Raw genomic sequence first — 115,343 nt, forward strand, 5'->3', positions numbered from 1 at the left:
GGGAGTTCCCGGGGTGGTGCGTCGATGCCTGGCTACTTCGATCGGACCCCCGTCGTCGAGTGCGCAGATGATGACCTCATCGGCACCGTCGTGCAACCGCACCCACACGCTCTGACCCAATAGTGTTGAGGGAATCGAGTATTGGCAGTGATCGAAGGTGACCATCGGGGTGTTGTCCGGCACTCTGCGGGTGACACCGAGGACCGCGGTATGCGGGAGGTCAGGGACGGCGTGCAGGCGCGGGCGTTCCTCGGTGAGCATCTCGTTCGGGACGCGGCGGGTGGTGCGGTGCACGCGGGCGTTGACCTCGGTCATGAACGCAATACAGGCGGCGTCGACGTCGGCGAAGGTGGCGTACTGCGGGAGCAGGTTCGTCTCGGTGGGGACGATGTCTGCTTTGGCGAGTTTGACGGCGTTTTCCACCCCGCCTTTCGATGCCGGGTCCGCGGGTTGGCAGGTCAGCACCGTGATGCCGTAATACCGCCCGAACGTCACTACCTGTCGGTTGCGGACCGGGACGCCCGCGACGTGGCCGGTGGTGACGGTCTTCTCGTTGTCGGTGAGCAGGTAGGTCGGGGCGCCGCCGAGGATCCGGAACACCCGGTCCAAGCCGGCGAAGACACTGCCTGCGGTCCGGTCTCGTAGTGGGACCACGATGCGGTAGCGGCACCATGCGAGCCAGGCGACGAGGAGCACGATCTTGCGCCCCTCGACGCTCGGCCCGTCGCCGAAGTCGTATTGCAGCCACAACCCTGGTTCGGTAATCCACGGCCGGTGCACTCTCGTATTACCCAGCCGCCATTGATCTTTGACTTCGGCGAGTGCGCGGCGGGTGGTGCGGTCGGTGCCGGCGTAGCCCATAGCAGTCAGGCGTTCGTGTGCTTTGTCGCCGCGGATCTTGCCCTTCGATTTCGAGACCCACTCCTCGAGAAGTTCCAGCCAGTCGTCGATGATCTTCGCGCGTCGTGTTGCCGGCGGCAGGCCCGCGTCGCGGTCTTCGACGGCCTTCTTGACAGTGTGGTGGGAGCAACCGCAGAGTTCGGCGGCGGCACGAAACGATCCGGTCAGGTCGTAGGCATTGAGCATGTCCATGAGTTCTCCGTCAGACTTCACAGTGGTCTCTCCTGCGGTGGATTCGATACGGACTAGACATCGGTATCGAAACCGCAGGAGAGGCCGCTTCGGCGCTGACGCGCCGAGCATGGGTGGTGGTCTGGGCAGATTCATGACCGCCGGCGGGCACTTTCGTGTCCGCCCGTGGGCAGTTCTTATTGACCGTCAGTGGGCATTTTCATGTCCGCCCGTGGGCAGTTTTTCATGTCCGCCGACAGTCGACTTTCGCTTTCGTCGACGAGAGCACCAGCTCGACTGGTGTGAGCTTCACCCAGACTCCACTGCTGTTCGTGGTCGGCGTTCCGCTCGTCTGTGCTGTGTTGGGGTGGATCACAGCCCTGATATTGACCAAGCGAGGGTGGGCAGTGTCGTAGCCAGCACCACGCCGGGCCTGATGTGTAAAGAATTGGGAGATTTCTTCACACATTCAGTTGTCGTGTGAAGTTCTTTGCTATTCACCCGTGAACTGGGGTGCCTTCCGGCCGGACCAGTATTCGAAGGAACTCTCGGTTGATGAACAGTCGGTCCCGCCCGACCTTGTTTTCTTGCAGCAGACCTTCCTTTGCCAGCGCGTTCAGCCAGCTCGTCGCTGTCGGACGTGAGACGCCGCATCTCGAGACGACCGTGTTGATGCGGCAGTAGGGTTGCTCGAACAGCACCGATTGGAACTCCGAATCCGCGCCACCCTTCGAGACTGCACGGGCCCGGTGGCTGAAATCCTCCTGCAATGTCCGGATCGCCTCGATTTTGCGGAGCGTGTCGTTCGACGTCCGTTCGATACCTGCGAGGACGTAGAGCACCCACGCCTCCCAGCCCGCTTCGGACGTCACGGCCAGCAGCAGGCGGTAGTAGTCATTTTTCGTGTCGATGATGTAGCGCGAGAGGTAGAGCACAGGCATTCTGAGCAGCCCCGCCTCGATGAGCAGCATGACGTTGAGGATTCGTCCGGTCCGGCCGTTGCCGTCGGCGAAGGGGTGGATAGCCTCGAACTGATAGTGGGCGACGGCCATCCGTACCAGCGGGTCCATGCCGTCGTCCGCGTGCACGAAGCGTTCCCATTCGCTCAGTTTCTCCTCGATCAGGGCGCGACCTTCAGGAGGGCTGTACGTCACCTCGCCGGTAGCTGGGTTGCCGATACGAGTACCTGGAATCGCTCGAATCTGCATCTCACGGCCCTTGATCGTGCTGCAGACGTCGATCGCGGTGGCTGTGGTCAACCCGCGCTCGATCGTTCGATCGAAGGCCACTTTGAGGGCTGTCCGGTATCGAAGCGTCTCCCGGGTGGCTGGATCCGCTCCGGCGTCGTCATCCAGGTGGCGGAAGAGTTCGTCGGTCGTGGTGACGATATTCTCGATCTCCGAGCTTGCCTGCGCTTCCAGAAGCGGAATCGAGTTGATGAGCACTGTCGGATTCGGTATCGATACAACCGCCTGGTCGAGCTTTGCGAGAGCGGTGTTTGCCGCGATGGCAGCCTTCAAGACCGCCCGGGTCTCCAGCACTTCGGTGCCCGGGGGTGGAGGAAGCTGATTGTATGGAGTGTCGGGTTGCCACGCGGTCATGGGTGGACGATCCCACGTATCGCATCACATGTAAAGAAATGGCCTGATTTTTTACACGTTAGGGCAACGTGCAAAGTTTCTTGCTTGACCCCGTCGTCTACCTCGGTACTGGTAGGCACAGGGGCGCGGCATCACCCCCGACCTGATCCTGGCTGCCCACGACGGCCGCCAGGATCTCGCTCGACGGGGTAGCGAGCTATTCTGCTCAGAGCAGAGGTGACGGTGCTGCGAACCTCGTCGCGAATCGCTTCTGCCACGGTGTCTCGACAGCTCGATGTGAGTAGTTCCTACGGACGTAGTCGACGACGTATTGGCCCGGCAGTCCATCGAGGGCGACGAGGCATGCCAGCGCGGTACCTGTTCGCCCCAGACCGCCGCTACAGGAAATCTCGACCCGCTCGACTGTGCAGCGCTGCAACACTTCTCGAAGTACGCCCGCGAATGCCTGTTGATCGGAAGGCAACCAGAAGTCCCACCACCGCACCCATCGGCTGTCCCACTCGAACCCGGCAGGCTCCCTGCCCTGCAGATATACCCCGAGTTCCGGCGGCGGACCATTGGTAGCCGGATGGCGCAACCCTCGCCCCCGGATAAGGCGGCCGGAGGGCAATTGCATGACTCCAGGAGTGTTCACATCCCAAGTTGAACCCGGCATCGAGGGTATTCCTGTCTACTGATCGGCGCGTTCCATCGGTGGCTTCGAAGGTAACGAAATCCCACTACGGGAAGAAAGCCTGCCCGTGCCAGCGCAAGCATGGATCACCCTCGTCGTCGGACTACTCGCCATCGTCGGCGTCGCCGGAACCGTCAGCCAACGCACTCGCGCCGACAACCGCGCCCAATCCTGGCAACGCATCACCTGGTGCCTCGAGCGCACCGTCAGCGACAATCCCGATGAAGCCGCACTCGGCTGGACCGTGTTCGGCACCGTCGCGGCAACACCGTTTATCGCCAGGACCGATCGGCGGACGCTCCGTGCAATCGCAGACCGGGACATCGCCGCCGACAGCGACGACCTGGCGGAAACCGACGACAACAGCGACAATGGTTCTACTGCACACCGCGAGGAGCGCTCATGACCACCACCGAACCGCGCCGGGCCTGGACCCCCGAGCAACGCCGGAAGGTCCGCGCGGCTGCCGCCGGAGCCTCCATCAAACTTCGCGAATACGACAAGGAGCCCGTCCCGCAGTGGCTCCGCGACATTGCAGCAGGCAAGGACATCAAGCCGCCCGCGAACTGACACACCGCACGACCCGACAGGCAGGCTTGGGTTTGCGTGACGCGCATGCCTTGGTCATGTCGAGGGGCTGACCGGGAAGGCACGTCATGAACAATGATCTCGGTACGTGCAACGTACTGGACCCCGACGGATTGGCTGATGCAGCTCAGCTACTCGTCGACTTCAATCGAGAATACGACGAGCCTGCGCCTGAACCTGATTGGCTCGCAGCTCATCTTGCGAAACTCATCCATGCTGGCGATACGAGCGTGTTGACGTTCGGCACCCCCGGGATCGGTGTGGCGGTCCTCCGTTTTCGGACCGGTACGTGGACCGAGGCCCAGGAAGCGTACCTGGCCGAGTTCTACATCCAACCCGCTCACCGCGGCAAAGGTCACGGCACCGCGTTCCTCGACGGCGTCATCGCCCATGCGAAGGAACGGGGTGCCACGCAAATAGATCTGGCGACCAGCGCCGACGACGAGGCGGCCCGGCACGTCTACGAAAAACGGGGATTCGACTGTCACGAGGGTGGCCCTGGGGGTCCGACGTCCTTCTACTACGAGCTCGAGATCAATTGATCCAGGACTCGAATCGGGTCGACTACCCGTCGCATCCGCAGGTGGACATCGACGTTGCCGGCTGGGCGTTCTTGCCCTCCGTCGCATACCCGTCACGCCGCCACCAGTCGAGACCGCCCAATAGCTCGGTGACGTCGAAACCCAACTCCACCATGTTCATTGCGGCCTTTGTGGAGGCATTGCATCCGATTCCGTCGCAGTAGGTGACGTACCGCCTATCCTTGGCGAACCCCTCCAACGTCGCCGATGACATCGTGCGATGAGGCACGTTGATCGCGCCCGGAATGTGTTCCGCAAGAAAAGCGTCACGGCTGCGACCGTCGATCACGACGACCTGAGATTCATCCTGCTGCAATGCCTCGTATAGATCCGAGGAATCCGTCTCGTATGCCAACTTGTTCCGATAGAAAGCCATCTGCTCCGAAGGCATTCTGCCCCTTCCGTATTCACTGCTCGGCAGCCTCGCATCCTCGGCCGCACCCGACACCGTCAACGCTAGATCTCGCGTATCGAGCAGGGAAGGTGGACTTCACGGCATTGCGCGCTCTTGGCCGTCGATTCGGTGGCATTATCACTGGATGGCCGAGGATCAGACGCCCCCAATGGATACCGTCGACGCAGAGCTGCTTTCCGCGCTCCAAGAGGACGGCCGGCTCAGCATCGCCGAACTGAGTCGGAGGGTCCACATGTCCACCAGCGCCGTCGGCGAACGTGTGCGTCGACTCGAGGACAGGGGAGTGATCCGTGGGTACACCGCTGACGTGGACCCGGAGAAGCTCGGTTATCCGATTCTCGCCTATCTTCGACTCCGCTATCCCAGTAGCAATTACAAGCCGTTGCACGACGTACTGGATACGACGCCAGAGGTCGTCGAAGCGCACCACGTCACCGGCGACGACTGTTTCATCATCAAGGTACTGGCTGTGTCGATGCGCGACCTCGAGCGGATCAGTGGCCGGATCGGCGCACTGGGTTCGGTGACCACGAGCGTCGCGTATTCGAGTCCGATTCCGCGTCGCGCGATCGTCCCACCGTCGATTCGACCGACGACTTGACCAGACGCGAGCCCTTTGGGTTCCACCGGTGCCAGAGGGCAGTTGCGAAGGTCACGGCCTGCCAATAGCAGATCCCGACCGCTATCGACAGAAATAGCGCCAGCCAGGGATGGTCGTCACGCAGCGGGAGGTACACCTGGAAGTGCGTGAGGTAGATGTAGAGGGAAGCGCTCGCCAGCACCCCAGCGATCCGTCCGACCAGCGCGGGGCAGGGGACCGACGTGACCCACACCAGGAGGCAGAGACCGCCGACGACGAGAATCTCGCGCTGTGTCTCACCGAAGAAGAACCCAGGGACTGTGGCCACTATGGCTGCGGTAACGCACATTCGGTGCCACACAGTGCTCGCCCGGGCGGCGGCCCAACCTAGCGCGAACAACCAGAACACCACCGACGCGGTCAGGATGCGGTTGCGGCCGTCGTCGACGTCGACCAGGCCGTAGCGCGTCACCAGCCCCAGGGCCACGAGCCCCATGGCGAACCAGAACGGGTGGATCCGTTCGAGACGATCGACCATTGGAATGTAGAGCACCGCAACAACGACGAGGACGATGTACACGATTGCCTCGACGAACCAGTATCTCCATTCCGCGGACCAGCCGTCCGGGCCGAAGATCCCGTTGAGCAGGAATGCACTGGTGATGCGGTAGTCGCCCGTGAGCGCGATGACGGCCCCGATCCAGACCATGCTGGGCACGGCGATCCTGGCGACGCTGATGAGCGCACGACGCATGCGCTGCTTGCGTTCGGCCGAACCGAGGTGGAAACGAGCGAAGTTGTAGCCGGCAATACCGAGGAGCACGTGCGCCCCACCGAGCAACGTGAACAGGTGAATGTGCGATCCGGCGATCAGCACGATGGCGATTGCACGCAGCAGCACATTCGTCTCCACTCGGCGCCAGCCGCGTCGCAGCCTCGGAGCGTGCACGAAGTCCCTCACCGGGGTGGTGTGCCAGTTCTCGGGGAGGGAGCCGAGCAGTTCCTCGAGCCGGAGGGACATCCGAACGTACGAGAGCGAGTCGCCGCCCAAGCTCACGAACGTGTCGTCGTCGGAGACATTCGGGCAGTGCAGGATATCGGCGTAGAGCGCTTTCACATCGGTGCTCGTCGCAGCAGAGTCGGGGCGGACTTCGTGCCGCCCGGCAATTTCGGCGACGGCTCGGATGTCCGGCTTCCCGCTCGATGTCCGGGGAAGCTCGTCGACGACGCACACTCGAACCGCCGAGACGGGAAGGCCACTGGCCTTGGCGGTCCATCGCCGTACATCTTCGACACCACCGCCGTTCTCGACGACCGTGACGAGTTCGTTTGTACCGCCCGTGCAGCAGGCTGTCAGCCCGCGCTGAGCCAGTGCAGAATCGACATGTTGAAGATCGATACGCAGGCCGAACACTTTCGCGAATCGGCTTCGGCGGCCGACCACCTCGTACAACCCTTCATCGGTGCACTTGGCGAGGTCGCCGGTCCGCAGTTCGCCCGCCAGAGTGTCCCCGAGCGCGAGGTCCTCGGGAGCCTCTGCATACCCCAACATGACGTTCGGCCCCGAATATACGAGCTCACCCGTCCCGTCCGGGGCGTCGCCCAGGGGCTCGATCCGGAAGGATCCGCCGGGAATCGGCCGCCCGATGGTGTGCGGATGGGTGGCGGCGAAATCTGGTGGCAAGTAGGCCATCCGGGCTGTGGCCTCGGTTTGCCCGTACATGACGAACAGGTCCCAACCGCGGCGTCGGCCGAGTTCGGCGTAGCTTCGAACGCGCTCTGGTGGCAGCCGACCGCCGGCCTGCGTGATGTAGCGCAGGTCGGGCAGATCCAGCTGATCGAACCCGATGCGGTCGAGCAGATCGAAGGTGTACGGCACTCCCGCGAAGGTGGTGACGCGTTGGGCCCGGACGAGATCCCAGAATTCAGGATCGGTAACCGAGGTGTCGGTGAGCGCCAGTGTGGCGCCGCGCAGCAGGTGGCTGTGTATTACGGACAGCCCATAGCAGTAATGCATGGGCAGCGTCGTGACAGCGCGATCGGTGTCGCGGATCGCGAGATAGTCCGCGATCGATTCGGCGTTGGACTGCACGTTGCTGTGCGAGAGGCGCACGAGCTTCGGCGACCCGGTTGATCCGGAGGTGCTCAGCAGCAAGGCGAGGTCTGGGTGCAGGCGGTGCGCGGTGTGCTGATGGAGTTCTTCGACAACCGTGCGACCGTCCGCATTACGCACTACAACATCGGGTGAATAGGCCGCGATCAGTCCGTCGAGGTTCTCTCCCGGTGCCAACAACACCGGGTGCCCGCCTCGGAGCGCCGCGAGGTAGGTGACGATCGAGTCGATTGTGTTTGCACCGGCGACCAGCACCAGACGTCGGCTACTGCCGAGCTCCCTGGCCTGCCGTTCGACGCGCTTGTCCAGATCACGGTAGGTGACCGTCTCGGCTCCCGCCAGCAAGGCGGGTGCATCGCCGAACTGACCCAGTTGGCACGCGAAGTGCACAAATGGACGCTTTGTCTGATTGGTCTTGCTGGCCACGCCGGAAACTATAAGGTATGCCGATCCTAAGTTGTCCACTGGAGCCAGGTTTCTTGTTGCCCACCGGAACAGGAATGCGGAGGAGAATCTAGTATCTATGTTGTGTCTAAGGAAACCTCCGCCTCCGAGCAGGCGTACGCGACGGTCAAGGAGCTGATCGTCGCCGGTGAGCTGCCCGGCGGTGAACTGGTCAGCGAGGGCGATATCGCGGGACGCATGAACATCAGTCGCACCCCTGTCCGGGAGGCGTTCCTCCGCCTGCAGGTCGAAGGGTGGATGCGGCTGTATCCCAAACGCGGCGCCCTCGTCGTTCCGATTGCCCCAGGTGAGGCCGAACACGTGGTGTCCGCGAGGTGGCTCGTCGAAACCGGCAGTGTGCGGTCCCTCGCGAAAAACGATCCGGTCCGGACGGAACTCGTCGGCCACCTGAGGGAAAGCCTGAGCCGCCAACGTGAGATCGCCGCCACCGGCACCCGCGCCGAATTCAGCGCCGCGGACGCCGACTTTCACCGACTCATCGTGCGCGCAGGCGGCAACCCGCTGCTCGACGCCTTCTACTCGGGCCTGCGGGAGCGTCAGCGGCGGATGACGACCAACTCGCTCGCCCGCGAACCAGAACAGATTCTGCGCATCGTCGACGACCACACCCGGCTCACGGACCTGATCGAGGCCGCCGACGCGGACGGGTTCTCCGCAGCGGTCGACGCGCACATGCGTCGCACACACGGACTGAACGCAGGGGGCATGCAATGACCGAGTCGAGTACCGTCGCGCAGGCCGTCGACCTCGGCGCCAGGAAGTGGATTCTCGTCGCCGCCGGCATGTTCGCCGTGGCCTGGGGCGGCAACGAGTTCACGCCGCTGCTGGTGATGTATCGGCTCGAACACGGATTCTCCGCCGTCACCGTCGACACCTTCCTGTTCGCCTACGTCCTCGGAATCGTTCCCGCACTGCTCATCTGCGGTCCGTTGTCGGATCGGCTCGGTCGTCGCCCGGTCATGTTGCCCGCGACGGCGGTGGCCGCAGCCGGGTCGATTCTCATCGCCCTGGGCCCGGATACGGCGGCACTGCTGTTCGCCGGACGTGTCCTCAGCGGTATCGCACTCGGCATCGGCATGGCCGTCGGCGGTAGCTGGATCAAAGAGCTTTCCGCCCTGGACCCGGCAACTGCCGACGGCACCGGTGCTCGTCGCGCTGCGATGAGCCTGACCGCGGGGTTCGCGCTCGGCGCCGGTGTCGCGGGAGTGCTCGCTCAATGGGCTCCGTGGCCGACCCATCTCGCCTACGCAGTCCACGTGATCATCTGCATCGCCGCCGGAATCGGCATGCTCTCGGTAGCCGAAACTAGGGAGCGCGCGCAGCAAGGGCGCTTGATCGACGACCTGAAAATCCCTTCAGCACAGCACAAACGGTTCCTGTTGATCGTGCTGCCGCTGGCGCCCTGGGTGTTCGGTGCGGCGAGCGTCGCGTACGCGGTGCTACCGTCGCTGATGGCGGAGCGCAGCGGCGGATATCCGATCGCGTTGTCCGCGTTGATGTCCGTGATCGCGCTCGGCGCCGGCTTCGCGATTCAAGCCGTCGGACGCCGGATCGACACTCCGCTTGCCGCGCGCGGCGCACTCGTATCATTGTCGATCCTCGTTCTCGGAATGCTGCTCGCCGCGTGGGCGGCATCCGAATTGACCATCGCGGCAGCGCTCATCGCCGCGGCCGTCCTCGGGTGCGGCTACGGAATGGCGCTGGTGTCGGGTCTGCAGGAGGTGCAGCGCATCGCTGGGCCCGACGACTTGGCCGGACTCACCGCAGTGTTCTACTCCCTCACCTACCTCGGGTTCGCGGTGCCGGCGATCTTGTCCGCGATCACGCAGCAGTGGCCGGGTGTGGTGACCTATCCGATGATCTTCACCTTCGGGGCCGTCATGGCCGCGCTCTGCTGGGTGTTCGTGCGCAGTCGATCCAGCGCGCACCTGGAGCGCCCGCGAATTTAACCTCCTGTTGTGCGCGAAATAGACGATTTGGCGCACAACAGGAGGTTAAATCGCGAAATCAGGGCAGCGGGGGCAGGGTGGTGCTCCCGAGCCAGGGCTCCCAGAAGTCGCGGGGGCACCCGAAACGGGAAGCGAGGTCGGTGAAGTCGACTGTGCTCACCGTCGAGTAGCGGTACTTCGACGTCCATTCTCGGATGAGTTCGAAGAACTTGTCGTCGCCGATCGTGGTGCGCAGAGCATGCAACGTCAACGCCCCGCGCTTGTACACGCGGTCGTCGAACATCTTGTCCGGTCCGGGGTCGGCGAGCACGAGATCTCGGGGGAGTCCGCGCTGCATCTGGTGGACGCGACGAGCTTTGGCGGCTGCGGGCGCACCGTCGGCGTGCTCGCACCACACCCATTCGGAATAGCACGCGAACCCCTCGTGCAACCAGATGTCCTTCCATTTGCCCAGGGTCAGTGAGTTGCCGAACCACTGATGCGCCAACTCGTGCGCGACGAGTCGCTCGAAGTTGCGAGTCCCCGAACAGTGGTTGGCGCCGAAGATCGACAACCCTTGCGCCTCGATGGGGATCTCGAGGTCATCGTCGGTGACCACGACGGTGTACGCGGCGAACGGGTACGGTCCGTACAGCCGGGAGAAGGTGCTCATCATCTCGGTCTGACGGCCGAAATCGTAGTCGAAATTACGTCGAAGCCGTTGCGGGAGAACAGCTTTGATCTCGACGGGCCCTCTGCTGGTGATGTGTTGGCTGTAGTGGCCGATCTGAATGGTGGCCAAGTACGTCGCCATCGGTTCGGGCTGCTCGTACACCCACGTCGTGCGGCTGGCGCGCGTCTGCTTTCGCATCAACGTGCCGTTGGCCACCGCGTAGTACGGCGAGTCCGTGGTGATGGTGATGCCGTAGCTGGCTTTCGAGACCGGGTGGTCGTCACACGGGAACCACGACGCCGCCCCGTTCGGCTGACTCGCCACGATCGCCCCCTCGGTCAACTCCTCCCAGCCGACCTCACCCCAGAAACCCTTGATGGGTTCGGGAGTACCGCTGTACTGGATGGATACCACCAGAGCAGCCCCGGAGGCGATGGGCTTGGCGGGAGTGATCGTCAGCTTGCCGCGCTGGTGGGCGAACTTCACCGAGCGTGAACCGTTGACCGATACCTTCGAGACCCGCAGCGCAGGACCGAGATCGAACGCGAACTTCGCGACCGTCGCCGTCGTGACGGCGGTGATCTTCGCTCGGCCGGCGAGTCTGTTGCTCTCGACCTTGTATTCGAGGTCCAGCTCGTACCGCGAGACGCGGTAGCCGCGATTGCCGTTCTCGGGGAGATAGTCGTCGATCGGGTCGCTGTTCGCGCCGTGGTCGAACACGGGTGCCACCAGCTTGGACCGGTCGGACTTCACTCAGTTCTCCTCGGCGGGCATGATGCGTGCGTAGGGGTCGCCCTTTGCCCACGGCGCGATCGGATTGCCCTGCCACCGTGTGTGGTCCGGCACGGTGTCCCCGCGCATCACCAGCGATGCAGGACCGACTGTGGCCCCCTCGCCGATACCTGCGGCGGGAAGTGCCACGCAGTGTGGTCCCAGAGTTGCGCCCTTTCCGAGTGTCACGCTGTCCATGGACATGATCCGATCATGGAACAGATGTGTCTGAACAACGCACCCTCGATTGACCGTCGCCCCGTCTTCGAGCGTCACGAGGTCTGCCTCGGGCAGCCAATACGTTTCACACCACACCCCTCGACCGATATCGGCGCCCAACCAGCGTAACCACATGTTCAGTACCGCAGTACCCTCTGCGGCGCGCGCGAACCATGGCGCGGCCACCATCTCGACGAACGTGTCCGCGACCTCGTTGCGCCATACGAAAGAACTCCACAGCGGATGCTCGACCTTGTCGATGCGGCCCACCCACATCCACTTCGCCGCCGCTGACACTCCGGCGGCGACGGCGCCGGCGATGAGTAACACCACCCCACTCAGCAGTGCGGCGAGCCACCAGCCGCAATTCTCGGCCAGAGCCGTGAGACCGAACAGCACCCCGAGTCCGATGCCGAACGTGACCATGACGGGCAACAAACGGCAGGTCTCGACGAGCGAGCGGGCGATTTTGAGCTTGGTCGGCGGATCGAAGGTGCGGGAGGAGTCTGCTCGTCCCGCGGCCCGGCGCAACCGCACCGGCGGGCTGCCCAGCCACGACGAACCGGACTTGGCCTTGTCCGGTGTCGCGGACAGTACCGCGACCAGTCCGTTCTTGGGGACAGTGCGACCCGGCCCGGTCATGCCGGAGTTGCCGAGGAACGCGCGCTTGCCGACCTTCGCGTCACCGAGGTGCATCCACCCGCCGCCGAGCTCGTAGCTGGCGACCATCGTGTCGTCGGCGAGGAAGGCACCATCGGCGACAGTGGTGAACTTGGGAATCATCAGCACGGTGGACGCTTCGACGTCCTTGCCGATCTTGGCGCCGAGGAGTCGAAGCCAGTGTGGGGTGAGCAGGCCCGCGTAGATCGGGAACAAGAACGTACGGGCGGAGTCCATGAGACGTTCCGTCGCCCACACCTGCCAGCCGATGCGGCTACGCACAGGGTGATAGCCCTCGGTGAGTCCGATGCTGAGAACGCGCACCGCGACAAGAGTGATCAGTGCGAAGGTGCCCAGCGAGACGAGCGTCGCGACCGGCAGCATGATCGCGGCGCGACCGAGCGCGCCGGTCAGCGTCGACGCTGTGTGCAACCACCAGCCCATCAGCACCAGCGAGACACCGATGGAGAAGATCGCCATCCCGGACAGGAACAGTGATGCCACCCCGTAGGCGAGCACCCAATGAGTGGCGCGGGGCGGGGCCTCCTGCGGCCAAGGATGTTCGGCTTTGCCGACTTTCGTCGCCGGCGACCCGGACCAGAGCTGGCCCGCTTTGACCCGACCGACGACGGCGGAACCGGCACTGACGACCGCGTTCTTGCCGATGGACGTACCCGGGAGCACCGTCGAGCGGGCCCCGACAGCGGCGCCCGCGCCGATCTTGATCTCACCGATGTAGACGATGTCGCCGTCGATCCAATGGCCGCTGAGATCGACCTCGGGTTCGACCGAGCACCCGTCGCCCAGCTCGAGCATTCCCGTCACCGGCGGCAAGGTGTGCAAGTCGACGCCCTTGCCGATCTTCGCGCCCAGCGCGCGGGCGTAGTAGACCATCCACGGCGCACCGGACAGGTTCGACGCCCCGCTCGCGTCGGTCAACCGCGTCGCCGCCCACAGGCGAACGTGCATGCTGCCGCCGCGCCGGTACGCACCCGGTTTCAGCCCGGCCAGCAAGATTCGGGAACCGACCACCGAGATGGCCATACGCCCGACCGGGGTGATGAAGAGAACGAACGCGAGGAGAATCCACCACCACGACACCGTCGGCGCCCAGGTCACGTCGGCAAACCAGGACATGACGTTGAACAGAATGCCGAGCCAGGTGACCCACTGCAGGCCCGTCAGCGTCGTCAGCGGGACCGTAGCCGCGATCTGCGCCCACTGAGCGGTGCGTGAGGTGGGTTCGACGTCACGCGGAACCACCTCGAGAGGCGGTTTCAGCTCGTCGAGGTACCGGGCCAGCGACCCGAGCCGAGGATGGTCGTAGAGCTGCGCGACGGTGATTTCCGGGAATCTCTCCCGCAGCGCCGTCACCAACTGTGCGGCCGACAACGAGCCGCCGCCGTTCTGGAAGAAATCGGCGTTCTCGTCGGTGACCTGGGCACCGAGGATGTTGGTCCACAGCTGCGCCACCCAGCCGGCGGTTCCGTCCAGATCCGCGGCCTCGGCTTTTCCTGGGAGCGGCCAGGGTAGTGCGTTCCGATCGACCTTGCCCGAGGTGCGTGTGGGCATCTCCTCGACGAGCGCGAGGCGCGGCACCAGTGCCGCGGGAAGCTGCTCGGCGAGCAGGGTGCGCGCAGCGTCGAGGTCGAAGTTGGGATCGGTGCTGGCCAGGTATCCGACCAACACGGAATTGCCGGTACCGGTCTTGCGGACGGCGGCGGCCGCACCGCCGACACCGGGAAGCGACTGCAACGCATTGTCGATCTCGCCGAGCTCGATGCGTCGGCCGCCGAGCTTGATCTGATCGTCGGCGCGGCCCTGGAACAGCAAACCTTCGAGCTCGAGTTTGACCAGGTCACCACTGCGGTAGGCGCGGTCCCACCCGAGCGTCGGCATTGGCGCGTACTTCTCGGCGTCCTTCGCCGGGTCCAGGTAGCGTGCGAGTCCGACTCCGCCGATGACGAGCTCACCGACCTCGCCGACGGAAACTGGCTTGCCGGCTCCGTCGACGACGGCGAGATCCCAGCCGTCGAGCGGTAGACCGATGCGGACCGGGCCTTTGCCGTCCATGATCGACGCGCATGCCACGACGGTGGCCTCGGTGGGTCCGTACGTGTTCCATACCTCACGGCCGTCGACAGCGAGGCGTTCGGCGAGCTCCGGCGGGCAGGCCTCGCCGCCGAAGATCAGCAAGCGAACCGCTTCCAGTGCGACGGCAGGCCACAGCGCGGCGAGGGTGGGAACCGTCGACACGACGGTGATGTCGCGCGAGACGAGCCAGGGGCCGAGATCGAAACCGCTTCGTACCAGCGAACGCGGGGCAGGCACCAGGCAGGCGCCGTGGCGCCACGCGAGCCACATCTCCTCACATGAGGCGTCGAACGCAACGGACAGTCCTGCCAGCACCCGGTCACCCGGGCCCAGCGGATCGTCTTGCATGAACATGCGGGCTTCTGCATCGACGAAGGCCGCGGCGTTGCGGTGACTGACGGCGACACCCTTGGGAGTCCCGGTCGAGCCCGAGGTGAAGATGACCCAGGCGTCGTCCTCTGGTGCCGGGATGGTGAGAGTCTCCGGCGCTGGAGTGTCCTGCTTGTCTGCCGTACCGGCGGCGATGCCGCCTGCCGTCACGACCGCGGTGACCTTGGCCTCGCCGAACACCAGCTCGGCGCGTTCGTCCGGATCATCGGCATCGACGGGCACATACGCCGCCCCGACGTTGAGGATCGACAGGATGGCGACGTACAGAGAGAAGGAGCCGGACGGCATCCGGATGCCGACGCGATCACCGCGTCGAACTCCGGCCCGGGCCAGCCACTGCGCGCCCTCGTCGATGTCCTCGAGAAGTTCGCGGTAGGTGACCGACACCGACCCGTCGTCGATGGCGGTGGCGTCGGGGAAGCGCGAGGTGGTCGCACGCAAGATGTCGATGAGGGTGCGCGGGCTCGGAGCACGCTCCGAGCGCAGATATACATCAGGTACGGCGGCAGTGGGCTGAGCGTCTGCCGATTCCGATTGTGATTGCACGGACAACCGGGTTTCCTTCATCTCGTCGGGCACTCGTAGGTCGTTGATCGTTATCTCATGTTCGGTTGGCCTGCAGGTGAACAGTCTTTACGAGCTCGGCACCGGGGCAGTCTACTCGGGAAGGGGCCTTCGGCCCATGTGAGTGGTTGTACATAACCTGGCACGTACAACCACTCACATGGGGTGGTCTTGTTGCCGTGGCGCGATCGAAGAGTGGTCATCACGGGGCATCCACCGAAGACGTACCAGGAGGAACAAGCGAGGCAATCCCGGTGCCGAATCCACGCGCGCGGCGCATGCGGTTAGCATCGCTGGATGAGTGCGAGTGCGTTGCGGCCGGCCGCTGGTGGCGGCGCAGGCATCTTGATCTCTGCCGCACCTCGTCGGGATCGTGTTGGGCTGCGGGTTCGATCCAAACCCCGTAGTTCGGCGCCCTTACCCGAGGAGTACACCGCATGTCATCCACCTCAGCCGTTCGTGTCGCAGTCGGTCGTCGCGGTGCGTGGACCGAAATCACCGACGGGTCACCAGCCGACAACGCATCGCCGCATGAAACGCTCCGGCGCATCCACGCCGCCGACCTGCGCGAAAGCCAGCAGATTCGTCTTCGAGCACGTTCCGAGGCCATTGCGGCAGGTGACGACGCTGACAGCGTCGCAGTCTTCCTCGACGTCGAGATCTGGATCGCCGACGATGCGCGCACCGCTCGCCGGGAGTTCGCGGCCTCGAACGGCCCGGCGGTACCGAGCTCGATCCGGTACGTCGGGACGCCGTCCGGGCTCGCCGGTCTGATCGCCGACATCGGAGCAGCCGCGGTCGCAGACGGTGTCACCTTGATCCCCGTCGGTGCCGATACGCGCGCACTCGCAGCCGTCGCCCTCGGTGTGGTGCCGTGGCTCGAGAAGCGAGGAGTGGTGTTCTCTGCCGCCGCCGTGCGTGCAGCGACGGGAATGCTCCCCGGTGACGGTGTGATCGCGTCGTGACGGCATTCTCGATGCGCGCTCAGGTGACGCGGACCGCGAGCCCGGCAGTGATCCGCAACAGCTCGGAATAACTGGTTCGGAAGACCGTGTTGGGATGCCCGGCCGCCGCCCACACTTCTGGGTGATCGCCGAGCGTTTCGTCGATGTACGTCGGCAGATTGGTCGGGTGACCTACCGGCGCGATGCCGCCGAGCGGTTGCCCCGTCGAGTGCTTCACCAGCTCCAGCGGCGCACGGGTCAGCGTGCCGCCGAGCCGTGCGCCCGTCGCTGTCATATCGACCTCGTGATCACCCGAGACCAGCACCAGCACCGGATCGTCGTCGAGTAGGAACACCAACGATTTCACGATCGCGCCGACGGGCACCCCCAGCGACCGAGCAGCGGCGGCCGCGGTTGCGGTCGGCTCGGGTGCGGTGATGACGACCCCGTGATGCCCGCGCGAGATCAAGATGTCGGCCACGTGGGCGGCGTTCGGATGTAGAAGCCGGGGCATGTACTCGAGGATATTGCCACAGCCCGAAATTCGCAGTCATCACGCGGTTTCCAGACATCACCCGTTTGCGGTTGTCTAGGCAGTGACGTTGCCGAAGAGCCGCAATCGCGCCATGCCACCGTCGGGGAAGATGTCCATCCTCACCTCGGACACCGGTTCGTCTTCGTCGATGAGGAATCGGTGGCGAGTGTCCGGTTGCAGCCGGGTGCGGGGGAGAAGTTCGACCCACTCGCCATCGTCGAGGCGACCCTTCAGCGACGCCGCGCCCGGTGCGTTGCCGATGAAGCAGGTGGTGTCGAGTTCGGCCAGTCGGACAGTGCCGGTGCCTGCCAAGGTCACCTGCACCCAGTCGTTGGATCCGCTTCGGCGACGGGAGGTCTCCCAGCCTTCGCCCATCGAACGCGGTGGGCCGGGCAGCAGCAGGTTGTTCGGTGAGCTGTAGAACATGTTCGAGCACGCGGAGATGTATCCGCCGTTCTCGAGAGCGGCCAGATCGAATGGGCCGGCGGCGGCGAAACCCGGGTCCGGGCGCCCGCGTCCGAGGACACGCAGTCGTGCGACCCCGCCGTCCGGGTAGATGGACAGCTTGACGTGCGTCCATCGCTCGTCCGAGGTGACGTCGAAGCGGTTCTCGCTGTCGCCCTGAACAGGGCTGACCGCCACGATGGTCTTCCATTCGGCGTTCTCGTACAGCTCCTGCGCCGACGGGAAGCCGTCTACCGACGCCGCTTCCACGGAAATGCGGGGCGGGTAGTTGCCGGTGAACCAGGCTGTGTCGACGATGATGGTGCGGATCACACCGGGAGCCCCCAGCCGGACGATCGCCTCGTCGTACCCGTCCTCGCGACGACGGCGCGTCTCCCAACCGTCGTAGATCTGGCCTTTGTGCCCGAAGGTTGCACTCTGGTAGTCGGGCTTGCCCGGTTTGACCAGATTCTCTTTCTCCGCAAAGGTTTCGTCGTTCGCCCAGACGACCGCGCCGCCCAGGGTTCGGACGGCCAGATCGGGTAGGGGGAGCGGGAACGTTGCGGTCATGCCGGTCAGGATACTGGCTGCTGCTCTTCGTGCCTGTCCGACGATCGGGTCCTGCGAGCGGTGAATACGAGCAGCAACGCGACGCCGACGACGGCATACAGAGCCAGCGCGAGCGCCGGTTGCCCCAGTCCGGTGCCGGAGAAGTACACGATGCTGCGGACGCCCTCGGTGCCGACGCCCGGTGTGATCCAGCGACCGACCGCGGCATAGAACTCGGGTAGTACGTTGGGTCCGAAAGCGCCTCCTGCGCTGGGGTTTCCGAGAATGACGAAGACGATGATGGCAATCGGAACGGCGGCGACTCCGATCGCTGCTCGTAGGCCGAGCGTGAACACCGATGTGGCGAAGACGACTCCGGCGCCGAGAAGCCACAGCGGAAACCAATGGCCGGCGAAGGTTCCGAGGATATGGGTGACGAGCCACGCCCCCAGTGCGCCGGACAACACCGAATGCGCGGCGAAGACCCCGAGTTGAGATGCGGCCTCTCGCAGCGAGTTCGGGGCGCCGACGAGTAGTCCGATGGCAGCGGCCAGGAGGTAGCCGCCGACCACCCAGCCCACTGCGAGGTAGAAGCCGGACAAGCCGCGATTGTCGTGGATGCCCACTGGAATCTCGTCGCGCACGACGAACTGACGGTTCTGTGACTGTTCCACCTCGGTGAAGATCGACTCCAGCGCAGCGGAGATGGAACTACCTGCCGCGCTCGCGGTGACGAGGGTGTCCGTGCCCGAGGGGCTCAGGACGTAGGCGCCGAGGATCTCACGGTCACGAAGCAGAGTGCGGGCCTCGCCGGTGTTGTCGGCGGTTCGCGCGGCCAAGGGGGCGCCGTCGATGGCGTTCAATCTCGCTGCGGTGTCGACGGCGATATCGGCGGGCAGGCCCTGTTCGGCGACGACAGCGATGGGAATGTCCCGAGGCGTCGGTTGGTGGAACGCCGCCACGTAGCTCGCGATGAAACCGAGCTGCAGTATCAGCACCCCGAACGCGAGCCAACAAATCCTGCGCATACGAACTCCTTCGACATTGTGGATATCGACATTGTGGATACCTGAGGTATTGAATACTCTAGGTATCGTGAGTGCTGAAGGGCAAGAAGCGTGGCCACCGACACAGCCGTCGCGTTCCGGTGGGCCGCTGCCTCGGCCCGGGCGGGAAAACGTCCGTGAACGGCTGCTCGATGCGGCTGCCGAGGAGTTCACCGACAACGGGTACGCGGCGGCGAGGTTGCAGGACATCGCCCGTCGCGCGGGTTTCACCAAGGGTGCCGTCTACTCCAACTTCGACTCCAAGCAGGCGCTCTTTGCTCAGTTGCTGGCCAAGAAGTCGATGGATCTCGCCGCCCGGGTCATCGAGACCGTCTCGGGGCTGGGACCGGGTGACGCCGCAGGACGAAGTGGCGACGCCATCGCGTCGTGGCTCGTCGACGAGCCGCGTTGGCCACTGTTGGTGACCGAATTCGCCATTCAAGCGGGCCGCGACCCGGCGCTCAACGGTGCGTATCGGAGTGAACGTCGTCACTTACGAAGCGAACTCGAGGCGTTGATCCGCGAGCGGGCGGCAGCATGGGGGGTGCAGGATTCGCTCGATGCGCGCGGAGTTGCGACGTCACTGCTGGCCGTGATCTCGGGTCTGGCCGTCGAACACTCGGTGGATCCCGAGCAGATCGATCAGCGGGCCATCGGTGATGCGATCACCGAATTGTTTCTAGGCGCGATTTCCCGCGCCGCGGAACGTGGTTGATTCGGTCACTACCGGGTAACCCTCGATCATGTCTGCTGAGAACCCTGATCCGAGTGAAACTGCCGGCCTCGAACGCGGTGGCAGCGTCACGCCCGGTGACACTCCACCCGCGGAGACAGGCGTCGGCGGGCCCCAGCATGAACCACCGCAGCGAACACTGAAGTTGCCGGTGATCTTCCTCGGTGTGCTCGGGGTAGTGGTGCTCATCGTGGTCATCGGTCTCATCGGCCGAGTTATCGGCCTGATCTAACCCAGCTTTTCAGAACGGCCAGCCCTCTTCCGGTCCCAAGACTCGCTCGATTCTGGTGTGGTTGATCTTGGCGAGCTCATCGCGCATGACTTTGCGCTCGGTCTCCAGGCTGTTGTCGAGCCGGTGTCCGAGATCGATGAGTATCAACCGCGAGTCCGGCTCGTCCTCGGCCGTGCCATCTTCGGGCACCGGCGGGGACACGATGTATCCGTAGCCATAGCGCTCGACATACATACGGCACGCGTCGATGAACACGCTCTGCGTGGCAGCGTCCATCCCCGAGCACACCTTCCCTGCCGATCGATGCGTGGAAACGATGCGGTCGACGTCGGCGTCGGACAATTGTCCGAGCTCGTCGTCGGCGCGCGCCATGAGTTCGGCGTATGACCTGAATGGCCGGGCGTCGGCAACCCGGGATGCCCACGTGAACGAGCAGCAGCATTCGTACAGCGCGTGGATGGCTTTGCGACGCGGTAGGTCGTTGAACGTCTCCAACCCAAGACCCCAGTGCATCATCATGGAAGTCATGATGGGCCGCGCATGGGGCAAAGCGCCAGAGAACAACTACGGTGTTTCCCCAGGTGTTACGCGGCGTAACAAGCCGCGCCTCCCGGAGGCCGCGCTCTCGCGCAAGTGTAGAAGAGCGACCCATTAGGCTCGGCAAGATGACGGAACGTAACTGGAACGCATTCTCGGTCGAGATTTCCGACCATGTCGCTGCGGTGACGCTGCTCGGGCCTGGCAAGGGCAACGCGATGGGTCACGATTTCTGGACCGAGTGCCCGCAGCTGTTCGCCGAGCTCGATGCCGATCCCGAGGTTCGGGCGATTCTCCTGACAGGTTCCGGCAAGCACTTCACCTACGGTTTGGATCTCGCCGCCATGGGCGGCGAGTTCGCGCCGCTGATGGCGGACAAGGCGCTGGCGGGTCCGCGCACGGTTTTCCACGACATGATCAAGAGGATGCAGCTTGCAACCAACGCGGTTGCAGATTGTCGCAAGCCCGTCGTGGCAGCCGTGCACGGCTGGTGCATCGGCGGTGGCCTCGATCTGATCAGCGCAGCGGACATTCGCTACGCCAGCGCGGACGCCAAGTTCAGTGTCCGAGAGGTAAAGGTCGCGATCGTCGCGGACATGGGCTCACTGGCACGGCTTCCGGCCATCATCGGTGACGGGCACCTGCGTGAGCTCGCCTTGACGGGCAAGGACATCGATGCTGCGCGCGCCGAGAAGATCGGCCTGGTCAATGACGTGTTCGCCGATTACGACGCACTGCTAGAGGGGGCGCGCGCGACGGCGGCGGAGATCGCGGCGAACGCGCCACTGGTGGTGCAGGGCGTGAAGACGGTGCTCGATCATTCGCGTTCGGCTGCTGTCCACGACAGCCTCCGCTACGTGGCAGCGTGGAATGCGGCGTTCCTGGCCTCGAACGATCTGACGGAAGCAATCACGGCAGTCTTCGAGAAACGCCCGGCGAACTTCAGCGGCAGCTGACATGGATACAGAAGCGGCAGCTGAGATGGATACAGAAGCGGCAGCTGAGATGGATACAGAAGCGGCAGCTGAGATGGAGGAATGCGCCGAGGAACTCGGTACGCAGTTAGTTCGGCTGCAGCGGTTGCGTGAGCGGAAGTTGGCCCAGTTGTCGGCCGAGTCCGGTGGCGTGGAGGGCGCGGCGTTCGTGTGCCTGTTTCGACTTTTCCGGGACGGTCCGATGCGGTCGAGCGAGTTGGCGGCTTTGGTGAATTCTGATCCGTCGACCGTGAGCAGGCAGGTCAGCCAGTTGGTCGACCACGGTCATGTGGAGCGAGTGCGTGACGAGAAGGACGGTCGCGCGTATGTGTTGGCGGTGACGGAGAAGGGCCGCGAGGTTGCCGATCGGATGCTTCGCAAGCGGACGATTCATCTCGGTGCGGTGATCCAGAACTGGGCGCGGGAGGATCGTGTTGCGTTGGTGAATCTGTTGGATCGGTTCCTCACCGACTACGAGAAAGTTCAACCGAGCCGGCCGTGAGCCAGAGCGCTCGGCAGGTGCACGCTGGGCTCACGCGCACCTGCCGATCTGTCAGCGAAGCGCGCTCTTGGGGTCGTTCCAGAGCTGGTCGGTGAAGTCTTCCAACGCAACGAGGACGAGGTCGTCCTCGGCGCGCCGGAGGATGGACTTGCTCGCGCGGACCTGAACGACATCCCCGGTCTTGTCGGTCATGCGCCACAGGGAGTCGGCGCGGGTAGCGACGGTGGTGAGGAACATGTCTGCGACGTTGACACCCTCGGGTGCCTGGTCGGGGAAGATGTCATGCAGGTGGAAATCGGCCCGCTCGGACCTGTCGGTGCCGAACAGTTCGTCGAACGCTTCGTTCGCGAAGACGATCCCGCCGCTGGGGTCGACGGCGAGAATGGGTACCGGGATTCGGTCGAGCACCACGGTGACTGGCAGGTCGGGGAACTGAGCTGGATCGGATATTGCTCGCGACTCCGAGTTCCGGCGCTCGCCCGTCGTATTGCTGTCGGTCATGGTTCTCCCCACCTGTGACTTGCCTCGGTTACCGTGCTTGCTGGTCTCGTCTGTACAAGGTCGCGATACGTGCTCAGTGCCCCGGATTGTCCGTCAAACGCTTGAACGACGCAGCGATTTCGGTTTCTGCTTCCGCGCGCCCGACCCAGTCGGCTGCCGTGACGTGCTTGTTCGGCTCCAGGTCCTTGTAGTGGACGAAGAAGTGCTTGATGGCGTCCAGTTCGAAGGTGGAGACATCGCTCAGGTCCTGAATGTGATCCCAGCGCTTGTCGCCTGCGGGAACGCAGAGCACTTTGTCGTCTCCGCCGGCTTCGTCGACCATCTTGAACATCGCGACGGGGCGCGCTTCGACGACTACTCCGGGGTAGACCGATTCGGGGAGCAGTACGAATGCGTCCAGCGGATCGCCGTCCTCGCCGAGGGTGCCTTCGATGTAGCCGTAGTCGGCCGGATAAGCCATCGCCGTGTACAGGTAGCGATCGAGGCGGACGCGACCGGTCTCGTGGTCGACCTCGTACTTGTTGCGCTGACCCTTGGGGATCTCGATGGTGACGTCGAACGGCACGTGCAGTCCTCGCTGTTCTTCTATTCGCGTACGTATGGAGTGACGCAATATGGTGGCGGCGCTAGCGTACCGGACCCGTGGATACTGTTGAAGAAGCTGCCACTGGGCAGTTCCGGCGCCGACGGTGTGGATCGACGGCCGAACTCATGTGGAGGAGCGTTGGCGGGGTTGACCAAGCGATTCTTCGGTCCGACCGCCGGTCGGAAGCGGCGTCGCGCCCGAATTCTGCTGGCACTCGGTGTGATTGTGCTGCTCGCCACGGGGGCCACCGCGGTCGCGGCGATCGTCCCGAACGTCTCCGGTGACTCGTTTCCGGAGGCGAGCGCACCGGAACCGGATCCGGTGATGCCGAGTCCAGTCATCGTTCCGCTACCGGATTCGGACTCGATTCCCACTGCGGAGGGTCTCGCTGCCGCGCTGGCTGCTGTCGTCGGTTCGGACGGGTTGGGCACGTTCTCGGGTGCTGTCGCGGACGCGGTCAGCGGTGAGGTGCTGTGGTCGCAGAATCCGGACGCGCCCATGACACCTGCGTCGACGGCGAAGCTGTTGACCGCATCCGCAGCCATGTTGGCGCTTCCGCCGGAGCACCGCGTCTTGACGCGGGTGGTCAGGGGCCAGGTCGACGGCGAGATCGTGGTGGTCGCGGCGGGCGACCCGACTTTGACGGCGCAGCCGGCCGGCAGCTCCGGGTACTACCCTGGTGCGGCGCGGATCGACGATCTGGTCGAGCAGATCGAGCGGGCGGGTGTCGAGGTGAAACGGATACTGGTGGACACCTCCGCATACAGCGGTCCGACGATGGCTCAGGGATGGTTCGAACCCGACGTCGCCGCCGGCTACATCACCCCGATCGAGCCCATCATGATCGACGGCGGCAGGTCGATTCCGCTCGAGGACGAATCTCCGCGTAGTGCGCAACCAGCATTGGACGCGGGTCGATCGTTGGCGACCGGGCTGGGAATCGATCCAGCGCTGGTCGCGATCGGCTCCGCGGCCGAGGGGGCGGACCAGGTGGCGAGCGTGCAGTCGGCCCCGCTGCGGGTCCGGCTCGGCCAGATGATGCAGCTTTCGGACAACGTCCTCGCCGAGGCGGTCGGTCGAGAGATCGCGATCGAGATGGGCCTACCCGCATCATTCGACGGTGCCGTGGACGCGGTGAGCCGGACGCTGAACTCGGTCGGCTACGACCTGTCCGGGTTGACGCTGCACGACATGAGTGGCCTGTCCGTGGACGATCGCATTCCGGCGCGGCTGCTCGATCGAATCGTGACCTCGGCGGCTGGATCTGAACGTCCCGATCTGCGCCCGATGCTCGACTACCTGCCGGTGGCAGGGTCCACCGGCACCCTGTCGGATCGGTACGCCACCAACAGCCGCATCGGCGCCGGATGGGTGCGGGCAAAAACTGGCACACTGTCGACAGCAAGCGCTCTCGCTGGATACGTCGTCGATGTTGACGGGAGAGTACTCACGTTCGCACTCATGTCCAACGACCGGCCGCCCGAAGTGAGCAGGCCCGCGTTGGATGCGGTGGCGTCGACGCTCAGATTGTGTGGTTGCCGGTGACCGACAGCACGGAAACGACAAGCAGCGACGAGACAGGCCGTGGTTTCGGGGCGTCCGTCGATTGGCGGCTGGCGTCCAAGGCCGGGTCCAAACTGGCTCCGAAAGGGCCGTCGACCTCGCGATACACCTTCGATGCCGCGTTCGCCGAGCTCGCGGATGCGTCGGTCCGCGCCGAGGGGCCGGTGCGCGAGACGACAGGGCTGGCCGACGGCCTCCCGGTTCCTGACGCCCAGATCGTCGACCGGTCCGGGTGGATCGACGCCGCAGCAGCGTCGATGAAGCACCTGACGGGCGAGGGGGAGACCTCGGGGGGAGCCGCGGGCGGCCTGGGCGGCGTGCTCGGTGGCAAGCCTGCGGGTCTGCAAGCAGGTGCGATGTTGGCCTTCCTGTCGACCGCGATCCTCGGACAGTACGACCCGTTCACCGGGGAAAACGGCACGCTGTTGCTCGTCGCACCCAACATCATCGCCGTCGAGCGGGCGCTACGTGTATCGCCGAGCGACTTCCGCCTCTGGGTGTGTTTGCACGAGGTGACACACCGGGTGCAGTTCTCCTCGGCGCCGTGGCTCGGTGAATACATGCGCGATTCGGTCTCGGTGCTGTCCGAGAGTGTGGACGAGCCGTTGACCGAGCTCGCTGCCAGGGTTTCCGGTGCCCTCAAGAACCGCAAGGAATCGCACCGGGCCGAGGACGCGGGCATCCTCGGACTGCTGCGCGCGACGCAGGCTCCGGTGCAACGCGACGCGATCGACCGTCTTCTCGTGCTCGGCACGCTGCTCGAAGGGCACGCCGATCACGTAATGGATGCCGTCGGGCCCGCGGTGGTGCCGTCGGTGCTGCAGATCCGAAGCGCGTTCGACAGTCGCCGTCGACGCAAGCAGAACCCGCTTCAGCGGGTGATTCGTGCGCTGCTCGGTATGGACGCCAAGATGGCGCAGTACGTGCGGGGGAAAGCCTTCGTGGACCACGTTGTCGGGGTTGTGGGGATGGAGCGCTTCAACACCGTGTGGACCGACGCCGGGACTTTGCCGCTGCTGGACGAGATCGAGCACCCGGACCGGTGGATCGCCCGAGTGTTGGGCTGATGTTGCCCGAGGGCCCGGCTGTTCTCGAGCTCCGACATGCGGTGCGTTCCTGGTCGGTGCAACGGACCCGCGCCGTCCCCGCCGCCACCTCCATGGCCGCCACCCCGATCGCCGTCGCCCTGTCCGGTGGCGCTGATTCGCTGGCGCTGACTGCCGCTGCCGTCGCGGAGTTCCCGGAAGTGGTGGCGCTCGTCGTCGACCACGGCCTACAACCGGGTTCCGAGGATGTCGCCGCGACCGCGGCCCGCCGCGCTGTGATGCTGGGATGCATCGATGCGACGGTGACGACGGTGCACGTCGGTGGTGATGGCGGAATGGAGGCGGCTGCGCGCCGTGCCCGCTATGCCGCGCTCGAGACGGCACGCGGTGATGCTGCGGTGTTGATCGCACACACCCTCGACGATCAGGCCGAGACTGTGCTGTTGGGTTTGGCGCGTGGGTCCGGGCCGCGATCGATCGCCGGAATGATGCCGTGGGATTCACCGTGGGGAAGGCCGTTGCTGGGCGTTCGCCGGGCGGTGACCAGGCAAGCCTGCGCCGAACTCGGGTTCGACCCGTACGAGGACCCGCAGAATGTCAGTGCGGATTTCACCCGTGTGCGTCTGCGTCACGAGGTTCTGCCGCTGCTCGAGGACGTGTTGGGTGGGGGCGTCGCTCAGGCGCTCGGGCGTACCGCCACGCAGCTCCGCGAGGATGGCGACGTGCTCGACGCCCTCGCTGACGATCTTCTGGGTGGTGCGCTCGCGGGTGATGATCTCGATGTGACGGCGCTCATAGCGGTGCCGGTGGCGCTTCGCCGGCGCGTGCTGCGGTCTTGGCTGCTCGGGGCCGGCGCGACGGGGCTTTCGGACAAGCAACTGCGATTGATCGACGACCTGGTGGGGGACTGGCGGGGGCAGGGCGGGGTCGCGGTCGGTGGGGGACCGCCCGGTGCCAGGTTGGTGGTGGGTCGGCGACGTGGCACTCTTGCACTCGAGCTGGAGTGGAGCCTGCGGAATGACTCTTGAGCTCTGGAGTGGAGCCTGCGGAATGACTCTTGATGAAACAGAACCGATGAAACAGAATCTATGAAGGGAAGCGCCGTGTACGAGGGCGATATCGAATCGATTCTCATCTCGGAGGAGCAGATCAAGGCTCGAACCGCCGAGCTCGCGGAGGAGATCGCCAAGCGTTATCCCGAGGATGCTCCCGAGGGTGACCTGTTGCTCGTCGGTGTTCTCAAGGGCGCGATCATGTTCATGACGGATTTCGCGCGGGCGTTGCCGATTCCGACCCAGCTCGAGTTCATGGCGGTGAGCTCCTACGGGTCGTCGACTTCGTCCTCGGGTGTGGTGCGCATTCTCAAGGATCTCGATCGCGACATCAACGGGCGCAACGTTCTGATCGTCGAGGACATCATCGACTCCGGTCTGACGCTGTCCTGGCTCAGGCGCAATCTCGCCACCCGCAATCCGGCGTCGCTGTCGGTGGTGACTTTGCTGCGCAAGCCGGACGCGATCAAGGTCGACGTCGAGGTCGCCAACGTGGGCTTCGACATCCCGAACGAGTTCGTCGTCGGTTACGGTCTCGATTACAACGAGCGCTACCGTGACCTGCCGTATATCGGTACGCTCGAGCCTCGCGTGTACGGCGGGTAGATTCAGGGCTTCGTTTGTTCCGTGAGCTCCTTCGTTCTCGGGTGTGACGCGTCGAACCTGTTGTTTCGTTGAGTCGGGCCACGGTGTGGGGAACCGTTGGCCCTGGGGGGACGTTGAACGATGCAGAAAGCGTGAGTTGGCGCAGCAACGCTGTGGGGCCGATGCACTTCAGGTACGGGGTGGCCGTTCGCGGTAGCCTGGAGCATCCGGTGTGCGGCCGGAATCCGCGCATCGGAGTTGACTGGAAAGGACGAGGCCGTCTCGGCTGAAGCTGTATGAATCGGAAGACAGTTATACGGAACCTGGCCATCGTTTTCGGCATTCTGATGGTGATCTTCGCCTTCAGCTACTTCGGAAACGACACGCGCGACTGGAAGGCCGTCGACACGTCTGTGGCGATCGCGCAGCTCGATTCGCAGAACGTCGAGAAGGCGCAGATCGACGACCGTGAGCAGCAGGTTCGCCTGACTCTGAAGGAAGGCAACGACGCCACGGAGGGCGAGACTCAGATTCTCGCGAAATACCCGGATTCGGCGTCGGAAACCATTTTCGACAAGGTCAGCACGGACGGGCTGGACAGCTACAACACCGTCGTCTCCCAGGACAGCTGGTTGTCCTCGCTGTTGCTGTTCGTGCTGCCGATGGTTCTTCTGCTCGGCGTGTTCATCTTCATCATGATGAAGATGCAGGGTGGTGGACGTGGCGGTGTGATGGGCTTCGGGAAGTCGAAGGCCAAGCAGCTCACCAAGGACATGCCGAAGACTACTTTCCAGGATGTCGCGGGCGCCGACGAAGCTGTCGAAGAACTGTACGAGATCAAGGATTTCCTGCAGAATCCAGCGCGATACCAGGCGCTCGGCGCCAAGATTCCGCGCGGCGTTCTGCTCTACGGTCCTCCGGGAACCGGCAAGACTCTCCTCGCGCGTGCGGTCGCGGGCGAGTCGGGGGTGCCCTTCTTCACCATCTCGGGTTCCGATTTCGTCGAGATGTTCGTCGGTGTCGGCGCCTCTCGCGTGCGTGACCTCTTCGAGCAGGCCAAGCAGAACAGCCCGTGCATCATCTTCGTCGACGAGATCGACGCAGTCGGTCGTCAGCGCGGCGCAGGTATGGGCGGCGGTCACGACGAGCGTGAGCAGACGCTGAACCAGCTTCTCGTCGAGATGGACGGTTTCGGTGAGCGCACCGGTGTCATTCTCATTGCTGCGACCAACCGTCCCGACATCCTCGACCCCGCTCTTCTGCGTCCCGGTCGTTTCGATCGTCAGATCCCGGTCGGCGCCCCCGACCTCGCTGGCCGGCGCGCGATTCTGGCCGTTCACTCGGCGGGCAAGCCTGTTGCGCACGACGCCGATCTCGAAGGTCTCGCCAAGCGCACCGTCGGGATGTCCGGCGCCGATCTCGCCAATGTCATCAACGAGGCTGCGTTGCTGACCGCCAGGGAGAACGGCACCGTGATCACCGAGGCCGCGCTCGAGGAGTCGGTCGACCGTGTCGTCGGCGGGCCGCGACGCAAGAGCCGCATCATCAGCGAACACGAAAAGAAGATCACTGCCTACCACGAGGGCGGCCACACGCTGGCTGCGTGGGCGATGCCCGATATCGAGCCCGTCTACAAGGTGACCATCCTTGCGCGTGGACGCACCGGCGGACACGCCATGACCGTCCCCGAGGACGACAAGGGATTGATGACGCGCTCGGAGATGATCGCGCGTCTCGTCATGGCGATGGGCGGACGAGCCGCCGAGGAGTTGGTGTTCCACGAGCCGACCACCGGAGCGTCCTCGGATATCGATCAGGCGACGAAGATTGCTCGCGCGATGGTCACCGAGTACGGCATGAGCAGCAAGCTCGGAGCTGTCCGTTACGGCCAGGAGCAGGGTGACCCGTTCCTCGGGCGTTCGATGGGCGTGCAGTCGGACTTCTCGCACGAGGTCGCGCGTGAGATCGACGAAGAGGTCCGCAAGCTCATCGAGGCCGCTCATACCGAGGCCTGGGCCATTCTCAACGAGTATCGAGACGTGCTGGACCGGTTGGCATCCGAACTGCTCGAGCGGGAGACACTCACCCGCAAGGATCTCGAGAAGATCTTCACCGATGTCGCCAAGCGTCCTCGCATTACCGCGTTCAACGACTTCGGTGAGCGAGTGCCGTCGGACAAGCCGCCGGTCAAGACGCCGGGCGAGCTGGCGATCGAGCGTGGCGAGCCATGGCCGCCGAAGCCGATTGCTCCGAAGGTGGCTCCGCCGCAACAGTTTCCGCAGCCCAGCTACGCCGGTCCGCCGCAGCTGTCCAAGGGTGCCCCGGACAGCTATGCAGGATCTTCTCGACCGACCGGGTACACCAACGGTGCCCCCGATGGCGGCGCCAATGCCAACGGTGGCTCGAACAACGGTGGCCCCCGAAGCAACGGTGGCCCCTACGAGAACGGTCCCTACGGTGCAGCCCCGGGCAACGGAGCACACAGCGGTGGTGCACACAGCGGTGGAGCACAGCACGGCAGCGGCCCGAACGGTAGCGGCCTGAACGACGGCGCAAATTACCGCAACCCGGATCCTCGTCCACAGGGATCACGTCCGGACTACGGCGCCCCCGCAGGCTGGTCGGCGCCGGGATGGCCGCCACGAGAAACACAGGGACCGACGGGCCGTTCCGGTGGATCCGACGCCGGAAACAGGTACAGTAACCCGCCCACGTACCAGGTTCCACCCGGGTACGGGACTCCGGCGCCCCAGAACCCGGCGCCCCAGAACCCAGCGCCCCAGAACCCGGCGCCCCAGTACCAACCGCCCCAGTATCGGCCACCGCAGTACCAGCCACCCCAGAACCAGTATCAGCCGCCCGAGTCCACGGATCCGAGCGGCGGCGGGGAGCAGCAGGGAACTACTCCCCGTTACTCGGACCCGGCAGGTCCACAATGGGATCCGCTCGGCGGGCTACCGAACGACCACCCCGATGCGTCGGAACAAGGTCGTTCCTCGGACGAGGGTCCGCGCACCCAGCGGTGGGAAGGCCCGAGCGACCGAAACTAGGTCGAGATGCCCATTTGTCGGGGCAGATGGGCATCTACAGGTGGTGTCGCGGTCGACGATAGGTCGAGAAGTCATTCCTGGGGCCAGCGGTGCCCCCAGACCGGAGGTTGAACGAACGTGTCAGTCAGGGAGATCGACGAAGAAGGCGTCCCCGCGCAGGTCGACCCGAACGAGTTGGTCGCCGTTGCGACTGGCCGTTCCTTCGATCAGGCGCGAGCCGAAGCGGCCGTACGTGAACTGCTCATCGCGGTGGGCGAGGATCCCGACCGGGAGGGCCTCGCGGACACCCCGGCCCGAGTGGCGCGCGCGTACCGCGAAATGTTCGGTGGGTTGTATGTCAACCCCGATTCGGTCTTGAACACCACGTTCGACGAGGGACATCAAGAACTCGTCCTGGTCCGCGATATCCCGATGTTCTCGACGTGCGAACACCACCTGGTCTCGTTTCACGGTGTCGCGCACGTCGGATACATCCCGGGCAAGAGCGGGAAGGTGACGGGGCTGTCCAAGCTGGCGCGGGTGGTGGACCTCTATTCCAAGCGCCCGCAGGTGCAGGAACGTCTGACGAGCCAGGTCGCCGACGCTGTGATGCGCAAACTCGACCCACGCGGTGCGATCGTCGTCATCGAAGCGGAGCATCTATGCATGGCGATGCGCGGGATCCGCAAGCCCGGAGCGAGCACCACGACGTCGGCGGTTCGTGGCCTGCTCCAATCGAGTGCGGCGTCTCGATCCGAGGCGTTGGATCTGATTCTTCGCAAATGACGAGCCCCGACGCATGACTCTGCCCGGAGCCCCGGTGGTCATGGGCGTGCTCAACGTCACGGCCGATTCGTTTTCCGACGGCGGGCGGTACCTGAACGTCGAGGCAGCGGTCGGGCACGGCGTCGAGCTGCACGGCGTGGGAGTCGACATCGTCGATGTCGGAGGTGAATCCACGCGTCCAGGAGCCGACCGCATCGACCCCGCTGTCGAGTCCGGGCGGGTAGTTCCTGTCATCTCCGCGTTGAGCGCTGCAGGTGTGACAACCAGCGTCGACACGATGCGAGCGTCGGTTGCAGCAGCAGCCATCGAGGCGGGCGTGTCCATAGTCAACGACGTATCCGGTGGACGAGCCGATCCGGACATGGCGCGGGTGGTCGCCGAAGCCGGCGTGCCATGGATTCTGATGCACTGGCGTTCCGCTGCGGAGTACACCCACACCGGTGCGGTAGCGCACTACGACGACGTCGTCGAGGACGTTCGACGCGAACTCCTGGAGCAGGTGGATCGGGCCGTCGCGGCCGGAGTCGACCCATCCGACATCGTGCTCGATCCCGGCCTCGGCTTCGCCAAGAGCGCCCAGCACAACTGGACACTGCTGCGTGCTCTCCCGGTATTCGTCGAACTGGGGATGCCGATATTGATCGGAGCCTCGCGCAAGCGCTTCCTCGGATCGCTACTTGCGGACGGTGAAACAGCGCGGCCCCCCGACGGACGTGAGACAGCGACCGCCGTCGTCTCTGCCCTGGCCATCGCAGGCGGCGCGTGGGGCGTGCGCGTGCACGATGCACGATCGACACTCGACGCCGTTGCAGTGGCGTCGGCTTGGGGGAGAGGCGGACTGTGAGCGATCGGATCGAGCTCCGCGGACTGAAGGTTCGCGGACACCACGGGGTGTTCGACTTCGAAAAACGCGACGGCCAGGACTTCGTCGTCGACATCACGGTTTGGATGGACCTGCGGCACGCCGCGGCCACCGATGACCTGAGCGAGACCATGCATTACGGGGAGCTGGCCGAGGCCGCTGCTGCGGTCGTGTCCGGTCCGGCGCGCGATCTCATCGAGACCGTCGCAGCAGAGATCGCCGACGGTGTCATGCAGGACGATCGTGTCGATGCTGTCGAAGTAGTGCTGCACAAGCCGGCCGCACCCATCCCACTGACGTTCACCGATGTCGCCGTCGTCGCGCACCGCACCCGGGCAGTGTCATGAGAGAAGGCAGTGTAATGACAAGGCGCAGCGCGTGACGGGGGTGGTGCTGTCGATCGGCAGCAACGTCGGGGACTCGCTCGGCCATCTTCGTTCGGTGGCAGCGGCCCTCGGACCGAGAATGGTGGCTGCTTCGGCGGTGTACTCGTCGGCGCCCTGGGGCGGCGTAGAGCAGCAGGACTTCCTCAATGCGGTGATCATCGCGGAGGACCCGCACACAGACCCGAGGCAATGGCTCGCCTTCGCGAGAGAATGCGAGAGCGCCGCCGACCGGGTTCGTGTCCAGCGTTGGGGGCCGCGGAGTCTCGACGTTGACCTCGTGGTCTGCCGAGATTCCGACGGCGGCGATATCGTCGGTGACGATCCCGAGCTGCTACTTCCGCATCCGCGTGCCCATCGAAGGGCCTTCGTGCTGATGCCCTGGTTGGCGGTCGAACCCGACGCGGAGCTCACCGTGGCCGGCGCTCGGCGACCGGTTGGGGAATGGCTCGCCGGCCTGGGTGAGGAAGAAAGATCCAGTGTGAGCGCCACCGAGATGCGACTGGAGACGGACCGATGACGGAAATGCGTTCCACCAGGGCGTGGGACCTGATCGGCCTGGGGACCTTCGCTGCGGTGGCGACGTGGTTGCTGGTGCGATCGTTCTACGGGTCGTTGCCCCCGATCGGACCGCTCGCAGGAGCCTCGCTCTACCTGGTTGCAATCTTGGAAATCGGTCTCGCTTTCTACATACGCTCCCGCATCGGTGACCGAAGAATCGGCGACGGTCCCACCCAGCTTCACCCCATCACAGTGGCGCGTGCACTCGCCCTGGCGAAAGCATCTGCCCTGGTGGGGGCTGCCGTGGCAGGTGTCTGGATCGGATTTCTGCTGCATGTGCTCCCCATGGCCGCTACTGTGCGCGCTGCGTCCGCGGACCGGGTGGGTGCCATCGTCGGGCTAGTGGCGGGACTTGCCCTCGTCGGTGCTGCGCTGTGGCTCGAACACTGCTGCCGAACACCGAAGGACAACCCGGAGGGAAGTTGACCCACCGGCGCCGATGTGGTGTCGGGCGTAAAGTCGTGTCGGGAGTACTGCGCGAGCCCGTGGTGACCGAATTGTTGCGATCACACGGGCATCGTTGCTGTCGAGCTTGACCGGCCGAAGGCCCTCGGACGGTTACCCTGGGTTTCATGACCGAACCGACTCGCACGAAGGCAGGCCGCCGCGCGCGGCGCAGTGCGAGCCAGCTGTTCATCGCCGCGCTGGTGGTGTTCGGCGTTGTGGCGAGTGTGCTCCTGCTCTTCAGTGAAAATGTTCAGTGGCTTCGCGTCGGCCTCGTATCGGCGCTGTGGGCGGCGATCGTCGGCGCATTCGCCATGACCAAGTACCGCCGCGAGGCAGCCGCAGACCAGGCGAAAGCCAAGGACCTGCAGACCGTCTACGAGCTGCAACTCGCCCGCGAGATATCGGCGCGGCGGGAGTACGAGCTGGGCGTCGAATCTCGGATCCGAAGCGAGGTTCAACTCGAGACCAGCGAAATCGCGGCGCTGCGTACCGAACTTGCGCACCTTCGGAACAACCTGCAGATGCTCTTCGACGGCAACCTACCCGCCGAGCGGGTGGCTCTGCGCGCGGAAGCGATGCGGTTGCAGGAACTCGGTGGCGGCCGAAACTACGACAGTTATCAACCTGCTCCGTCGGGGCTCTACGTACCCGGACGGGGTGGACGCGGGTCGGGTGCCGAAGAACCTGTGCCGGGTCTGGCAACCCCCTACGACGAGCCGGTGACGGCGGAGACCTCGGTGCTGTACCCGGACACACCGATCGGCGACGAACCGCCCGCGGAGTACTCCTCGGCTCGCCAGCCCTACAACACGTCGTACAGCTCGCAACCGTACAACTCTCAGCACTCCGAGCCGGTGGCTCACGAGACTGCCCCGGAAGATGCCGCACCGGAAGAGGATGAGGTCGGTGTCCGGGTCGGCAGCCGCCGAATCCCGACGCCACCGCGGGTGTCCGGTCCGGTCGGGGGAACCTGGGTCGGCGAGGTCGACGACGCGTACACAACCCCCGCCGACGATGCAGCCCCGTACGATGCAGCCCCGTACGATGCAGCCCCGTCCGAGCCGTCCCCATTCGAGGCGGCGCAGGTCTTCGTTCCTGAGCCGCCGTACGAGCCCGAGCCGGCACATGAGCCTGAGGCGGCCGCGTTCGAGGAGCAGATTGCACCGGACGATGCTCACGGGATCGAAGAGACATCGCCGAACCAGTGGGATCTGCCCGAGCCGAGAGTGCGACGTCGGCGACGCGCCGAATCGGAGGCGACGGACTCCTCTGGAGCGCACTCCAACGGACGATCCGTGGCCGAGATCCTTGCGGACATGCAGTCGACGAGCAGCGAACCAAGCGAGCGCCGGCACCGTCGCCGTGCCGATTGACCAGTAGCGCAACCCCGGTTCGACGCTGAGTGAAATAGATCACTGCACTACAGCGTGGTCCGTGGCGCATCCGTGCGGTTATCCTCTTCTTCAGGACGTCTGGTACCCGCCGAGCGGGACTGGAACGAACGAGAGGAACTTTTTCAGTGGCCTCACATGGGTTCACTGCTGATCCCGCCCCGGCACGCTTGACGGTAGGAATCGTCTCTGCTGGTCGTGTGGGAACAGCCCTCGGCGAGGCTTTCGAGCGCGTCGGTCACCTGGTCGTCGGTTGCGCGGCGGTATCCGAGGCATCCTTGCGACGGGTACGAACGCGGTTGCCGGAATCGGAGATCCTTCCGGTGGACGAGGTGGCCAAACGAGCCGAGCTGCTGATACTGAGCGTTCCCGACACCGAGCTCGCGTCGATCGCAGCCGGTTTGGCCGCCACCGGCGCTATTGCACCCGGAAAAATCATCGTGCACACCTCGGGTGCCAATGGGATCGGTGTGCTGGCACCGCTGACGGCATGCGGTGCGATTCCGCTGGCCATCCACCCGGCGATGACGTTCACCGGCGTTCCCGAGGACACCGACCGACTGGCCTCGGCGTGCTTCGGCGTCACTGCGGCCGACGAGATCGGCTACGCCGTCGCGCAAGCTCTCGTGCTCGAGCTCGGTGGCGAGCCGGTGCACGTGGCCGAGGAGAATCGAACGCTCTATCACGCAGCGTTGGCGCACGGATCCAATCACCTGGTGACGTTGATCGCCGACGCCTTGGACGCCTTGAAGATCGCTCTGGACGGTCCCGGATTTCCCGGTATCGACACCGAACCGGAGGCCGCTCGACGTGTTCTCGCACCCTTGGTTACCGCGGCACTCGACAATGCGCTGCGGCGCGGGCAATCTGCATTGACCGGCCCTGTTGCACGAGGCGACGTCGCTGCCGTCGAAAACCATCTCGAGGTGCTCGGGAAGGTCGATGTGCGGATCGCCGCCGGGTACCGCGCGCTGGCGCTTCGGTCGGCGCAACGGGTGGGGTCCTCGGCAGAGTTGGTCGCATATCTGGAAGGCAAGAAATGACGCTTGCGGGCAGCTTCACGGCAGGGCATCTGACGGTGCATCACGACCCTTCGGTGGTTACATCGGTGTCCAAAGCTCTTCGGGCCGTTGGCAAAACGGTCGCGCTGGTGCCGACCATGGGGGCCCTGCATGCCGGTCACATCCATCTGGTGCAGCAGGCCAAGCGATCCGGGGCAGTGGTGATCGTCTCGATCTTCGTCAATCCGTTGCAGTTCGGTGTCGGCGAGGATCTCGATGCGTACCCTCGCACGCTCGAAGCAGACGTGGAGTTGCTGCGGGGCGAGGGTGTCGAACTCGTGTTCGCGCCGTCCGCCACCGACATGTACCCCTCCGGACCCCGGACCACCGTCCATCCCGGGCCGCTCGGCGGCGAACTCGAAGGTGCCTCGCGTCCCACGCATTTCGCCGGCATGCTCACCGTTGTCGCGAAGCTGCTGCAGATCGCTGCGCCACACGCTGCCTACTTCGGCGAGAAGGACTACCAGCAGTTGACGCTGATCCGGCAGATGGTGCGCGATCTGAATTTCGACGTCAAGATCTTCGGTGTGCCCACTGTTCGCGAACAGGACGGTTTGGCTCTGTCCTCGCGCAACCGCTACCTGGACGCGCATCAGCGCGATGCGGCCACGGGGTTGTCGGCGGCTCTGGTGGCGGGCGCACATGCCGCGGCCGGGGGAGCCGAGCAGATCCTGTCGACCGCGCGCGGTGTGCTCGAGGCAGTTCCGGAAGTGGAGGTCGATTACCTCGAGCTTCGCGGCGTCGATTTGGGGCCGCCTCCCGAACGCGGCGACGGAAGACTGCTCGTCGCGGCCAGGGTCGGCACGACGCGCTTGATCGACAACGTCGGAGTCGCCGTCGGAACAGGATTCCTCGAATATCCCGACGACCACCAGAACTGAAGGGAAACACTATGTTTCGCACCATGATGAAGTCGAAGATCCATCGCGCGACGGTCACGCACGCCGACCTGCACTACGTGGGATCGGTGACCGTCGACGAGGACCTGATGGACGCGGCAGATCTGCTCGAGGGTGAGCAGGTCACCATCGTCGACATCGACAACGGGGCGCGGCTGGAAACCTACGTGATCACGGGCGAGCGGGGCAGCGGAGTCATCGGAATCAACGGCGCCGCAGCGCACCTGGTCAATCCTGGCGATCTCGTCATTCTGATCGCCTATGGCGTGATGAACGAGCAGGAATGCAAGGATTATGCACCGAGCGTTGTGTTCGTCGACGAGAAGAACTCGCCCGTCGAGCTCGGCACCGATCCCGCGCACGCCCCGGAGGGTTCCGGTCTGATCACTCCGCGCTCGCTCCGGGCTGATTCGGTGCTGGTGTAGCAATGCTGCTTGCAGTCGACGTACGCAACACGTCCATGACGCTCGGCCTGTTCAGTGGCAGCGGCGATCACGCGAAGTTGCTGCGCGACTGGAGGATGAGAACGGATCCACGCGTCACGGCGGACGAGCTGGCGCTGATGCTCCGGGGACTCCTGGGCGGTGACGTCGACCAGATCACGGGGGTGTCCGCGCTGTCGACAGTGCCCTCGGTGCTGCGTGAGATGCGAACGATGCTCGGACGGTACTGGGAGCATGTACCACACGTGGTCGTCGAACCCGGTGTGCGGACAGGTGTTCCGCTGCTGGTGGACAATCCCAAAGAGGTCGGTGCCGACCGTATCGTCAATACTCTCGCCGCCCATGACCTCTACGGAAGTGCCTGCATCGTCGTCGATTTCGGCACCACCACCTGCGTGGACGTGGTTTCCGCCAGGGGCGAGTTCCTCGGGGGTGCGATCGCGCCGGGACTCGAGGTCTCGGCTGCTGCGATGTCCTCTCGCTCTGCTGCGCTGCGCGAGGTCGAGTTGGTACGCCCACGCTCGGTGCTGGGCAAGAACACCGTGGAAGCCATGCAGGCCGGTGCGGTGTTCGGGTTCGCGGGTCTGGTAGACGGCCTGGTCGGGCGCCTGCGACGTGAGTTGCCCGAGGCAGACAGCAAGGACGTGGCGGTCATCGGTACCGGTGAGAGTGCGCAGCTGATCATGGCCGAGAGCACCTCCATCGATCACCACGAGCCGGAGCTGACCCTCGAGGGTCTGCGGTTGGTGTACGAGCGCAATCTGGCGAAACGGCGTGCTCGCTAGCGCAGATTCCGGCGGTCGGCGAACCCGGCACTGGTCAAGAACGGAATGCTGTGCCAAAATCTTTACTCGTGACCACCTGCACGGGAACCCAGGAGTGTTGTCGAGGCTGACCTCTGCCTCGTTCAATTGCCTACCCTGGAGCGATTTCCGTGCTTTCCACACCTGTCTCAGGTGGACTGCTGTTCACCGATTCTGATCTTTTCGATTCATCCTCCGCTCTCGAGCAGACGCGCACCCGAACCCCACATACGACGGTGTTCGAACTCCTCGACGCCGTGGCACGAGGGGCCATCGTCGTCGACATCCGGCCGCAGGCGCAGCGCGCCGTCCAAGGGACGTTGCCGGGCGCGCTCGCCATCGAGCGCAACGTCCTCGAGGCCCGGTTGAATCCGACGAGCGACGCCCGACTCACCGTCGCGACCGACCGCGATGTCGAGTGGATCGTCATCTGCTCCGAGGGCTACACCTCCAGTCTCGCTGTGGCGTCGCTGCAGGAGCTGGGTTTGCACAGGGCGACCGATCTGGTCGGCGGCTACCGGGCGTTGCAGTCCGCGGGCTTGCTGGGGGTGTTGACCGGGGCCAGGCACTCTGTTCGGGAGGCAGAAGCGATCAGCGCGCACTGATTCTTGCCAAGCACTGATTCTTGTTTGTCGGGCACGGCAGATAAAGTGTGCGCCTGTGACTGATCCAGCTGCCCCCACTGCCGACGACACTCCGGAACAGCTACGGATTCGTCGTGCCAAGCGGGACCGGCTGCTCGAGCAGGGCCGTGAGGCCTATCCGGTTTCGGTCGCGCGCACGCATTCGCTCCGTGAGATCCGCGAACTCTTTCCCGAACTCGACGCCGACACCACCACCGGCCAGGTGGTCGGCGTCGTGGGGCGCGTCATCTTCGTCCGAAACACCGGCAAGCTCTGCTTCGCGACGCTGCAGGAGGGCGACGGTACCCAGTTGCAGGCCATGATCAGCCTGGCAGGTGTGGGTGAGGACGCGCTGGCGGCGTGGAAGTCCGATGTCGACCTCGGCGACTTCGCGTTCGTGCACGGCGAGGTCATCAGCAGCCGCCGCGGCGAGCTGAGCGTCATGGCCGACTCGTGGGAGATGGCGTCGAAAGCGCTCCGACCGCTGCCCGTCGCACACAAGGAATTGAACGAGGAGACGCGGATCCGCCAGCGCTACCTCGACCTGATCACCCGCCCGGAGGCTCGCGAGGTGGCGCGCAAACGCATCGCTGTGGTGCGCGAGCTGCGCAACTCCCTCGAGCGGCGCGGGTTTCTGGAGGTGGAGACTCCGATGCTGCAGACGTTGCACGGCGGTGCGGCGGCCCGCCCGTTCGTCACCCACTCCAATTCCATGGATACCGACCTGTATTTGCGGATCGCGCCCGAGCTGTTTCTCAAGCGCTGTGTCGTCGGCGGCATCGAGAAGGTCTTCGAGATCAACCGCAACTTCCGCAACGAGGGAGCTGACTCGTCGCACTCGCCCGAGTTCGCGATGCTCGAGACGTACGAGGCCTACGGGACGTACGACGATTCGGCGAAAATGACACGTGAACTCGTCCAGGAGGTCGCTCAGGCCGCGCTGGGCACTCAGGTGGTGGTTTTGCCCGACGGCACCACCTATGACCTGGGTGGCGAATGGACCACCCTCGAGATGTACCCGTCGTTGTCCGAGGCCATAGGCGTCACCGTCAGCCCGGACACGAGCGTCGACGAGTTGCTCGCCCTGGCGGACAAGGCGGGATTGGACGTTCCTCGCAAGGACGGGAAGCCGGTGTACGGGCACGGCAAGCTCGTGGAGGAGCTGTGGGAGCACCACGTCGGAGACGGCCTGTCCGCGCCGACGTTCGTCCGCGACTTTCCTGTCGAGACCTCCCCGCTCACCCGTCAGCACCGAAGCAAGCCTGGTATCACCGAGAAGTGGGACTTGTACGTTCGCGGATTCGAGCTGGCCACGGGCTACTCCGAACTGGTCGACCCAGTCATCCAGCGGGAGCGTTTCGAGGACCAGGCGCGGCAGGCCGCCGCCGGTGACGACGAGGCGATGGTGCTCGACGAGGACTTCCTCGCCGCCATGGAGCAGGGCATGCCGCCGACCACCGGCACCGGCATGGGAATCGATCGACTGCTCATGGCGCTGACCGGGTTGGGCATTCGCGAGACGATCCTGTTCCCGATCGTCAAGCCTCAGGTCTGATTGCGACGTTCCCGACCAGGGAGCGTGTTCGCCAGCAGCGGACAGAAAACGGGAAACGATTCGGCGCATTCCCGCGTTATGAACGGTAAGCACCGGTTGTAGGGGCCCGTGTCGGAGCCAACCGGTGACGCTACGGGGACCGAGGGTCGGCACGTGAACGAACGGCCAACTACAGTAAGGCTGTAGGCGCAGACGCAGCAGCGTAGGCGTGAGACTTACCTTCAGGTGCCGAGCGACCCCGCGTCACCGGATACTGTGGCGCTAGAAGACCTGGTGGGGTAGTGCTATCACCCACCAAGAAGTGAGGGAGAGCGATGTTCGAGAGGTTCACCGATCGCGCGCGGCGTGTTGTCGTCCTGGCTCAAGAAGAAGCCCGGATGCTCAACCACAACTACATCGGCACGGAGCACATTCTGCTCGGCCTCATCCATGAGGGTGAGGGCGTTGCGGCCAAGTCGCTCGAGTCGTTGGGCATCTCCCTTGAAGGAGTCCGCAGCCAGGTCGAAGAGATCATCGGTCAGGGTCAGCAGGCCCCGTCCGGTCACATCCCGTTCACCCCGCGCGCCAAGAAAGTACTCGAGCTCAGCCTCCGCGAGGCGCTGCAGCTCGGCCACAACTACATCGGCACCGAGCACATCCTGCTGGGTCTGATCCGCGAGGGCGAAGGCGTCGCGGCTCAGGTACTGGTCAAGCTCGGCGCCGACCTCAACCGCGTGCGGCAGCAGGTCATCCAGCTGCTCTCCGGTTACCAGGGCAAGGAGCCGTCCGAGTCCGGCGGCGGCGGGCGCGGCGAAGCAGGCACCCCGTCCACCTCGCTCGTGCTGGACCAGTTCGGACGCAACCTGACCCAGGCAGCTCTCGAAGGCAAGCTCGATCCGGTCATCGGCCGCTCGAAAGAAATCGAGCGTGTCATGCAGGTCCTGAGCCGCCGTACCAAGAACAACCCTGTTCTCATCGGTGAGCCCGGCGTCGGTAAGACCGCAGTCGTCGAGGGCCTCGCGCAGGCCATCGTCAACGGCGAGGTTCCCGAGACGCTCAAGGACAAGCAGCTCTACACGCTCGACCTCGGGTCGTTGGTTGCCGGTAGCCGTTACCGCGGTGACTTCGAGGAGCGCCTGAAGAAGGTTCTCAAGGAAATCAACACCCGCGGCGACATCATTCTGTTCATCGACGAGCTGCACACCCTCGTTGGTGCCGGCGCGGCCGAGGGCGCCATCGACGCGGCCTCGATCCTCAAGCCGAAACTGGCCCGCGGTGAGCTGCAGACCATCGGTGCGACCACCCTCGACGAGTACCGCAAGTACATCGAGAAGGACGCGGCACTCGAGCGTCGTTTCCAACCCGTCCAGGTCGGCGAGCCGACCGTCGAGCACACCATCGAGATCCTCAAGGGTCTGCGCGATCGCTACGAGGCTCACCACCGCGTCTCGATCACCGACGGTGCACTCGTCGCAGCCGCGACGCTGGCCGACCGCTACATCAACGACCGGTTCCTGCCTGACAAGGCCATCGACCTCATCGACGAGGCGGGCGCGCGGATGCGCATCCGCCGGATGACCGCGCCGCCAGACCTGCGCGAGTTCGACGACAAGATCGCCGATGCACGCCGGGAGAAGGAATCGGCCATCGACGCTCAGGACTTCGAGAAGGCCGCGAACCTGCGCGACAAGGAAAAGCAGCTGGTTCATCAGCGCGCCGAGCGCGAGAAGCAGTGGCGTTCCGGTGACCTCGACGTCATCGCCGAGGTCGACGACGAGCAGATCGCGGAGGTCCTCGGCAACTGGACCGGCATCCCCGTCTTCAAGCTCACCGAGGAGGAGACCACGCGTCTGCTCCGCATGGAAGACGAGCTGCACAAGCGCATCATCGGACAGGTGGAGGCCGTCAAGGCAGTCTCCAAGGCCATCCGTCGTACGCGTGCGGGTCTGAAGGATCCCAAGCGTCCGTCCGGCTCGTTCATCTTCGCCGGTCCGTCCGGTGTCGGTAAGACCGAGCTGTCCAAGGCGCTGGCGAACTTCCTGTTCGGCGAGGACGACGCGCTCATCCAGATCGACATGGGCGAGTTCCACGACCGCTTCACGGCCTCTCGTCTGTTCGGTGCACCTCCCGGATACGTCGGCTACGAAGAGGGTGGCCAGCTCACCGAGAAGGTTCGCCGCAAGCCGTTCTCCGTCGTGCTGTTCGACGAGATCGAGAAGGCGCACCAGGAGATCTACAACACCCTCCTGCAGGTGCTCGAGGACGGCCGTCTCACCGACGGTCAGGGACGCACGGTCGACTTCAAGAACACCGTGCTGATCTTCACCTCGAACCTCGGTACCGCGGACATCTCGAAGGCAGTCGGCCTCGGCTTCTCATCGGGTGAGGGCACCGGCTCGAACTACGAGCGCATGAAGTTGAAGGTCAACGACGAGCTGAAGAAACACTTCCGCCCCGAGTTCCTCAACCGTATCGATGACATCGTCGTGTTCCACCAGCTCACCAAAGACGAGATCATCCAGATGGTCGACCTCATGCTCAACCGCGTCGAGGGTGCGCTCAAGAACAAGGACATGGCCCTCGAGGTCACCGAGAAGGCGAAGTCCTTGCTCGCCAAGCGCGGGTTCGACCCCGTCTTGGGTGCGCGGCCACTGCGTCGCACCATCCAGCGCGAGATCGAGGATCAGCTGTCGGAGAAGATCCTCTTCGGCGAGATCGAGGCCGGCCAGATCATCCTGGTCGACGTCGAGAACTGGGACGGCGAAGGCGCAGGCGAGGACGCGAAGTTCACGTTCCGCGGCGAGAAGAAGGCCATCTCGGTTCCCGACGCTTTGCCGGTCGACCTGGCCAAGACCTCGGGCGACGACGGCGAGTAACTGTTCACACGAAGCGGGCCGCACCTATTACGGGTGCGGCCCGTTTTGCTGTTCCGCGGCCCCACCCTTTCGGCATGAATGGACCATCGCAACGGTCAGACGGTTGCAATGGTCCATTCATGCGGGCGGGGCGCGGGCGTGGCGAGGGCGGGGCCGGGGCGGGGAATGCGGGCGGGGCGGGATCCAGGGCGGATTTCGCACGCCGAAGGTGAGGCGAACTTGCGGACTCTGCGCTTGACTGGCGCCTGTGACTACCGTCGACAAGGGCTCGGTGCCCGCCCGCGCAGGGTTGGTGTTGTTCGTTCTCATTCTCGTCGCCGCCGTGGCGAACTTGAACCTGGCGGTGGCGAATGTCGCTCTCCCCGAAATCGGACGTGACTTCGACGCCAGCCAGACCCAGCTCAATCTGATCGCGGTCGCCTACTCCCTTGGCCTGGCTGCCTCGGTGTTGTATCTCGGCGCACTCGGCGACCGGTACGGCCGCAAGATGCTGCTGGTGCTCGGTATGGCGCTGTCCATGCCCGCGTGTGTCATCGCCGGATTCGCGCCGAACTTCGAGGTGCTGTTCGGGGCGCGGTTGCTCGGCGGCCTGTCCGCGGGCCTGGCTTACCCGACGACGCTCGCCCTCATCACCGCACTGTGGTCCGGGCCGGCTCGCACCAAGGCCATTGCGCTCTGGTCGGCGCTGGGCGGTGCCCTGTCGGCCCTGGGCCCGCTGCTGTCCGGGGCTCTCCTCGAAGTCTTTCCCTGGGGTTCGGTGTTCCTCGTATCGTTGCCGCTGGCGTTGGCGGCGCTCGTGCTCGCTGCGATGTTGGTGCCCGCCCATGTCAACGAGTCCACCGATCCGGTGGACAACCTGGGCGGCATGGTGTCGGTGCTGTTCATCGCAGCTCTGGTTCTGAGCATCAACTTCGCTCCGGTCGACGGAATGGGCACGATGGCCATCGGACTCGGACTCATCGCTCTCGCCGCCGGGACTGTGTTCGTCATCAGGCAGTCGCGCGCCAAGTACCCGCTCTACGATCTACGCGTCGCGAAGCGGCGGACGTTCTGGGTGGCTGCCCTGGCCGGAATCATCGTGTTCGGTTCGCTGATGGGCGTCATCTTCGTCGGACAGCAGTTCTTACAGAACGTCCTGGGGTACTCGACGCTTGCCGCCGGCGCGTCCACTCTGCCCGCTGCGATCGCAATGGTCATCGTCGCGCCGCAGTCGGCCAAGCTCGTCGAATCGCATGGTTCTCGGTTCACGCTCCTGCTGGGGTACCTCTTCATCGTCCTCGGCCTCGTGCTGGCGTGGGCGACCTGGAAAGAGGACGTGTCGTTCCTGCTGGTAGCCCTCAGCTACGTGCTGCTCGGCGTAGGCGTCGGTTTCGCGGGCACACCCGCGTCTCGTTCGCTGACGGGAGCGGTTCCGGTAGATCGAGCCGGAATGGCTTCGGGCACTGCCGATCTGCAGCGAGATCTCGGCGGGGCCATCATGCAGTCCGCACTCGGGGCTCTGCTCACGGCGGGTTACGCCGCATCGTTGACGAATCAGATCGCGAGTGCGCCCAACTCCGACCAGATCAGTGAACAGACTCAGGCGGTACTGACCAAGTCTTTTTCTTCCGCCGCCGACCTGGCCGAAAGATACCCGCAGTACAGCGACCAGATCATCGAAGCAGCGCGACAAGCTTTCCTCGACGGAGACCAGAAGTCGTACGCGGCGGCCATCGTCGTCGTATTGGCTGGTGCGGTGCTGGTGTTCTTCGCATTCCCTCGACACGACGAGGAGAAGCAACTGCTGGCCCAATATGCGTCGATCGATGCCGGGCGATCGAAAACCTCGGACCAGGAAGCCGGCTAGCCGGGGCGCAGCGGCGCAGTGAACCCCGACTTCGATCAGCGGTAGTCCTCTGGTTCGACCTTCGAGATGGGATACCTGGGTAACTGTTCGATCGCGAAGTCTGCAATCCTTGATCACATGGCCGATCCGACTGGTTTTCGGTGACGAATACCAGTCGGATCGTGGGTTCTGCTCGGGGAGACAAACGCATCGATGGTTGGGGGACCAGGAAGGACTGACTCGAAGTATGAGGTGGTCTAGGTTCCTCGTGTGGGTGCGGCTGGCGTCGCGGTATACCTGGCACTCCCCAACGGTTCCGCGCGAGTGACCCTCTACGCCATCCTGACGGTGGCGTGCCTGCTCGTTATCGCGTTCGCGAGCAACCACCGTCACGGTGAGAACCGGCTCTCTTGGGGACTGCTCACCGCGGGACTGGTGGGATGGGCGCTCGGCGACTTCATCTGCGCGGTACACGTTCTCGGGGAACGTCCCATTCCTCTCGTCTCTGTCGCCGACACTGCCTATCTCCTCGGTGAATGCGCCCTCGTCGCCGCGATGTTGGCGATACGGCACGGTGGTGAACGCGCCTTCCATATCGAGGATGTGCTCGAGGGGTTGATCATTGCCAGCGGATTGGGGCTGGCGGCGTGGATATTCGTAGTCGGGTCCCGAAGCGAGCGGCCGCTGGGATTCGACGCGTTCGTCGAATACTGGCCGGTGGTGTTCTATACCGGCGTCGACGGATTCCTGCTCGCGCTCATGGCGATACTGCTGCTGTCCAAGCGCGCCAGAACTGTCCCCTTCGTGCTGACGGCTCTTGCGTTTCTGTCGTTCGTGGTGACGGGGTGGATCTCGCACCTCGTCGCCGATGACCCTTCGTTCCGCGACGCCGAGCCTCCGAACTCCGGATGGTTGGTCGGGTATGTGCTCCTGGCAGCGGCCGCGCTGTATCCGGCTCGGAAATTGTGGGCAACGGACGAGGACTTCATCGGTCCGCGGCGGTCCATCGATCGCAAGAGGCTGACACTGTTGAGCGCCGCGATGCTGATCTCCGCGGTGGTGATGGGTATTCAGCTGGTCAGAGGCATACCGGTGAGCGAGTGGGGCTGGGTGATTCTGGGGACGTCGGTGGCGGCAGTCGCACTCGCCGGTGCCCGGATGGCGTACTTCCTGTCCGTGCTGCGTCGGCAGGCCGATGCGCTGTCCGTCGCCGCTGTCTCCGACCCCGTGACCGGGCTCGCGAACCGCACGCGCATCGGCACTCTGCTCGACGGCTCCCTGGCCGCAGCCGGAGCCGCTGACCGCGGTGTCGTGGTGTTCGTGGTGGACATCGATCGGTTCTCGCAGATCAACGAGACATTCGGGTACTCGGTGGGAGATCAGGTTCTGCGCGAGATCGGACAGCGCCTGGTTTCGGCCTCGTTGCCGGGTTCGGTGGTGGGACGGCTCGGTGGCGACCAGTTCGTCGTGGTCACCGATACCTCCCACATGCTGGTCCGCTCGGCTGAGCGCGCCGAGCAGCTTCGCCTCGCCGTCAGCCGGACGATGTTCGTTCGCGATATCAACGTTGCCCTCGACGCTACCGTCGGGGTGGCGGAATCGTCCGAGCTCAGCGCTATCGGTGCGGAGGAACTGCTACAACATGCGCACGTGGCCCTCGCCTCGGCCAAGTACGGGCTCGCACGCACATCGGTGTACGTGCCGTCGATGGACAAGGACCGGCACGAGCAGATGCGCCTGCTCGGCGAACTCGACACCGCACTGCGGCAACGCCAGTTGAGGGTGTACTTCCAACCCTGCGTGAACATCGAGTCGGGCACCGTGCGCGGAGTCGAAGCGCTACTGCGCTGGCAACATCCGCGTGACGGACTGCTTGCGCCGAACTCGTTTCTCCCCGATGCCGAACGGACCGGACTGCTCCCGGCTATCACCGCCTACGTCCTCGAGGACGCCCTGCGTTGCTGCGCCGAGATGCGGCACACTCGGCCACAGATGCACGTCTCGATCAACCTGTCGGTCCGAAACCTGCTCGATTCGACGCTCGTCGAACAGGTTTCCCAGGCGCTGGCCAGGCATGACGTCCCCGCCGATGCCGTCGAGGTCGAGGTCACCGAGACCACCGCAATGACAGATCCCCGACGCTCGGTCGACGCTCTGCTCGCGCTGCGGGATCTTGGTGTCTCCGTCGCTATCGACGATTACGGAACGGGCTACAGCACGCTGGCCTATCTGCGTGAGCTGCCGGTTCAGACCCTGAAGATCGACAAGTCCTTCGTGACCGAGATGAACAACGAGTCGATCAATGCCTCGATCGTGGGATCGACCATCGGTCTTGCCCGCAGTCTCGGAATGAGAGTCGTCGCCGAGGGGGTCGAGGACGCAGGGACGTTCGACAAGCTCCGCGACCTGGGGTGCGACGACGCGCAGGGGTTCTACTTCGGCCCTGCGGTCGCCAACGACGAACTCGACGCGCTCGTCGCACACATCGAAGCGATGGTGCACTCGCAGGCAGCTCCTGCCGACACGCTCGGCTAGGGGCCGCGGTCAGCTCTTCGCGGCCACGTCCAACACGACCTCGAACTCGAGCAGCGACGCGCCTGAAGCGACAGGCTTCGCGCCCTCACCGGAACCCTCGCCTGGCTTGGCGGCGTGTGCGGCTTTGGCGGGCCCGGCGGCCCACTCCTGGAAGGCCTCCTCGGTCTCCCACTGCGTGACGACGAAGTAGCGTTTTTCGCCCTTCACCGGTCGCAGCAGTTGGAACCCCAGGAATCCAGGGGAGCCTTCGACCGCTCCGGCCCGTGCCGCGAATCTTTTCTCGAGCTCCGGTCCGGCACCTTCGGGAACGTCGATTGCATTGATCTTGACGACAGCCATGACGGCCAGGGTACCGAAGTGACTACGATCGCAGGGATGCTGTACGACGAGGGTGGATCCGGCGATCCGATCCTGCTGTTGCACGGATTGATGGGCAGCGCGCAGACGTGGCGGCGTCAGGTTCCGTGGCTACGCCGGTTCGGTCGCGTGCACACCTATGACGCTCCGGGGCACCGGCGGCCGCCACCGTCCTCGCTCGATACCGAAGCGTTCGTCGAGGATCTGATTCGCCATGCCGAGGAACTCGGGCGCGTTACCGTCATCGGTCACTCGATGGGTTCACTGCACGGGTGGTGTCTGGCAGCGGCTCGGCCCGATCTGGTGTCGGCTCTGGTGGTGGAGGACATTGCGCCCGACTTCCGTGGCCGCACCGCCGACGCCTGGGCGGCGCTGATTCGGCGTTGGCCGCAACCGTTCACCACCGAGGACGAGGTGCGTGAGTACTTCGGCGACGTCGCAGGGCAGTACTTCCTCGACTCGTTCGAGCGCCGGGACGACGGCTGGTACCTGCACGGCGAGGTGTCGACGTTCGAGGCCATCTCGTCGGAGTGGGGCACGCGGCACTTCTGGTCGGAGTGGGACGCCGTCGAAGCCCCGACATTGTTGATCGAGGGTGCGTCGGGAATCACTCCGCCGGGGCAGATGGCCGAGATGCATGCGCGCAAGCCCAGTTCGAGCTACGTTCTCGTGCCGGATTCGGCGCACCTGGTGCACGACGAGCAGCCGCAGCGCTATCGCGAGGTGGTCTCGGGCTTTCTGGCCGGACTACGATGACGCAAATGTCGCAGGCACGGATCACGCAGGCACGAATAAACGGTACTGATATCAACTACCACCGCGAAGGCACCGGGCCGCTCGTCGTTCTGGTGATGGGGACCGGCAGCCCGGGACGGGTCTGGCATGCGCACCAGGTGCCTGCACTCGTTCGAGCGGGCTTCGGTGTGGTCACATTCGACAATCGTGGCATTGCGCCGTCGTCGGAAAGCTTCGACTCGATGGTGCTGGACGATCTCGTCGCGGACACCGCAGCGCTCATCGAGCACCTGGGTGAAACACGGGTTCGCGTCGTCGGCACCTCGATGGGGGCGCGCGTCACGCAGGAACTCGCGCTCGCCCGCCCGGATCTCGTGTCACATGCGGTGATGATGGCCACCTACGGTCGCTCCTCAGCGATGCAGAAGGCGATGGCGCAGGGCGAGCGCGATCTGTACGACGCCGGTATCACGCTGCCGTCCTCGTACCGGGCTGCGGTTGCCGCGATGAACAATTTCTCACCCGCAACGCTGCGCGACGAGCAGGCGATCGGCGATTGGCTGGCAGTTCTGGAATTCTCGGGCGGTGGTCGTTCGGCGGGCAGGCGCGCGCAGATCGGGCTCGAGATGCGAGCTGGGTCGGAGCGATTGGCCGCGTATCGCGCGATCACGGCCACGTCGTTGGTCGTCGGTTTCGCTGATGATCGCCTCATTCCCGTTCACCTGAGCCGCGAGGTTGCCCACGCCATCCCGGGTGCTCGGTACGAGGAAATCCCGGACACCGGTCACTTCGGCTACCTCGAACGGCCCGACGTGGTGAACAAGCTGCTGGTCGAGTTTCTGCGCTGATTCAGCCGCAGACGGGCGGACCGGCTGAATCGGCCGCGTCGCCCTCCCCGGCGAGAGCGAACAGTCCCGACGCCGTCTGCTCGATCAGCCCGTCGACGAGCAGCGAATCCAAGGCGCGGTTGCGTTGACCTGGATCGCTGGGCCAGACGATGTCCAGCTGCGCCCGATCGACCGGGCCGTCGCTTTCCCGTAGCACCGACATCAGCTTCCCCCGCACCTGACGGTCGGTCCCGGCGAACTTCTGAACCTTCTTCGCCGGTCCGGTGTGGGCGGGGCGACCGGCCGTGATCCAGGAGCACTCCGGCAGCGGACACAGCAGGCACGCGGGGTTCCTCGCGGTGCAGATCAGCGCACCGAGCTCCATCAGGGCGGCGGAATACCGGGCTGCTTCTGCGCGTCGCGAGGGAAGCAGGTACTCCACGTCGGCTAGATCGCGTTTCGTCGACGGATTGCCGGGCTCGGCATCCCCGTTCACCGCTCGTGCGACGACCCGTCTGACATTGGTGTCGACGACGGGTACCCGCTGCCCGTAGGCGAAGCAGGCGACAGCGCGCGCGGTGTACGCCCCGATCCCGGGAAGTCCGAGCAACGTTTCGACCTCACCCGGAACGACGTCACCGTGTTCGGTGGCGAGCACGCCCGCGCACTCGTGCAGCCGAAGCGCCCGACGGGGGTAGCCGAGCTTGCCCCACGCCCTGAGCACCTCGGCCTGAGACGACGCGGCCATCGCCGACGGAACGGGCCAGCGCTCGACCCACTGCTCCCAGATCGGCTCGACGCGCGATACCGGTGTCTGCTGCAGCATGATCTCGCTCATCAGGATCTGCCACGCCGTCACTCCCGGTCGTCGCCACGGGAGTTCGCGGGCATCGCTGTCGAACCATCCCAGAAGCGCGGCCCTGTCGATCGGCATCGGTGAATGCACCCTCTCGTTCTCGTTTGTCGGCATCTCGGGCCCACTGATGACGCGGCAACTGTGGCGATTGGATCGTAGGTGGCCGGGCCGGAGCGAAAGCCAACGACGTGGGATTCAGCTCACGCCGGCGCTGTCGTGAGATGAGTCAGTGGCTGGCGTCGGGCAACCCGGTAGCCGTCGACTGCTAGCACCGCCAACGCCACGGCGAGCATTGCGTAGACGATGAGCTCGATGCCGCGCATCCGCTCGCCGAGGAGTAGTCCCACAGCTACGAGGCCGACCGGCTCGAGGTAGCCGAGCAGCCCGAACAGGGGCAGCGACAACAACCGAGAAGCTGCCAGATAGGCCGCCATTGCGCCGGCTCCGGCGATGCCCACTACCAGCAACGCGAACCCGCCCGCTGTGCCACTGGGATGCTTGCCTCCGGCAAGAATCAGCACCCCAGCGGCCGGAGCCAGGACCGTGACCTCCAATCCGAAGGCCATCGGGCTGTCCAGCCCCAAGCGGCGGCGCAGCACGAAATAGGCGGGGTATCCCAGGCAGATCGCAAACGTCACCCATGACAGCACCGGTGTGAGCGCGATCTTGACCGCCACCGCGAGTCCGGTGATTCCGACTGCGATCCATTGTCCCCGCGTGATCTCGGCCCTCAGGGCGATCCGTCCGCCGAGTACCAGCACAAGCGGTAGTAGCAAGAATCCGAGAGAAGCATCGAGGGCATGCCCATGCGAAGGCGCCCAAGAGAACATCCACAACTGCACGCCCACAAGTGCGCACAGCAGCAGGAACATCGGTGGCAGCCACCGTGTGCGGGTCATCGCCGCCCAGGCCGCACACAACAGCGTCCGCGCTGCGGGATGAAGCAACACGAGTGCATAGCAGGCGAACGTCAGCACGATTCGCCAGCCGAAGACAACCTCGGTCGAGGCATCCGTCACCCCGGAGAGGTAGAAGATCACCCCGAACAGCACGGCAGCGAGCACCGCGGCGCCGACACCGCGCGCAGTACCGCTCCCGCTCGCCACAGTCCACCCCACCAACGTGTATTTGCCTAGCCCGACTCGCCGCCGGTGGACGGTCGAGGCACAATGGCACCTATGTCTGCAACGAGTCCCGTCACAGCGTGGAAGTCTCTCAAGGAGGGTAACCAGCGGTTCGTCAACGGTGAGTCGCTGCATCCCAGCCAAGGCGTCGCCGACCGCGAGCGCCTTACTGGGGGCCAGTACCCGAGTGCCGTGCTCTTCGGATGCGCTGATTCTCGTGTCGCGGCCGAGATCATCTTCGATCAGGGGCTCGGTGACATGTTCGTGGTGCGCACGGCCGGTCACACGATCGACTCGTCCGTCCTCGGATCCATCGAGTACGGCGTCGCCGTACTCGGTGTTCCGCTGATCGTCGTACTCGGCCACGACCAGTGCGGGGCCGTCAAGGCAACGATCGATGCACTCGATTCGGGAGACCTCCCCGGCGGTTACATCCGCGACGTCGTCGAGCGTGTGACGCCCTCGATACTCTCGGCTCGCCGCGATGGCTACACGGGCGTCGACGAGTTCGAGGCACGGCACGTCGAAGAGACCGGCAACCTGATGATGCAGCGATCACGGATCATCGCCGACAAGGTCGGCGCCGGCGAACTGGCGATCGTCGGATTGACCTACCGCTTGTCCGAGGGCAGCGCACGTCTGCGTGAAGTGATCGGCGATATCGGCGAGCTGCCCGAGTGAAACAGGCTTGCGGCACGACACGCCGTCTGCGCTTGACCGACACCTGAGCTGCTGACGCATACGGTTGTTCTGTGTTGGAACCAACCGGGCCTTTGCCTCCCGAAATCTACTGGCGCCGCCGTGCGCTCGCCATCGGTGCGGCTGTGGTCGTGCTCGGTTTGATCGTGTGGTTCATCGCCTCCCTCGGTGGCGGCAGCGAAGATCAGCAGTCTCAGCCTGCCGGTGTGGTGTCGGCCGTGAATCCGACGCCGACCCCGAGCGCATCCCCGTCTCAGGAGGACGACTCCGAGGCCGATTCGTCGGGTGCAGGTTCGGGTGGGGCGGCCAGCTCCGGTGGCGGTTCCGGCTCGGGTTCTGGAGCATCGGGTTCTGGGGCATCGGGTTCTGGGGCATCGGGCTCGGACACTGCGGTATCCGGTTCCGGCGGGAACTCGAATGCTCCTGCTCCGGTGGTCGGAAATCAATGCTCGGATCAGAGCCTGGCGATCAAGGCCACTCCGGACAAGCCGTCGTACCGCGTGGGCGAGGAGCCCGGATTCACCGTCGTCATCACCAACATCAGCGCGCAAGAATGCCAGCGCGATGTCGGGGCCGGTCTGCAGCGAGTGCTCGTCTCCACACTCGACGATCAGCGCATCTGGTCCAACACCGACTGCTTCCCGGACGCCCAGTCCGATCTGCGGACCTTCGGACCCGGTGAGCAAGCAGGGTTCACCGTGAAGTGGTCCGGCACCAACTCGATTCCGGGCTGTGGCGAAGAGCGCGTGCCGGTGGGCCCGGGCTCGTACAAGGTGATCGCTCAACTGGGTGAGCTGCGTAGCTCACCCGAGCCGTTCAACATGACGACGTAGACGGCGCAGGCGCGCCGAGTCAGTCGAATGGGCCCGCTATCGACGACTCGGCCAATCGCGAGAGGCCCTCGCGAATGTGGCGTGCCCAGAGACCGCCGATGCCTTCGACGGACTGCAGGTCGGCGGCCGTGGCGGCCAGCAGTCCCTGCAGTGTTCCGAACGAGGCAACCAGCCGCTGGATCTGACCGAACTGCAAGCGCGGTACCCGCGTCAGGACGCGATAACCTCGCGGGCTCATCGGTGTGTCCAGTGCCTCGATGGTCGCCGGGTAGCCGAACGCGCGGGCCAGCGTCGTCAGATCGAGCAGGTCGACGTCGGTGAGCTTGTCCAGTGCGCCGAGAGCTTTCTCGACAGCGGCAGTTCCCGCCGGCTCGTCACCGGCGAGGTAGTCGCGCACGATCAGTTGACGGTCGACATCGTTGTCGCCGAGCAGTTCCTCGAGTTGCAACGCCAACTGTCGACCGTCCGTGCCGAGTTCGAGGACGTTCTGTTCGATCTCGACCGAGACCCGTCGAACCATCTCGAGTCTCTGCGCGACGGTGAGCGCGTCCCGCAGGGTGACGAAGTCCTCGATCTCCACCACCGACAGTTGTCTGGTGTTGTCATCGAGGCGGGCCTTGTACCGTTCCAGCGTCGCGACGGCCTGGTTGGCGCGTGACTGGATGGTGGCCGATCCTTCGACGACGTGCCGCACTCCGGCGACGTAGACGCTGACGATGCTCATCGACTGGCTCACCGAGACCACCGGATACCCGGTTTGCATCGCGGTGCGCTCGGCGGCGCGGTGCCGGGTACCGGATTCGACCGTAGGGATCTGGTGGTCGGGGACGAGCTGGACGTTGGACCGAACGATTTTGTTGCCGTCGGTCGAGAGAACCACGGCGCCGTCCATCTTGGAGAGTTCACGCAGGCGGGTCGGCGAGAACTCGACATCGAGCTCGAACCCGCCGTCGCAGATGGCTTCCACCTCGTCGTCGTATCCGAGCACGATGAGCCCGCCGGTGCGTCCACGAAGAATCCGTTCGAGCCCGTCGCGCAGCGTTGTTCCGGGCGCGAGCCGGGCGATGGTCTCTCTGAGCGCAGGGGAAGTGGCCTCACCGCGTCCCGAGCCGTCCATATTCCATCTCCTTGTTCGGCCTCAGCCGCGCATGCTGTGCCGAGTCGAATCTCGCAGCTGGCAATCCTCGCAGCTAGAAGGCTACTGGAGGGGTGTCATCGAGCGCGCACACGGACCGACTGGAGAGCGTCTCCGAGGTTGGTGACCGTTTTGTTCGTCATGCCGGCGGGCACGGCGTCGTCGTGTTCTGGAGTGATGGCGTGCGTGAAGCCGAGGCGGGCTGCCTCGGCCAGGCGGCGACCCAGCCCGGAGACACGTCGCACTTCACCGGCGAGGCCGACCTCACCGAGAATGATCACCCCCGGTGGGAGCGGGACATCCGTCACCGCCGAGGTGATCGCGGCTGCAAGTGCCAGGTCGGCCGCCGGCTCACTGGTCTTCATGCCACCGACAGTTGCCGCGTACACCTCGCTGCGGGCGACCTTGAGACCACACCGACGTTCCAAGACGGCGAGAATCATCGCCACGCGAGCGGAATCGAGTCCGCTCACGGCGCGGCGCGGGGACGGCATCTGCGTGTCGACGACGAGTGCCTGTAGCTCTGCGAGCAGGGGACGTTTTCCGTCCATGGTGACGGTGACGGCAGTGCCGGGTACTGCTTCGGTGCGATGGTGCAGAAAGAGCCCGGACGGATCGGAGATGCCTTCGATGCCGGTGTCACGGAGTTCGAAACATCCAACCTCGTCGGCTGCCCCGAAACGGTTCTTGACGCCACGGATCATGCGCAGCGTGGTGTGCTTGTCGCCCTCGAAGTGCAGCACCACGTCGACAAGGTGTTCGAGCGAACGAGGCCCGGCGACGGCACCGTCCTTGGTGACGTGGCCGATCAACAGAACCGCGACGCCGGTGGTCTTGGCGAGGGAAGTCAGCGCACTGGTGATGGCGCGTACCTGTGTCACACCGCCGATGACCCCATCGACATCGGCAGCGAGCATGGTCTGCACGGAGTCGACGATGAGAAGGCTCGGTTCGACCTGTTCCACGTGACCGAACACGGTGGCGAGATCGGATTCCGCGGCGAGAAACACGCGTTCGTGAACGGCGCCGGTCCGATCGGCGCGTAACCGAACCTGGCCGGCGGACTCCTCGCCCGTGACGTACAGGGCGCGGCGGTCCTCGCCGGTGCGAGCCCACCGGTGGACCACCTCGAGCAGCAACGTGGATTTGCCCACCCCGGGTTCACCTGCGAGCAGAACGACCGAGCCGGGGACGAGGCCACCGCCGAGCACCCGATCGAACTCCGAGATTCCGGTGGAGTTCGCCTTCGAGGTGGTGCTGCTGACCTGGGTGATCGCGGCGGCGGGGGAGGTGGGAACCATCGCGGTGGTAGCCGAGCGAGTATTACCCGCGCCGAGCGCCGATGCGCCCGCTCGATTGGCCACCGGAGCGAGGATCGTCGCCTCGTCCATCGAGCCCCAGCTATTGCACTCCGGGCAGCGCCCTACCCATTTGCCGACGACATGCCGACAGGCCGAACAGCGGTAATTCGTCTTCGGTTTGGCCACGCGAGAAGACTAGAGGGAGGTACCGACACCGTCCTCAGTTGTTGCCGTCCGCGCCCTCTTCGACCTGGGTTTCGACGATCTGCTGATCGACGTCCTCGGCCTCACTGTGGAGTTCGCCCTCCACTGGTGACTGCTCGGAGACGTTGCGTTCGAGTGCAGTGCCGGCATCGACGGGAACGAGCAGTTCTACCTCGCCCGCTTCCTCGAAGGTGAACGTGACCGGGACGGTCAGGCCGGGGCGGACATCCTCGTCGATGCCCTCGAGTTCGACGGTGATGAACTGCAGCGGGATGCCCGGATCGGACACGGCGTTGTCCACCGGCATACCCGCGCCGAGCCCGGTCAGCGGCTCGATCTCGGTACCGCCGGACTCCTCGCCGACCGTGACGGACGACGCTGCGTCCGTAGAGATGCCGGTGAGGGTGTCCGAGGTGGTCGAGCTGTTGTTGATCGCGATGAAGCCGAGCTCCACCGTGCCGCCGGCCTCGATGGAGTACTCCTCGGACTGAGGGAACACCACGTGCACGTTGCGCAACGAGATGTCGCCGAGGTCGACGGAATTCCCGTTGACCGCGGCAACCTGGTCCGAGGTCTGCGAGATCTGGCCGGCGCCGCAGGCGGTCAGGATCAGCGTGGCACCGGCCGCAAGGGCGAGCGCGGGTGCCAGTCGGCGGGTCTTACGGTTCGCAGTCGCAGCGATGAACGCAGTCACGGGTCGTCCTCCGGTCGTGGCCAGTGTTGTGAAAAGCCGTGGGTTGTGAAAAGCCGTGGGTTGTGAAAGCCGTGTGTTGTGCAGTCGATAGGTGGTTGGGCGTGCGATGCGGGTGCTTCGCGAGCCGATCCGTCGGGTCCACTAGGCAGAGTAGTAGTCAGTGCGTGACTGTCGTCCGCTGGGGCGCAAAGAGGGGGCCCGCTGGGGCGTGAATAGCACCCCGGATCGCCGCGTGATCGGCGTGTTGACCGGCGTTTCGTGTTGCGCTCCTCACGTGCCGAAGCGAGGCCGACACGGCCTCCGGAGGGGTTGTGGATACACGTTCGCAGTCCCGTGTCAACCCCAGCGAAGGCGGCGCTGTGCCCCTGACCTGCACCGTTGATCTGGACGCGTGGTAAAGTGGAAAAATCGAAAGGGGCACGGGACACATGATTTTCAAGGTCGGAGACACCGTCGTTTACCCCCATCACGGAGCGGCGCTGATCGAAGCGATAGAAACCCGCACCATCAAGGGTGAACCGAGAGAGTATCTAGTTCTCAAGGTCGCACAGGGCGATCTCACCGTTCGAGTTCCTGCAGACAATGCAGAGTACGTCGGCGTTCGCGACGTAGTCGGCCAGGAAGGCCTCGACAAGGTCTTTCAGGTTCTCCGCGCACCGCACACCGAGGAGCCGACCAACTGGTCGCGCCGGTACAAGGCCAACCTCGAGAAGCTTGCTTCCGGTGACGTCAACAAAGTCGCTGAGGTAGTGCGCGATCTCTGGCGTCGCGAGCAGGACCGCGGTCTCTCGGCTGGTGAGAAGCGGATGCTCGCCAAGGCACGTCAGATTCTCGTCGGGGAACTCGCTCTCGCCGAAGGCACCGACGAGGCCAAAGCGGACATCATTCTCGACGAAGTTCTCGCCGCAGCTTCCTAAGTGGAAGGCTCGGTAACCGGTCCCGTCGTCGCTCTCGTTCCGGCGGCGGGTCGTGGTCTTCGCCTACTCAAGAGTGAGCCGAAGGCTTTCGTCGATCTCGGTGGATCAACACTTCTGCAACGCTCGGTCGACGGGCTGAGAGCATCAGGTGCCGTCGATCGGATCGTGGTGATGGTCCCGGTGGAGCTGGTCCAGCACACGCGCGAGTTGCTCGGCAGTTCTGTCACTGTCGTCGCCGGCGCCTCCGAGCGCACCGAATCCGTACGTCTCGGACTCGCCGAAGCGGGGGACGCGGAGATCGTCCTGGTGCACGACGCGGCGCGCGCACTCACGCCCCCGTCGCTCATCGCGCGAGTAGTGGCCGAGGTTCGGGCCGGCCGCGGAGCGGTTGTGCCCGCTCTGCCGGTCACGGACACCGTCAAGTCGGTAGACATCATGGGAGCCGTCGTCGGCACGCCCGACCGCGCCACACTGCGCGCGATTCAAACACCTCAGGGCTTTCGCGCCGATCTGTTGACCCGCGCCTATACCGAGACATCGGACATCGCCACCGACGACGCCGGACTCGTCGAGCGCCTCGGTGAGCTCGTACACACCATCGTCGGCGAGTCGCTCGCCTTCAAGATCACCACTCCCTTCGATCTCCTCCTTGCCCAAGCCATCCTTGCCGATGCGGCTCTTGCCGAAGCCCCTCATGCCGATGCGACTGCTGCGCAGGATGTGGATGCGGCGAAGGTGAGCCCATGAGAGTCGGAATCGGCACCGACGTCCATCCCATCGAGATCGGCAGGCCGTGCTGGCTCGCCGGTCTGCTCTTCGAGGACGCCGACGGGCTGGAAGGGCATTCGGACGGCGACGTCGCTGCCCACGCGCTGTGCGACGCACTTCTGTCCGCGGCCGGGCTCGGTGACCTCGGCTCCGTTTTCGGTACCGGTCGCCCCGAATGGGACGGCGTGAGCGGCGCCGCGATGCTGACCGAGGTGCGGCGGCTACTCACCGAGAGCGGCATGACGATCGGCAACGCTGCGGTGCAGATCATCGGTAATCGTCCTAAGATCGGCCCGCGGCGCGCCGAAGCGCAGCAGACGCTCTCCGCGTTGCTGGGGGCGCCCGTATCGGTCTCCGCCACCACCACCGACGGACTCGGGTTGACCGGCCGGGGTGAAGGGATCGCGGCGGTCGCGACCGCTCTTGTCATGACGGAGTAAAAGCACCGGTAGCATTGCTGGGCGTGACCCTTCACCTCTACGACACCGAATCAAGGGCCTTGCGGGAATTCACCCCCCTGGTCCCTGGCCACGCGTCGGTATACCTGTGCGGGGCAACGGTGCAAGGTGAGCCGCACATCGGCCATGTTCGCAGCGGAGTGGCATTCGACGTCCTGCGCCGGTGGTTGACCGCCCAGGACTACGACGTCGCCTTCATCCGCAACGTCACCGACATCGACGACAAGATCCTGAACAAGGCGCGCGACGCCGGCCGGCCCTGGTGGGAATGGGCCGCGACCTTCGAGCGGTCTTTCACGTGGGCGTACGACAAGCTCGGTGTGCTCCCTCCCTCGGCCGAGCCGCGCGCCACCGGCCATATCACCCAGATGATCGAGTTGATCGAACGACTCATCGCATCCGGGCATGCGTACGCGGCAGAAGGCAACGTCTACTTCGATGTGCTGAGCTTCCCGGGCTACGGCGCATTGTCGGGACACAAGCTCGATGACGTTCATCAGGGCGAGAGCGCCGGCGTGGGCAAACGCGATCCGCGTGACTTCACGCTGTGGAAGGCGGCCAAGGAGGGAGAGCCCTCGTGGCCGACGCCGTGGGGCCGCGGACGTCCGGGCTGGCACCTCGAATGCTCCGCTATGTCCGAGGCCTTCCTCGGTCCGGAGTTCGATATCCATTGTGGTGGTCTGGATCTGGTTTTCCCGCACCACGAGAACGAACGCGCGCAGAGCAAGGCCGCGGGCGATGGTTTCAGCCGGTACTGGTTGCACAACGGCTGGGTGACCATGGGCGGCGAGAAGATGTCGAAATCGCTCGGCAACGTGCTTTCGGTTCCCAACGTCCTCAAAACCGTTCGGCCACAAGAGCTTCGATACTACCTCGGCAGCGCGCACTATCGATCGATGCTCGAGTACTCCGATCATGCGTTGCAGACCGCAGCGGTGACCTACCGCGGCATCGAGGGCTTCGTGCGACGCGTCGTCGAGCGGGCCGGTGATGTCCCGCTCGGCACCTGGACCGAGGACTTCGCAGCGGCACTCGACGACGATCTCGGGGTTCCCAAAGCGTTGGCCGAGGTGCACGCGAGCGTCCGAGCAGGCAACAGCGCACTCGAGAGCGGAGACTTCTCGGGCGCCGTCGAGCATGCGTCGAACGTGCGGGCGATGCTGTCCATCCTCGGCGTGGATCCACTGGACCCGCATTGGGAATCCGGCAGCGATGGTGGCGGGGCGTTGAAGGCCGCGCTCGGTGTGCTGGTCGATGCGGAACTCGGGCGGCGCGCGCAGGCGAAGATCGACAAGGATTGGGTCACCGCCGACGCGATCAGGGATCGCCTCGCCAAGGCCGGAATAGACGTGACAGACACTCCCAGCGGACCCGAATGGTCCGTAGGGGCAATCAGCAGTACCGACGAAGCAGGGCAGTGATGGCAGGCAATTCCAGTAGGCGCGGCGCAATCCGAAAGACCGGTAGCAAGAAGGGGCAGGTCGCCGGTTCCGGAGGCAAGCGCCGCAAGGGGCTCGAAGGGCGTGGCGCGACGCCTCCCGCCGAGGCCAGGACCAAACACCCCGCAGCTCGCCGCGCAAAGATGGCAGAGAAGTCGGCGCAGACGCGCGGCAGGCCGGGTGGTGGCCGCGTCGCGAGCCGGAAGAACGACGAAGGTCCAGAGGTGGTACTCGGCCGGAACCCTGTCGTGGAGTGCCTCCGCGCCGGAGTCCCCGCGACGGCACTGTGGGTTGCCGTCGGTACCGACAGTGACGAGCGTCTGAAAGAGAGTGTTCAGCGGGCCGGCGATGCTGGGATCTCGATCCTCGAGGTCCCGCGCTCGGATCTGGACAAGCTCAGTGCCAACGGTCTGCATCAGGGGCTGGCGCTTCAGGTGCCGCCTTATCGCTACGCGCACCCCGATGATCTGATCGCCGCCGCCCGCGCGCATCAGGAGCCGGCGCTGCTCGTCGCTCTGGACAACATCACCGACCCGCGCAACCTCGGTGCGGTCATCAGATCCGTCGCTGCCTTCGGTGGGCACGGTGTGGTGATACCGCAGCGTCGCAGCGCGAGCGTCTCCGCCGTTGCCTGGCGCACCAGCGCCGGGGCCGCCGCCCGCCTACCAGTCGCGCGTGCCACCAATCTCACTCGCACACTGAAGGATTGGCAGACCAAGGGCATCACCATCATCGGTCTGGATGCGGGCGGCGACACCACCCTGGACGAGTTCGACGGCAGCGGACCCGTGGCGATCGTCGTCGGTTCCGAGGGCAAGGGCCTGTCTCGGTTGGTCCGCGAGACGTGCGACATGATTCTGTCCATTCCCATGGCCGGCCCCGTCGAATCGCTCAATGCGTCCGTGGCTGCGGGCGTCGTCGTTGCCGATATCGCCCGCCAGCGTCGCTAGGACCCGAGGGCTCGTGGCTGTGGATCAACCGACCCAGAATTGCACCGTGTCGCCGGGGCGCAGCTGCGCGGCCTGCGGAATACTGCCCGAGGCGACAACGGCAATGACCGGGTAGCCGCCCGTCACGGGATGATCTGCCAGGAAGAGCACCGGCTTGCCCTCCGGTGGCACTTGCAGGCCGCCCGGCACCATCCCCTCACTCGGGAGTTCGCCGGCGACTGCGCGGGGCAAGGGCTCGGCGCCGTCCAGTCGGATGCCGACGCGATCGGAATCCTGAGACACCGTCCAGTTCTGCTGGACCAACGTGGACCTGGCCCGCGCTGTGAACCAATCGTCGCGCGGCCCGTAGTGGATGCGCAATCGCAATGTCGGTGTCGGTATGGGTGGTGGAATGAAGTCTGCGGCGGGCCAATCCGCGTGTTCGGCCCCGACGAGAAGTTCCGTGCCGGGTCGCATCACCTCGGGGCCGATGCCGGACAACGTGTCCGTCGATCGACTTCCCAATACAGTCGGCGCATCGATACCCCCGCGCACAGCGACGTAGTTGCGTAGGCCCGATGTCGGTGCCGCGAGTGTCAAGATCGATCCGGCGGGCAGCGTGATCATCGAATACAGCCCTTGCCTCGCTCCGTCGACGGTGCATTCGGTGGACGCGCCGGTGACGGCGACGACGGTATCGAACTCGGCTCTCAGCGCCAAGCCGCCGAATGTCACCTCCAGCGTGGCAGCCTGTGAGCTGTTGCCTACCAGGCGATTCGCCGCATCGTGAGCGAGGATGTCAGCAGCCCCGGAGCGGCCCACGCCGATCGGGGCGTGCCCTGACCGTCCGCGATCTTGAACCGTGCACAGCGGCCCCGTCTGCAGAATCGACAGCTTCCTCATACCTGCTCGAATCGAAACGTTGTTCCCGGCTGCAGTAGTGCCGGCGGTGTGCGTTCGATGTCCCACAGCACCGTTTCGGTGTGACCGATCAACTGCCATCCTCCGGGCGAGCTACGCGGATAGACGCCGGAGAATTCACCTGCGAGCCCCACGGAACCGGCGGGAACCGTCGTACGCGGTGTTGCCCGGCGGGGTACATGCAGCCGATCGTCGGTACCGACGAGATAGCCGAAGCCCGGAGCGAAACCGGCGAAGGCGACGGTCCACACTTGTTCGGTGTGGGCGAGGATCACCTCGCGCGTGGTGAGACCGGTGGCCTCGGCGACGTCGGCGAGATCGGCGCCGTCGTAGTGGACCGCTATCACCCCCGGCTCGGTAGCCGGCGCGGCGGCGCGGTCGGCGGGCTCCGTGGCGCGGATCCAGGCGGCCACAGAATCGCTGTTCCCATTGTGTCGCACCAGTATCGTGCGAGCCGCTGGAACGAGTTCCTCGACGTCCTCGGGTGCGCTGACACGCAGCGAGGCGAAGAATGCCATCGTTTCGGCGAGATCGAAGTACTCGACGAGAATGGCTCGGTCGCCGCAGGAACGCAGAATCATCGGATGAACGAAGCGATGTCGATATCGTTGTCGAACAGTATCTTGCGAACCGTATGTGCCATGTCCACGGCACCCGGGGAGTCGCCGTGCACGCACACCGACTCGGCGTCGATCCGTATCGTTGATCCGTCGATCGCCTCGACGGTGCCGTCTCGGACCAGTCTCAGCACGCGCTCCGCGACGACCGAGGGATCGGTCAGCACGGCACCGCCGACCCGGCGCGAGACCAGCTCGCCGGTGGGCGTGTACGCGCGATCGGCGAACGCCTCGGTGACCGCGCGTAGCCCCGCGTCCTGAGCTTCCCGCAGAAACACCGATCCTGGCAGACCGAGGACGGGGAGCGTCGGGTCGTAGGAACGCACGGCATCGACCACAGCGCGCGCCTGATCACCGTGCGCCACCAACGCGTTGTACAGAGCGCCGTGCGGTTTGACATAGGCGATGGCCGAGCCCGAGGCCTGAGCGAGACCGTCGAGCGCGCCCAATTGATACAGCACGTCGGCAGTGAGATCGGCGGCCTCGATGTCGATGAAGCGACGTCCGAAGCCGGCGAGATCGCGGTAGCCGACCTGCGCGCCTATCCGGACGAAGTTCTCGGCGGCGCCGCGGCAGGTATCGAGGATCGTGCGCGGGTCACCGGCGTGAAACCCGCATGCGATGTTGGCGCTGGTGACGATGGACAGCATGGCTGTGTCGTCGCCCAGCGTCCACGTTCCGAAGCCCTCGCCGAGGTCGGAGTTCAAATCGATGGACGTCATCGATCGATTATCCCGCCAGCACCCGTCCAGAGTTGGCTTTGCGTCGCGAGCCCACGCCGCGGCACACCAGATAGATGACGAACGAGATGGTGGTGACGAACGTCGAGACCGGGAGGCCGGGGGCGAGCGAGAGCAGAATGCCGCCGACGGCTGCGGTCTCGGCGAAGAGAATGGACAGCACCGTCGCCTTGAGCGGGCTCGCGGTGACGCGGGCCGCTGCAGCCGCAGGAGTGACGAGCAGGGACAGCACCAGCAGAGCGCCGACGATCTGGACGCCGAGGGCGCAGGCGACGCCGACGAGCACGGCGAACACCACGGACAGCCCGCGAACGGGGATGCCCCTGGCGAGCGCGACCTCCGGATCGGTGCTCGCGAACAGCAGCGGGCGGTAGACGACGGCGAGCACGATCAGCACCACGACGGCACAGACGAGCAGTAGTTGGATTCCGCTCTGGCCCACGCCCACGATCTGCCCGATCAGCAGCGAGAAGCTGGTTCCGGTGCGGCCCGGGTAGAGCCAGATGAACAGCACCGACAGTCCGAGCCCGAACGACATGATGACGCCGATGACGGAATCCCGGTCCCGGGCCTTGGACCCGAGCAGCGCGAACATCACCGCGGCCACCACCGAACCCACGATGGCGCCGAGGCCGACGGTGATACCGACGAGTAGCGCGGCGGAGGCGCCCGTCAGCGACAGCTCACTCGAACCGTGAACGGCGAAGGCCCACTGCCGGCTGACGATCAACGGCCCGAGCGCACCCGCGAGCAGACCGAGAATCGCGGCCGCGATCAGTGCTTGCTGCACGAAGTCGTAGTTGAGCAGGTTCGCGGTGGTACTGAAATCGAACATCTTCGACAGTGCGTCGCTGACTTTGTCGTTCATGCCGGGGTGGTTCCTGTCTGTTCCGGCGTGGGTGGGTGGTGCGCGCCCGCGGACCCCAGCGCATCGATGGAATCTCCGGTGCCGACGACGATCAACCGGCCACGAACCTTCAACACCTCCACCTCGGTGCCGTACAGCTCCGAGAGCACCTCGGTTGTCATCACCGTCGCCGGTGTTCCGATGCGAAATCTCCCGTCGACGATGTACACGACGCGGTCGACGAGGGGCAGAATCGGATTGATCTCGTGGGTGACGAACAGGACAGCGGTGTCGTGCTCTCGCCGGCGCCGGTCGATCAGCTCGGAGACGAGCCGCTGATTGGCCAGGTCGAGGCTCAGCAACGGCTCGTCACACAGCAGCACCGTCGGATCCCCGACGAGTGCCTGCGCGATTCTCAGGCGCTGCTGCTCGCCACCGGACAACGAGCCGACAGGTGCTCCGGCGAAACTCTGGGCACCGACCTGATCGAGCGCGTCTTCGACGATGCGTTTGCGCTCCCGCATCCCTCGAATCCCCATGCCCCAGACATGGCCGTCCCAGCCGAGGCCAACCAGATCGCGCCCGCGTAAGGGAAGACCGTCGTCGATGCTGCGTTGTTGCGGGACGTAGCCGACGCCGGCCTGGCCGTGACGGACGGGCTCGCCGCCGATCGTGGCGGTCCCGGACGTCAGGTGGTTCTGGCCGAGCAAGACCTTGAGCAATGACGTCTTGCCCGAGCCGTTGGGGCCGAGGATTGCCACGAACTCACCGCGCTGCACGCTGAGATCGAGGTGCTGCCACAGCGTGCGCTCACCGAACGCCAAGCTGGCGTCGCGCAGTTCTACAGCAGGCATGTCCCCAGTTTTCCAGGGAGCTGCAGCTGCGCGCGAGTCAGGATGCACTCAGGGCGGCTTGCAGATCCTCCGCTGCCTGGGTCTGCCACTCGATGTAGGTCATGCCCTCGGGCAGGGTCTCGGTGACCTCGACGACGGGTACATCAGCGGCCTCGGCGGTCTGGCGGATGTCCTGAGTGACGGCATCCTGCGTCTGAACGTTGTAGACGAGAACCTGCACCGAGTTGGACGTGAACAGGTCGCGAGTGGCGGCGATCGAGGCGGGGGACGGATCGTTGCCCTCCTCGATAGCGTTTTTGAAGTCCTCCGGGGTGAGGTCCTCGAGACCGGATTCCACCAGCAGGTAGTGCGCGATCGGCTCGGTCTGAGCGACAGGTGCCGCCGGGTGCTCGGCTGCGATCGCAGCGGTTACATCGGTGATGGAGTGGACCTGATCGTGGAAGGTTTCGGCATTGGCGGTGTACTGCTCGGCGTTGTCGGGATCGAGCTGACCGAGTGTCTCGGCGATGGATTCCGCGGTCGCAGCGGCAACCTCGGCGTCGTACCAGACGTGCTCGTTCACCTCGCCGTGACTGTGGTCGTCTTCTTCGTGAGTTTCTTCCTCGTGTGCTTCTTCGTCGCTGTGGCCTTCTTCGCTGTGGCCTGCTCCGGCGAGGTCGAACGCGTTGACCGTCGGTACGTTCTGGCCCTCGGCTTCGAGGATGTTTTCGATGAACTCGTCGTAGCCGCCGCCGTTGTAGACCACGAGCGAGGCCTCGGCGACCATAGCGGCGTCACCCGGGGATGCCTCGTACGAGTGCGGATCGCCGGACGGGTCGTCGATGATCGACTCGACGGTGGCCATATCGCCTGCCACTGCCTCGGCGACGCTGGCCCAGACGTTCGTGGAGGCGACGATGGTGATCGGGCCGTCGACTGCCGCCGCGGGGCCCGATGCGTCGGGTGTCGTCTCGGAGTCCGAGCTGCAGGCGCTGAGCGTGAGAGCCGCCGCGCAGGACAGGCCTACGAGTGCGGTGGCTGTGCGAGGAAACGGAAGGCGTGGCTGACGCACGGGACTCTCCTGAGGATGTACGAATAGATGCAATTGGTAACGGTTACCGTTTCATTGTAGCGCCAATGCCCTTCCCCTCGAATCTGGCACGATCCGTCGATTTCCGGTGTGGCCTCGTTTGCGACTAACGTCCGGGTATGTCCAGGTCGAGGGAACCGCGACGCCCGGCAACGTTGGCGTCCATCGCCGCCGAGCTGAAAGTCTCGCGCACCACGGTGTCGAACGCGTACAACCGTCCGGACCAACTCTCACCCGAATTGCGCGAGCGCGTGCTCATGGCGGCGAAGCGTCGCGGTTATGCAGGGCCGGACCCCGTGGCGCGGTCACTGCGCACCCGCAAGGCCGGCGCAGTGGGTCTGGTGCTCACCGAGGCGCTGAGCTACTCGTTCCGCGACCCCGCCGCAATGGCGTTTCTCGCCGGACTGGCCGAATCGTGCGAGGCAGCGGGGCAGGGTCTGTTGCTCATCCCGGCAGGCCCCGATCGTGACGACACCGCAGCGGCCGCCGTCGTTCAGCAGGCCGGCGTCGATGCCTTCGTCGTCTACTCCGTCGCCGACGACGACCCTTATCTCCTGGCAGTACGCGAGCGGCACCTGCCGATCGTCATCTGCGATCAGCCACGCGGGGTGCCCGAGGCCGCACTCGTCGCAATCGATGACCGCGCTGCCATGAAAGTCCTCGCAGACCAGGTCATTGCACTCGGACACGAACACATCGCCGTGCTCTGCATGCGCCTGGGACGCGACCGCCGCGATGGCGTCGTACCCCCCGATCGGCTTCGAGACAGTCACTTCCACGTACAGCGCGAACGAATTGCGGGAGTGAAGGATTCGATGGCCGAGGCCGGGCTGGATCCGAACACACTCACCGTCGTCGAACGTTTCGAGCACACGACGAGGTCGGGTCACTCGGCGGCCGCTCAGGCATTGCAGGCCAACCGCGATACGACGGCTTTGCTGTGCACCACCGATGTCCTGGCGCTCGGTGCGCTCAACTTCGCCAAGGTGACTGGAATCGACGTACCCGGTCAGCTCACCGTCACCGGATTCGACGGCGTCGAGGACGCCATCCGCGAGAACGTCACCACCGTCCGCCAGGACGCCGAGGAAAAAGGCCGCCGAGCTGGTGCGCTATTGGTCTCCACCGCACGATCCGGCGTGGTCGCGGCCGAATTCCTGCCCACCGAACTTGTCAAGGGACGCACTGCGGGGCCGCCGCCTCTTTCAGCATGAATGGGCCATTGCAACTGTCTAGCCGTTGCAATGGCCCATTCATGCCGAAAGGAGGAGGAGGGAGGAGGGGAGAAACCTCAGGAGCTCAGCAACGCTGCACATCGCAGCAGTCCGAGGTGGCTGTAGGCCTGCGGGTGGTTGCCGAGAGATCGCTCGGCGACTGGATCGTATTCCTCGCTGAGCAGACCGGTCGGCCCTGCTACGGCCACCAGTTGCGCGAACAGTGCCTCGGCCTCGGAGCGCTGGCCGATCAGTAGGTACGCCTCGACGAGCCATGCGGCGCACAGGTGGAATCCACCTTCGCCGCCGGGTAGGCCGTCGTCGTGGTGGTACCGGTACACCGTCATCCCGCTGCGCAGTTCGCGCTCGGTGGCAGTCACGGTCGCGGCGAAACGCGGATCGGACGGGTCGATGAGTCCGGAGAGTCCGATGTGCAGGGTTGCGGCGTCGAGATCGGTTCCGTCGTAGGCGGCGGTGTAGGACTGCACCTCGTCGTTCCAGCCCTGCTCGAGCACCTCGGCGCGGATCGTCGAACACAGTGTCTCCCAAGAGGGTTCGGTCTCTCGGTTGAACTTGCGCGCCAGAGTGAGGGCGCGGTCGATGGTCATCCAACCCATCACCTTGGAGTACACGTGGTGGCGGGGGTTGCCGCGGATTTCCCAGATACCGTGATCGGGTTCGGACCACCGACGCTCGACGGCCTCGACCATCGCGCGCACGAGTGACCAATCATCGTCGGACAGTGCTTCTTTGCCGCGCCGCCCGCGCGCACGTCGGTTGTGGGCGAGGGAGGAGATGAGGTCGACGATGGGGCCGAACACATCCAGCTGCACCTGCTGGTTGGCAGCGTTGCCGACGCGGACGGGCCGCGATCCGGCGTAACCGGGTAGTTCGTCGATGACAGCTTCCGGCGGTAGGCCGAGACCCCAGAGAGTGTAGAGCGGATGCAGTCGTTCGGGGCCCGAAACAGATTCCAGCACACCGTGAACCCAGGACAGGTAGTTCTCGGCCTCGACGGTGGATCCGACGTTCACCAGGGCGGAGGCGGTGAGGGCGGCGTCACGCAGCCAGCAGTAGCGGTAGTCCCAGTTTCGGACGCCGCCGATCTCCTCCGGCAGCGATGTGGTGGCTGCCGCCATGATCGAGCCGGAATCGGCATGGACGAGACCTCGGAGTGTCAGCGCCGATCGCTTCATCAGATCGGGCTTGAGCGGCGGCAGCGTGAGTCGGTCGGCCCAGTCTTTCCAGTAGCTTTCGGACTCGGCGCGTCGCTCCGGTTCGGGAACTGCGGATGGGCCCAGATCGTCTGCACCGAGGCGTAATTCGAGTATCACCGGTCCCTGTGATGGATCCACCTCGGCGTGAGCGGTTTCCTGGATCCCGTCGGAGACGATGTTCCACTGCACTCCGGGGCTGCGCAGGACCATGGGGTCGGCCGTGCCGTAGATACGGATGCCGTCGGCCTCCGGTTCGAGTCGGACACGAATGTTGCCGAACTCCGGACGGGGCGCGAAGGACACGACGGCAGTCGCGGTACCGCTGATGACGCGCGTCAGCGATGTCTGGCCGTCGGGGACATCGTGGGGCAGGTAGTCCGTCACCTGCAGGCTCGACCACTTGGTCTGCACGGTCATGGTGCCGTCGACGTACCGCTGGCTCAGCGGCAGTGCAGCGCGGGTCGGTCCGACGCTGAAATGTCCGGCCTGGTCGCCGCCCAGGAGGTGGGCGAAGATCGCGGCCGAGTCGGGCTCGGGGTGGCACAGCCACGTCATGTTCGCGTCCGGGGTGACCAGGGCGACCGAGTTCGGGCTGGCGAGCATCGTCAGCCGTTCGATGGGTGGAGCGTCGGCGCCGGAGAGCCACTGGCGTCGCTCTTGGAGGAGGAACGCCAGTGCCAGCGATACCTGCTCGGTGGTCTCGAGTCGGAAGCCTGCGGCGCTGTCGCCGGTGCCGACCTTGACCCCGATGTCGGGGCCGTGCAGCCGCGCGAAGGCCTTCTCGTCGGTGACGTCGTCGCCGAAGAAGACCGCGGCGGTCGCGCTTTCCTGGTGCCGCAGGATGTCGAGGGCCACGCCCTTGTCGGTGACGATGACGGCGAGCTCGATGACGGACTTGCCCTCGGTGACCTCGACGCCGTCACGTTGGGCGATGCCTGCGCGGATCGCGTCGAGTGCGCGCTGTGCGTCCTCGGGTGATGCGTTGCGGACGTGCAGGGCAGCGCTGGCCGGCTTGACCTCGACCGTCACGCCGTCGAGATCGGCCGCCACGGTCGACATCTCTTCCGAGATGTCGTGCAACAGCTTCTTGGCATCGTCGTCGATGGCGTGGATGAAGCCGATGTCGAACTCGCTGCCGTGGCTGCCGACGAGCTGCACTTCGGCGGGCAGGCGAGAGAGCGTCGCCAGGTCGCGGAGGGCACGTCCGGAAATAACTGCGGCGGTGGTACTGGCGAGGTTGGCGAGGCCACGCATGGCGTGCACCGATTCGGGATGTGGAAACGCCTTCAGCGGATCGGACACGAGTGGAGCCATCGTGCCGTCGTAGTCCGAGGTGACGAGCAATCGAGGCGTCCGGGCCACACCGATGAGGGCGCGGCGAAGTTCAAGCGGCAAATCCTGTGCAGTCACGCTACGAATCTAGGCGATCCGACCGTCCTTGGCTCAATCGGACGCCGAGGCGTCAGTCGAGCGGCTTGGCTCCGCCCAGCAGAAGATCGACTGTCAGTTCGAGTCGCGCGGCCACATCGGTGGCCGAGGACCGTCGCGTCAGCCAGGCCACCAGATTCGACAACCACACATCGCTGATGACTCGAGCGATGCTGAGCTGCAATTCTGTTGGCTCACCGTCGCTCATCGCTTTGGCGAACAGTCGGTCCATCAGCCGGCCGACCTGGTCCACCTCGGCGGCGGCGGAGGCGTCGGCGAACATGAACGCGCGGGTCATCGCCTCGGTGAGTAGTGGATCACGTTGCATGGCACGTGTGATCTGTCCCAGGATCAGGTGCATCCGCTCCTGGGGGGTCTGGCCGGGAGGCATCTTGCGCCGCGACTCGATCCGCTCGAACTCGCGGGCGAGCGCCGACACCAGCAGGTGCACCTTCGACGGGAAGTAGCGATACAGCGTTCCGACGGCGACATCGGCTCGCTCGGCGACGGCGCGCATCTGCACGGCCTCGTAGCCGCCCTTCGACGCGAGTGCGAGCGTCGAATCGAGGATTCGTTTGCGGCGCTCGCGCTGCGCGTTGGAGCTGAGGTCGTCGTCGGTGAGCACGCCGACCGAACGCAGCGGAGTCGGGGGCGGCGTCGTTGCCGGGGCTCCGTTCTTGTCGGCCGGGCCCTCGGGGCCCGATCGAGATGATGAGGTCATCGACGTTTTCCTTCGCACCTTGACTCGTGAACAGCTAGCGTATTAGAACACGTTCTAGACGGGAAAGTCATCACGAGAGCTGGGGAAATCACTGTGACACTAGCCACGAGCGAGGACCAACGCGACGTCCAGAGGTCGATCCGGTCATGGATCGCCTCGGTCGAACCGATCGGTACTCTACGCGCAGATCCGGAGTCCGGATGGCGCACACACTGGCAGGATCTTGCCGATCTGGGGGTCTTCTCCGTCGCAGTCCCGGAGTCCGCGGGCGGGGTGGGGGGCACCGTCGCCGATCTTGCCGTGATGGTGGAATCGGCCGGGTCGGGGCTGGTCGCCGGACCGGTGTGGACCAGCGCGCTGGCAGCGACCTTGGTTGGACGTGGAGTCGGACGCGGTCGCTCGGCGGAGGACCTGTGTTCCGGGCGGACCCCCTGCGCAGTGGCTCTGTCCGTTACCTCGCTCGTCGCCGTGCTCGATGGCGACACGATGATCGTCGACGGTGTTCTCGACGTGGTCACCGGCGGCGCCGACGGGGTGGCGGTGCTCGCGCCGATCGGCAACGACTGGTTCGTCATCCCTGCGGATACCCCAGGCACGAAAATCGAACCGATCGTCGGCATCGACGGCAGTCTGCCGATCGCTCGGATCGTGTTCGAGGCCGTCCGCATACCGCGGCACAGCGCTATCGAGGGTGTGTCGACCGAAAACGTGCACGACATCGCCGCCACGTTGGCCGCGGCCGACGCGGCCGGGATCGCCGGATGGTGCCTCGATACAGCCGTCGCTCATGCCAAGACACGCGAGCAGTTCGGCGCCCCCATCGGGAGCTTCCAGGCCGTCAAACACCTGTGCGCGGAGATGCTGTGCCGCGTCGAGAAGATCCGCGCAGCGGCATGGGACGCGGCTGTGGCAATGGACTCCGCTCCCGACGAGTTGCCTCTCTCGGCTGCCGTTGCTGCGACCATCGCACTCGACGGTGCCGTGGACACAGCGAAAGACTGCATTCAGGTTCTCGGCGGCATCGGCTTCACCTGGGAGCACGATGCCCACCTCTACCTCCGCCGCGCACTGGCTTTGCGTCAGTTGCTCGGGGGATCTTCCCGCTGGCGTGGAAGCGTCGCCGAGTTGACCCGAGCGGGGGTCCGTCGGACCTTGACCGTCGACCTCGGCGACGCCGAAAAGCGCCGCGCGGAGATCCGAGCGGAGATCGGAGTGATCGCCGACGCGGAGGACTCGCGGACTGCACTCGCTGATTCGGGCTTGGCGGCGCCGCACTGGCCGTCACCGCACGGCCGCGACGCCGGAGCCGCCCTGCAGCTTCTGTACTCGCAGGAATTGCAGCGTGCCGGACTCCAGCCGCCCGATCTCGTCATCGGTGGGTGGGCCGTGCCGACGATTCTCGAGCACGGCACCGCCCGTCAGATCGAACGGTTCACGGGCCCGACCCTGCGTGGTGAGATCACCTGGTGCCAGCTGTTCAGTGAACCCGAGGCTGGCTCGGACCTGGCCTCGCTGCGCACGTCCGCGACCAGAACGGACGGTGGGTGGACGTTGCGGGGGCACAAGATCTGGACCTCCCTTGCCCGCGAGGCCGACTGGGCCATCTGCCTGGCCCGCACCAACCGAGACGCTGCCAAACACAAGGGCATCAGCTACTTCCTACTCGATATGAAATCGGCGGGCATTCGTGTCGAACCGCTCCGCGAAATGACCGGGGACGCAGTCTTCAACGAAGTCTTCCTCGAGGACGTGTTCGTTCCCGACGAGTGCCTTGTCGGTGACGTCGACGGTGGGTGGAAGCTCGTCCGCACCACCCTCGCCAACGAGCGTGTCGCCATGAGCAGCGGCGGAGCCCTGGGCGCCGCCCTCGAGGAGGTGGTGACGGCCACCCGCGACAACGCGGCGGTGACCGAGCGTCTCGGCGGCCTCATCGCCGACGGACTCGTCCTGTCGGTCTTGGACCTGCGTGCGACTCTCCGAAGGCTCGGCGGGCAGGATCCCGGCGCAGAATCGAGTGTTCGCAAATTGGTGGGAGTGCGTCATCGGCAGGACCTGGCGGAGTTCGCACTCGAAGCCACCGGCAGTGGAGGTGCCGCCTGGAGTCCCATCGCGAAGGAGATGCTCCTGACGAGATGTCTGTCCATTGCCGGTGGAACCACGCAAATTCTTCTGACCGTCGCCGCGGAGAGAATCCTCGGACTGCCCAGGGCGGGCTGAGGGGCGTTGCGCGGGCGGCACTGGCCAATCCCGCTCCCAGGTGTTAAAAATAGAACACGTTCTACTCGTTCCCGATCGACGCACAGGCAGGTATTTGAGCGTGGACTTCACCCGAGACTCGACGCAGACAATCGTGGCCGAGATGGTCGACGGCCTCATCGCGCGCGAGCCCGCGGATCTGTGGGCAGCGCTTTCCGACGCGGGCCTGTCGACGATGCTGCTGCCAGAAGCTGCCGGAGGTGATGGACTCGGTCTCCCCGAAGCAGCCGTCGTACTGACGGAATTGGCGAAGCACGCCGCGGTCGGCCCGGCACTGGCCACTATCGGCTTCGGCATCGTGCCGCTGACCGCGCTCACCGGGCCCGAGGTGATCGCGCGCATCGCGCAGCCCGGCGCGATCCTCACTGCGGCCCTCGCTGAACCGCGCTCACCGTTTCCGCTCGACCCCGCCACCAAGGCGGTTCCCGACGGAGACCGGATGCGGGTGACCGGAACCAAGATCGCCGTCGCCTACGCCGAGCAGGCACACCGCATCCTGGTGCCGACCTCGGAGGGAATCGTCCTCGTCGATCCAAAAGCGGACGGCGTCACCTGCACGCGGACACCGTCGTCGACGGGGGAACCCGAATATGTCGTCGAAATGGACGACGTGCCCGGCGAATTCGTCTCCCTCGACACAGCGCGGCTGTATCGTCTCGCGGTCGCAGCCATCGGTGCCGTTGCCGACGGCCTTGCCGCCGGGGCCGCGGAACTGACGGCAACCCACCTGGCCAACCGTCACCAATTCGGTAAACCGCTCGCAACGTTCCAGGCGGTGGCGGGCGAGATCGCCGACGTCTACGTCACCGCGCGAACCCTGCATGTGGCGGCGGTGTCCGCGGTCTGGCAGGCATCGCTCGAGAACGACGGAGGTGGTGGCGACGGCGATGTACTGGCGTACTGGATCGCCGCCGAGCTTCCGGCCGCGATGCAGATGTGCCACCACCTGCACGGCGGCATCGGTGTCGATGTCACCTATCCGATGCACCGTTACTACTCCGCCGCAAAGGATCTGGCACGACTGCTCGGCGGAGCCGCGCACCGACTCGAGATCTTGGGGGCAGCATGTTCGTCGAACTGACCGAGGCGCAGCTGAGACTGCAGAAACAATTGCGGGACTACTTCTCGGATCTTGTCAGCGATCACGACGCCGAGGTCATGATGACCGAGCGGCACGGCGAGACCTACCGCAAGATCATCAAGAAGATGGGTAGCGACGGCTGGCTCGGTGTCGGCTGGCCGAAGGAGTTCGGTGGTCACGGATTCGGTGACGTCGAGCAGTCGATCTTCGTCAACGAGGCTGCCCGAGCCGACATTCCGCTGCCGGCGGTCACGCTGCAAACCGTCGGGCCCACGCTGCAGAAATACGGAAACGATACGCAGAAGGCGAAATTCCTGTCTGCGATCCTGGCCGGGGATGTGCACTTCGCCATCGGCTACACCGAACCGGAAGCCGGAACCGATCTGGCCGCACTCGAGACGACCGCCGTCCGTGACGGCGACGAGTATGTCGTCAACGGTCAGAAGATCTTCACCACCGGTGGCCACGATGCCGACTACATCTGGTTGGCGGTGCGAACCGGTGCGCCGGATTCGCGGCACCGCGGGATCTCGATGCTGATCGTCGACACCACCGACCCGGGGTACTCGTGGACGCCGATCATCACGTGTGACGGCGCCCACCATGTCAACGCGACGTACTACAACGACGTGCGCGTTCCCGTGGACATGCTGGTAGGGGAAGAGAATGCCGGGTGGCGCTTGATCACGACGCAGCTCAATCACGAACGCGTCATGCTCGGGCCGGCGGGCCGAATCGCCGGTCTGCTCGTCCGGTTGCGGACGTGGGCTCGAGCGCACGGGCTGCTGGACGAACCCGATGTCCGCCGCACGCTCGGTGAGGTATACGCGACGTTCCGTATCAACGAGCTGCTCAACTGGCAGGTAGCGTCGAGTACCGCGGATGCAGTGGACGTTGCCGACGCATCGGCCACCAAAGTGTTTGCCACCGAACGTATTCAGCGGGTGGGCCGCCTCGCCGAGGAGTTGATCGGACGGCACGGAAATCCCGCCGATCCCGATACTGCGGCGCTGATGGCGTGGCTGGACAAGCAGGTCAAACGCAATCTGGTGATCACCTTCGGCGGTGGGGTGAACGAGGTGATGCGAGAGTTGATCGCGACCTCCGGACTCGGACTGCCCAGAGTAATCCGATGAGCGAGACCATCGCCGAGGCCGCCGACCGCATTGCGGCACAGGGCGAAAGCGCGCGCCGCGCCGGCCGCGACCCCGTCAACCAACCGATGATCAACAACTGGGTCGAGGCCATCGGTGACGCCAATCCGATCTACGTCGACGACGCTGCGGCACGGGAGGCCGGACACGAAGGTGTCGTCGCGCCGCCGGCGATGGCGCAGGTCTGGACGATGGGCGGGCTGCACCGGACTCGTTCGGCCGACGACCCGCTCGGGCAGATCATGGCGATCCTCGACGAAGCGGGCTTCACCTCCATCGTTGCGACCAACTGCGAGCAGACCTATCACCGTTATCTGCGAGTCGGTGAGGAGGTGACGTTGACCGCGCGGCTCGAGAACGTGGTCGGCCCGAAGAAGACCGGGCTCGGCCACGGATGGTTCGTCACCACGCGGAACATCTGGTACGTCGGCGAGGAACCTGTCGCGGAGATGCTCTTCCGTGTGCTCAAGTTCGCACCGAACGTTTCGAGCGCCGCTGCAGAGGTTCCGGAGCAGATTCGGCCCGTGGTCTCGCAGGAAACCGAGTTCTTCTGGGACGGAACGAAGGTGGGCGAGCTGCGCGTGCAGCGTGTCGAGGACGGTTCGCTACGGCATCCACCCATCCCTGCAATCTGGCAGGACAGGGACAAGCCCCTCGACTACGTCGTCGCGTCGGGCAGGGGCACGGTGTTCAGCTACGTGGTCCACCACGCACCGGCGGTGCCGGGCCGATCGTTGCCGTTCGTCATCGCACTCGTGGAGTTGGAGGAAGGCGTCCGTATGCTCGGTGAACTTCGAGGGATCGAACCGGAAGAGGTGGCCATCGGGCTACCGGTCGAGGTGGACTTCGTGCGGATCGACGAAGACCTGACGCTACCTGCGTGGAAGGCCGTCGGATGAAGGCCCGCACGGCAGAACTGGCAATGGGTGATGTGGCCGTCGGCGATGTTCTGCCCGAGCTGCAGATCACCGCCGACCCGACATTCGTCGTCTCGACGGCCTTGGCTACCAGAGACTTTCAAGATGTCCACCACGACCGCGACAAGGCCGTCGAACGGGGCTCGAAGGACATCTTCGTCAACATCCTCACCGACACCGGGCTCGTGCAGCGATTCGTCACGGACTGGGCCGGACCGAGCGTCGTTCTGAAGTCCATCGCACTGCGGCTCGGTGTGCCCTGGTACGCCTACGACACGCTGACCCTGAGCGGCACCGTGTCCGCGGTGACCGGGGATGAGGTGACGGTCGACGTCGTCGGCCGCGATTCGCTCGGTGACCACATCACCGCCACGGTGAGGCTCGCATGAGCGGGCTGTCCGGGAAGGCGGCGATCGTCGGGATCGGCGCCACGGATTTCTCCAAGAACTCCGGACGTAGTGAACTCAGGCTCGCCGCCGAGGCTGTCACCGCTGCGCTCGCCGACGCCGGGCTCACCCCCGCGGACGTGGACGGACTGACCTCGTTCACGATGGACACCAACACCGAGACCGCCGTCGCGCGGGCGGTGGGAATCCCCAACCTGAAATTCTTCAGTCGCATCCATTACGGGGGCGGGGCGGCGTGCGCGACGATTCAGCAGGCAGCCATGGCCGTGGCAACGGGCGTCGCCGATGTCGTCGTCGCGTATCGAGCGTTCAACGAGCGGTCGGGAGCGCGGTTCGGTCAGGTGGCATCTCATCTCGCGGCCGCGCCGACCTCGTCGGGTATCGATGCGGGATGGTCGTACCCACACGGGTTGGGCACCCCCGCGTCGTTCGTGGCAATGGTGGCTCGTCGCTACATGCACGTCTACGGCGCGACCAGTGCGGATTTCGGACGGGTGGCCGTCGCCGATCGTAAGCACGCCGCAAACAACCCGGCAGCGTTCTTCTACGGCAAACCCATCACCCTCGAGGATCATCAGAACTCGCGGTGGATCGCCGAACCGCTGCACCTGCTGGACTGCTGCCAGGAGTCCGACGGCGGCATCGCGATCGTGGTGACGTCCGCCGAGCGGGCGAAGGATCTACCCAATCCGGCCGCGGTGATCACCGCAGCAGCGCAGGGGAGCGGACCGGATCAGTACATCATGACCAGCTATTACCGGGACGCGATGACGGGACTGCCGGAGATGGGGCTCGTCGCAGATCAGCTGTGGGCGCAGTCGGGGCTACGGCCCGAGGACATGCAGACGGCGGTGCTGTACGACCATTTCACCCCGTTCGTCCTCATGCAGCTCGAGGAACTGGGTTTCTGCGGGCGAGGCGAGGCCAAGGACTTCGTCGCGGACGGAGCGATCGAGCTCGGTGGCAGGCTGCCGTTGAACACCCACGGTGGCCAGCTGGGGGAGGCGTACATCCACGGCATGAACGGGATTGCCGAGGGCGTTCGGCAGATTCGGGGAACCTCGGTCAATCCGGTGCCGGACGTCCAGAATGTACTGGTGACGGCGGGAACCGGTGTTCCTACATCGGGTCTGGTGCTGTCGGCCAATCGGTAGCGAGCATCGACTTCGCGGATTCGGTGACGATCTCGAACATCGCCTGCTCGGCAGCCGCGGCATCTCCGGCCTGAATCGAGGACGCGACGACTCCGTGCAGGCGGATCGCTTCGGGGTCGGCTCGATGTGGCATCAACGCGTGCCGGGTGCGTCCGGCGAGCACTTCGACGACGATGTCCGACATCGAACGAAGTAGCGGATTGCCCGACGCTGCGAGCAGGGCGCGATGAAAATCCGAGTCGTGCGCGAGGTAGGCGTCGGAGTTGGCCGCGCGCGAGGTCGCGGACATACCGATGACCGCAGCAGTCAACCGTCCGCAGTGCTCCGGGGTTGCTCGCCCGGCTGCCAACCGAGCTGCCAAAGGCTCGATGCCAGAACGCAATTCGCTGAGCGACGCCAATTGTATGGCGCGGTTGGGGCCGGCGAGCTGCCACCTGATCAGCAGCGGATCGAGCGAATTCCAGTGTGTCGAGTCGAGCACGGTGATGCCGACGCGCCGGCGGACCGTGAGCAGACCGAGCGATTCGAGTACTCGGACGACCTCGCGGACGACGGTTCGCGAGACTGCGAATCGCACGGCAACGTCGTCTGCGGAGATCGTCGTCCCGGCAGGCACAGTTCCGTCCACGATGTCGCGCCCCAACGTATCGAGTACGGAATCGTGTAATTGCAGAAATGCTGCGCTTGCTTCGGCCGCCACTGCTCGATGGTCCCACGGGAGGGTGATGCTTCGCCCCCCGAGCTTCGGTCTGATTAGTAGTACATATTCAAGATCTACTTCTCATTTGTATGATGATAAAGTACAGTGATCGAGGTCACCTCGCGATGAGGTGTCGGCCTGGCGCACATCGGCCGCGCAGGTGTGGTTGGCGAAAGCGTATGCGGGTAACTCGTTCCAGGTGTGACCCCGCAGACATGGAGCGTGATGGCAATGACCGACTCAGGTGAGGCACCCCGAATGGCAGCTGCTGCGCGGGAGATGAACGTGAGCGATAACGGAAGTCAGCATCCGGTTCTCGTGCTCATGGGGGTATCCGGTTCGGGAAAGTCCACCGTGGCCGGAATCCTCGCCGGCGCGCTCAAGTTGGACCTGCAGGAGGGCGACGACCTGCATCCGCCCTCGAACGTCGAGAAGATGGCCTCCGGTCAGCCTCTGACGGACGAGGATCGCTGGCCGTGGCTCGAAACGATTGCCGAGTGGATTCGGGATCACACTGCCCGGCATGAGCCGGGCATCGTGACGTGTTCGGCGCTCAAGCGTCGGTATCGCGATGTCCTGGTGCGGGGGTCCGAGGGGCATGTCGTCTTCGTGCACCTGGCCGGCACGAAGGAGCGGATCAGCGGCAGATTGAACGTGCGGATGGACCACTTCATGCCGAGCAGTCTGCTCGACACGCAGATGAGCACACTCGAGTCGATCGAGCCCGACGAGCACGCCATCGTCGTCGATGTCGGCCCGCCTCCCGCCGCGGTCGCAGCGAGCATCATCGCCGAACTCGAGCGGATGCGCGCCGTATGAAGCAGCAGTGCTGGTTTTTAAGCATACGAATGAATGAACGGTTTGCGAAAAGTATGGTTAATGCGCCAAAGTGAAGTGGTTCACGAAAACATCCGTGTAGACAGACGGGTCACAAACCCGAATGCGTCTGCGCTCGTAAGGAGACGTCGATGGTGAGAGGCGCACCGTCCAGGCCGGTCGAACTTCCCGTTCCGACCGCGGACATATGGGATTGGCAACTCGACGGGCTGTGTCGAGGCTTCGACTCGTCCGTGTTCTTCCATCCCGAGGGTGAGCGCGGACGTGCGCGCACGATGCGGGAGCAGAAGGCAAAGGACGTGTGCAACCGCTGCCCGGTGCTGGCCCAGTGCAGATCGCACGCGCTGTCGGTCAACGAGCCGTACGGAGTGTGGGGTGGGATGTCCGCGCACGACCGCGCAGACTTCTACCGAAGCGAACCTCGCCTGGCCTGAGCCACCGTTCGTGTCGGTGGGATCGTGCACCATGTCGAACCATGAACAAGGTCATGCGCGCGACGCTCATCAGTGCGGTCGTCATCACCACGGTGATCGGCATCGCATCGTTCGTTCTCAGTTTCGCGGCGCTCTGGGATCTGGCAACAATGGCGGGAGTGCCACGCACTCTGTCCTGGCTGTGGCCGGTGATCGTCGACGGCACCATTCTGCAGGCCACCATCTCGGTGATCGCGCTGGCGCACCTCGACCGACATCACAGCGGCCGCCGGTTCTTCTGGGCGGTTCTGATCATCGCGGCCCTGGTCAGTATCGGCGCAAATGCGCTGCATGCATTCATCTCCCAGTCGGGAACGTTGCATCCCGCCCTGTCGGCCGCGATCGCGACCGTTGCGCCGGTCAGTCTCCTCGCAGCCACCCACGGGCTCGGCATCCTTGTCCGAGTGCCCACGGTTCGAATGGCGGACACAGCACCCGAATCGGCCGGACAACATCCCGCACTGCCTGAACAAACACTGCCTGAACAAGCACTGCCTGAACAAGCACTGCCTGAACAAGCACTGCCTAAGCCTGCACTGCCGGTGATCGGGCCGCCGCTGGTTCCGGCCGAGCGTGCGGTCGACCTGAAATCAGGGGCGCCCGAGGACCCGCTCGAGGACGTCGACCGCTGGATTCTCGACGAGGACCGCGCGGAAGATCTCTTCCCGGTCGAAGCTCCCTGATGTGGCCGCTGTTGCCCGGCGCTGGCACTATCGAGAAGATGAGCGAAGTAACGCCGCAGGTGCCGGGGCCCGGGCAGGAGTCGGTGTGGGACTATCCTCGACCGCCGCGACTCGAACAGTCCGATCGGATGATCACGGTCAGGGTCGACAGTGTTCTCATCGCCGAGACCCGTGCAGCCTGGCGCGTTCTGGAGACGAGCCATCCGCCCACCTGGTACATCCCTCGTGACGACGTCGCTGAGGGTGTCCTCTTTCCTTCGGCGGCGCGCTCGACGCATTGCGAGTGGAAGGGCGCGGCCACGTACTGGGACGTGCACGGCGGCGATGTGAGTCTGGCCGGCGCCGCGTGGAGTTACGAGAGGCCGACCGCCGCTTTTCTGCCCATCACCGGGCACCTCGCATTCTCCCCGAGCCGCCTGCACTGCGAGGTCGATGGCGAACGGGTCATCCCGCAGGAGGGCGGCTTCTACGAGGGCTGGATCACCAGCGACGTCGTCGGCCCCTTCAAGGGCATTCCCGGTAGTTGGGGATGGTGAGCTCAGCACCCGCCGAATTTCTCGTAGTGCACAGCCTCCGCCAGGGGCCGTCGGTCGCGCCACCCGAATCGCTCGAGGTCGGGGACCTGTGCGAACTCGGTGACGGGGCCCACGCATAGCCAGGCGATGGGCCGGACCGGTGAGGGAATGTCGAGCAGATCGGTGAGGAAGCTCTCCTGGTAGAACGAGACCCAGCCGACGCCGATACCTTCCGATATAGCTGCGAGCCAGAGGTTCTGCACGGCGAGTACCGCCGAGAACACGCCGGTGTCGTCTACGGTCGCCCGCCCGAGCACGTGCTTGCCGCCGCGTTCCGGATCGTAGGTGACGACGACGCCGGTGCGGCTGGTCTCGATGCCCTCGATCCGGATGGGATCGAAGGTGGCGCGGCGATCCGGGGGCAGCGACTGCGCGAATGCGACCCGCTCAGCGGCGACGTGTTCAGCGAATTGTGCGAGCGTATCCGCGCGGCGAACGACGACGAAGTCCCAGGGTTGGGTGTTTCCCACGCTGGGCGCGTGGTGCGCAGCGTCGAGAATTCGTTGTAGCACGGCGTCGTCGACGCATTCGCCGTTGAACTCGGCGCGAACGTCGCGTCGGGAACGAATGGCGGTGTACACCGGCATCGGCGGATCGTCTCTGCGGGTGTGGCTGTTGCTCATGGGACCTCGGCGTTGTTGCTCAGTTCGGCGTTCAGTGCGGCCACCGATTCGGGGATGTCGAGGGCCGGTACCGGACGTCCGAGATGATATCCCTGCGCGCAGTGGCAGGAGAGTCGTTTGAGGTCCAGCAGGGTTTCGCGGTCCTCCACGCCCTCGGCGGTGATGGTGAGGCCGAGGGTTCGGGCGAGGTCGATGGTGGATCGCACGATGATTCTGTGTGCGTCCACCGTTCTCATGTCGGTCACGAATGCCCTGTCGATCTTCAGTTGCTGCACAGGAAGACGCTGCATGTATGCCAACGAGCTGTAGCCGGTGCCGTAGTCGTCGATGGCGAGGACGACACCGAGCCGGTGCAGTCGGTCGAGAGATTCGACGGCGACGGGCAGATCGGTGACCGAGGCGGTCTCGGTGATCTCGATGATGAGTGCCTCGGGTGGAGCGCAGGCCAGCTCCAGTGCGCGTCGCACCTGGTCCACTACTCCGAGGTCGAGCAAGTTGCGTGCCGATATGTTCACCGACACTGTCAGGTCGATGCCGTCCCTGCTCCACTTCTGCCGCTGGGTCAATGCCTCGACCAGGACGTATTCGAGCAGGGGGCGGATCAGCGCGGTTCGTTCGGCCATCGGCAGGAACGAATCGGGCTCGACCAGGCCCTTTTCGGGGTGGTTCCAGCGCAGCAATGCCTCCACACCCACGACGCTCATCGACGTCAGCCCCACCTGCACCTGGTAGTAGACCTCGAGTTCACCGCGCTCGATGGCGTTGGCGAGTTCACCGAGCATGAGCAATGGCCCGCTCTCGTCCCGATCCATCGAACTGTCGTACATCGCGATCCGGGGCTGTCGGTCCTTGGCCGAACTCATGGCGAGGTACGCGTGTCGGCCCAGCTCCTCGGGGGGTGTCTCGGGCGCCGAGGCGGAGGAGCAGGCGATGCCGATACTGCCCTCGACCACGAGGGTTGCGCCTCGTACGTCGACCGGACGCAACAGCGCTGCGTGCATGTCGTGGGCAACGGTCATCGCGTCCGTTTCGTCTGCACCGACCGCGACGGCGAATTCGTCCGCCCCGACACGGCCGACCGCGCCACGCTCACCCACTACTTCGCGGAGTCGGGAACCCACCTCTCGTAGAACTTCGTCGCCGACGCCGTGGCCGAAGGTGTTGTTGATGTCTTTGAATCGGTCCACGTCGAAGAGGAGAACTGTCAAGGGCTGACCTTCGTCAGTGCGTTCGTAGAGCCACCTTTCCAATCCATGGCGGTTCGGCAGGCCCGTGAGGTGGTCGGTTTCGGCGACATTGCGCAAGGTCTGGGTTTGACGGTGCAGCAGCCCGAGAAGTTCGACGACGCGAACGAAGACGAGCACCACCAGCAGCGTGGTGCACAGGACGACGCCCCAGCCCCACTGCGTGATGTCTTCGCCGCGCACGAGCAGGACGGCCATCACCGCGGGGACCGTCAACACCGCCGCGGTGAGAAGCAGGACCGTGGGGGTCCCGAACGACGCTGTAAGCCTCGAGTTGCGCCCGCGGGGCTTCGGAGGGGTCAACGTCCGCATGGATGGATGCAGGGCCGCGGTTCCGGCGAGAACGTAGAAGGCCAGAAAGCCGACCCCGACGGCGCCCGCACCGTTGGCCTCGGCGGTGATCGATTCGATATCGACGGCGATGTCGGTGACGAGGGTCGCCACCACAGCCGCGCTCAGCAGGCGGAACGAGACGGACTGCCATTGGCTGGATCCGACGAAGTGCACGAGCAAACCGAGGAGGAACACATCCATGGCCGGGTACACGACGCCGACGAACCCTGCGGTTCGCGCCATGTCTGCCGTCTCCGGTTGGACGACGAACACCCACATGAGGAGCCCGAACGCGATCATCACGATGGTGCTGTTGGCGACGTGACCGAGTTCTCCGCGTCGCCCACCCTGATGGACGAGTAGATACAGTCCTGCCCCCAGCAGCGGGTACCCGAGGAGGTAGATGATGTCCGCGACCGAGATCACGAACACGGTCTCGCTGGTGAACAACTCGCTCAGGTACGCGGCGTCACCGAGCACCCACAGGCCGGACCCGGCTGCGATGAGCATCCAGGCGGTGCGAGAGGCCGGTTGGTTGATGTGAATGCCGACCACAATGGCGACAATCGCCGAGATCCCGGTTGCGAAGAAGATCGCCTCCGACACCGTCTCAGGAACGGTGACCAGGTATCCCGCGCCCGCGGCGACCCCGAGCGCGGGGTAGAGCCACCATCTCACCGAGTCCGTCCCTCCCCTGCGTCGTCCTCGGAGCTGCCGTCCTCGGAGCGGCTGTCCTCGACAGCCGCCCCTGAAACATCCCACATTCGGCGTCGCGGTTCACCAAGAACGCGGTGTGATGAAGACCGGTCGAGCGCTCAGGGGAGCAACTGATCGATGAGGGTGTTGCTGTAGATGCGGTGCGGGTCGAGTGTGTTGTAGGTGGCCCTCGCGGTGTCCCAGTTATCGGAGTTCGGGACGCCCTGACGGTAGGTGTTCGGCAGAATCGACTCGATGACCTCGGCGTCCTTGTAGGGGAGTTCGGGGCTGAAAGCCCAGCCCTTGGACCATTCGGGGCGGAACGTCGCCCATGCTCCGGAGTAGTGCGCGCGCATCCACTGCTCCATCTCGCGGTAGAACGCGAACATGCCGGGTGTGTTCGGCACTCCGAGCACGTTGAGCCACACTGCTGTGTCCCACTCGGGGTGGTCGGGTCGGGGTCGCATCGCGGAGATCGTGGGTGCGCCGGCGGAGTCGACGACGACATCGGACGGGTCGTCCATGCCGCAGCAGCGAATCTCGACGGGGCCGTTGATCGGGTACTGGCCGATGGACTGGTAGTACGCCACCCTTGCCTCGAACCATACGGTGAAGTCGTGGACGACCTGGGCGACGTTGCTCCGCGAGGTGATGACCGCACCGCCGCCCTCGGTCAGCAGCAGCGTGCTGGGCTTGATGTAGAACTGAAGGTCCTTGGCCCAACCCCACAGGTCGTAGGAGCCGAATGCGGCCAGTCCCGCCACCGTGGTGCCGTAGAAGACCTGTCCGAACGCCGGTGCGATGAAGGTATTGCCCGCTGTGAGTTGACCGATGAGGTCCGAGGCGATTTCGGGAAGATTGTCCGAGAACGGGTAGTTGTACGGTCCGGTCACCTCCCGTGCGGTCGGCGGTTTGTCCGGGGAGATGGACCATACTTTGAGCCAGGGGTTTTCGGTGAACGGGTACCAGATGGCCTCGGCCCGCCCGGTCTGGTCCAGAAAGCTCTCGAACGTCCTGCCCGGCGCACCGGGTACACCGAACATTTCGCGCCACCCGATGTCGGTGTAGCTCTGGCATCTCATGCGGGTGTTCGCACTCGCCTGCAATGTCACCGAGGTCAGGAACGTGCGACCGAGGTGGGCGAGGAGTGGCAGAATCGCGGGCTCGGAGCGGTCGAATGTGCGCAGCGAATACGCGGTTCCGTCCCACACGACCGCCGTCAGTGAGGTGATCAGGTTGCTCAGTGAACCGAATGTTGTTCCCACGGGCGGTGATTCGCCGACAGCGGGCAGTGCAGCACCGTGTGCATCGACGGCCAGCGCCCCCGCGATCGACAGCACACCTGGTGCAGGTACACAGGCCCACCCGAGACCGTTGTCCTCGAGTCGTTGCAGGATCGCCTCGAGCGTGGCACCCGCGCCGGCTGTGACGGTCGAGTCACCGGGGTGGACGACGATACCGTTCAGGTGAACCATCGTGTCCACGAGAACAGTTCGATCGATCGGCTCGCCGTTGACGATGGTCAGCGGAGTCCAACCGTGCATCGCGCCACGGGGACGGATGCGGTAGCCGTTCGCGTGCGCCCAATTCGCCAGCGCAACGACATCCTCGGGACTCGTCGGTGAGCAGGTCCAGATCGCGTCGAGGATGATCTCCTTGGACCAGTTCTGGTAGCGCTGCTGATACAGCGGGATACCGGCGGGAAAGTTCGGGGGAGCAGGGATCGTCGTGTCCGCGCTTCCGAACGGTGCGGCGCCTGCGGGCACTGCCCGCAACACTGACGCAGCGGCGATCGCCCCCGCTCCCGCGGCAATGAACTGTCGACGATTCAACTCTGGCATGGGCTCTCCGTAGTCTTGAAGCTGGTCAGCGGATGGAAAGATTACCGGTGATGACGATGGTGTCGGCGAGAATCGGGGCATCTTCGCGGTCGGGCACACTCACACCGACGAGAAAGCGGCCGTCCTCGTCCCAGATTCGGCAGGCGAGGGTCTCACCGGGATAAACGACGCCGGCGAAGCGTGTGCCGATGCTGCGGAGAAGTGTGCTGTCGCCGTCGAGCACGGTGTCGGTCACGGCCTTCGCGATCATGGCGTAGGTGCACAGCCCGTGCAGGATCGGACGCGGGAACCCTGCTGCCCGAGCGAATTCCGGATCCGAATGTAGTGGATTGCGATCCCCGCACATGCGGTACATCAGCGCCTGCTGCGGCAGGATCGGTACCGCGACCTCGGCGTCGGGTGTTCGGGTGGGCATCTCGATCTTGTTCGACGGGCCGCGTTCACCGCCGAATCCGCCCTCGCCTCTTGCGAAGATCGATGATCTAGTCCGCCACAGCTCGGTGCCGTCCGGTGCGGTCGTCACCGCTTCCTGCACGATGACGGCGGCGCTGCCCTTGTCCCAGATTTCGGTGATCCGGGTGATCGTCTCGGCTTCTCCGGTGGCGGGGATAGGGCCCGAGGTGATGACCTCCTGGCTCCCGTGCACCACCTTCGCCAGGTCGATGTCGATACCGGGGAACTGCACCCGCGGTGCCTCGGTGGCGTGGAACGTCGCCGCCACGGTGGCGAATGTGGGCAGGACCTGAGGTTTCGCGTCGTCGAGGTAGCGCAACTCCGCGTGATCCAACGGGCGTGATCCAGCGCCGATCGCGAGATGGTAGGTCTGGACGTCGTTCGCGGTCCACGAAAAGCGTTGCGGCGGTAGTGTCGCGCCGATGGCAACGTCCGGGTCGATGCTCACTGCGGTGTTCGCGCGATCATATCGAGTACCGCGAGATAGCCGAATGTCATAGCGGGGCCGATGGTTGCGCCCGGTCCGGCGTACGTGTGGCCCATGACGGGTGCGCTGGCGTTGCCGACGGCGTAGAGCCCATCTATGACGCTGCCGTCGTCCCGCAGCACGCGTGCGTCGGCGTCGGTGACGAGCCCACCCTTGGTGCCGAGGTCGCCGGGCACTATCTTGACCGCGTAGAACGGTGGCTTGTCGAGCACGCCCAGGCTGGGGTTGGGCTTGTTGGTCGGGTCGCCGTAGTACTTGTCGTAGCCACTGTTGCCGCGGCCGAAGTCCTCGTCGACGCCGGTTCGGGCGAAGCCGTTGAAGCGTTGCACCGTCGCTGTGAGCTGCGTGGCCGGGAGCCCGGTCTTCTCGGCGAGTTCGGTGACGGTGTCTGCCTGTACGACCACGCCGGCCTCGAGCCAGCGCGAGGGGAATCGCTTCTTCGGTTGCAGGCCCGCGAAGATGTACCGGTCGCGGTAACGCTGGTCGATGATCATCCACGTCGGAATGTTCTCGCCCGGGCCGTCGCCGACGCCGAACTCTCCGCCGTACATCGCGTGTACGGCTTCGACATACGGGGCGGCTTCGTTGAGGAATCGTGTTCCCGACGCGTTGACCATGATGCCGCCGGGCAGAGTGCGTTCGGCGATGCAGAACCAGGGGCCACCGGTCAGCGGGATGGAAGGTCCCCACCATGCGTCGTCCATGAGTTCGACAGCAGCGCCCAGTTTCTGACCGGCGCGAATCCCGTCGCCGGTGTTTGCTTTCGCCCCGACAGTCCACTCTGTGCCGATGGGTTCGCGCTGGTATTTCTTGCGCATTTCCTCGTTGTGTTCGAAACCGCCGGAGGCGAGCACGACGCCCAGCCTGGCGTGGAAGATTCGACCGTCACCGGTTTCGACGCCGCTGACTCGACCGCTGTCGTCGACGCAGAAGTCGACCATCGGGGTGTCGAGAAGAACGGGAACCTCGGCGTCGAGGAGGCCGGCACGTAGCGCAGCGGCGAGGGCTTGGCCACGGCCGAGCAGGTGCTTGCCGGTGAGTTTCGCTGCCAACCATCGCATTCCGACGCGGAGCACCCGCGCGAGACCGCTGGGGTGACGCCTGAGCAGGTTGATCGTCTTGTAGTCGGCCTGGGTGAGCACGACGTTGAGCGGCGCTTTGCCGTAATCGGGTTCGAGGTTGTCCACCTCGGGTCCCAGGCAGGAGGCGTCGAACGGTGTCGGCTCGATCGACCGGCCGCCGACGCGTCCGCCGGGAGCCTCGGGGTAGTAGTCGGAGTATCCGGGCACCCACTGCATCTTCAGCGGCGAGTTGCGCAGTACGAAGCCGAGCATTTCTGGTCCGCGTTCGAGGTAGGTGTCGATGCGCTCCTTGGAGACGACATCGCCGATGATCGCGTGTAGGTAGTCGCGGGCCGCTTCCGGGGTGTCGTCGACACCGTCCGCCTGCAGTGTCTCGTTGTTGGGGATCCACACGCCCCCGCCGGAGCGGGCGGTGGACCCACCGAAATGCGGTGCCTTCTCGATGACGACGACGCTGGCGCCTCGATGGGCGGCGGTCAGCGCGGCCGTCATGCCGCCGGCACCGCTCCCGACGACGATGATGTCGTATTCATGCTTGCTCATGTAGAACACGTTATAGAATGACCGAGCTGTCAGTCCATGCTTTCTGCCAGGAAGAATCGGATTCGACTACTTCGATAACAAAAACACGTTCTAGTCGATGACGGAGGTATGCGAGTGACCTGGGATCTGAGCACCGACGTAGTAGTGGTCGGCTTCGGAGCGGCCGGAGCGGCGGCATCCATCGAGGCCGCTGCAGGTGGGGCCGACGTCCTCGCGCTCGATCGCTACGAGGGCGGGGGCACCAGCACCATCTCCGGTGGAGTCGTCTACGCGGGCGGCGGAACCTCGATCCAAAAGCGAGCAGGCATCGAGGACAGTCCCGACCAGATGTACGCCTATCTGGAGAAGGAAGTCGGCGATGCAGTGAGCCCGGCAACGCTGAGGCGGTTCTGCGAGGACAGTCCCGCGATGATCGATTGGCTGGCGGACCATGGCGTGCCGTTCGAGGCCTCGCTGTGTCCGTACAAGACCTCCTATCCGAGCAACAAGCACTACCTGTACTACTCCGGGAGCGAGGCGGCCGGTGAATTCCGTGCAGTTGCCACCCCGGCGCCTCGGGGGCATCGGGCGAAGGGCCGGGGCACATCCGGAAAGATGCTCTTCGGGCCGCTCGCGGCCTCGGCTCGGGCGGCGGGGACGAGGGTTGTCCCGCAGACCCGCGCGGTCGCACTGATCGTGTCCGACGGTCGTGTCGTGGGTGTGGAATGTCGTTCGCTGCGGAACGCTCCGGCCCGGATACGTCTGCTGCATCGACGCCTGGGGCTGCTGTCGGCCAAACCCGGGATCTATGCCCCCCAGCTGCGTTACTTCTTCGAGCGCAGGCTGGCGCACATCGAGAAGAAGTACGCCGAAGTGCTCCGCATCAGAGCGCGCCGCGGCGTCGTCCTCAGCGCCGGAGGTTTCATCGCCGACCGGGCGATGATGAAGGCGCACGCACCCCGATACACCGGCGGAATAGCGCTCGGGACAGCCGCGGACGATGGCAGCGGAATTGCCCTCGGGACCGAGATCGGCGCGGCGACCGCAAAACTCGGCAACGTCTCGGCGTGGCGGTTCATCGTTCCGCCCGTGCCGTTCCTGGGATCGTTGTTGGTGAACCGATCCGGTGAGCGAATGGTCGACGAGTCTCGCTACGGCGCTGCTCTGGGCCACGCCATCATCGAGCGCGGGGAAGGCCGGGGATGGCTGCTCGCCGACGCCGACCTGGTCACAGAGGCCAAGGCGCAGCTTCCGTCGCAGTCGATGTGGTTCCAGCGCGTTCAGAATGCGGGATTGATGTCCACGGCGAAGCGCGGTGGATCCATCGAAGAGGTGGCCGAGGCAGCGGGAATCGAACCGACCGGGCTCCGCGCCACCGTCGACAAGCACAATGCGGCCATCGCATCCGGGAGTGCGGACCCGTTCGGAAAGCACGACGACTTCCGCAGGCCCGTCGTTCGCCCACCCTTCACGCTGTACGACGCCGGCATACCTGCGGGCTCGGCCATCGCGAGGATGTCGAACCCGTGTCCGATGATCACCCTCGGTGGCCTCGTCGTCGACGAGGCGAGTGGGGGCGTGAAAGACAATGAGGGAGTTGTTGTCGCCGGCCTGTTCGCGGCCGGCCGAACCGCGGTGGGACTGTGCTCCAACTCCTACGTCAGCGGCCTCTCGCTCGCCGATTGCATCTTCTCCGGACGCCGAGCGGGTGCACACGCGGCGCAGGCAGGTTGAGTACCTGTAAAGTAGCGGCCTGGGTCGGGCAACTCACCAGGTGGAGCAGGCAGTGACGAACGACGAAACCACACACGGATCCATTCTGGCCGCGGCAATCGAAGTAGTGGCGGACGCGGGATACAGCTCGGCTTCGCTGGCGGGTATCGCCGGACGCGCGGGCGTGTCGGCAGTGGTCATCGAAGACGAGTTCCCGAGCAAGTCGATGTTGATGGCGGAGGCCGCCGCATGGATCTACGGCGACCAAGCGCACTACATCGGCTCGCGCATAGAGGCCGTACCGGAGGGGCTGCCCCGGGTTCAGACGTACATCAGATCGATGTGTGCCTACTACTACGAGAATCCGCAGCATCTGCGTGCGCTGGGTGCAGTGATCGGCAGCGGCGAACTCGTCGGGCCGCCCAGCGAGCATCCGAGTACGCGCAGGTGGCACGCTCTCGCCGACCTATTGACACAGGGCCAGCGAAACGGTCTGCTCGGTGCATTCGATGCGAGGGCGGTCGCGATCATCATCGGCGGCGCTATCGACGGACTGATCGCAGAGTGGTCACGCGACCCGACGTTCGACGTCCCCGCGGCAGCGGAGGAACTCGCGGATTTGGTGTCCACCCTGACCCGGGGCGCAGTCTTCGCGCGGTAGCTGTGCCGGTAGTGGTAGAAACAGGGGCATAAGTCCCCCCGGATCGCTGTCGGAGGGATCTACCGGGCGGAGGTGCCGAGCCGGAACAGTCACCGGTGTGTACGGCACCGCTGCTTCCCGAGAGCGGAGCAGTAGCGATGGAACTGCACGCATTCCCGATGATCGCGATCATCCTGGCCATTTCCACAGTGGCGGGCTTGATCGCAGTGCGGTTGCGTCAACCACTCATCGTCGCGTTTCTGGTGGTGGGAATCGCCGTCGGACCGGTTGGTGCCGGCTGGGTACGGGCCGACAACACGATAGAACTACTTGCCAAGCTCGGTATTGCGATCCTGCTGTTCCTCGTCGGTCTGCGGCTCGATCTGCACATGATTCGCAGCAGCGGGCCGGTGGCTGTCGCCACCGGTCTGGGACAGGTGCTCTTCACCTCCGTGATCGGATACCTGATCGCGATCGCCCTGGGTATGGATACCGTCACCGCCCTGTACATCGCGGTTGCGCTGACCTTCTCGTCCACCATCATCATCGTCAAATTGCTCTCGGACAAACGGGAACTGGACGAGTTGCACGGCCGAATCGCGGTCGGCTTCCTCATCGTTCAAGACATCCTGGTCGTCCTGGTCATGATCGCGCTGACCGCATTCGGACAGGAAACCGGGGACAGCCTCGTCGTGGGCATCGTGACCGTGCTGCTCAAGGGCGCCGGTCTCCTCGGCGGTGCATGGCTGCTGATGCGATACATCCTGCCGTGGCTGCTGCCGTACATCGCGAAGTCCCCGGAACTGCTGGTGCTCTTCGGCGTCTCCTACGCCGTATCGGTGGCAGCGCTGAGTGAGTGGCTCGGATTCAGTTCCGAGGTCGGCGCGTTCCTTGCCGGCGTCTCTCTTGCCAGCACACCGTTTCGCGACGCACTGGGCGCGAGGCTCGTCAGCCTGCGAGACTTCCTGCTGCTGTTCTTCTTCCTGGATCTGGGATCACGGCTCGAATTCACCGATGCCGCCAAACAGATCGGCGAGGCGGCGATCTTTTCGGCCTTCGTACTGATCGGCAACCCACTGATCGTGATCGTCATCATGGCGGCGATGCGATACCCGGTACGGATCGGCTTCCTTGCCGGACTCACCGTCGCGCAGATATCGGAGTTCTCGCTGATTCTCGCCGCGCTCGGTCTGAGCCTGGGCCACATCACCAACGCCACCGTCAGCCTGATCACCGTCGTCGGCCTCATCACCATCGGTGGCTCCACCTACATGATCATGTACTCGCACCAGCTCTACGCCCGGCTCCGGCCGTGGCTCTTGGTGTTCGAGAGAAAGGGCAACCACGAACCCGACTCCCACCTGGTCGACGAGAACTTCGACGTCATACAGTTCGGCCTGGGCCGGTTCGGTGGTCATCTCGCCGATCGGCTCAGTCACGCCGGTCACCGTGTGCTCGCGGTCGACTTCGATCCGCACAGCGTCAAGACAAACACCCGCGTCGGCGTGACGGCGGTGTTCGGGAGTGCCGAGGACATTCACCTCCTCGAAGCGCTGCCGCTCACTCGCGCAAAACATATTGTCAGCGCGATCCCGAATCTCGAGACCAATCTCGCTCTGCTAGCCGGGCTGATTCATCATGGCTACGCAGGATCGATCGCCTTGACCGCCCACACTCGCCATGATGCCGAAGTCCTTCGCGCCGCCGGCGTTCGAACCATCCTCGAACCGTTCTCCGCGGCCGCCGACATCACATCGACAGTGCTCAACGACCTGCTCGCCGACAGTGGCGAGGCCAGGGGCGACGAGGAACAGGGCGACGAGGAACAGGGCGACGAAGGGAACGATGACGCGGGACGTCGCTACTGATCGGGGACCGGCAGAATTCCCTCCAACACAGCATGCTCGATCGAGTCCTGCAGGCGCGGACAACTCTCCCGCGTCGCCGAACTGCCCGCGTCCCGAAAGACGGGGCACGTCGCGGTCGGGTTCGATGTCCACTGCACCGACGTCTGCTTGACGCTGTTCTTGCGCACCAACACCGCCGTCCCGCAGGCGCGGCACTCGACGGGAGTCAACCTGGAGTCGAGGTACGTCTCCTTGTCACGCACGGTCTGTGCATGGACCTCCCGGGCGCGGCCGGGATCGCCTGCGAAATCAGGCGCCTTCGCCCAATTCGACCCATCCGCCACCCCGCGTGTCATACGTCGGCTTTCTCCGCGGCCTGCTTGGCCAGGTTTTCCTCCACCTCGTGCTGCCAGGCCTCGTTGGCCTTCGTGGTGTCCACCTCGAACTCGAACCTGTCGGTCATCTTGGTGTCGACATCTGCGACGTCGACGTAGAACTGGTCGTACCACCGTCGGAGCTGATACACCGGCCCGTCCTCCTCGCAGAGGAGTGGGTTGTCGATCTTGGTCTTGTTCTTCCAGATCTCCACGTCCTGCAGAAAACCGACGCTGATGCCCTCGGTGAACTTCTGGGCCAGCTTCGTTGCCGTCTTGTCATCGATGCCGTCGGGCTTCTGCACCGTGATGCCCCACTGCAACATGAACGAGTTCTGGTCGATCGGGTAGTGGCAGTTGATGAGAACGCTCTTCACCTCGTACCCACCGTAGATGTTGGTCAGCGGATTGATCATGTAGGACGGGCCGTAGTACGAGGCCTCGGATTTGAGCAACGTGTCGCCGCCGTACTGCGAGGCCATGCCGATATCGGGTCTTCCCTTGGTATTGAGGTACTGCGACGCGATGTGCCCCTCGAAGACGTTCTTGAAGTACGTCGGGAATGCGTAGTGGATGTAGAAGAAATGTGCCATGTCGACGACGTTGTCGACGATCTCGCGACAGTTGGCGCCCTCGATGACCATCGAGTTCCACGTCCACTCGGTCCAGTCATCGCTGTACGCGCCGTCGATGCGGGGGATGCTCACCTCGTCGGGCGGCGGATTGCCCTCGGTGTCGTTCCAGACGAACAGCTGCCCGTTCTGTTCGAGGGTCGTCCAGGTGCGGGTGCGGGCCAGTGGCGGCACTCGTCGTGCATACGGAATCTGGGTGCACTTGCCGTTTGCTCCCCACCGCCAATCGTGGAACGGGCAGGCTATGGCGTCGCCCTTGACCGTGCCCTGGGTGAGGTCGCCGCCCATGTGGCGGCAGTACCCGTCGAGGACGACGATTTTCCCCGACGACTCGGCGAACACCACGAGTTTGGTGCCGAACGCCCTGATCGCATGAGGCTTGCCGTCGGTAAAGGTCTTGACGAGGCCGAGGCAATGCCAGCCGCGGGCGTAGCGCGTCGGTGTCTCGCCCACGTCAATTTCACGAATTTTTGCCATGTTCACTCCTCGGCTTCGCATCGATCGAACACTAGAACACGTTATAGAATCTGGAGCGTATCCGCTACTGACCCGTCGAAATGACTTCTCGACAGTAACGGGAACGTGTTCTAGTCTGAGGAAGAACCCACGGAAGGCAGGAGTAGGCAAAAGTGACTCATGAGGTGATGGAGAGGCTCGACGCCTTGCTGCCCACCCTGCGCGAGCGAGCGCAGGAAACCGAGGACCTACGTCGGCTCCCAGAGGAGACGGTCAAGTCGCTACAGGAGTCGGGTTTCTTCCGTCTGCTGCAACCGGCGCAGTGGGGCGGCTACGAGGAGGACCCGGTCCTGTTCTACTCGGCAGTGAAAAAGATCGCGAGCGCGTGCGGGTCGACAGGTTGGGTGTCCTCGATCATCGGTGTGCACAACTGGCACCTCGCACTGTTCTCGCAGCAGGCGCAGGAGGACGTGTGGGGGCTCGACGCCGATGTCCGCATCTCCTCCTCGTACGCACCGATGGGGGCAGGCACCGTCGTCGACGGTGGCTATCGCCTGTCGGGAGCCTGGCAGTGGTCCTCGGGCTGTGATCACGCTTCCTGGGCCATGCTGGGCGGGCCGGTCATCAAGGACGGACGCCCCGTCGACTTCGTCACCTTCCTCGTTCCCCGCGAGGACTACCGCATCGACGACGTCTGGAATGTCGTCGGCCTGCGCGGGACGGGCAGCAACACAGTGGTGGTCGAGGACAAGTTCGTCCCGACGCACCGCGTGCTGAGCTTCAAGAAGATGAACGATCACACGGCCGAGGGCCTCGAACGCAACACCGCGCCGGTATACAGAATGCCCTGGGGAACAATCCATCCGACGACCATTTCGGCACCCATAGTCGGAATGGCAGAGGGCGCGTACGCCGCCCATGTGGAGCATCAGGGCAAGCGTGTTCGCAAAGCTTTCGTCGGCGAAACCGGCAAGGATGATCCGTTCGCGAAGGTGCGCATTGCCGAGGCGAGCAGCGATATCGACGCAGCATGGCGTCAGTTGTCGGGCAATGTGGCCGACGAGTACGCGCTGTTGAAAGCCGGCGAGGAGGTGCCGATGGAGCTCAGGCTCCGTGCCCGACGCGATCAAGTCCGCGCCACTGGTAGATCGGTCGCGTCCATCGACCTGCTGTTCGAGAGCGCAGGAGCAACGGCCTTGCAGAACGGTGCACCGCTGCAACGGTTCTGGCGTGACGCACACGCTGGACGCGTACATGCGGCCAACGATCCGGAGCGGGCGTACCAGATGTTCGGTGGAGGCGAGTTCGGCCTCCCGATCAAGGACACGATGGTATGACCGCGGTGACCGAACACATCACCTACGAGTCGACGTCGAAATACGCTCGTGTACGAGACGATCTCACGCTGCACTACCACGAGGCAGGCGTCGGCAACGAGACCACGATCGTCCTTCTGCACGGCGGAGGACCTGGCGCTTCGGGATGGTCGAACTTCGCGGCAAATATCGAAGTACTCGCGCGGCAGTTCCACGTGTTGTGCGTCGACCAACCGGGATTCGGCAGATCGGACAAACCGACACAGCATCCGCAGTACTTCGTGCACAGCAGTTCGGCGCTGAAGGATCTGCTCGATCATCTCGAGATCAAGCGGGTGCACCTTCTGGGTAATTCGCTGGGCGGCGGCACGGCAGTGCGGTTCGCTCTCGACTATCCGGAGCGTGCAGGAAGATTGGTGCTCATGGGCCCCGGAGGGTTGAGCATCAATCTGTTCGCACCGGACCCGACCGAGGGCGTCAAGAACCTGGGGAATTTCTCCGCGCCCCCTGGGCCGTCGAAGGAAAAGTTGGCAGCGTTTCTGAAGGTGATGGTCTACGACCAAACGCTGATCACCGACGAGTTGGTAGACCAACGGTACGAGCAGGCATCGACGCCGGAGTCGCTGGCAGCGATGAAGGCAATGGGCAAGTCCTTCGCCGGGGCCGACTACGAGAAGGGCATGCTCTGGCGCGAGGCCTACAAACTCCGCCAACGGGTACTGCTGATCTGGGGTCGGGAAGACCGCGTCAACCCCATCGACGGAGCTTTGGTAGCGCTGAAAACCATTCCGCGAGCGCAGCTGCACGTGTTCGGCCGCTGCGGACACTGGGCTCAGGTCGAGGTGGCGGACGAATTCAACCGCCTCACCACCGCATTCTTGACCGAGGGGAATTGAGCCGTGGGAATCAGATCACTCGCCTACATGCGCATCGAGGCAACCGATATGGATGCCTGGCGTCAGTACGGATTGAAAGTCCTCGGCATGGTCGAGGGCAAGGGCGCCGTGCCCGGAGCGCTGTACCTGCGCATGGACGATTTTCCGGCGCGCCTGGTAATCGTGCCGGGGGAGAAGGACCGCTTGCTGGTATCCGGTTGGGAAACTGCCAATGCTGCCGAGCTGCAAGAGATCCGGACCTCGCTCGACAATGCCGGTGTCCCGTACAAAGAGGGAACCGCCGAGCAGGTGCAGGACCGGCGTGTGGACGAGCTCGTCATCTTCGAGGATCCCTCGGGCAACACCCTCGAAGCCTTTCACGGCGCCGCGCTGGAGCATCGTCGCGTCGTGAGCCCGTACGGACACCGGTTCGTCACCGGTGAGCAGGGCCTCGGGCATGTCGTGCTCTCGACCGACGACGACGATGCCTCGCTTCGCTTCTATCGAGACGTTCTCGGATTCCGCCTGCGAGATTCGATGCGACTGCCACCGCAGATGATGGGCCGACCGGCCGATGGCCCACCCGCATGGTTGCGCTTCTTCGGCTGCAACCCGCGGCATCACAGCCTGGCATTTCTGCCGATGCCGACATCGAGCGGCATCGTGCACCTCATGATCGAAGTCGAGAACTCCGACGACGTCGGACTGGCGCTCGATCGCGCCCTGCGCAAGAAGGTGCCGATGTCGGCGACGCTGGGACGGCACGTCAACGATCTGATGCTGTCGTTCTACATGAAGACACCGGGCGGATTCGACATCGAATTCGGCTGCGAGGGAAGACAGGTCGAGGATTCGGAGTGGGTCGCTCGGGAGAGCACCGCAGTGAGTCTGTGGGGTCACGACTTCTCGGTGGGAATGAAGTAATGACGTTCGATCCCCGCACCTTCAGAACCGTGCTCGGGCAGTTCTGTACCGGGATCACCATCGTGACAACGGTGGACGAGGACACCCCGGTGGGGTTCGCGTGCCAGTCGTTCGCGGCACTCTCGCTCGACCCCCCTCTGGTGTTGTTCTGCCCGACCAAGAATTCTCGGTCGTGGGCCGCTATCGAACGCAGCGGCCGCTTCGCCGTCAACGTGTTGGGCGAGGATCAGCAGGACACCTGCGCGAGGTTCGGATCGCGCGAACCGGACAAGTTCGCCGGTGTCGGCTGGTCGCCGTCGCCGCTCGGGTCGCCGATTTTGGATGGTTCGCTCGCGCACGTGGACTGCACCACCGAAACGGTCCACGACGGCGGCGACCACGTCATCGTCGTCGGACGCGTGCATTCACTCGGCGAGATCAACGGTGAGCGGCCACTGCTGTTCTATCGGGGCCAATACACCGGCATCGAGCCGGACAAGACTGTCCCCGCCCCGTGGCGCGACGACCTCGAAGCGTTCCTGACCGCGACGTCCTCGGACACGTGGTTGTGATACGCAGGTATTCTGACCTGCATGATCACGTTCCGACGTGTGGTGCCGGCCGATTTCCCGCTCCTCGGTGAGTGGCTCTCGCAGCCGCACGTCGCCCGGTGGTGGAATCAGGAGTTCACCCCGGAGGCGGTCGAGCGCGATTTCGGTCCCACCTCGCGCGGAGAGGAACCGGCCGAGGACTTCCTGGCGTTCGAAGACGGTGTGGCCTTCGCGCATGCTCAACGCAGCCGTTGGGTGGACTACCCCGAGGAGTCGGCAGCCATCGGTGCATCCGTCGACGTTCCCGGTGATGCCCTCACCATCGACTACTTCATCGGTGAACTTTCGCAGATATCCTCGGGGCGCGGAACCAAGCTGATCGGTGCATTCGTCCGTGACACCTGGGAGACCCACCCTGCCGCGAACACGATCATCGTGCCCGTCTCGGCCGGGAACATCGCATCGTGGCGGGTGCTCGAGAAGGTGGGTTTCCGGCGAATCGGCGAGGCACAACTCGAACCGGACAACCCGATCGACCCGCCATTGCACTACGTGTACCGGCTGGACCGACCGGGCTAGATGTGGTTCCGAGATCTGGTAACTGACGACCAGCATCGACGGCCGAATTCGCGGGTTGCCACAACTGAAAATGTGGAACCAGCTGTGCGGCTATTTCCACACCTGTTAAATTGCGGAGCGCTGGCACGCGAACAAGTGAACGGGGGGCGCTCAGCTATGGAGGGGTTCGCGACGCTAGTCGTCGTATCGATTGTGACCGTCGGGGTGGCCTGCGCCATCCTCTACATACTCAAGGTGCGTTACTTCGCCAGCGATGAGTTCCTGGCCCACAAGAATGCGATCGCATCGTTCGTTGCCGAACACAACGCGATCGCCGGCTACGTGGCAGAGATCCGCAGTCGTGGAACATTCGACCTGGGTGCGTCAGCCACGGGCGGGCAAGCGCATCTTGCATCGTTTCAGAACACCAGCCATTGGAACTACCGCCGGGACCGCAACGTCGCCAACTACCAAGCCCCGAATGTGCACAATTGCTCACTGCAGGTAGTTCGTAACGCCAGCGCAGACCCAATCAAGTACGTCATGAAATATTTCGGCATCAAAGCTGACGAGGCTCATCTCGTCAACGTGGAAGATCTCGGCGAAAGCATCGCGGGCTTGGAGGAAGCCATCAGTAACCTCCAGGAGCGCGAGGCAAGCATTACCGTGGCGGTTAACCCGCCGGCGTTCATTTTGAAATTCTTCGCAAAGGATTTTATGAAGCAGGTTGGCGTCGAGCTGTCGCCGATCACCGTTCCGTACCCCGTCTACATTTTCGAATACGTCAGTGCGGGCGGAAACAGCTCGCAGCGAACGACATTTACCTTGAACAGCCCGACGATCGATGCACTGGTCGAGACTTTGTCCCTAAAGATCCGCTGGAAAAAGAGCGCCGCTGGCCAGCGTGCTTTGATGACCACCAGACTCCGCAACCTGATCAAGGAACGGGACAATCACACCTGCCGATACTGCAAAATCTCGCTCGCGGCTGAGCCTCATCTCCTGCTCGAAGTGGATCACATCATCCCCGTATCCAGGGGCGGAATGTCCACGGAGGACAACCTGCAGACGCTGTGCTGGCGATGCAACTGAACTGTCCTGGATCTGATGGAGATCTGGTTCAAGCCACTTCGCGGTCGGAGGTGGCGGTCGAGCATTGCTGACGGTACTCGTTTTCATAGTCGACGGGCGAAACGTAGCCGATCGAGGAGTGCAGGCGACTGGTGTTGAACCAATGCACCCACGACGCGGTTTCCCGTTCGATCTCGGCCCGACCGGCCCACGACTTCTGCCGGTCGATCAGCTCGGTTTTGTACAGCCCGATCGTTGATTCCATCAACGCGTTGTCGAGCGCATCACCGACGCTTCCGATGGATCCGGCAAGTCCGGATTCGATCAACGCCTCGGTGAAGGCAAGCGACGTATATTGCGAGCCGGCATCGGAGTGATGTACCAAACCTGTTGCAGTGAATGCGAAATCGGAGCGTCTGCGAGTGAACAAGGCTTGCTCCAGTACCCCTGACACCAACGGTGTCGCCTTCGTCGCCATCACCCGCCAACCAAGAATGCGGCGTGAGAACACATCGACTACGAACGATGTGTAGACGAATCCAGCCAACGTCCAGCAATACGTGAAGTCAGCAACCCACCACTGATCCGGACGGCTCGAAGCACCCCACTGACGATCGATCAGATCTGGGTGTCGAGGCGCGCGATCGTCCGACTGGGTGGTCACCGTGCGCCGCCGCCCGCGGACGACGCCGACCGCGCCACAGATCGTCATCAACCGACCGACTTGATCACGGCCGACATCGTGACCAGCGCGTTTCATTGCGTGCCACATTTTCCGCATCCCGTAGAGCCGCCTGTTGGCCACGTAGAGCCGGTGCACGGTGTTCGCGGCGTACGCCTCCTCGAGAGCGGCTGCGGAGACGGCGCCGCGCTTCTTTGCGGCGTAATAGGTGGACGGGGCGATCTTGATGCCGTGCTCGCGGAGCACGGAGCAGATCGGGTCGACCCCGAAACGGTGGCGGTACTCGTCGATGTAGTCGACGATCACCGAAGTCGGCGGTCGACCTCCGCCGCTGCGAAAAACGCTGACGCCGTCTTGAGAATCTCATTGGCTCTTCGTAATTCAGAGTTCTCGCGCCGCAACGCTTTCAGCTCGGCGTCGCGATCAACGCCAGGTTCGGCCTCACTCTGACCGCTCGGCGGCTCGTCCTTCTCGACCCAATTCCGAATCGTCGCGGGATTGATATCGAGCAACGCTCCGACGTGTTTCCGAGCGGCGACCTTGGTGTCACCGGCCCCGGCCAGACGGTCCCGATACATCCGAACCGCCCGCTCACGCGTCTCGGCATCGAACTTCCTTGGTGCACCCATACCTGCATTCTCCTGGTGAGATCACGGTCTCCACCAGTCCCAGGACAGTTCAGGTTCAACCGTTCCGCCGCCGCAACACACTGGTGTTCGATGGCTCTGATCGTCTCCTCGCTGGCTTTGCTGAGCATCGAGGTCAACACCAAGACCTTGGTGTAGTCGAGGGTCCCGCACACGAACCGAATAGCAGTCAGCGGCATCCAGTTGAGGCGCTCGGCGACCCCGACGAGCTTGCGGGCGACATCGAGTGAGATGTTCAGTGCCGTCGCGATCTCGCACAGTGCCTCACGGTGCGCATCGGACGGGTCCCCGTAACGCCTCTCCGCGTCCACGAGCCGGAACTCGACTACCTCGCAGACCGATTCGACGATGCGGGCACGCTCGATGTTCTCTCTGTAAGCGTCGCGCGCGAGCACGCCGAGTATCCCCGCGACACACACGTCGGTGTCCAAGACGACACCCTCGAAATCCCCCGATTCGAACATACTTGCGAGTGTAAGTGATGGGTCCGACACGTTTCCCGATCCCGAATGAGAGCCGGAATAACCACTGCGACTGCAACAACCGTCGCCGCCCATTGCGCCGATCCGCGAAAGTGAGAACTCGAATCGGTTCCGTAATACAGTATCGCTATGACGGTCGAGGGGTGTCGACGGGAGCGCGCATGATACTCACGAGCCGAGTGGCCGCCGGCGTCGCCGACGGCAGTGTCTCGCTCGCCTTCCGGCGCTGGAAGACCCTGCGTGTGAAGCCAGGCAACACATTTCGAAGCACGGCCGGCGTAGTCGCAGTGGGAGACATCTCGGTGATCGCGGTTGGAGACATCACCGAGCAACAGGCACAGGCGGCGGGGGCGGCATCGAAAGACGAACTCGTCAAGACCTTCCGGGGCGACCCCGCCGATCCTGTCTTCAAGATCGAGCTGACGTGGGACGGGCCCGACACTCGCGTCGATCTCGGTGACGACGAAGCCCTTACCGATGAGGACTGCGCAAACTTGGATCGACGCCTGGCCCGACTCGATCAGTCGAGCCGCCACGGCGCATGGACACGCCGCACTCTTCTCGCCATCCACCAGCATCCCGGCCTGCATGCCGAGTCGCTTCGTGGCGAGTTGGACAAGGCAGTCTTCAAGCGCAACGTCCGCAAGCTCAAAGACCTCGGGCTCACGCGAAGCTTGCCCGAGGGTTATCGACTCTCCCCGCGCGGCTCGGAGTACCTCGCTCGACGGTTGTAGGCATCATTACTGTCGGACCCTCGTGGGAGCATGAGGCTCGTGATCATGCACGCCGATCTCGACTCGTTCTACGCGTCCGTCGAGCAGCGCGACGACCCTCGCCTTCGGGGCAAGCCCGTGCTCGTCGGCGGCGGAGTGGTGCTCGCGGCCAGCTACGAGGCGAAGGCTTTCGGCGTGCGTACCCCGATGAGTGGCGCCCAGGCGAGAGCGTTGTGCCGACACGCGATCGTCGTGCCGCCGAGGATGGACGCCTACATCGAGGCCAGCCGAGCCGTCTTCGAGATCTTTCGTGACACCACCCCGTTGGTCGAGGGTATTTCCGTCGACGAGGCATTCCTCGACGTCACCGGTCTGAGTAGGATCCGCGGGACGCCGGTGCAGGTGGCCGAGCGGCTTCGCCGGGAGGTGAAGGAGCAGGTCGGACTGCCCATCACGGTGGGCATCGCGAGCACCAAGTTCCTTGCGAAAGTGGCGAGCGCAGTTGGCAAGCCCGACGGCTTGTTGCTCGTCGAACCGGGCCGTGAACTGGAGTTTCTTCATCCTCTCGGTATCGAAAGGCTGTGGGGAGTCGGCAAGGCGACTGCCGAGAAACTGCATGCCTTCGACATTCGAACCGTTGGCGACATCGCCACGCAGACCGAGGCGTCCATCGTGGCGATTCTGGGAAAGGGCGCGGGGCATCATCTCTACTCGCTGGCGAACAACCGCGATCCCCGGCAGGTGCAGATGTACCGCGGCCGTAGCTCGATCGGTGCTCAGCACGCCCTCGGCCGCGGACCGACGTCGCCGAAAGATGTGGAGGTCTCGCTGATCGCGCTGGTGGATCGGGTGACCCAGCGGATGCGAGCGGCGGATCGGACGGGGCGGACGGTGGTGCTTCGGCTACGGTTCGCCGATTTCACCAAGATCACGCGCTCGCACACGCTGACTCGCGCAACCGCTGACACCCAGGACATTCTCGACGCCGCGCTTGCCCTGCTGCGCGAGGCCGCATCGTTGATTGCGGAGCAGGGAATCACGCTGGTCGGAGTCACTGTTGCCAACATCGAGCGCAGCGGAGCCGAACAACTCGAGCTGCAATTCGAGAAGGAACAGGACGCACCGAGTGCGTCTGCACTCGACCTCGCCCTCGACTGTGTCCACAGCAAGTTCGGGAAGAAGGCGTTGACGAGGGGCGTGCTGCTGGGCCGGAACTCGGGCCTGACGGTCCCGCTACTGCCGGACTGAAATCTGCAGCTCGAAGTTCTTCGGCATCAGCGTCAGGCGTTCCTCGATCTTCAGCTGGTACGCCGGGTCGGCACGGAACTCGAAGCGTTGAAGGATCGTCCCGAGAACCAGAACGGCTTCATGGATGGCGAATTGTCTTCCGATGCACGCGCGTTCTCCGGTGCCCCACGGCTTGTAGACGTGCCCCGGCCGTGCTCGAACGTTGGCCGAGAGGAAGCGGTCCGGATCGAATCGATCGGTGTCCTCACCCCATACCGGATCGCGGTGCAATCCAGGGATGAGCACGAGCGCCCAGTCGCCCTTCTTCATCTCGTAGTTTCCCCCGATGACGGTGTCCTCACGTGCCTCTCTGGCGAATGCCGGCGCGGTCGGCCATAGTCGCAGAGCTTCGTCGAGGATGCGGCGCACCAGCCTCAGTTTGGGAACCTGTTGGAACGTCGGTGACTCGGATCCCCACACCTCGTCGACTTCGGCGCGAGCGGCCGCCATGATGTCGGGGTTGTGTGCGAGGTAGTAGAGCGCGAACGAGAGCGCACCCGAGGTGGTTTCGTGTCCGGCGATGAGGAACGTCAGAATCTGGTGCCGAATGTTGATCTCGCTGAGGGCATTCGGGTTGTCCGCGTCGCGGGCGGCATCGAGCATGATGTCGAGCAGATCCGTCAGGCCGGGAGTGGAGCCTGTTTCCTCATCGCGCCGGGTGCGGATGATGTCGTCGAGGATTTCGGCGAGGTAGCGCTGGTTTTTGTCGTTCTTGCGGTCCGCTCGACGGTAGACCACGTTCGCGAGCCACGGTATGGGGAAGAGTTCACGGCGCTGATTGTGGCTCAGGACGCCCACCATGGCGTCGACGAAGGGGTGCGGTTTTTCGCGGGTGAAGGAGTCGAAGGTGTAGCTGAAGCCGGTGCGGCCGATGGTCTCGAGGGTCAGCTTCGTCATGTCGGCGGAGACGTCGACGGTCGATCGCGACTGCCATCGGGTGACGAGTTCCGAGGAGACCGACACCATGATGTCGTGATAGCTACGCATCGCGCTTGCGGTGAACGCGGGCCGGAGCAGGTCGTGGGCTTTGCGCCAGTTGGGCTCGTGGGAGTAGGCGGTGAACAGTCCGTCCCCGCCGACAGACCGGAGTCCTTCGACCGCCGGGGCGACGTGCTTGACGAACCGGTTCTCGTCGCACAGCTCGCCGGCGAGGTCGGCGCCGGCGACGATGACGAATTGTCGGCCCATCACCACGCGCTCGAAGATCGGGCCGAGTGTCTCGGCGAGGGCTATCGAGTCCTGGACCGGGGTCGACGCGTGGACGCCCACGACGTCGCCGATGAAGGGCACTCGCCTCGGCGGATGGGGGAGTGCGGGTGGGCGTGTTGCGATGTCGGCGACCATGGCGACCTCTTCGCTTGTTACTGAACTGGGATGCAATAGCGAACCTACTCCTTACTGAACCGGTGTCAAGTAGTCTTACTGGCGTGGAGCATGCGGAAACGATCAGTCCGCGCAGACGGCTCACCCCGGTTCAGCGCAGGAAACAGTTGCTCGACATCGGGTCACGGCTGTTCGCGGACAGGCCCTACGACGAGGTGTGGATCGAGGAGGTCGCCGACCTCGCGGGTGTCTCCCGGGGGCTGATGTACCACTACTTCTCGTCGAAGCGAGACTTCTTCGCCGAGATACTGAAGGTCGAGTCCGCCCGCATACTCGAGATCACCGCCCCTGATACCTCGCTGCCCGTCGCCGAGCAGGTTGCGGCGGGACTCGATGCCTACTTTCGATATTCGGTAGAACACGAGCACGGTGTCCGCGCCATCAATCGCGGCGCAATGCTGGGGGATGCGGAGATCCAGTCGATCCTGACGGCCGAGCTCGACATCCAGCAGGAACGCATTCTCGCGGCGCTGCCCGCGGAGGTGCGTGACGATGAAGTGACCAAGACTGCACTGCGAGGATGGGTGTCGTTCGTGCGGACGGTGTGCCTGGATTGGCTCGACCGCAAAACGATCACAGAAAGCGATGTCAAGCGCCTGTGCATGGGTGCACTCGAAGGGCTGCTACGGATCTGACCGAGGACTATCGTGATCTGCATGTGCCGAAACATCACCACGCTGCGCGGGCTCGAACCGCACGCGACCGACGAGGAGATCGAGGCCGCGGCGCGCCAGTACGTACGCAAGATCAGCGGCGTCCATAAGACGTCCGACGCCACTCGCGACGCCTTCGAGATCGCCGTCGCCGAAGTGACCGCCACGACCCATCGTCTCCTGGACGCCCTGCCGGAGCGACGTCAGCCGCCGCCCACGGTGCCGCCGCTGCGACGACCCGAGGTTCGGGCCCGCATCGCTGCCAAGGGCTGATCCGGCCCAGCTGATCCGGACCAGGTGATCCGACTCAGCTGATCCGTTCGATGATCGTTCCCGTGGACAGGGCGCCCCCCGCGCACATCGTGATCAGAGCGGTGGACCCGTCCCGGCGTTCGAGTTCGTGCAGGGCGGTGGTGATGAGCCGTGCACCAGTACTTCCGACCGGATGGCCGAGCGCAAGCGCGCCCCCGTTGACGTTGACCTTGTCCATGTCGGGCTCGTGTACCGACGCCCACGACAAGGGAACCGAGGCGAACGCCTCGTTGATCTCGAACAGGTCGAGGTCGCCCATCTTCATGCCGCTGCGTTCGAGCACCCGTGTGGTCGCCTGCACCGGCCCGTCCAGATGGAACTCGGTCTCGGCGCCGACGAGGCACTGCGAAACGATGCGTGCACGTGGGGTGAAGCCGAGTTCTCGGGCCCGCTCCTCGTCCATGACGATGACCGCGGCGGCGCCGTCGGAAATCTGTGAGGACGTGCCCGCGGTGTGCAGCCCGCCCTCGATGACCGGCTTGAGCTTGGCCAGGGATTCGGCAGTGGTGTCACGCAGTCCCTGATCTCGCGTGACTACGTCGTCACCGATTCGTACCTGCAACGTTTCGCGGTCGAAGCGCCCCTCCTCCCACGCGCGCTTGGCCGCTGCCTGCGACCGGACACCGAGGGTTTCGAGATCGCTTCGAGAGAGGCCGCGCCGTCGCGCGATCCGCTCGGCCGCCTCGAACTGATTGGGAAGGTCGATCTCCCAGGAGTCCGGACGTCTCGACCCTGCGTTGTCGCCGACGTTCGCGCCCAGGGGAACTCGGCTCATCGCCTCGACGCCACATGCCATTCCGGCGTCGATCGCCCCGATCGAGATCAGACCCGCCACGAGGTGGGTGGCCTGCTGAGCCGACCCGCATTGTGCGTCGACAGTGGTGCATCCGCTCTGCCAGGGCAGTCCGGCGTGTAGCCACGCCGTGCGCGTGATGTTGTTCGACTGCTCGCCTGCTTGCGTGACGCATCCGCCGATGACCTGCTCGACCATTGCCGGGTCGAGACCCAGGCGGTCCAGCGCGCCGTGCTGGGCGAGGCCGAGTAATTCGGCCGCGTGCAGTCCGGAGAGCCACCCTCCTCGCTTGCCGATGGGGGTGCGCACTGCCTCGACGATTACGGGATTGCCCACGGTGGGCTCCTTTCTACTCACTCAAAAGTAGAACACGTTCTTGAAATATGGCAAGCGATCTTCTTCCTTGCACAGCAGCGTTGTGTTTGAATAAATCTAGAACGTGTTTCACTTAAGCGCAGCCCTGCGGACAATCCAGCGGTGCAGGCTGCGGAGTGACCGAGGAACCATCAGGAGACTGCAGTGACAGACGTACGACCGGACCTCGCTCGTCCACAACTTCCCGAGGGCTTCGATCCGACAGATCCGGACATCTACGAACAGCGCATACCCGTGCAAGAGTTCGCTGAGCTGCGCAAGACTGCGCCGATCTGGTGGTGCCCGCAGCCGCCGACCGTAGGCGGATTCCACGATGAGGGCTACTGGGTCGTGACCAAGCACGCAGACATCAAGGAGATCTCGAAACGGAGCGATGTGTTCTCGAGCTACGAGAACACCGCGCTACCGCGCTTCAACGACGACATCACTCGTGAACAGATCGAACTGCAACGGTTCGTGATGCTCAATCAGGATGCGCCGCAGCACACCAAGACGCGCAAGCTCGTGTCCAAGGGATTCACGCCCAAGTCGATCAACGGCCTGCGTGACGAGCTGGAGCGGCGTGCGAACGAAATCGTGAAGAGGGCGGCCGAGAATCCGACCGGTGACTTCGTCACCGAGATCGCCTCGGAACTCCCGTTGCAGGCGATCGCCGATCTCATCGGGATTCCCCAGGAAGACCGGAGGAAGATCTTCGACTGGTCGAACGAGATGACGTCCTATGACGACCCGGAGTTCGATATCGATCCGGTGGAGGCGTCGACCCAGGTCCTGGGGTACGCGTACCAGATGGCCGACGAGCGCCGGAAGTGTCCGAAGGACGACATCATCACCAAGCTCATCAACGCCGACATCGACGGCGATCACATGGCGCCGGAGGAGTTCGGCTTCTTCGTCATCATTCTGGCAGTGGCGGGCAACGAAACCACTCGCAACGCGATCACGCACGGGATGGCGGCGTTCATGGAGAATCCGGATCAGTGGGAGCTGTACAAGAAGGAACGTCCGGAAACCACCGCCGACGAGATCGTCCGCTACGCGTCGCCGATCGTCGCTTTCCAGCGCACCGCCAAGGAGGACTTCGATCTGAACGGTACGACGATCAAGGCCGGCGATCGTGTGGCGATGTTCTACGGCTCCGCGAACTTCGACGAAGACGTCTTCGAGAACCCGCTCGAGTTCGACATCATGCGAGACCCCAACCCGCACGTCGGTTTCGGTGGCCACGGCGCGCACTACTGCATCGGTGCCAATCTTGCTCGGATGGAGATCGACCTGATGTTCAATGCGATCGCCGACCACATTCCGGATATTTCCAAGCTCGGCGATCCTCGTCGCTTGCGATCGGGATGGATCAACGGGGTCAAGGAATTCCAGGTCGATTACACGGGTGGATGCCCGGTTAGGCACTGAAGCGCATGTGCGCGGAAATACATAGCAGGCTATGTATTTCCGCGCACATGCGTCGCTAGGCGCCTAAAGGTACTTGTCGGCGAACTTCCGCAGAGAATCCTGCTTGTCCGCGAGCGGGCCGTCGAAGCCGATTCCGTCGAAGATCCACGGCACCGTGATGATGTCGGTGACGCCGGCGTCCTCGAGTTCCGCGTAGCCGTCCCGCCCGAATCGGTCGATGCAGACGGTCTGGATCTCGAATGGCTCGTCCGCTCTACCGTATTCGGCGCGCAGCTCACGAAGGCGCGCGATGACCGCCACCAGGTCATCGAACTTGATCATCGCCGAGGTCCATCCGTCACCGACCCGCGCGGCCCGACGAAGCGCGACGTCGGTGTGCCCGCCCACATAGAAGGGAACGGGCTTGGTCGGTGCGGGACTCATCTGCAAATCGTCGAAATCGTAGAACTCGCCGTGATGGGCGACCATTCCGCCGCCGAGAATGAGCGTGATGACCTCGATCATCTCATCGACACGCTTGCCACGTTTGGCGTACGGCACACCGCACCACTCGAACTCCTCGGGTGCCCAACCTATTCCGACGCCGAACCCGAATCGGTTGCCCGTCATCGCCGCAACCGAGCCGACCTGACGTGCAAGCAGCACCGGATTGCGGGACCCCAGTTTGAGGACCTGAGTGTAGAACTCGATGCGCGAGGTGACCGCCCCCATCGCGGCTGCAGCGATCAGCGGGTCGACCCACGGCGTCTCTGCGTTCCACATTCGAGAACCGTCGGAGGTGTACGGGTAGTCGGCGGATTGAGTCTTCATGTAGAACAGCGAGTCCGGGAGTGCGATCGAGGAGTAGCCGCACTCCTCCGCAGTCTGCGCCAGCGTGGTCAACTCGTTCAACGGCGTCATCGCGATGCCGACGGTGTACTTCACGGCTGCTCACTTCCCACGACCCACATCGAGAAGTACTGGGAGCCGCCGCCGTACGCGTGGCCCAGCGCTTTCCTGGCGTCGGCCACCTGATGGTCGCCGGCTCGGTGCATCACCTGCATGGCGGCCTCGGCGAATCGGATCATGCCCGACGCGCCGATCGGGTTGGAGCAGAGCACGCCGCCGGAACAGTTGACCGGGAGTTTGCCCCCGATGGCCGTGTCACCGGCCTCGGTGAGCTTCCAACCCTGCCCCTCGGCCATGAAGCCGAGGTTTTCGAGCCACATCGGCTCGAACCAGGAGAAGGGTACATAGATCTCGGCGACGTCGATCTCGGTGAGCGGGTCACTGATACCGGCCGACTTCCACAGGGCGGCAGCGGCATCTCGACCGGCCTGCGGGTTGACCTGGTCCCTGCCCGAGAACGTGGTCGGCTCGGTTCGCATGGCGGTGGCATGAATCCAGGCGACGGTCTTGCCGTCGGCTTCTCGGGCGCGGGCGGTGTCCTCGTCGCCGATGACGACCGCGCAGGCACCGTCGGAGGACGGGCAGGTCTCGTCGTATCGGATCGGGTCCCACAGCATCTGCGAGGCCTGCACCGATTCGAGCGTGATATCCGGTTGATTCAGGTGCGCGTACGGGTTCTTGCTGCCGTTGAGGCGGTCCTTGACGGCAACCATCGCCCCGATGTGTTCGGGCGCGTTGGAGCGTCGGATGTACGAGCGGACGTGCGGCGCAAAGTAGCCGCCCGCACCGGCTCCGACCGGCATGTTGAACGGCACCGGAATCGACAGCGCCCACATCGCATTGCTCTCGGACTGCTTCTCCCACGCCACCGCAAGCACCCGACGATGCACTCCCGAGGTGACGAGAGAACTCGCGACCACGGCGGTGGAACCGCCGACAGAACCGGCTGTGTGTACGCGGAGCAGCGGTTTCCCGGTGGCGCCGATGGCGTCGGCCATGAACAGCTCCGGCATCATCACGCCCTCGAACAGGTCTGGGGCCTTGCCGACAACGACCGCGTCGATGTCGTCCCAGGTGACCTCCGCATCGAGCATCGCCCGGTCGATCGCCTCACGAAGCATTCCGGACATCGACACGTCGTGACGTTTGGCGACGTAGTGCGTCTGCCCGGTGCCGATGACTGCGGCTGGGTTCTTGCTCACCTATCTGCCCTCCATGACCGCGACGAGATTCTGTTGCAGCAGAGGCCCGCTGGTGGCATGCGCGAGGACGCGAGAGTCCGAACCGTCGAATATTCGGGTGGCGGCGTGGCCGATGCGTTCGAGCCCCGCCGAGAACATCGGATTCCCGACGAGTGGGCCGCCGGATGGATTGATCGTCGTCTCACTCGGCAGCCACTGGGACAGAATCAGCTCCTGATGCGTGAACGGTGCGTGTAGTTCTGCGGCCGAGATGCTCGCCAGGTCGCCGCCCGACGCCTTCAGCGCCGCGTTGTAGGCCGACGGTGCGCTCGTGAGATCGCGGACACCGATGTTGGGGGAGTCGACGAGGTGTTCGATGCCGGTGATCCACGCCGGGCGCTCTCGAAGCGACCGTGCGCGGTCGCCTGCGGCGAGAACGATCGCCGACGCCCCGTCGGTGACCGGCGCGCAATCGTGCGCGCGCAGGGGATCGGCGATGTAGTCCGAGCGCAGAATGGACTCGAGTTCGAGCGGGTCGGACAGTTGGGCCAGCGGATGCGCGTTCGATCGGTTTCGGACCGCGACTTCGGCCATCGCTCGCTCGTCCCATTTCCCGGCGTCGATACCGGCGCGTGCCTGTATTCCAGCCAGTGACACGGCATCCGGCCAGAGTGGTGCGATCAGGTAGGGGTCCAGCTGCATCGCCAGCACCTTCGCGAGCGTGCCGGCGGAGGACTTGCCGAAGCCGTAGACCAGCGCGGTGTCCACCTCGCCTGTCATCAGTTTGATCCACGCCTCGTAGAACGCCCAGGCGGCGTCCATCTCGACGTGGGACTCGTTGATCGGGGGGACGGCGCCGATGGCGTCGATCGCCGAGATGAACGAGAACGCCCGCCCAGCAAGATAGTCGGAGGAACCAGAGCACCAGAATCCGATGTCGGACTTGGTGATGCCGAGTTCGGCATACAGTTGCGCAAAACACGGCACCAGCATTTCGACGCCGTTGGTGGTACCTGCGGTTTCGGCGACGTTCGGCGCCTGGGCGAAGCCCACCACTGCGATATCGGTCATCTTCGCCTCTCAGAGGTGATGCTTGTAGGAGTCGTACTCGGCGTCGGGCTCACCCGTCGGGCGGAAGTACTCGATGTTCTCGAGTGTGTAGCCCCACTCTTCGCGGGGCTTCCACTTCGCCTCGACCCGCATGCCCATGCGTACATCCGCGGGATCGCATTCGAGGATCAGATGCAGAAACGCGATGTCGGCGCCGTCGAGCAGCACGTATGCCGCGATGTACGGAGGTGTGATGCGTTGCCCGAGGAACGGCACGTTCACGATGCAGTAGGTGGTGACGATGCCCCGGTCCGGCAGCTCGACCTGCTCGGTGGTCGGGCGACCATCAGTGGGGCTCGCGCCGCGCGGGGGCACGTAGACCTTGCCGTCGGAGTCGGTGCGACCGCCGAGAATTCGGCCCTCGGCGAGCCCTCGCAGGTAGTAGCTCTCCTCGGCCGAGGCGGAGTGCGTGTATTCCAGTCGGACCGGGGTGGTGATCATCGTGACGGCGTCGGCGCCGGGATCGCCGGTGGAGTGAGGCTGGTCGTCGCCCTCTCCGGGTTCGAAGCACTCGATGTCGTGGATGTCCCCGACGCGATCCTCCGCCCATCGGGCATGGACGCGCATTCCCGTCGCCATGTTTGTCGACGAACCGGCGTCGACGGCATGCAGTATCGCGGTGTCCGCTCCGTCGAGCTGGATCAACGCGAAGGCGAAGGGATGATCGAGGGGTTGCCCGTCGTACGGATTCGGAACCCACGACCACGAGAGCACCGTGCCGGAAGATCCGACGTCGACGAACTCGGTGATGGGTTCCTTTGTGACCGAATCGTATTCGGGTGGCGGGACGTACACGCGTCCGTCGCTTCCGCGTCCGCCGGTCAGCTGTTTGCGGCGCAGGCCCGTCAAGAACGCCCCGATGGTCGGCCCGACAGATCGGGTGTAATCGAAGGCGTTGTTCAGAGGTGCGCTGAGTGGTGTATTCACCATAGTCACTTTTTCAGTAGAACAGGTTCTTATTATGGTGGCAAGACCACGACGACGGAAGGCGCCTTCATGAAGCTCGGTTTGCAGCTCGGATACTGGGGTGCGCAGCCTCCGGAGGGAACCGGAGAACTGGTCGACGCGGCCGAAGCGGCGGGCTTCGATGCGATCTTCGCGGCCGAATCCTGGGGCTCGGACGCGTTCACTCCGCTCGCGTGGTGGGGTTCGCGAACCTCGAAGGTTCGACTGGGTACGTCGGTGGCGCAGCTGTCTGCGCGTACCCCCACCAGCTGCGCCATGCATGCGTTGACGCTCGACCACCTGAGCGGCGGTCGGGCGGTACTGGGGCTGGGAGTGTCGGGGCCTCAGGTGGTGGAGGGGTGGTACGGCACCCCGTTCGCGAAACCGCTCGCTCGTACCCGCGAATACGTCGACATCGTGCGTCAGGTGCTGGCTCGGGAGGGGCCGGTGACCAGCCCCGGACCGCATTATCCGCTGCCCGCGGGAGGCACCGGGCTCGGTAAGGCGCTCAAGCCGATCACCCACCCCTTGCGCGCGGACCTGCCGATCTGGCTGGGCGCCGAGGGACCGAAGAACGTGGCGCTGGCCGCTGAGATCGCCGACGGCTGGCTCGCGATCTACTACTCGCCGCGGCTGGCGCCGATGTACGACGAGTGGCTCGACGAGGGCTTCGCGCGCGCGGGTGCGCGTCGTTCGCGGGAAGATTTCGAGATCGCGGCCACGTGTCAGGTGGTCGTTACCGACAACCGTGCGGCATCGATCGCCCAGCTCAAGCCGACGATTGCGTTGTACGTGGGCGGAATGGGGGCGCCGAGTGAGAACTTCCACGCGCAGGTCTACCGGAGAATGGGCTACGGCCCCGAGGTCGAGGAGATCGGGCGGCTGTTCCGGGCCGGCCGCAAGGACGACGCCGCGGCGGTGGTCCCCGACGAGATGGTGGCCGAGACGATGATCATCGGCGACGAGGATCATGTGCGCAGCGAGGTGAAGCGTTGGAGTGATGCCGGGGTGACGATGTTGTTGGTCACTGCGCACACCCCGTCGCGCGTCGCCGAGCTGGGGGCCTTGCTGAACCGGTAGAACACGTTCTAGATTGATGGCCATGACGGTCGAGCAGAAGACTGAGACACGCACCGGTGGACTCTGGAATATCGCAGCCGAGGAACCCGACCGAATCGCGCTCGTGGATCCGGGTGGCGAGAGCCGAACGTACGGCCAACTCGTTTCCGAAGCCAACAGGTACGGCCGAGGCCTGCAAGAGTTGGGACTACGGCCCGGCGACAGCGTCGTGATGATGCTGCACAACAGTGCCGACCTCGTTGCGTTCTACTTCGCCGCGTATCAAACCGGCCTGTACATCGTGGCGGTCAACTGGCACCTGACCGGCCCTGAGGTTGCATACATTCTGAAGGACAGCGACGCCAAAGCCTTTGTCGCTTCGAGTCGTTTCAGTGCGGCGGCCCGTCAGGCTGCTGACGAATCGGGCGTCGCGAACAGGTACTCCGTCGGTGAGATCGACGGCTTCACCCCGCTGCGCGACCTCGGCACCTCGGACGAGCGTCCCGAGATCCGCACAGCCGGTGGACCCATGCTCTACACCTCCGGGACGACGGGCAAACCGAAGGGTGTCCGGCGTCCGTTGACCGGCGCCGACCCCGACCAGGTACCGCTGGCGTCGAGTGGCTTCTTCTCGATCTTCGGGATCCGGCCCTTCGACGATCATGTGCACATCTGCGGGTCTCCGCTCTACCACACGGCGGTGCTGAACTTCGTCGCCATCTCGATTCAATTGGGGCACAAAGTAGTTCTGATGGATCGTTGGGATCCGGAGGAGATGCTGGCGTTGATCGAGCGTCACCGAGTGACACACAGTCACATGGTTCCGACGCAATTTCACCGACTTCTCGCGCTTCCGGAAGATGTTCGAAGCAAGTACGACGTCTCCTCGCTGAGAGTGATGATTCACGGTGCAGCTCCGTGTCCGAAGGAAGTCAAACGACGAATGCTTCACTGGTGGGGTCCGGTTGTCACCGAGTACTACGCGGCAACCGAGGGCGGCGGCACCGTGATCTCCGGCGAGGAGTGGCTACGCAAACCCGGTTCGGTCGGCACCGCGTGGCCCAATTCGGTCGTCACCGTGCTCGGCGACGACGGGAACGAACTTCCGGTCGGTGAACCCGGCCAGGTGTACATGCGTATGGGCGGATCGAGTTTCGAGTATCACCACGACAAGAAGAAGACGGAGGAGTCACGCGTCGGAGATATGTTCACCCTCGGTGACATCGGCTATCTCGACGAGGACGGCTATCTGTTCCTCTGCGATCGCAAATCGGACATGATCATCTCCGGCGGCGTCAATATCTATCCGGCAGAGATCGAGGGCGAGCTGGTCACGCACCCGAAAGTCGCCGATGTGGCGGTCTTCGGTGTGCCGCATGTCGATTGGGGCGAGGAGATCAAGGCGGTCGTGCAACCGGAGGTGGGGATCGAGCCGTCCGAGGCTCTCACCGAGGAGCTCCTCGCATTCGCCCGCGAGCGGCTGGCGAAGTTCAAGCTCCCGAGATCGGTGGAGTACGTCGACGAGCTTCCGCGCGATCCCAACGGAAAACTGTACAAGCGCAAGCTCCGCGACCCGTACTGGCAGGGTCGCGCGAACATATAGGCGCCTCGCGCATGTGAGTGGAAATACATAGTGGGACACGTATTTCCACTCACATGCAGCGGAGCTGCCTACAGTGGATCGTGTTGTACGTGCGACATCGGCGTCCCCACCTTGCGCAGGGCGTACAGCGTCGTCCGCACCATCGACGGTGATCCGCAGATCTGAATCTGTCGGTCCGCCCACGATCCGAATCTCGTGACAACCTTTCCGACGGACCCGTGCAGTCGTTGGTGCATTCCGTACGGCAGCTCGGGCGTCGGGTCCGTGTGCCACCAAGGGTTTTCATCCTCGTCGGTGACCGGAACCACCGTCAGCCATGGATTCGACAGCGACAGTTGCCACAGTGTGCGCGCGTCGTACAGATCGCATGGGTAGGTGCCGCTCATGAACAGATGCACCCGGGGGTTCCTACTGCGCCGGGCCATGTCCATGATCTGTGCCCGCAGCGGTGCCAACCCCGTGCCACCGGCGATCATGAGCACGTCCTCGGAGATGTTCCGGTCGATATGCAGCCCGCCCAGCGGGGGACTGATCGCCCAGCGATCACCGACCACGGATTCTGCGACCATCGCTGGACTGACCCAACCGCCCGACACGCGTCGGACGTGAAACTCGATCTCACCTTGCGCGTTGCACGGGATGGCGGGTGAGAGGTACCGCCACAACTTGGGTCGTTGTGGAATCTGCACACTGACGTACTGGCCCGGGAAATAGTGGATGCCCTCGTCGAGTTGCAGCCTGATGATCGCGAGGTCGTCGAGGACGCGGTGATGCTCGACGATGGTCGCACCCCAGTACGGCGGCAGTTCGTCGGAGTCGGCTGCGACAGCCATGTTGTCGGTGATGCATGCCAGAGTCTCGTGCCATGCAGCCTCGACCTCGTCCGTCCACAGTTCGTTGCCCGCGAAATTGCGGAACGCAGAGATCAGCGCGGAACCACCGGCTCGGAAATGCGAGCCGTTCACGCCGTGCTTTCGGTGATCACGGCCCAGTTGCTGCAGGAACGGTTCGACCCGATCGTCGTTGTTCAGGTTGTCGAAGACGTATGCGAGTGCTCGTACGAAGTGCTCGCGCTGCTGATCCATCGAAGCCGGAAAGAGGGTGCGGAACTCGGGATGCTCGACGAAGAGGTGCGCGTAGAACGATCGCGCGAGAATTGCCGGTCCATCTTCGGCTGCCAGGACGG

The 115,343-nt window shown here is 64.6% G+C and carries 110 protein-coding genes and 1 other annotated feature (1 of these 111 running past the window's edge); of the genes, 67 read left to right on the forward strand and 43 right to left on the reverse strand.

Annotated features, from left to right (window positions below; translation table 11 throughout):
* The 3 genes from istA to KVY23_RS16275 all read right to left on the reverse strand — a co-directional run.
* A partial coding sequence (gene istA / locus KVY23_RS16265; RefSeq protein ID WP_230557439.1) for an IS21 family transposase occupies positions 1-1,113 on the reverse strand: 1,113 nt, incomplete at its 3' end.
* 455 nt (positions 1,114-1,568) lie between these two features.
* Positions 1,569-2,672: a Fic family protein gene (locus tag KVY23_RS16270; RefSeq protein ID WP_230557440.1), complete on the reverse strand. Its 1,104-nt coding sequence runs from the start codon at positions 2,670-2,672 to the stop codon at positions 1,569-1,571.
* 205 nt (positions 2,673-2,877) lie between these two features.
* Entirely contained in the window at positions 2,878-3,327 is a 450-nt protein-coding gene (locus KVY23_RS16275) for a protein-tyrosine phosphatase family protein (protein ID WP_230557441.1), read from the reverse strand.
* Between the two features lie 85 nt (positions 3,328-3,412).
* Between KVY23_RS16275 and KVY23_RS16280 the strand changes: the two genes are divergently transcribed.
* The 3 genes from KVY23_RS16280 to KVY23_RS16290 all read left to right on the forward strand — a co-directional run bounded on the left by KVY23_RS16280 (position 3,413) and on the right by KVY23_RS16290 (position 4,475).
* The gene (locus tag KVY23_RS16280) at positions 3,413-3,751 is read left to right on the forward strand and encodes a hypothetical protein (RefSeq protein ID WP_230557442.1); all 339 of its coding nucleotides are present in this window, start codon (positions 3,413-3,415) and stop codon (positions 3,749-3,751) included.
* Positions 3,748-3,915 (forward strand): hypothetical protein, encoded by a 168-nt coding sequence (locus KVY23_RS16285; protein ID WP_206509093.1) that lies wholly within the window; start codon positions 3,748-3,750, stop codon positions 3,913-3,915. Before KVY23_RS16280 ends, KVY23_RS16285 begins: the two co-directional genes overlap by 4 nt.
* Positions 3,916-4,001: 86 nt before the next feature.
* Positions 4,002-4,475 carry an N-acetyltransferase gene (locus tag KVY23_RS16290; protein ID WP_230557443.1) on the forward strand — a complete coding sequence of 158 codons (474 nt, stop codon included), beginning with the start codon at positions 4,002-4,004 and terminating at the stop codon, positions 4,473-4,475.
* A 22-nt stretch (positions 4,476-4,497) separates the two neighbouring features.
* On the opposite strand, the gene KVY23_RS16295 is transcribed toward KVY23_RS16290, so the two are convergent.
* Complete coding sequence (locus KVY23_RS16295; protein WP_230557444.1) at positions 4,498-4,905, reverse strand: rhodanese-like domain-containing protein; 408 nt, start codon at positions 4,903-4,905, stop codon at positions 4,498-4,500.
* A gap of 148 nt (positions 4,906-5,053) precedes the next feature.
* Here KVY23_RS16295 and KVY23_RS16300 point away from each other — a divergent pair, with 148 nt between their 5' ends.
* Entirely contained in the window at positions 5,054-5,530 is a 477-nt protein-coding gene (locus KVY23_RS16300; protein WP_230557445.1) for an Lrp/AsnC family transcriptional regulator, read from the forward strand.
* Here the strand turns inward: KVY23_RS16300 and KVY23_RS16305 are convergent.
* Positions 5,424-8,048 (reverse strand): AMP-binding protein, encoded by a 2,625-nt coding sequence (locus KVY23_RS16305; protein ID WP_230557446.1) that lies wholly within the window; start codon positions 8,046-8,048, stop codon positions 5,424-5,426. The two genes, KVY23_RS16300 and KVY23_RS16305, sit on opposite strands and share 107 nt — an antisense overlap.
* Positions 8,049-8,150: 102 nt before the next feature.
* Between KVY23_RS16305 and KVY23_RS16310 the strand changes: the two genes are divergently transcribed.
* Positions 8,151-8,801: a GntR family transcriptional regulator gene (locus KVY23_RS16310; protein ID WP_230557447.1), complete on the forward strand. Its 651-nt coding sequence runs from the start codon at positions 8,151-8,153 to the stop codon at positions 8,799-8,801.
* Complete coding sequence (locus KVY23_RS16315; RefSeq protein ID WP_230557448.1) at positions 8,798-10,036, forward strand: MFS transporter; 1,239 nt, start codon at positions 8,798-8,800, stop codon at positions 10,034-10,036. The genes KVY23_RS16310 and KVY23_RS16315 overlap by 4 nt, the downstream gene beginning before the upstream one ends.
* Before the next feature lie 58 nt (positions 10,037-10,094).
* On the opposite strand, the gene KVY23_RS16320 is transcribed toward KVY23_RS16315, so the two are convergent.
* Both KVY23_RS16320 and KVY23_RS16325 read right to left on the reverse strand, forming a co-directional pair.
* Entirely contained in the window at positions 10,095-11,441 is a 1,347-nt protein-coding gene (locus KVY23_RS16320; protein WP_230557449.1) for a M1 family metallopeptidase, read from the reverse strand.
* Positions 11,442-15,389: a Pls/PosA family non-ribosomal peptide synthetase gene (locus KVY23_RS16325; RefSeq protein WP_374108734.1), complete on the reverse strand. Its 3,948-nt coding sequence runs from the start codon at positions 15,387-15,389 to the stop codon at positions 11,442-11,444.
* Between the two features lie 434 nt (positions 15,390-15,823).
* Here KVY23_RS16325 and KVY23_RS16330 point away from each other — a divergent pair, with 434 nt between their 5' ends.
* Positions 15,824-16,351: a hypothetical protein gene (locus KVY23_RS16330; RefSeq protein ID WP_230557450.1), complete on the forward strand. Its 528-nt coding sequence runs from the start codon at positions 15,824-15,826 to the stop codon at positions 16,349-16,351.
* A 19-nt stretch (positions 16,352-16,370) separates the two neighbouring features.
* Here the strand turns inward: KVY23_RS16330 and KVY23_RS16335 are convergent, their stop codons facing one another.
* The 3 genes from KVY23_RS16335 to KVY23_RS16345 form a co-directional block, all read right to left on the reverse strand.
* Complete coding sequence (locus KVY23_RS16335; protein ID WP_230557451.1) at positions 16,371-16,844, reverse strand: YbaK/EbsC family protein; 474 nt, start codon at positions 16,842-16,844, stop codon at positions 16,371-16,373.
* Between the two features lie 75 nt (positions 16,845-16,919).
* A complete protein-coding gene (gene alc / locus KVY23_RS16340; RefSeq protein ID WP_230557452.1) occupies positions 16,920-17,879 on the reverse strand; it encodes an allantoicase in 960 nt (319 codons plus the stop codon).
* Between the two features lie 5 nt (positions 17,880-17,884).
* Entirely contained in the window at positions 17,885-18,886 is a 1,002-nt protein-coding gene (locus KVY23_RS16345) for a hypothetical protein (RefSeq protein WP_230557453.1), read from the reverse strand.
* A 67-nt stretch (positions 18,887-18,953) separates the two neighbouring features.
* Here KVY23_RS16345 and KVY23_RS16350 point away from each other — a divergent pair, with 67 nt between their 5' ends.
* Both KVY23_RS16350 and KVY23_RS16355 read left to right on the forward strand, forming a co-directional pair.
* Positions 18,954-19,619, forward strand: a complete 666-nt coding sequence (locus tag KVY23_RS16350) for a TetR/AcrR family transcriptional regulator (RefSeq protein WP_374108732.1) — start codon at positions 18,954-18,956, stop codon at positions 19,617-19,619.
* A 28-nt stretch (positions 19,620-19,647) separates the two neighbouring features.
* Positions 19,648-19,869, forward strand: coding sequence for a DUF6480 family protein (locus KVY23_RS16355; protein ID WP_230557454.1), 222 nt, complete (start codon positions 19,648-19,650; stop codon positions 19,867-19,869).
* Positions 19,870-19,878: 9 nt separating this feature from the next.
* Here KVY23_RS16355 and KVY23_RS16360 read toward each other — a convergent pair whose 3' ends face one another.
* On the reverse strand, positions 19,879-20,388 hold the full coding sequence (locus tag KVY23_RS16360) for a 2-oxo-4-hydroxy-4-carboxy-5-ureidoimidazoline decarboxylase (protein WP_206509103.1): 510 nt from the start codon (positions 20,386-20,388) through the stop codon (positions 19,879-19,881).
* 146 nt (positions 20,389-20,534) lie between these two features.
* Here KVY23_RS16360 and KVY23_RS16365 point away from each other — a divergent pair, with 146 nt between their 5' ends.
* Together KVY23_RS16365 and KVY23_RS16370 are read left to right on the forward strand one after the other, a co-directional pair.
* On the forward strand, positions 20,535-21,362 hold the full coding sequence (locus KVY23_RS16365; protein ID WP_206509104.1) for a crotonase/enoyl-CoA hydratase family protein: 828 nt from the start codon (positions 20,535-20,537) through the stop codon (positions 21,360-21,362).
* Between the two features lie 49 nt (positions 21,363-21,411).
* The gene (locus tag KVY23_RS16370) at positions 21,412-21,882 is read left to right on the forward strand and encodes a MarR family winged helix-turn-helix transcriptional regulator (protein WP_075839433.1); all 471 of its coding nucleotides are present in this window, start codon (positions 21,412-21,414) and stop codon (positions 21,880-21,882) included.
* Between the two features lie 51 nt (positions 21,883-21,933).
* Here KVY23_RS16370 and KVY23_RS16375 read toward each other — a convergent pair whose 3' ends face one another.
* A complete protein-coding gene (locus KVY23_RS16375) occupies positions 21,934-22,383 on the reverse strand; it encodes a PAS domain-containing protein (RefSeq protein ID WP_206509105.1) in 450 nt (149 codons plus the stop codon).
* 73 nt (positions 22,384-22,456) lie between these two features.
* A complete protein-coding gene (locus KVY23_RS16380) occupies positions 22,457-22,948 on the reverse strand; it encodes an inorganic diphosphatase (protein ID WP_206509106.1) in 492 nt (163 codons plus the stop codon).
* Positions 22,949-23,107: 159 nt separating this feature from the next.
* On the opposite strand from KVY23_RS16380, the gene dacB reads away from it, so the two are divergent.
* The 20 genes from dacB (at position 23,108) to KVY23_RS25145 (ending at position 47,273) form a co-directional block, all read left to right on the forward strand.
* Positions 23,108-24,514 (forward strand): D-alanyl-D-alanine carboxypeptidase/D-alanyl-D-alanine-endopeptidase, encoded by a 1,407-nt coding sequence (dacB, locus tag KVY23_RS16385; protein ID WP_230557519.1) that lies wholly within the window; start codon positions 23,108-23,110, stop codon positions 24,512-24,514.
* Positions 24,511-25,599 carry a zinc-dependent metalloprotease gene (locus KVY23_RS16390; RefSeq protein WP_230557455.1) on the forward strand — a complete coding sequence of 363 codons (1,089 nt, stop codon included), beginning with the start codon at positions 24,511-24,513 and terminating at the stop codon, positions 25,597-25,599. The genes dacB and KVY23_RS16390 overlap by 4 nt, the downstream gene beginning before the upstream one ends.
* Positions 25,599-26,606 carry a tRNA lysidine(34) synthetase TilS gene (gene tilS / locus KVY23_RS16395; RefSeq protein ID WP_230557456.1) on the forward strand — a complete coding sequence of 336 codons (1,008 nt, stop codon included), beginning with the start codon at positions 25,599-25,601 and terminating at the stop codon, positions 26,604-26,606. The genes KVY23_RS16390 and tilS overlap by 1 nt, the downstream gene beginning before the upstream one ends.
* Before the next feature lie 75 nt (positions 26,607-26,681).
* Complete coding sequence (gene hpt, locus KVY23_RS16400) at positions 26,682-27,236, forward strand: hypoxanthine phosphoribosyltransferase (protein ID WP_075839483.1); 555 nt, start codon at positions 26,682-26,684, stop codon at positions 27,234-27,236.
* Between the two features lie 275 nt (positions 27,237-27,511).
* Positions 27,512-30,265, forward strand: coding sequence for an ATP-dependent zinc metalloprotease FtsH (gene ftsH / locus KVY23_RS16405; RefSeq protein ID WP_230557457.1), 2,754 nt, complete (start codon positions 27,512-27,514; stop codon positions 30,263-30,265).
* 132 nt (positions 30,266-30,397) lie between these two features.
* Positions 30,398-31,030 (forward strand): GTP cyclohydrolase I FolE, encoded by a 633-nt coding sequence (gene folE, locus KVY23_RS16410; RefSeq protein WP_230557520.1) that lies wholly within the window; start codon positions 30,398-30,400, stop codon positions 31,028-31,030.
* A 13-nt stretch (positions 31,031-31,043) separates the two neighbouring features.
* Positions 31,044-31,874, forward strand: a complete 831-nt coding sequence (gene folP / locus KVY23_RS16415; RefSeq protein ID WP_230557458.1) for a dihydropteroate synthase — start codon at positions 31,044-31,046, stop codon at positions 31,872-31,874.
* The gene (gene folB / locus KVY23_RS16420; protein WP_075839438.1) at positions 31,871-32,239 is read left to right on the forward strand and encodes a dihydroneopterin aldolase; all 369 of its coding nucleotides are present in this window, start codon (positions 31,871-31,873) and stop codon (positions 32,237-32,239) included. The genes folP and folB overlap by 4 nt, the downstream gene beginning before the upstream one ends.
* A gap of 31 nt (positions 32,240-32,270) precedes the next feature.
* Positions 32,271-32,795: a 2-amino-4-hydroxy-6-hydroxymethyldihydropteridine diphosphokinase gene (folK, locus tag KVY23_RS16425; RefSeq protein ID WP_230557459.1), complete on the forward strand. Its 525-nt coding sequence runs from the start codon at positions 32,271-32,273 to the stop codon at positions 32,793-32,795.
* Positions 32,796-32,800: 5 nt separating this feature from the next.
* Positions 32,801-33,262, forward strand: a complete 462-nt coding sequence (locus tag KVY23_RS16430; protein ID WP_230557521.1) for a DUF3180 domain-containing protein — start codon at positions 32,801-32,803, stop codon at positions 33,260-33,262.
* 146 nt (positions 33,263-33,408) lie between these two features.
* Positions 33,409-34,656, forward strand: coding sequence for a DUF6779 domain-containing protein (locus tag KVY23_RS16435; RefSeq protein WP_230557460.1), 1,248 nt, complete (start codon positions 33,409-33,411; stop codon positions 34,654-34,656).
* A 146-nt stretch (positions 34,657-34,802) separates the two neighbouring features.
* A complete protein-coding gene (locus KVY23_RS16440) occupies positions 34,803-35,717 on the forward strand; it encodes a Rossmann-like and DUF2520 domain-containing protein (RefSeq protein ID WP_075839440.1) in 915 nt (304 codons plus the stop codon).
* The gene (panC, locus tag KVY23_RS16445; RefSeq protein WP_230557461.1) at positions 35,714-36,616 is read left to right on the forward strand and encodes a pantoate--beta-alanine ligase; all 903 of its coding nucleotides are present in this window, start codon (positions 35,714-35,716) and stop codon (positions 36,614-36,616) included. Before KVY23_RS16440 ends, panC begins: the two co-directional genes overlap by 4 nt.
* Positions 36,617-36,627: 11 nt before the next feature.
* Positions 36,628-37,059 (forward strand): aspartate 1-decarboxylase, encoded by a 432-nt coding sequence (gene panD, locus KVY23_RS16450; protein WP_075839442.1) that lies wholly within the window; start codon positions 36,628-36,630, stop codon positions 37,057-37,059.
* A gap of 2 nt (positions 37,060-37,061) precedes the next feature.
* A complete protein-coding gene (locus KVY23_RS16455) occupies positions 37,062-37,862 on the forward strand; it encodes a type III pantothenate kinase (RefSeq protein ID WP_206510099.1) in 801 nt (266 codons plus the stop codon).
* Positions 37,863-38,041: 179 nt separating this feature from the next.
* Positions 38,042-38,485 carry a rhodanese-like domain-containing protein gene (locus tag KVY23_RS16460; protein WP_268995196.1) on the forward strand — a complete coding sequence of 148 codons (444 nt, stop codon included), beginning with the start codon at positions 38,042-38,044 and terminating at the stop codon, positions 38,483-38,485.
* 55 nt (positions 38,486-38,540) lie between these two features.
* Positions 38,541-40,058, forward strand: coding sequence for a lysine--tRNA ligase (gene lysS, locus KVY23_RS16465; protein WP_075839444.1), 1,518 nt, complete (start codon positions 38,541-38,543; stop codon positions 40,056-40,058).
* Between the two features lie 314 nt (positions 40,059-40,372).
* Positions 40,373-42,913: an ATP-dependent Clp protease ATP-binding subunit gene (locus KVY23_RS16470; protein WP_206510098.1), complete on the forward strand. Its 2,541-nt coding sequence runs from the start codon at positions 40,373-40,375 to the stop codon at positions 42,911-42,913.
* 247 nt (positions 42,914-43,160) lie between these two features.
* Positions 43,161-44,759, forward strand: a complete 1,599-nt coding sequence (locus KVY23_RS16475) for an MFS transporter (RefSeq protein ID WP_206510097.1) — start codon at positions 43,161-43,163, stop codon at positions 44,757-44,759.
* Between the two features lie 249 nt (positions 44,760-45,008).
* Positions 45,009-47,273 (forward strand): bifunctional diguanylate cyclase/phosphodiesterase, encoded by a 2,265-nt coding sequence (locus tag KVY23_RS25145; protein WP_230557462.1) that lies wholly within the window; start codon positions 45,009-45,011, stop codon positions 47,271-47,273.
* Between the two features lie 9 nt (positions 47,274-47,282).
* Here the strand turns inward: KVY23_RS25145 and KVY23_RS16485 are convergent, their stop codons facing one another.
* Positions 47,283-47,612: an antibiotic biosynthesis monooxygenase gene (locus KVY23_RS16485; RefSeq protein ID WP_075839446.1), complete on the reverse strand. Its 330-nt coding sequence runs from the start codon at positions 47,610-47,612 to the stop codon at positions 47,283-47,285.
* Between the two features lie 36 nt (positions 47,613-47,648).
* Between KVY23_RS16485 and KVY23_RS16490 the strand changes: the two genes are divergently transcribed.
* Positions 47,649-48,386, forward strand: coding sequence for an alpha/beta fold hydrolase (locus KVY23_RS16490; protein ID WP_206510110.1), 738 nt, complete (start codon positions 47,649-47,651; stop codon positions 48,384-48,386).
* A gap of 20 nt (positions 48,387-48,406) precedes the next feature.
* Complete coding sequence (locus KVY23_RS16495) at positions 48,407-49,213, forward strand: alpha/beta fold hydrolase (RefSeq protein ID WP_230557523.1); 807 nt, start codon at positions 48,407-48,409, stop codon at positions 49,211-49,213.
* Position 49,214: 1 nt separating this feature from the next.
* Here the strand turns inward: KVY23_RS16495 and KVY23_RS16500 are convergent, their stop codons facing one another.
* Together KVY23_RS16500 and KVY23_RS16505 are read right to left on the reverse strand one after the other, a co-directional pair.
* Positions 49,215-50,126, reverse strand: coding sequence for an A/G-specific adenine glycosylase (locus tag KVY23_RS16500; protein ID WP_230557463.1), 912 nt, complete (start codon positions 50,124-50,126; stop codon positions 49,215-49,217).
* A 122-nt stretch (positions 50,127-50,248) separates the two neighbouring features.
* Positions 50,249-51,154, reverse strand: coding sequence for a permease (locus KVY23_RS16505; protein ID WP_230557464.1), 906 nt, complete (start codon positions 51,152-51,154; stop codon positions 50,249-50,251).
* A 72-nt stretch (positions 51,155-51,226) separates the two neighbouring features.
* On the opposite strand from KVY23_RS16505, the gene KVY23_RS16510 reads away from it, so the two are divergent.
* Entirely contained in the window at positions 51,227-51,853 is a 627-nt protein-coding gene (locus KVY23_RS16510) for a carbonic anhydrase (RefSeq protein ID WP_230557465.1), read from the forward strand.
* A gap of 71 nt (positions 51,854-51,924) precedes the next feature.
* Entirely contained in the window at positions 51,925-52,704 is a 780-nt protein-coding gene (locus KVY23_RS16515; RefSeq protein WP_230557466.1) for a hypothetical protein, read from the forward strand.
* A 19-nt stretch (positions 52,705-52,723) separates the two neighbouring features.
* On the opposite strand, the gene disA is transcribed toward KVY23_RS16515, so the two are convergent.
* The 3 genes from disA to KVY23_RS16530 form a co-directional block, all read right to left on the reverse strand.
* A complete protein-coding gene (gene disA, locus KVY23_RS16520; protein ID WP_230557467.1) occupies positions 52,724-53,821 on the reverse strand; it encodes a DNA integrity scanning diadenylate cyclase DisA in 1,098 nt (365 codons plus the stop codon).
* A gap of 95 nt (positions 53,822-53,916) precedes the next feature.
* Positions 53,917-55,326 carry a DNA repair protein RadA gene (gene radA, locus KVY23_RS16525; protein WP_075839452.1) on the reverse strand — a complete coding sequence of 470 codons (1,410 nt, stop codon included), beginning with the start codon at positions 55,324-55,326 and terminating at the stop codon, positions 53,917-53,919.
* A gap of 34 nt (positions 55,327-55,360) precedes the next feature.
* Positions 55,361-56,038, reverse strand: a complete 678-nt coding sequence (locus KVY23_RS16530; RefSeq protein ID WP_230557468.1) for a copper chaperone PCu(A)C — start codon at positions 56,036-56,038, stop codon at positions 55,361-55,363.
* Between the two features lie 428 nt (positions 56,039-56,466).
* On the opposite strand from KVY23_RS16530, the gene KVY23_RS16535 reads away from it, so the two are divergent.
* From KVY23_RS16535 to rlmB, 5 genes are read left to right on the forward strand one after another with little or no spacing between them, the layout of a single operon-like run.
* A complete protein-coding gene (locus KVY23_RS16535) occupies positions 56,467-56,955 on the forward strand; it encodes a CarD family transcriptional regulator (RefSeq protein ID WP_206510093.1) in 489 nt (162 codons plus the stop codon).
* Positions 56,956-57,702 (forward strand): 2-C-methyl-D-erythritol 4-phosphate cytidylyltransferase, encoded by a 747-nt coding sequence (gene ispD, locus KVY23_RS16540; RefSeq protein ID WP_230557469.1) that lies wholly within the window; start codon positions 56,956-56,958, stop codon positions 57,700-57,702.
* Positions 57,699-58,163 (forward strand): 2-C-methyl-D-erythritol 2,4-cyclodiphosphate synthase, encoded by a 465-nt coding sequence (ispF, locus tag KVY23_RS16545; RefSeq protein WP_230557470.1) that lies wholly within the window; start codon positions 57,699-57,701, stop codon positions 58,161-58,163. The genes ispD and ispF overlap by 4 nt, the downstream gene beginning before the upstream one ends.
* Before the next feature lie 23 nt (positions 58,164-58,186).
* Entirely contained in the window at positions 58,187-59,602 is a 1,416-nt protein-coding gene (gene cysS, locus KVY23_RS16550) for a cysteine--tRNA ligase (RefSeq protein WP_230557471.1), read from the forward strand.
* Positions 59,602-60,570 carry a 23S rRNA (guanosine(2251)-2'-O)-methyltransferase RlmB gene (gene rlmB / locus KVY23_RS16555; RefSeq protein WP_075839455.1) on the forward strand — a complete coding sequence of 323 codons (969 nt, stop codon included), beginning with the start codon at positions 59,602-59,604 and terminating at the stop codon, positions 60,568-60,570. The genes cysS and rlmB overlap by 1 nt, the downstream gene beginning before the upstream one ends.
* A gap of 24 nt (positions 60,571-60,594) precedes the next feature.
* Here the strand turns inward: rlmB and KVY23_RS16560 are convergent, their stop codons facing one another.
* From KVY23_RS16560 to KVY23_RS16585, 6 genes are read right to left on the reverse strand one after another with little or no spacing between them, the layout of a single operon-like run.
* Complete coding sequence (locus KVY23_RS16560) at positions 60,595-61,452, reverse strand: biotin-dependent carboxyltransferase family protein (RefSeq protein ID WP_230557472.1); 858 nt, start codon at positions 61,450-61,452, stop codon at positions 60,595-60,597.
* Positions 61,449-62,051 carry an allophanate hydrolase subunit 1 gene (locus KVY23_RS16565; RefSeq protein WP_230557473.1) on the reverse strand — a complete coding sequence of 201 codons (603 nt, stop codon included), beginning with the start codon at positions 62,049-62,051 and terminating at the stop codon, positions 61,449-61,451. Before KVY23_RS16565 ends, KVY23_RS16560 begins: the two co-directional genes overlap by 4 nt.
* The gene (locus tag KVY23_RS16570; protein WP_206510088.1) at positions 62,048-62,809 is read right to left on the reverse strand and encodes a LamB/YcsF family protein; all 762 of its coding nucleotides are present in this window, start codon (positions 62,807-62,809) and stop codon (positions 62,048-62,050) included. The genes KVY23_RS16565 and KVY23_RS16570 overlap by 4 nt, the downstream gene beginning before the upstream one ends.
* Before the next feature lie 7 nt (positions 62,810-62,816).
* The gene (locus KVY23_RS16575) at positions 62,817-63,695 is read right to left on the reverse strand and encodes a metal ABC transporter permease (RefSeq protein ID WP_230557474.1); all 879 of its coding nucleotides are present in this window, start codon (positions 63,693-63,695) and stop codon (positions 62,817-62,819) included.
* Positions 63,692-64,528: a metal ABC transporter ATP-binding protein gene (locus tag KVY23_RS16580; protein WP_075839459.1), complete on the reverse strand. Its 837-nt coding sequence runs from the start codon at positions 64,526-64,528 to the stop codon at positions 63,692-63,694. Before KVY23_RS16580 ends, KVY23_RS16575 begins: the two co-directional genes overlap by 4 nt.
* A 37-nt stretch (positions 64,529-64,565) precedes the next feature.
* Complete coding sequence (locus KVY23_RS16585; protein WP_230557475.1) at positions 64,566-65,579, reverse strand: metal ABC transporter solute-binding protein, Zn/Mn family; 1,014 nt, start codon at positions 65,577-65,579, stop codon at positions 64,566-64,568.
* 137 nt (positions 65,580-65,716) lie between these two features.
* On the opposite strand from KVY23_RS16585, the gene KVY23_RS16590 reads away from it, so the two are divergent.
* Positions 65,717-66,811 carry a LacI family DNA-binding transcriptional regulator gene (locus KVY23_RS16590; RefSeq protein WP_230557476.1) on the forward strand — a complete coding sequence of 365 codons (1,095 nt, stop codon included), beginning with the start codon at positions 65,717-65,719 and terminating at the stop codon, positions 66,809-66,811.
* A 77-nt stretch (positions 66,812-66,888) separates the two neighbouring features.
* Here KVY23_RS16590 and otsB read toward each other — a convergent pair whose 3' ends face one another.
* Together otsB and kstR are read right to left on the reverse strand one after the other, a co-directional pair.
* Positions 66,889-69,438 carry a trehalose-phosphatase gene (otsB, locus tag KVY23_RS16595; RefSeq protein WP_230557477.1) on the reverse strand — a complete coding sequence of 850 codons (2,550 nt, stop codon included), beginning with the start codon at positions 69,436-69,438 and terminating at the stop codon, positions 66,889-66,891.
* Between the two features lie 52 nt (positions 69,439-69,490).
* The gene (gene kstR / locus KVY23_RS16600; protein WP_230557478.1) at positions 69,491-70,177 is read right to left on the reverse strand and encodes a cholesterol catabolism transcriptional regulator KstR; all 687 of its coding nucleotides are present in this window, start codon (positions 70,175-70,177) and stop codon (positions 69,491-69,493) included.
* A gap of 93 nt (positions 70,178-70,270) precedes the next feature.
* Here kstR and KVY23_RS16605 point away from each other — a divergent pair, with 93 nt between their 5' ends.
* The 6 genes from KVY23_RS16605 to KVY23_RS16630 all read left to right on the forward strand — a co-directional run bounded on the left by KVY23_RS16605 (position 70,271) and on the right by KVY23_RS16630 (position 77,146).
* Positions 70,271-72,394, forward strand: coding sequence for an acyl-CoA dehydrogenase (locus KVY23_RS16605; RefSeq protein WP_230557479.1), 2,124 nt, complete (start codon positions 70,271-70,273; stop codon positions 72,392-72,394).
* Positions 72,395-72,494: 100 nt separating this feature from the next.
* Entirely contained in the window at positions 72,495-73,514 is a 1,020-nt protein-coding gene (locus KVY23_RS16610) for an acyl-CoA dehydrogenase family protein (RefSeq protein WP_230557480.1), read from the forward strand.
* Positions 73,499-74,650 (forward strand): acyl-CoA dehydrogenase family protein, encoded by a 1,152-nt coding sequence (locus KVY23_RS16615; protein ID WP_230557481.1) that lies wholly within the window; start codon positions 73,499-73,501, stop codon positions 74,648-74,650. The genes KVY23_RS16610 and KVY23_RS16615 overlap by 16 nt, the downstream gene beginning before the upstream one ends.
* On the forward strand, positions 74,647-75,567 hold the full coding sequence (locus KVY23_RS16620) for a bifunctional MaoC family dehydratase N-terminal/OB-fold nucleic acid binding domain-containing protein (RefSeq protein WP_230557482.1): 921 nt from the start codon (positions 74,647-74,649) through the stop codon (positions 75,565-75,567). Before KVY23_RS16615 ends, KVY23_RS16620 begins: the two co-directional genes overlap by 4 nt.
* A gap of 23 nt (positions 75,568-75,590) precedes the next feature.
* Positions 75,591-75,974 carry a MaoC family dehydratase gene (locus KVY23_RS16625; RefSeq protein WP_075839488.1) on the forward strand — a complete coding sequence of 128 codons (384 nt, stop codon included), beginning with the start codon at positions 75,591-75,593 and terminating at the stop codon, positions 75,972-75,974.
* Complete coding sequence (locus tag KVY23_RS16630) at positions 75,971-77,146, forward strand: lipid-transfer protein (protein ID WP_230557483.1); 1,176 nt, start codon at positions 75,971-75,973, stop codon at positions 77,144-77,146. The genes KVY23_RS16625 and KVY23_RS16630 overlap by 4 nt, the downstream gene beginning before the upstream one ends.
* Here the strand turns inward: KVY23_RS16630 and KVY23_RS16635 are convergent.
* Positions 77,112-77,846, reverse strand: a complete 735-nt coding sequence (locus KVY23_RS16635; RefSeq protein ID WP_075839465.1) for a FadR/GntR family transcriptional regulator — start codon at positions 77,844-77,846, stop codon at positions 77,112-77,114. The genes KVY23_RS16630 and KVY23_RS16635 overlap by 35 nt on opposite strands.
* 258 nt (positions 77,847-78,104) lie before the next feature.
* Between KVY23_RS16635 and KVY23_RS16640 the strand changes: the two genes are divergently transcribed.
* From KVY23_RS16640 to KVY23_RS16655, 4 genes are all read left to right on the forward strand, one after another.
* Positions 78,105-78,665 (forward strand): gluconokinase, encoded by a 561-nt coding sequence (locus KVY23_RS16640; protein ID WP_374108735.1) that lies wholly within the window; start codon positions 78,105-78,107, stop codon positions 78,663-78,665.
* Between the two features lie 149 nt (positions 78,666-78,814).
* The gene (locus KVY23_RS16645) at positions 78,815-79,117 is read left to right on the forward strand and encodes a WhiB family transcriptional regulator (protein ID WP_075839466.1); all 303 of its coding nucleotides are present in this window, start codon (positions 78,815-78,817) and stop codon (positions 79,115-79,117) included.
* A 41-nt stretch (positions 79,118-79,158) separates the two neighbouring features.
* A complete protein-coding gene (locus KVY23_RS16650) occupies positions 79,159-79,839 on the forward strand; it encodes a DUF2637 domain-containing protein (protein WP_230557484.1) in 681 nt (226 codons plus the stop codon).
* A 38-nt stretch (positions 79,840-79,877) separates the two neighbouring features.
* Entirely contained in the window at positions 79,878-80,375 is a 498-nt protein-coding gene (locus KVY23_RS16655; protein WP_230557485.1) for a DUF427 domain-containing protein, read from the forward strand.
* A 2-nt stretch (positions 80,376-80,377) separates the two neighbouring features.
* Here KVY23_RS16655 and bluB read toward each other — a convergent pair whose 3' ends face one another.
* The 5 genes from bluB to kstD form a co-directional block, all read right to left on the reverse strand.
* Positions 80,378-81,037, reverse strand: a complete 660-nt coding sequence (gene bluB, locus KVY23_RS16660) for a 5,6-dimethylbenzimidazole synthase (protein WP_230557486.1) — start codon at positions 81,035-81,037, stop codon at positions 80,378-80,380.
* Positions 81,034-83,292, reverse strand: a complete 2,259-nt coding sequence (locus KVY23_RS16665) for a bifunctional diguanylate cyclase/phosphodiesterase (protein WP_230557487.1) — start codon at positions 83,290-83,292, stop codon at positions 81,034-81,036. The genes bluB and KVY23_RS16665 overlap by 4 nt, the downstream gene beginning before the upstream one ends.
* A 137-nt stretch (positions 83,293-83,429) precedes the next feature.
* Positions 83,430-85,151, reverse strand: coding sequence for a cholesterol oxidase substrate-binding domain-containing protein (locus tag KVY23_RS16670; protein ID WP_230557488.1), 1,722 nt, complete (start codon positions 85,149-85,151; stop codon positions 83,430-83,432).
* A gap of 25 nt (positions 85,152-85,176) precedes the next feature.
* Complete coding sequence (locus KVY23_RS16675; RefSeq protein WP_230557489.1) at positions 85,177-86,052, reverse strand: MaoC/PaaZ C-terminal domain-containing protein; 876 nt, start codon at positions 86,050-86,052, stop codon at positions 85,177-85,179.
* Positions 86,049-87,716, reverse strand: coding sequence for a 3-oxosteroid 1-dehydrogenase (gene kstD, locus KVY23_RS16680; protein ID WP_230557490.1), 1,668 nt, complete (start codon positions 87,714-87,716; stop codon positions 86,049-86,051). Before kstD ends, KVY23_RS16675 begins: the two co-directional genes overlap by 4 nt.
* 108 nt (positions 87,717-87,824) lie before the next feature.
* Here kstD and KVY23_RS16685 point away from each other — a divergent pair, with 108 nt between their 5' ends.
* The 3 genes from KVY23_RS16685 (at position 87,825) to KVY23_RS16695 (ending at position 91,916) form a co-directional block, all read left to right on the forward strand.
* A complete protein-coding gene (locus KVY23_RS16685) occupies positions 87,825-89,429 on the forward strand; it encodes an FAD-binding protein (RefSeq protein WP_230557491.1) in 1,605 nt (534 codons plus the stop codon).
* A gap of 52 nt (positions 89,430-89,481) precedes the next feature.
* On the forward strand, positions 89,482-90,069 hold the full coding sequence (locus tag KVY23_RS16690) for a TetR/AcrR family transcriptional regulator (RefSeq protein ID WP_230557492.1): 588 nt from the start codon (positions 89,482-89,484) through the stop codon (positions 90,067-90,069).
* Between the two features lie 137 nt (positions 90,070-90,206).
* Complete coding sequence (locus tag KVY23_RS16695) at positions 90,207-91,916, forward strand: cation:proton antiporter (protein WP_230557493.1); 1,710 nt, start codon at positions 90,207-90,209, stop codon at positions 91,914-91,916.
* On the opposite strand, the gene KVY23_RS16700 is transcribed toward KVY23_RS16695, so the two are convergent.
* Both KVY23_RS16700 and KVY23_RS16705 read right to left on the reverse strand, forming a co-directional pair.
* The gene (locus KVY23_RS16700) at positions 91,910-92,251 is read right to left on the reverse strand and encodes a hypothetical protein (RefSeq protein ID WP_139318140.1); all 342 of its coding nucleotides are present in this window, start codon (positions 92,249-92,251) and stop codon (positions 91,910-91,912) included. The two genes, KVY23_RS16695 and KVY23_RS16700, sit on opposite strands and share 7 nt — an antisense overlap.
* On the reverse strand, positions 92,248-93,378 hold the full coding sequence (locus tag KVY23_RS16705; RefSeq protein WP_230557494.1) for a Rieske 2Fe-2S domain-containing protein: 1,131 nt from the start codon (positions 93,376-93,378) through the stop codon (positions 92,248-92,250). Before KVY23_RS16705 ends, KVY23_RS16700 begins: the two co-directional genes overlap by 4 nt.
* A gap of 167 nt (positions 93,379-93,545) precedes the next feature.
* On the opposite strand from KVY23_RS16705, the gene hsaA reads away from it, so the two are divergent.
* The 6 genes from hsaA to KVY23_RS16735 all read left to right on the forward strand — a co-directional run bounded on the left by hsaA (position 93,546) and on the right by KVY23_RS16735 (position 98,652).
* Entirely contained in the window at positions 93,546-94,694 is a 1,149-nt protein-coding gene (gene hsaA, locus KVY23_RS16710) for a 3-hydroxy-9,10-secoandrosta-1,3,5(10)-triene-9,17-dione monooxygenase oxygenase subunit (RefSeq protein WP_230557525.1), read from the forward strand.
* Positions 94,691-95,569, forward strand: a complete 879-nt coding sequence (gene hsaD / locus KVY23_RS16715; protein ID WP_230557495.1) for a 4,5:9,10-diseco-3-hydroxy-5,9,17-trioxoandrosta-1(10),2-diene-4-oate hydrolase — start codon at positions 94,691-94,693, stop codon at positions 95,567-95,569. Before hsaA ends, hsaD begins: the two co-directional genes overlap by 4 nt.
* A 3-nt stretch (positions 95,570-95,572) precedes the next feature.
* Complete coding sequence (gene hsaC / locus KVY23_RS16720; RefSeq protein ID WP_075839476.1) at positions 95,573-96,472, forward strand: iron-dependent extradiol dioxygenase HsaC; 900 nt, start codon at positions 95,573-95,575, stop codon at positions 96,470-96,472.
* Entirely contained in the window at positions 96,472-97,023 is a 552-nt protein-coding gene (hsaB, locus tag KVY23_RS16725; RefSeq protein WP_075839477.1) for a 3-hydroxy-9,10-secoandrosta-1,3,5(10)-triene-9,17-dione monooxygenase reductase subunit, read from the forward strand. Before hsaC ends, hsaB begins: the two co-directional genes overlap by 1 nt.
* A gap of 21 nt (positions 97,024-97,044) precedes the next feature.
* Positions 97,045-97,581 (forward strand): GNAT family N-acetyltransferase, encoded by a 537-nt coding sequence (locus tag KVY23_RS16730; RefSeq protein ID WP_230557496.1) that lies wholly within the window; start codon positions 97,045-97,047, stop codon positions 97,579-97,581.
* 156 nt (positions 97,582-97,737) lie between these two features.
* Positions 97,738-98,652 (forward strand): HNH endonuclease, encoded by a 915-nt coding sequence (locus KVY23_RS16735; protein WP_230557497.1) that lies wholly within the window; start codon positions 97,738-97,740, stop codon positions 98,650-98,652.
* Between the two features lie 28 nt (positions 98,653-98,680).
* On the opposite strand, the gene KVY23_RS16740 is transcribed toward KVY23_RS16735, so the two are convergent.
* Positions 98,681-99,942, reverse strand: a protein-coding gene (locus KVY23_RS16740) for an IS3 family transposase (RefSeq protein ID WP_230557498.1) whose coding sequence is annotated in 2 segments (ribosomal slippage) — positions 98,681-99,648 and positions 99,648-99,942 — 1,263 coding nt in all. Because the reading frame shifts where the segments join, the coding sequence is not laid out codon by codon here.
* Positions 99,527-99,658: a sequence feature (AL1L pseudoknot), on the reverse strand. (Overlaps the previous gene by 132 nt.)
* A 661-nt stretch (positions 99,943-100,603) precedes the next feature.
* On the opposite strand from KVY23_RS16740, the gene KVY23_RS16745 reads away from it, so the two are divergent.
* A complete protein-coding gene (locus tag KVY23_RS16745; RefSeq protein ID WP_230557499.1) occupies positions 100,604-101,176 on the forward strand; it encodes a hypothetical protein in 573 nt (190 codons plus the stop codon).
* 30 nt (positions 101,177-101,206) lie between these two features.
* A complete protein-coding gene (gene dinB / locus KVY23_RS16750) occupies positions 101,207-102,403 on the forward strand; it encodes a DNA polymerase IV (RefSeq protein ID WP_230557500.1) in 1,197 nt (398 codons plus the stop codon).
* Here dinB and KVY23_RS16755 read toward each other — a convergent pair.
* Positions 102,389-103,786, reverse strand: coding sequence for a cytochrome P450 (locus KVY23_RS16755; RefSeq protein ID WP_230557501.1), 1,398 nt, complete (start codon positions 103,784-103,786; stop codon positions 102,389-102,391). The genes dinB and KVY23_RS16755 overlap by 15 nt on opposite strands.
* Before the next feature lie 83 nt (positions 103,787-103,869).
* Between KVY23_RS16755 and KVY23_RS16760 the strand changes: the two genes are divergently transcribed.
* Together KVY23_RS16760 and KVY23_RS16765 are read left to right on the forward strand one after the other, a co-directional pair.
* Positions 103,870-104,460, forward strand: coding sequence for a TetR/AcrR family transcriptional regulator (locus KVY23_RS16760; RefSeq protein WP_230557502.1), 591 nt, complete (start codon positions 103,870-103,872; stop codon positions 104,458-104,460).
* 21 nt (positions 104,461-104,481) lie between these two features.
* Entirely contained in the window at positions 104,482-104,751 is a 270-nt protein-coding gene (locus tag KVY23_RS16765) for a DUF2277 domain-containing protein (protein ID WP_230557503.1), read from the forward strand.
* Positions 104,752-104,785: 34 nt separating this feature from the next.
* Here the strand turns inward: KVY23_RS16765 and KVY23_RS16770 are convergent, their stop codons facing one another.
* Positions 104,786-105,919, reverse strand: coding sequence for a steroid 3-ketoacyl-CoA thiolase (locus KVY23_RS16770; protein ID WP_230557504.1), 1,134 nt, complete (start codon positions 105,917-105,919; stop codon positions 104,786-104,788).
* 183 nt (positions 105,920-106,102) lie between these two features.
* Between KVY23_RS16770 and KVY23_RS16775 the strand changes: the two genes are divergently transcribed.
* A complete protein-coding gene (locus tag KVY23_RS16775; RefSeq protein WP_075837185.1) occupies positions 106,103-107,371 on the forward strand; it encodes a cytochrome P450 in 1,269 nt (422 codons plus the stop codon).
* 63 nt (positions 107,372-107,434) lie between these two features.
* Here the strand turns inward: KVY23_RS16775 and KVY23_RS16780 are convergent, their stop codons facing one another.
* Genes KVY23_RS16780 through KVY23_RS16795 form a run of 4 tightly spaced genes read right to left on the reverse strand, consistent with a single transcriptional unit; the run spans position 107,435 to position 111,480 of the window.
* On the reverse strand, positions 107,435-108,295 hold the full coding sequence (locus KVY23_RS16780; RefSeq protein WP_230557505.1) for a TIGR03619 family F420-dependent LLM class oxidoreductase: 861 nt from the start codon (positions 108,293-108,295) through the stop codon (positions 107,435-107,437).
* On the reverse strand, positions 108,292-109,461 hold the full coding sequence (locus tag KVY23_RS16785; RefSeq protein ID WP_230557506.1) for a thiolase domain-containing protein: 1,170 nt from the start codon (positions 109,459-109,461) through the stop codon (positions 108,292-108,294). Before KVY23_RS16785 ends, KVY23_RS16780 begins: the two co-directional genes overlap by 4 nt.
* The gene (locus KVY23_RS16790) at positions 109,462-110,511 is read right to left on the reverse strand and encodes a thiolase domain-containing protein (protein WP_230557507.1); all 1,050 of its coding nucleotides are present in this window, start codon (positions 110,509-110,511) and stop codon (positions 109,462-109,464) included.
* 9 nt (positions 110,512-110,520) lie between these two features.
* Positions 110,521-111,480: a Zn-ribbon domain-containing OB-fold protein gene (locus tag KVY23_RS16795; protein ID WP_206509212.1), complete on the reverse strand. Its 960-nt coding sequence runs from the start codon at positions 111,478-111,480 to the stop codon at positions 110,521-110,523.
* A gap of 66 nt (positions 111,481-111,546) precedes the next feature.
* On the opposite strand from KVY23_RS16795, the gene KVY23_RS16800 reads away from it, so the two are divergent.
* Together KVY23_RS16800 and KVY23_RS16805 are read left to right on the forward strand one after the other, a co-directional pair.
* Positions 111,547-112,575, forward strand: a complete 1,029-nt coding sequence (locus KVY23_RS16800) for an LLM class F420-dependent oxidoreductase (protein WP_230557508.1) — start codon at positions 111,547-111,549, stop codon at positions 112,573-112,575.
* Positions 112,576-112,597: 22 nt separating this feature from the next.
* On the forward strand, positions 112,598-114,157 hold the full coding sequence (locus KVY23_RS16805; protein ID WP_230557509.1) for an acyl-CoA synthetase: 1,560 nt from the start codon (positions 112,598-112,600) through the stop codon (positions 114,155-114,157).
* A gap of 68 nt (positions 114,158-114,225) precedes the next feature.
* Here KVY23_RS16805 and KVY23_RS16810 read toward each other — a convergent pair whose 3' ends face one another.
* Positions 114,226-115,343, reverse strand: the 3' portion of a protein-coding gene (locus KVY23_RS16810) for a globin domain-containing protein (RefSeq protein WP_230557510.1). 46 nt of this gene lie beyond the right edge of the window; 1,118 of the gene's 1,164 nt are visible here — the last part of the coding sequence; its start codon lies beyond the right edge, outside the window; its stop codon occupies positions 114,226-114,228.

The sequence above is a fragment of the Rhodococcus sp. I2R genome, assembly GCF_020889545.1.
Classification (GTDB): domain Bacteria; phylum Actinomycetota; class Actinomycetes; order Mycobacteriales; family Mycobacteriaceae; genus Rhodococcoides.

Bases quoted from the DNA above. Each gene is read 5' to 3' on its own strand.
- KVY23_RS16615 (WP_230557481.1), top strand. From the start codon at position 73,499: ATGTTCGTCGAACTGACCGAGGCGCAGCTGAGACTGCAGAAACAATTG.
- ftsH (WP_230557457.1), top strand. From the start codon at position 27,512: ATGAATCGGAAGACAGTTATACGGAACCTGGCCATCGTTTTCGGCATT.
- KVY23_RS16730 (WP_230557496.1), top strand. From the start codon at position 97,045: ATGATCACGTTCCGACGTGTGGTGCCGGCCGATTTCCCGCTCCTCGGT.
- KVY23_RS16685 (WP_230557491.1), top strand. From the start codon at position 87,825: ATGCGAGTGACCTGGGATCTGAGCACCGACGTAGTAGTGGTCGGCTTC.
- rlmB (WP_075839455.1), top strand. From the start codon at position 59,602: ATGGCAGGCAATTCCAGTAGGCGCGGCGCAATCCGAAAGACCGGTAGC.
- panC (WP_230557461.1), top strand. From the start codon at position 35,714: ATGACGCTTGCGGGCAGCTTCACGGCAGGGCATCTGACGGTGCATCAC.
- KVY23_RS16470 (WP_206510098.1), top strand. From the start codon at position 40,373: ATGTTCGAGAGGTTCACCGATCGCGCGCGGCGTGTTGTCGTCCTGGCT.
- KVY23_RS16620 (WP_230557482.1), top strand. From the start codon at position 74,647: ATGAGCGAGACCATCGCCGAGGCCGCCGACCGCATTGCGGCACAGGGC.
- KVY23_RS16790 (WP_230557507.1), bottom strand. From the start codon at position 110,511: ATGACCGATATCGCAGTGGTGGGCTTCGCCCAGGCGCCGAACGTCGCC.
- KVY23_RS16670 (WP_230557488.1), bottom strand. From the start codon at position 85,151: ATGCCAGAGTTGAATCGTCGACAGTTCATTGCCGCGGGAGCGGGGGCG.
- hsaD (WP_230557495.1), top strand. From the start codon at position 94,691: ATGACCGCGGTGACCGAACACATCACCTACGAGTCGACGTCGAAATAC.
- KVY23_RS16315 (WP_230557448.1), top strand. From the start codon at position 8,798: ATGACCGAGTCGAGTACCGTCGCGCAGGCCGTCGACCTCGGCGCCAGG.
- KVY23_RS16370 (WP_075839433.1), top strand. From the start codon at position 21,412: ATGGATACAGAAGCGGCAGCTGAGATGGAGGAATGCGCCGAGGAACTC.
- KVY23_RS16570 (WP_206510088.1), bottom strand. From the start codon at position 62,809: ATGACGTCCATCGATTTGAACTCCGACCTCGGCGAGGGCTTCGGAACG.
- KVY23_RS16455 (WP_206510099.1), top strand. From the start codon at position 37,062: ATGCTGCTTGCAGTCGACGTACGCAACACGTCCATGACGCTCGGCCTG.
- dinB (WP_230557500.1), top strand. From the start codon at position 101,207: ATGAGGCTCGTGATCATGCACGCCGATCTCGACTCGTTCTACGCGTCC.
- ispF (WP_230557470.1), top strand. From the start codon at position 57,699: ATGAGAGTCGGAATCGGCACCGACGTCCATCCCATCGAGATCGGCAGG.
- KVY23_RS16435 (WP_230557460.1), top strand. From the start codon at position 33,409: ATGACCGAACCGACTCGCACGAAGGCAGGCCGCCGCGCGCGGCGCAGT.
- KVY23_RS16625 (WP_075839488.1), top strand. From the start codon at position 75,591: ATGGGTGATGTGGCCGTCGGCGATGTTCTGCCCGAGCTGCAGATCACC.
- KVY23_RS16590 (WP_230557476.1), top strand. From the start codon at position 65,717: ATGTCCAGGTCGAGGGAACCGCGACGCCCGGCAACGTTGGCGTCCATC.
- hsaB (WP_075839477.1), top strand. From the start codon at position 96,472: ATGACGTTCGATCCCCGCACCTTCAGAACCGTGCTCGGGCAGTTCTGT.
- disA (WP_230557467.1), bottom strand. From the start codon at position 53,821: ATGGACGGCTCGGGACGCGGTGAGGCCACTTCCCCTGCGCTCAGAGAG.
- KVY23_RS16330 (WP_230557450.1), top strand. From the start codon at position 15,824: ATGTCATCCACCTCAGCCGTTCGTGTCGCAGTCGGTCGTCGCGGTGCG.
- KVY23_RS16630 (WP_230557483.1), top strand. From the start codon at position 75,971: ATGAGCGGGCTGTCCGGGAAGGCGGCGATCGTCGGGATCGGCGCCACG.
- panD (WP_075839442.1), top strand. From the start codon at position 36,628: ATGTTTCGCACCATGATGAAGTCGAAGATCCATCGCGCGACGGTCACG.
- tilS (WP_230557456.1), top strand. From the start codon at position 25,599: ATGTTGCCCGAGGGCCCGGCTGTTCTCGAGCTCCGACATGCGGTGCGT.
- KVY23_RS16325 (WP_374108734.1), bottom strand. From the start codon at position 15,389: ATGAAGGAAACCCGGTTGTCCGTGCAATCACAATCGGAATCGGCAGAC.
- KVY23_RS16490 (WP_206510110.1), top strand. From the start codon at position 47,649: ATGCTGTACGACGAGGGTGGATCCGGCGATCCGATCCTGCTGTTGCAC.
- KVY23_RS16575 (WP_230557474.1), bottom strand. From the start codon at position 63,695: ATGAACGACAAAGTCAGCGACGCACTGTCGAAGATGTTCGATTTCAGT.
- KVY23_RS16375 (WP_206509105.1), bottom strand. From the start codon at position 22,383: ATGACCGACAGCAATACGACGGGCGAGCGCCGGAACTCGGAGTCGCGA.
- KVY23_RS16705 (WP_230557494.1), bottom strand. From the start codon at position 93,378: ATGGCAAAAATTCGTGAAATTGACGTGGGCGAGACACCGACGCGCTAC.
- KVY23_RS16745 (WP_230557499.1), top strand. From the start codon at position 100,604: ATGATACTCACGAGCCGAGTGGCCGCCGGCGTCGCCGACGGCAGTGTC.
- KVY23_RS16535 (WP_206510093.1), top strand. From the start codon at position 56,467: ATGATTTTCAAGGTCGGAGACACCGTCGTTTACCCCCATCACGGAGCG.
- KVY23_RS16285 (WP_206509093.1), top strand. From the start codon at position 3,748: ATGACCACCACCGAACCGCGCCGGGCCTGGACCCCCGAGCAACGCCGG.
- bluB (WP_230557486.1), bottom strand. From the start codon at position 81,037: ATGAGCAACAGCCACACCCGCAGAGACGATCCGCCGATGCCGGTGTAC.
- KVY23_RS16645 (WP_075839466.1), top strand. From the start codon at position 78,815: ATGGTGAGAGGCGCACCGTCCAGGCCGGTCGAACTTCCCGTTCCGACC.
- KVY23_RS16355 (WP_230557454.1), top strand. From the start codon at position 19,648: ATGTCTGCTGAGAACCCTGATCCGAGTGAAACTGCCGGCCTCGAACGC.
- KVY23_RS16500 (WP_230557463.1), bottom strand. From the start codon at position 50,126: ATGCCGATCGACAGGGCCGCGCTTCTGGGATGGTTCGACAGCGATGCC.
- KVY23_RS16345 (WP_230557453.1), bottom strand. From the start codon at position 18,886: ATGCGCAGGATTTGTTGGCTCGCGTTCGGGGTGCTGATACTGCAGCTC.
- KVY23_RS16765 (WP_230557503.1), top strand. From the start codon at position 104,482: ATGTGCCGAAACATCACCACGCTGCGCGGGCTCGAACCGCACGCGACC.
- folP (WP_230557458.1), top strand. From the start codon at position 31,044: ATGACTCTGCCCGGAGCCCCGGTGGTCATGGGCGTGCTCAACGTCACG.
- KVY23_RS16300 (WP_230557445.1), top strand. From the start codon at position 5,054: ATGGCCGAGGATCAGACGCCCCCAATGGATACCGTCGACGCAGAGCTG.
- KVY23_RS16755 (WP_230557501.1), bottom strand. From the start codon at position 103,786: ATGGTCGCCGACATCGCAACACGCCCACCCGCACTCCCCCATCCGCCG.
- KVY23_RS16805 (WP_230557509.1), top strand. From the start codon at position 112,598: ATGACGGTCGAGCAGAAGACTGAGACACGCACCGGTGGACTCTGGAAT.
- KVY23_RS16485 (WP_075839446.1), bottom strand. From the start codon at position 47,612: ATGGCTGTCGTCAAGATCAATGCAATCGACGTTCCCGAAGGTGCCGGA.
- KVY23_RS16695 (WP_230557493.1), top strand. From the start codon at position 90,207: ATGGAACTGCACGCATTCCCGATGATCGCGATCATCCTGGCCATTTCC.
- KVY23_RS16365 (WP_206509104.1), top strand. From the start codon at position 20,535: ATGACGGAACGTAACTGGAACGCATTCTCGGTCGAGATTTCCGACCAT.
- KVY23_RS16735 (WP_230557497.1), top strand. From the start codon at position 97,738: ATGGAGGGGTTCGCGACGCTAGTCGTCGTATCGATTGTGACCGTCGGG.
- KVY23_RS16655 (WP_230557485.1), top strand. From the start codon at position 79,878: ATGAGCGAAGTAACGCCGCAGGTGCCGGGGCCCGGGCAGGAGTCGGTG.
- KVY23_RS16270 (WP_230557440.1), bottom strand. From the start codon at position 2,672: ATGACCGCGTGGCAACCCGACACTCCATACAATCAGCTTCCTCCACCC.
- KVY23_RS16510 (WP_230557465.1), top strand. From the start codon at position 51,227: ATGTCTGCAACGAGTCCCGTCACAGCGTGGAAGTCTCTCAAGGAGGGT.
- KVY23_RS16335 (WP_230557451.1), bottom strand. From the start codon at position 16,844: ATGCCCCGGCTTCTACATCCGAACGCCGCCCACGTGGCCGACATCTTG.
- KVY23_RS16560 (WP_230557472.1), bottom strand. From the start codon at position 61,452: ATGAGGAAGCTGTCGATTCTGCAGACGGGGCCGCTGTGCACGGTTCAA.
- KVY23_RS16360 (WP_206509103.1), bottom strand. From the start codon at position 20,388: ATGATGATGCACTGGGGTCTTGGGTTGGAGACGTTCAACGACCTACCG.
- alc (WP_230557452.1), bottom strand. From the start codon at position 17,879: ATGACCGCAACGTTCCCGCTCCCCCTACCCGATCTGGCCGTCCGAACC.
- KVY23_RS16430 (WP_230557521.1), top strand. From the start codon at position 32,801: ATGCGTTCCACCAGGGCGTGGGACCTGATCGGCCTGGGGACCTTCGCT.
- KVY23_RS16700 (WP_139318140.1), bottom strand. From the start codon at position 92,251: ATGACACGCGGGGTGGCGGATGGGTCGAATTGGGCGAAGGCGCCTGAT.
- KVY23_RS16275 (WP_230557441.1), bottom strand. From the start codon at position 3,327: ATGCCGGGTTCAACTTGGGATGTGAACACTCCTGGAGTCATGCAATTG.
- KVY23_RS16795 (WP_206509212.1), bottom strand. From the start codon at position 111,480: ATGGTGAATACACCACTCAGCGCACCTCTGAACAACGCCTTCGATTAC.
- hsaA (WP_230557525.1), top strand. From the start codon at position 93,546: ATGGAGAGGCTCGACGCCTTGCTGCCCACCCTGCGCGAGCGAGCGCAG.
- KVY23_RS16290 (WP_230557443.1), top strand. From the start codon at position 4,002: ATGAACAATGATCTCGGTACGTGCAACGTACTGGACCCCGACGGATTG.
- KVY23_RS16800 (WP_230557508.1), top strand. From the start codon at position 111,547: ATGAAGCTCGGTTTGCAGCTCGGATACTGGGGTGCGCAGCCTCCGGAG.
- KVY23_RS16580 (WP_075839459.1), bottom strand. From the start codon at position 64,528: ATGCCTGCTGTAGAACTGCGCGACGCCAGCTTGGCGTTCGGTGAGCGC.
- KVY23_RS16295 (WP_230557444.1), bottom strand. From the start codon at position 4,905: ATGCCTTCGGAGCAGATGGCTTTCTATCGGAACAAGTTGGCATACGAG.
- kstR (WP_230557478.1), bottom strand. From the start codon at position 70,177: ATGACCTCATCATCTCGATCGGGCCCCGAGGGCCCGGCCGACAAGAAC.
- kstD (WP_230557490.1), bottom strand. From the start codon at position 87,716: ATGAGCAAGCATGAATACGACATCATCGTCGTCGGGAGCGGTGCCGGC.
- KVY23_RS16640 (WP_374108735.1), top strand. From the start codon at position 78,105: ATGGCAGCTGCTGCGCGGGAGATGAACGTGAGCGATAACGGAAGTCAG.
- KVY23_RS16565 (WP_230557473.1), bottom strand. From the start codon at position 62,051: ATGATTCTGCGTTCCTGCGGCGACCGAGCCATTCTCGTCGAGTACTTC.
- KVY23_RS16650 (WP_230557484.1), top strand. From the start codon at position 79,159: ATGAACAAGGTCATGCGCGCGACGCTCATCAGTGCGGTCGTCATCACC.